The 115,343-nt window shown below is 58.8% G+C and carries 101 protein-coding genes (2 of these 101 running past the window's edge); 40 read left to right on the forward strand and 61 right to left on the reverse strand.

The annotated features are described in order from the left end of the window. The 7 genes from hflX to MKI83_RS13290 form a co-directional block, all read right to left on the reverse strand. A protein-coding gene (hflX, locus tag MKI83_RS13260; RefSeq protein ID WP_241587200.1) for a ribosome rescue GTPase HflX crosses the window boundary here: on the reverse strand, positions 1 to 352 show its start. Its footprint begins 947 nt before the window's first position; only the first 352 of its 1,299 coding nucleotides appear in the window; its start codon is at positions 350 to 352; its stop codon lies beyond the left edge, outside the window. A gap of 17 nt (positions 353 to 369) precedes the next feature. After that, positions 370 to 618, reverse strand: coding sequence for an RNA chaperone Hfq (gene hfq / locus MKI83_RS13265; RefSeq protein WP_241587202.1), 249 nt, complete (start codon positions 616 to 618; stop codon positions 370 to 372). Positions 619 to 717: 99 nt separating this feature from the next. Then, positions 718 to 1,668 (reverse strand): tRNA (adenosine(37)-N6)-dimethylallyltransferase MiaA, encoded by a 951-nt coding sequence (miaA, locus tag MKI83_RS13270; RefSeq protein ID WP_241587204.1) that lies wholly within the window; start codon positions 1,666 to 1,668, stop codon positions 718 to 720. Next, a complete protein-coding gene (mutL, locus tag MKI83_RS13275; RefSeq protein WP_241587206.1) occupies positions 1,668 to 3,554 on the reverse strand; it encodes a DNA mismatch repair endonuclease MutL in 1,887 nt (628 codons plus the stop codon). Before mutL ends, miaA begins: the two co-directional genes overlap by 1 nt. 1 nt (position 3,555) lies before the next feature. Beyond that, positions 3,556 to 5,001 carry an N-acetylmuramoyl-L-alanine amidase gene (locus MKI83_RS13280; RefSeq protein WP_241587208.1) on the reverse strand — a complete coding sequence of 482 codons (1,446 nt, stop codon included), beginning with the start codon at positions 4,999 to 5,001 and terminating at the stop codon, positions 3,556 to 3,558. A gap of 53 nt (positions 5,002 to 5,054) precedes the next feature. After that, positions 5,055 to 5,519 carry a tRNA (adenosine(37)-N6)-threonylcarbamoyltransferase complex ATPase subunit type 1 TsaE gene (tsaE, locus tag MKI83_RS13285; protein WP_241587210.1) on the reverse strand — a complete coding sequence of 155 codons (465 nt, stop codon included), beginning with the start codon at positions 5,517 to 5,519 and terminating at the stop codon, positions 5,055 to 5,057. After that, positions 5,507 to 7,000 (reverse strand): NAD(P)H-hydrate dehydratase, encoded by a 1,494-nt coding sequence (locus MKI83_RS13290; RefSeq protein WP_241587213.1) that lies wholly within the window; start codon positions 6,998 to 7,000, stop codon positions 5,507 to 5,509. Before MKI83_RS13290 ends, tsaE begins: the two co-directional genes overlap by 13 nt. 57 nt (positions 7,001 to 7,057) lie before the next feature. Here MKI83_RS13290 and queG point away from each other — a divergent pair, with 57 nt between their 5' ends. Further along, entirely contained in the window at positions 7,058 to 8,140 is a 1,083-nt protein-coding gene (gene queG / locus MKI83_RS13295; RefSeq protein WP_241587216.1) for a tRNA epoxyqueuosine(34) reductase QueG, read from the forward strand. Positions 8,141 to 8,162: 22 nt separating this feature from the next. Here queG and orn read toward each other — a convergent pair whose 3' ends face one another. Beyond that, the gene (orn, locus tag MKI83_RS13300; protein ID WP_241587218.1) at positions 8,163 to 8,705 is read right to left on the reverse strand and encodes an oligoribonuclease; all 543 of its coding nucleotides are present in this window, start codon (positions 8,703 to 8,705) and stop codon (positions 8,163 to 8,165) included. Between the two features lie 129 nt (positions 8,706 to 8,834). Between orn and rsgA the strand changes: the two genes are divergently transcribed. Beyond that, positions 8,835 to 9,854 carry a small ribosomal subunit biogenesis GTPase RsgA gene (gene rsgA / locus MKI83_RS13305; protein ID WP_241587221.1) on the forward strand — a complete coding sequence of 340 codons (1,020 nt, stop codon included), beginning with the start codon at positions 8,835 to 8,837 and terminating at the stop codon, positions 9,852 to 9,854. Between the two features lie 6 nt (positions 9,855 to 9,860). On the opposite strand, the gene motB is transcribed toward rsgA, so the two are convergent. Both motB and motA read right to left on the reverse strand, forming a co-directional pair. After that, entirely contained in the window at positions 9,861 to 10,835 is a 975-nt protein-coding gene (gene motB, locus MKI83_RS13310; protein WP_241587223.1) for a flagellar motor protein MotB, read from the reverse strand. Between the two features lie 10 nt (positions 10,836 to 10,845). Then, complete coding sequence (gene motA / locus MKI83_RS13315) at positions 10,846 to 11,697, reverse strand: flagellar motor stator protein MotA (RefSeq protein WP_241587225.1); 852 nt, start codon at positions 11,695 to 11,697, stop codon at positions 10,846 to 10,848. A gap of 115 nt (positions 11,698 to 11,812) precedes the next feature. Between motA and MKI83_RS13320 the strand changes: the two genes are divergently transcribed. From MKI83_RS13320 to asd, 3 genes are read left to right on the forward strand one after another with little or no spacing between them, the layout of a single operon-like run. Then, on the forward strand, positions 11,813 to 13,429 hold the full coding sequence (locus tag MKI83_RS13320; RefSeq protein WP_241587228.1) for an HDOD domain-containing protein: 1,617 nt from the start codon (positions 11,813 to 11,815) through the stop codon (positions 13,427 to 13,429). Positions 13,430 to 13,488: 59 nt separating this feature from the next. Continuing rightward, positions 13,489 to 14,304 (forward strand): rhodanese-like domain-containing protein, encoded by an 816-nt coding sequence (locus tag MKI83_RS13325; RefSeq protein WP_241587231.1) that lies wholly within the window; start codon positions 13,489 to 13,491, stop codon positions 14,302 to 14,304. A 13-nt stretch (positions 14,305 to 14,317) separates the two neighbouring features. Then, entirely contained in the window at positions 14,318 to 15,175 is an 858-nt protein-coding gene (gene asd / locus MKI83_RS13330) for an archaetidylserine decarboxylase (protein ID WP_272493066.1), read from the forward strand. A 79-nt stretch (positions 15,176 to 15,254) separates the two neighbouring features. On the opposite strand, the gene MKI83_RS13335 is transcribed toward asd, so the two are convergent. From MKI83_RS13335 to efp, 3 genes are all read right to left on the reverse strand, one after another. Continuing rightward, positions 15,255 to 16,103, reverse strand: a complete 849-nt coding sequence (locus MKI83_RS13335) for a hypothetical protein (protein ID WP_241587236.1) — start codon at positions 16,101 to 16,103, stop codon at positions 15,255 to 15,257. Between the two features lie 146 nt (positions 16,104 to 16,249). Beyond that, positions 16,250 to 17,209, reverse strand: a complete 960-nt coding sequence (gene epmA / locus MKI83_RS13340; RefSeq protein WP_241587238.1) for an EF-P lysine aminoacylase EpmA — start codon at positions 17,207 to 17,209, stop codon at positions 16,250 to 16,252. A gap of 18 nt (positions 17,210 to 17,227) precedes the next feature. Beyond that, a complete protein-coding gene (gene efp, locus MKI83_RS13345) occupies positions 17,228 to 17,800 on the reverse strand; it encodes an elongation factor P (RefSeq protein ID WP_241587240.1) in 573 nt (190 codons plus the stop codon). A 62-nt stretch (positions 17,801 to 17,862) separates the two neighbouring features. On the opposite strand from efp, the gene epmB reads away from it, so the two are divergent. The 3 genes from epmB to MKI83_RS13360 all read left to right on the forward strand — a co-directional run bounded on the left by epmB (position 17,863) and on the right by MKI83_RS13360 (position 22,976). Continuing rightward, on the forward strand, positions 17,863 to 18,873 hold the full coding sequence (gene epmB, locus MKI83_RS13350; RefSeq protein ID WP_241587242.1) for an EF-P beta-lysylation protein EpmB: 1,011 nt from the start codon (positions 17,863 to 17,865) through the stop codon (positions 18,871 to 18,873). A 179-nt stretch (positions 18,874 to 19,052) separates the two neighbouring features. Beyond that, positions 19,053 to 20,846 (forward strand): cyclic-di-GMP receptor FimW-related protein, encoded by a 1,794-nt coding sequence (locus tag MKI83_RS13355; RefSeq protein WP_241587244.1) that lies wholly within the window; start codon positions 19,053 to 19,055, stop codon positions 20,844 to 20,846. A gap of 57 nt (positions 20,847 to 20,903) precedes the next feature. After that, the gene (locus MKI83_RS13360) at positions 20,904 to 22,976 is read left to right on the forward strand and encodes an EAL domain-containing response regulator (protein ID WP_241587246.1); all 2,073 of its coding nucleotides are present in this window, start codon (positions 20,904 to 20,906) and stop codon (positions 22,974 to 22,976) included. Between the two features lie 76 nt (positions 22,977 to 23,052). Here the strand turns inward: MKI83_RS13360 and serB are convergent, their stop codons facing one another. Beyond that, positions 23,053 to 24,264: a phosphoserine phosphatase SerB gene (gene serB, locus MKI83_RS13365; protein ID WP_241587249.1), complete on the reverse strand. Its 1,212-nt coding sequence runs from the start codon at positions 24,262 to 24,264 to the stop codon at positions 23,053 to 23,055. Positions 24,265 to 24,437: 173 nt separating this feature from the next. Between serB and MKI83_RS13370 the strand changes: the two genes are divergently transcribed. After that, positions 24,438 to 25,940: a histidine kinase gene (locus MKI83_RS13370; RefSeq protein WP_245399769.1), complete on the forward strand. Its 1,503-nt coding sequence runs from the start codon at positions 24,438 to 24,440 to the stop codon at positions 25,938 to 25,940. A gap of 25 nt (positions 25,941 to 25,965) precedes the next feature. Here MKI83_RS13370 and MKI83_RS13375 read toward each other — a convergent pair whose 3' ends face one another. After that, positions 25,966 to 27,447, reverse strand: a complete 1,482-nt coding sequence (locus MKI83_RS13375) for an AAA family ATPase (RefSeq protein WP_241587256.1) — start codon at positions 27,445 to 27,447, stop codon at positions 25,966 to 25,968. Positions 27,448 to 27,557: 110 nt separating this feature from the next. Here MKI83_RS13375 and MKI83_RS13380 point away from each other — a divergent pair, with 110 nt between their 5' ends. From MKI83_RS13380 to coq7, 3 genes are all read left to right on the forward strand, one after another. Continuing rightward, a complete protein-coding gene (locus MKI83_RS13380) occupies positions 27,558 to 27,896 on the forward strand; it encodes a histidine triad nucleotide-binding protein (protein ID WP_241587258.1) in 339 nt (112 codons plus the stop codon). Position 27,897: 1 nt separating this feature from the next. Further along, positions 27,898 to 28,722 (forward strand): formylglycine-generating enzyme family protein, encoded by an 825-nt coding sequence (locus tag MKI83_RS13385; RefSeq protein WP_241587260.1) that lies wholly within the window; start codon positions 27,898 to 27,900, stop codon positions 28,720 to 28,722. 65 nt (positions 28,723 to 28,787) lie between these two features. Further along, positions 28,788 to 29,435 (forward strand): 2-polyprenyl-3-methyl-6-methoxy-1,4-benzoquinone monooxygenase, encoded by a 648-nt coding sequence (gene coq7 / locus MKI83_RS13390; RefSeq protein WP_241587262.1) that lies wholly within the window; start codon positions 28,788 to 28,790, stop codon positions 29,433 to 29,435. A gap of 69 nt (positions 29,436 to 29,504) precedes the next feature. On the opposite strand, the gene MKI83_RS13395 is transcribed toward coq7, so the two are convergent. Then, positions 29,505 to 29,930 carry an OsmC family protein gene (locus tag MKI83_RS13395; RefSeq protein ID WP_241587264.1) on the reverse strand — a complete coding sequence of 142 codons (426 nt, stop codon included), beginning with the start codon at positions 29,928 to 29,930 and terminating at the stop codon, positions 29,505 to 29,507. A 270-nt stretch (positions 29,931 to 30,200) separates the two neighbouring features. Between MKI83_RS13395 and crp the strand changes: the two genes are divergently transcribed. Then, complete coding sequence (crp, locus tag MKI83_RS13400) at positions 30,201 to 30,845, forward strand: cAMP-activated global transcriptional regulator CRP (protein ID WP_241587266.1); 645 nt, start codon at positions 30,201 to 30,203, stop codon at positions 30,843 to 30,845. A 68-nt stretch (positions 30,846 to 30,913) separates the two neighbouring features. On the opposite strand, the gene trpC is transcribed toward crp, so the two are convergent. From trpC to rpe, 8 genes are all read right to left on the reverse strand, one after another. Next, positions 30,914 to 31,747, reverse strand: coding sequence for an indole-3-glycerol phosphate synthase TrpC (gene trpC / locus MKI83_RS13405; RefSeq protein WP_241587268.1), 834 nt, complete (start codon positions 31,745 to 31,747; stop codon positions 30,914 to 30,916). Further along, the gene (gene trpD, locus MKI83_RS13410; RefSeq protein WP_241587270.1) at positions 31,744 to 32,793 is read right to left on the reverse strand and encodes an anthranilate phosphoribosyltransferase; all 1,050 of its coding nucleotides are present in this window, start codon (positions 32,791 to 32,793) and stop codon (positions 31,744 to 31,746) included. The genes trpC and trpD overlap by 4 nt, the downstream gene beginning before the upstream one ends. A 26-nt stretch (positions 32,794 to 32,819) precedes the next feature. Further along, positions 32,820 to 33,413 (reverse strand): aminodeoxychorismate/anthranilate synthase component II, encoded by a 594-nt coding sequence (locus MKI83_RS13415; protein ID WP_241587272.1) that lies wholly within the window; start codon positions 33,411 to 33,413, stop codon positions 32,820 to 32,822. 238 nt (positions 33,414 to 33,651) lie between these two features. Then, the gene (locus MKI83_RS13420; protein WP_241587274.1) at positions 33,652 to 35,637 is read right to left on the reverse strand and encodes a BCCT family transporter; all 1,986 of its coding nucleotides are present in this window, start codon (positions 35,635 to 35,637) and stop codon (positions 33,652 to 33,654) included. Positions 35,638 to 35,793: 156 nt separating this feature from the next. Further along, positions 35,794 to 36,651, reverse strand: coding sequence for a PA4780 family RIO1-like protein kinase (locus MKI83_RS13425; protein ID WP_241587276.1), 858 nt, complete (start codon positions 36,649 to 36,651; stop codon positions 35,794 to 35,796). A 109-nt stretch (positions 36,652 to 36,760) separates the two neighbouring features. Then, complete coding sequence (gene trpE, locus MKI83_RS13430) at positions 36,761 to 38,242, reverse strand: anthranilate synthase component I (RefSeq protein WP_241587279.1); 1,482 nt, start codon at positions 38,240 to 38,242, stop codon at positions 36,761 to 36,763. Positions 38,243 to 38,460: 218 nt separating this feature from the next. After that, positions 38,461 to 39,147, reverse strand: a complete 687-nt coding sequence (locus MKI83_RS13435) for a phosphoglycolate phosphatase (RefSeq protein ID WP_241587281.1) — start codon at positions 39,145 to 39,147, stop codon at positions 38,461 to 38,463. Then, positions 39,144 to 39,818, reverse strand: a complete 675-nt coding sequence (rpe, locus tag MKI83_RS13440) for a ribulose-phosphate 3-epimerase (protein ID WP_241587284.1) — start codon at positions 39,816 to 39,818, stop codon at positions 39,144 to 39,146. Before rpe ends, MKI83_RS13435 begins: the two co-directional genes overlap by 4 nt. A gap of 104 nt (positions 39,819 to 39,922) precedes the next feature. On the opposite strand from rpe, the gene MKI83_RS13445 reads away from it, so the two are divergent. Continuing rightward, positions 39,923 to 41,107, forward strand: a complete 1,185-nt coding sequence (locus MKI83_RS13445; protein WP_241587286.1) for a DUF3530 family protein — start codon at positions 39,923 to 39,925, stop codon at positions 41,105 to 41,107. A gap of 31 nt (positions 41,108 to 41,138) precedes the next feature. Here the strand turns inward: MKI83_RS13445 and MKI83_RS13450 are convergent, their stop codons facing one another. Genes MKI83_RS13450 through MKI83_RS13460 form a run of 3 tightly spaced genes read right to left on the reverse strand, consistent with a single transcriptional unit; the run spans position 41,139 to position 43,602 of the window. Then, positions 41,139 to 41,915 (reverse strand): TerB family tellurite resistance protein, encoded by a 777-nt coding sequence (locus MKI83_RS13450; RefSeq protein ID WP_241587288.1) that lies wholly within the window; start codon positions 41,913 to 41,915, stop codon positions 41,139 to 41,141. Continuing rightward, entirely contained in the window at positions 41,900 to 42,583 is a 684-nt protein-coding gene (gene murU / locus MKI83_RS13455; RefSeq protein ID WP_241587290.1) for an N-acetylmuramate alpha-1-phosphate uridylyltransferase MurU, read from the reverse strand. The genes MKI83_RS13450 and murU overlap by 16 nt, the downstream gene beginning before the upstream one ends. Then, the gene (locus tag MKI83_RS13460) at positions 42,580 to 43,602 is read right to left on the reverse strand and encodes an aminoglycoside phosphotransferase family protein (protein ID WP_370867401.1); all 1,023 of its coding nucleotides are present in this window, start codon (positions 43,600 to 43,602) and stop codon (positions 42,580 to 42,582) included. The genes murU and MKI83_RS13460 overlap by 4 nt, the downstream gene beginning before the upstream one ends. Before the next feature lie 131 nt (positions 43,603 to 43,733). On the opposite strand from MKI83_RS13460, the gene MKI83_RS13465 reads away from it, so the two are divergent. Genes MKI83_RS13465 through glpE form a run of 7 tightly spaced genes read left to right on the forward strand, consistent with a single transcriptional unit; the run spans position 43,734 to position 51,146 of the window. Further along, complete coding sequence (locus tag MKI83_RS13465) at positions 43,734 to 46,496, forward strand: LPS assembly protein LptD (RefSeq protein ID WP_241587292.1); 2,763 nt, start codon at positions 43,734 to 43,736, stop codon at positions 46,494 to 46,496. Continuing rightward, entirely contained in the window at positions 46,477 to 47,772 is a 1,296-nt protein-coding gene (locus MKI83_RS13470; RefSeq protein ID WP_503128449.1) for a peptidylprolyl isomerase, read from the forward strand. Before MKI83_RS13465 ends, MKI83_RS13470 begins: the two co-directional genes overlap by 20 nt. After that, positions 47,772 to 48,773: a 4-hydroxythreonine-4-phosphate dehydrogenase PdxA gene (gene pdxA / locus MKI83_RS13475; RefSeq protein WP_241587298.1), complete on the forward strand. Its 1,002-nt coding sequence runs from the start codon at positions 47,772 to 47,774 to the stop codon at positions 48,771 to 48,773. The genes MKI83_RS13470 and pdxA overlap by 1 nt, the downstream gene beginning before the upstream one ends. A 41-nt stretch (positions 48,774 to 48,814) precedes the next feature. Then, the gene (gene rsmA / locus MKI83_RS13480; protein WP_241587299.1) at positions 48,815 to 49,618 is read left to right on the forward strand and encodes a 16S rRNA (adenine(1518)-N(6)/adenine(1519)-N(6))-dimethyltransferase RsmA; all 804 of its coding nucleotides are present in this window, start codon (positions 48,815 to 48,817) and stop codon (positions 49,616 to 49,618) included. Between the two features lie 4 nt (positions 49,619 to 49,622). Then, a complete protein-coding gene (gene apaG / locus MKI83_RS13485; RefSeq protein ID WP_241587301.1) occupies positions 49,623 to 50,009 on the forward strand; it encodes a Co2+/Mg2+ efflux facilitator ApaG/CorD in 387 nt (128 codons plus the stop codon). Position 50,010: 1 nt separating this feature from the next. Further along, the gene (locus MKI83_RS13490) at positions 50,011 to 50,835 is read left to right on the forward strand and encodes a symmetrical bis(5'-nucleosyl)-tetraphosphatase (RefSeq protein WP_241587303.1); all 825 of its coding nucleotides are present in this window, start codon (positions 50,011 to 50,013) and stop codon (positions 50,833 to 50,835) included. Beyond that, a complete protein-coding gene (glpE, locus tag MKI83_RS13495; protein WP_241587305.1) occupies positions 50,832 to 51,146 on the forward strand; it encodes a thiosulfate sulfurtransferase GlpE in 315 nt (104 codons plus the stop codon). The genes MKI83_RS13490 and glpE overlap by 4 nt, the downstream gene beginning before the upstream one ends. On the opposite strand, the gene waaA is transcribed toward glpE, so the two are convergent. Further along, positions 51,143 to 52,429: a lipid IV(A) 3-deoxy-D-manno-octulosonic acid transferase gene (waaA, locus tag MKI83_RS13500; protein WP_241587307.1), complete on the reverse strand. Its 1,287-nt coding sequence runs from the start codon at positions 52,427 to 52,429 to the stop codon at positions 51,143 to 51,145. The two genes, glpE and waaA, sit on opposite strands and share 4 nt — an antisense overlap. 181 nt (positions 52,430 to 52,610) lie before the next feature. Between waaA and MKI83_RS13505 the strand changes: the two genes are divergently transcribed. Genes MKI83_RS13505 through MKI83_RS13515 form a run of 3 tightly spaced genes read left to right on the forward strand, consistent with a single transcriptional unit; the run spans position 52,611 to position 55,525 of the window. Continuing rightward, on the forward strand, positions 52,611 to 53,813 hold the full coding sequence (locus MKI83_RS13505; RefSeq protein ID WP_241587309.1) for an FAD-dependent oxidoreductase: 1,203 nt from the start codon (positions 52,611 to 52,613) through the stop codon (positions 53,811 to 53,813). Continuing rightward, positions 53,810 to 54,628 (forward strand): aldo/keto reductase, encoded by an 819-nt coding sequence (locus tag MKI83_RS13510; protein ID WP_241587311.1) that lies wholly within the window; start codon positions 53,810 to 53,812, stop codon positions 54,626 to 54,628. The genes MKI83_RS13505 and MKI83_RS13510 overlap by 4 nt, the downstream gene beginning before the upstream one ends. A 30-nt stretch (positions 54,629 to 54,658) precedes the next feature. Continuing rightward, positions 54,659 to 55,525 carry a metal ABC transporter ATPase gene (locus MKI83_RS13515; RefSeq protein WP_241587313.1) on the forward strand — a complete coding sequence of 289 codons (867 nt, stop codon included), beginning with the start codon at positions 54,659 to 54,661 and terminating at the stop codon, positions 55,523 to 55,525. 52 nt (positions 55,526 to 55,577) lie between these two features. Here MKI83_RS13515 and MKI83_RS13520 read toward each other — a convergent pair whose 3' ends face one another. From MKI83_RS13520 to hldE, 3 genes are all read right to left on the reverse strand, one after another. Continuing rightward, positions 55,578 to 56,777, reverse strand: a complete 1,200-nt coding sequence (locus MKI83_RS13520; protein WP_241587638.1) for an acyl-CoA dehydrogenase family protein — start codon at positions 56,775 to 56,777, stop codon at positions 55,578 to 55,580. Between the two features lie 13 nt (positions 56,778 to 56,790). Beyond that, on the reverse strand, positions 56,791 to 58,077 hold the full coding sequence (locus tag MKI83_RS13525; RefSeq protein WP_241587315.1) for an acyl-CoA dehydrogenase family protein: 1,287 nt from the start codon (positions 58,075 to 58,077) through the stop codon (positions 56,791 to 56,793). A gap of 88 nt (positions 58,078 to 58,165) precedes the next feature. After that, on the reverse strand, positions 58,166 to 59,593 hold the full coding sequence (gene hldE, locus MKI83_RS13530; RefSeq protein ID WP_241587317.1) for a bifunctional D-glycero-beta-D-manno-heptose-7-phosphate kinase/D-glycero-beta-D-manno-heptose 1-phosphate adenylyltransferase HldE: 1,428 nt from the start codon (positions 59,591 to 59,593) through the stop codon (positions 58,166 to 58,168). Positions 59,594 to 59,767: 174 nt separating this feature from the next. On the opposite strand from hldE, the gene MKI83_RS13535 reads away from it, so the two are divergent. Further along, positions 59,768 to 60,880, forward strand: coding sequence for an FIST signal transduction protein (locus MKI83_RS13535; protein WP_241587320.1), 1,113 nt, complete (start codon positions 59,768 to 59,770; stop codon positions 60,878 to 60,880). Further along, positions 60,877 to 62,802, forward strand: a complete 1,926-nt coding sequence (locus tag MKI83_RS13540) for a putative bifunctional diguanylate cyclase/phosphodiesterase (RefSeq protein WP_241587323.1) — start codon at positions 60,877 to 60,879, stop codon at positions 62,800 to 62,802. Before MKI83_RS13535 ends, MKI83_RS13540 begins: the two co-directional genes overlap by 4 nt. Positions 62,803 to 62,857: 55 nt before the next feature. Here the strand turns inward: MKI83_RS13540 and MKI83_RS13545 are convergent, their stop codons facing one another. Together MKI83_RS13545 and MKI83_RS13550 are read right to left on the reverse strand one after the other, a co-directional pair. Next, positions 62,858 to 63,127 carry a PilZ domain-containing protein gene (locus MKI83_RS13545; protein ID WP_241587326.1) on the reverse strand — a complete coding sequence of 90 codons (270 nt, stop codon included), beginning with the start codon at positions 63,125 to 63,127 and terminating at the stop codon, positions 62,858 to 62,860. Between the two features lie 21 nt (positions 63,128 to 63,148). Continuing rightward, positions 63,149 to 64,276 carry a methyl-accepting chemotaxis protein gene (locus tag MKI83_RS13550; protein ID WP_241587329.1) on the reverse strand — a complete coding sequence of 376 codons (1,128 nt, stop codon included), beginning with the start codon at positions 64,274 to 64,276 and terminating at the stop codon, positions 63,149 to 63,151. Positions 64,277 to 64,484: 208 nt separating this feature from the next. Here MKI83_RS13550 and MKI83_RS13555 point away from each other — a divergent pair, with 208 nt between their 5' ends. Both MKI83_RS13555 and MKI83_RS13560 read left to right on the forward strand, forming a co-directional pair. After that, positions 64,485 to 65,399, forward strand: a complete 915-nt coding sequence (locus MKI83_RS13555; RefSeq protein ID WP_241587332.1) for a MurR/RpiR family transcriptional regulator — start codon at positions 64,485 to 64,487, stop codon at positions 65,397 to 65,399. A gap of 19 nt (positions 65,400 to 65,418) precedes the next feature. Next, a complete protein-coding gene (locus tag MKI83_RS13560) occupies positions 65,419 to 65,739 on the forward strand; it encodes a hypothetical protein (protein WP_241587335.1) in 321 nt (106 codons plus the stop codon). A 7-nt stretch (positions 65,740 to 65,746) separates the two neighbouring features. On the opposite strand, the gene MKI83_RS13565 is transcribed toward MKI83_RS13560, so the two are convergent. The 3 genes from MKI83_RS13565 to msbA are packed head-to-tail and all read right to left on the reverse strand — an operon-like array spanning position 65,747 to position 69,890. Further along, on the reverse strand, positions 65,747 to 67,168 hold the full coding sequence (locus tag MKI83_RS13565) for a PIG-L deacetylase family protein (RefSeq protein ID WP_241587338.1): 1,422 nt from the start codon (positions 67,166 to 67,168) through the stop codon (positions 65,747 to 65,749). Positions 67,169 to 67,173: 5 nt separating this feature from the next. Then, the gene (locus MKI83_RS13570; protein ID WP_241587341.1) at positions 67,174 to 68,076 is read right to left on the reverse strand and encodes a GNAT family N-acetyltransferase; all 903 of its coding nucleotides are present in this window, start codon (positions 68,074 to 68,076) and stop codon (positions 67,174 to 67,176) included. Further along, complete coding sequence (gene msbA, locus MKI83_RS13575; protein WP_241587344.1) at positions 68,073 to 69,890, reverse strand: lipid A export permease/ATP-binding protein MsbA; 1,818 nt, start codon at positions 69,888 to 69,890, stop codon at positions 68,073 to 68,075. Before msbA ends, MKI83_RS13570 begins: the two co-directional genes overlap by 4 nt. Positions 69,891 to 69,956: 66 nt before the next feature. Between msbA and MKI83_RS13580 the strand changes: the two genes are divergently transcribed. Further along, the gene (locus tag MKI83_RS13580) at positions 69,957 to 70,592 is read left to right on the forward strand and encodes a BUD32 family EKC/KEOPS complex subunit (protein ID WP_241587347.1); all 636 of its coding nucleotides are present in this window, start codon (positions 69,957 to 69,959) and stop codon (positions 70,590 to 70,592) included. Here the strand turns inward: MKI83_RS13580 and MKI83_RS13585 are convergent. From MKI83_RS13585 to glnE, 16 genes are all read right to left on the reverse strand, one after another. After that, a complete protein-coding gene (locus MKI83_RS13585) occupies positions 70,531 to 71,712 on the reverse strand; it encodes an O-antigen ligase family protein (RefSeq protein WP_241587349.1) in 1,182 nt (393 codons plus the stop codon). The two genes, MKI83_RS13580 and MKI83_RS13585, sit on opposite strands and share 62 nt — an antisense overlap. Next, entirely contained in the window at positions 71,712 to 72,785 is a 1,074-nt protein-coding gene (locus MKI83_RS13590) for a glycosyltransferase family 4 protein (protein WP_241587351.1), read from the reverse strand. Before MKI83_RS13590 ends, MKI83_RS13585 begins: the two co-directional genes overlap by 1 nt. A gap of 38 nt (positions 72,786 to 72,823) precedes the next feature. Next, positions 72,824 to 73,771, reverse strand: coding sequence for a glycosyltransferase family protein (locus tag MKI83_RS13595; protein ID WP_241587353.1), 948 nt, complete (start codon positions 73,769 to 73,771; stop codon positions 72,824 to 72,826). Beyond that, a complete protein-coding gene (locus MKI83_RS13600) occupies positions 73,768 to 74,847 on the reverse strand; it encodes a hypothetical protein (protein WP_241587355.1) in 1,080 nt (359 codons plus the stop codon). The genes MKI83_RS13595 and MKI83_RS13600 overlap by 4 nt, the downstream gene beginning before the upstream one ends. Further along, on the reverse strand, positions 74,840 to 75,970 hold the full coding sequence (locus tag MKI83_RS13605; RefSeq protein ID WP_241587356.1) for a glycosyltransferase: 1,131 nt from the start codon (positions 75,968 to 75,970) through the stop codon (positions 74,840 to 74,842). The genes MKI83_RS13600 and MKI83_RS13605 overlap by 8 nt, the downstream gene beginning before the upstream one ends. Beyond that, positions 75,957 to 77,711: a carbamoyltransferase family protein gene (locus MKI83_RS13610; RefSeq protein WP_241587358.1), complete on the reverse strand. Its 1,755-nt coding sequence runs from the start codon at positions 77,709 to 77,711 to the stop codon at positions 75,957 to 75,959. The genes MKI83_RS13605 and MKI83_RS13610 overlap by 14 nt, the downstream gene beginning before the upstream one ends. Before the next feature lie 75 nt (positions 77,712 to 77,786). Next, the gene (locus MKI83_RS13615) at positions 77,787 to 79,217 is read right to left on the reverse strand and encodes a lipopolysaccharide kinase InaA family protein (RefSeq protein ID WP_241587361.1); all 1,431 of its coding nucleotides are present in this window, start codon (positions 79,215 to 79,217) and stop codon (positions 77,787 to 77,789) included. Continuing rightward, positions 79,214 to 79,969 carry a lipopolysaccharide kinase InaA family protein gene (locus tag MKI83_RS13620; protein WP_241587364.1) on the reverse strand — a complete coding sequence of 252 codons (756 nt, stop codon included), beginning with the start codon at positions 79,967 to 79,969 and terminating at the stop codon, positions 79,214 to 79,216. The genes MKI83_RS13615 and MKI83_RS13620 overlap by 4 nt, the downstream gene beginning before the upstream one ends. Further along, a complete protein-coding gene (locus MKI83_RS13625; RefSeq protein ID WP_241587367.1) occupies positions 79,966 to 80,700 on the reverse strand; it encodes a lipopolysaccharide kinase InaA family protein in 735 nt (244 codons plus the stop codon). Before MKI83_RS13625 ends, MKI83_RS13620 begins: the two co-directional genes overlap by 4 nt. After that, on the reverse strand, positions 80,700 to 81,695 hold the full coding sequence (locus tag MKI83_RS13630) for a glycosyltransferase family 9 protein (RefSeq protein WP_241587370.1): 996 nt from the start codon (positions 81,693 to 81,695) through the stop codon (positions 80,700 to 80,702). The genes MKI83_RS13625 and MKI83_RS13630 overlap by 1 nt, the downstream gene beginning before the upstream one ends. Further along, positions 81,692 to 82,498 (reverse strand): lipopolysaccharide core heptose(I) kinase RfaP, encoded by an 807-nt coding sequence (rfaP, locus tag MKI83_RS13635; protein WP_241587373.1) that lies wholly within the window; start codon positions 82,496 to 82,498, stop codon positions 81,692 to 81,694. The genes MKI83_RS13630 and rfaP overlap by 4 nt, the downstream gene beginning before the upstream one ends. After that, entirely contained in the window at positions 82,488 to 83,615 is a 1,128-nt protein-coding gene (locus MKI83_RS13640; protein WP_241587376.1) for a glycosyltransferase family 4 protein, read from the reverse strand. Before MKI83_RS13640 ends, rfaP begins: the two co-directional genes overlap by 11 nt. Then, complete coding sequence (gene waaC, locus MKI83_RS13645) at positions 83,615 to 84,613, reverse strand: lipopolysaccharide heptosyltransferase I (RefSeq protein ID WP_241587378.1); 999 nt, start codon at positions 84,611 to 84,613, stop codon at positions 83,615 to 83,617. The genes MKI83_RS13640 and waaC overlap by 1 nt, the downstream gene beginning before the upstream one ends. A gap of 2 nt (positions 84,614 to 84,615) precedes the next feature. Then, positions 84,616 to 85,650, reverse strand: coding sequence for a lipopolysaccharide heptosyltransferase II (gene waaF, locus MKI83_RS13650; RefSeq protein WP_241587382.1), 1,035 nt, complete (start codon positions 85,648 to 85,650; stop codon positions 84,616 to 84,618). A 91-nt stretch (positions 85,651 to 85,741) separates the two neighbouring features. After that, a complete protein-coding gene (locus tag MKI83_RS13655; protein WP_241587385.1) occupies positions 85,742 to 86,665 on the reverse strand; it encodes a branched-chain amino acid transaminase in 924 nt (307 codons plus the stop codon). 50 nt (positions 86,666 to 86,715) lie between these two features. Next, on the reverse strand, positions 86,716 to 89,673 hold the full coding sequence (gene glnE, locus MKI83_RS13660; protein ID WP_241587388.1) for a bifunctional [glutamate--ammonia ligase]-adenylyl-L-tyrosine phosphorylase/[glutamate--ammonia-ligase] adenylyltransferase: 2,958 nt from the start codon (positions 89,671 to 89,673) through the stop codon (positions 86,716 to 86,718). A gap of 235 nt (positions 89,674 to 89,908) precedes the next feature. Here glnE and aceE point away from each other — a divergent pair, with 235 nt between their 5' ends. The 6 genes from aceE to rfbD all read left to right on the forward strand — a co-directional run bounded on the left by aceE (position 89,909) and on the right by rfbD (position 97,657). Further along, entirely contained in the window at positions 89,909 to 92,557 is a 2,649-nt protein-coding gene (aceE, locus tag MKI83_RS13665) for a pyruvate dehydrogenase (acetyl-transferring), homodimeric type (RefSeq protein WP_241587392.1), read from the forward strand. A gap of 11 nt (positions 92,558 to 92,568) precedes the next feature. Further along, a complete protein-coding gene (aceF, locus tag MKI83_RS13670) occupies positions 92,569 to 94,188 on the forward strand; it encodes a dihydrolipoyllysine-residue acetyltransferase (RefSeq protein ID WP_241587395.1) in 1,620 nt (539 codons plus the stop codon). Between the two features lie 115 nt (positions 94,189 to 94,303). Continuing rightward, positions 94,304 to 95,380, forward strand: a complete 1,077-nt coding sequence (gene rfbB, locus MKI83_RS13675; protein WP_241587398.1) for a dTDP-glucose 4,6-dehydratase — start codon at positions 94,304 to 94,306, stop codon at positions 95,378 to 95,380. Next, on the forward strand, positions 95,377 to 96,249 hold the full coding sequence (gene rfbA, locus MKI83_RS13680; RefSeq protein WP_241587401.1) for a glucose-1-phosphate thymidylyltransferase RfbA: 873 nt from the start codon (positions 95,377 to 95,379) through the stop codon (positions 96,247 to 96,249). The genes rfbB and rfbA overlap by 4 nt, the downstream gene beginning before the upstream one ends. After that, positions 96,246 to 96,797 carry a dTDP-4-dehydrorhamnose 3,5-epimerase gene (gene rfbC / locus MKI83_RS13685; protein ID WP_241587404.1) on the forward strand — a complete coding sequence of 184 codons (552 nt, stop codon included), beginning with the start codon at positions 96,246 to 96,248 and terminating at the stop codon, positions 96,795 to 96,797. Before rfbA ends, rfbC begins: the two co-directional genes overlap by 4 nt. Further along, positions 96,794 to 97,657 carry a dTDP-4-dehydrorhamnose reductase gene (rfbD, locus tag MKI83_RS13690; RefSeq protein ID WP_241587407.1) on the forward strand — a complete coding sequence of 288 codons (864 nt, stop codon included), beginning with the start codon at positions 96,794 to 96,796 and terminating at the stop codon, positions 97,655 to 97,657. Before rfbC ends, rfbD begins: the two co-directional genes overlap by 4 nt. 80 nt (positions 97,658 to 97,737) lie before the next feature. Here the strand turns inward: rfbD and MKI83_RS13695 are convergent, their stop codons facing one another. Continuing rightward, positions 97,738 to 98,256, reverse strand: a complete 519-nt coding sequence (locus MKI83_RS13695) for a hypothetical protein (RefSeq protein ID WP_241587409.1) — start codon at positions 98,254 to 98,256, stop codon at positions 97,738 to 97,740. A gap of 98 nt (positions 98,257 to 98,354) precedes the next feature. On the opposite strand from MKI83_RS13695, the gene MKI83_RS13700 reads away from it, so the two are divergent. Next, complete coding sequence (locus MKI83_RS13700; protein ID WP_241587411.1) at positions 98,355 to 101,027, forward strand: sensor domain-containing phosphodiesterase; 2,673 nt, start codon at positions 98,355 to 98,357, stop codon at positions 101,025 to 101,027. Between the two features lie 119 nt (positions 101,028 to 101,146). After that, a complete protein-coding gene (gene msrA / locus MKI83_RS13705) occupies positions 101,147 to 101,794 on the forward strand; it encodes a peptide-methionine (S)-S-oxide reductase MsrA (protein WP_241587413.1) in 648 nt (215 codons plus the stop codon). A gap of 82 nt (positions 101,795 to 101,876) precedes the next feature. Here msrA and MKI83_RS13710 read toward each other — a convergent pair whose 3' ends face one another. Then, complete coding sequence (locus MKI83_RS13710) at positions 101,877 to 102,779, reverse strand: 23S rRNA (adenine(2030)-N(6))-methyltransferase RlmJ (protein ID WP_241587415.1); 903 nt, start codon at positions 102,777 to 102,779, stop codon at positions 101,877 to 101,879. Between the two features lie 141 nt (positions 102,780 to 102,920). Here MKI83_RS13710 and MKI83_RS13715 point away from each other — a divergent pair, with 141 nt between their 5' ends. The 3 genes from MKI83_RS13715 (at position 102,921) to MKI83_RS13725 (ending at position 108,181) form a co-directional block, all read left to right on the forward strand. Continuing rightward, positions 102,921 to 104,738, forward strand: a complete 1,818-nt coding sequence (locus MKI83_RS13715; protein WP_241587417.1) for an acyl-CoA dehydrogenase — start codon at positions 102,921 to 102,923, stop codon at positions 104,736 to 104,738. A gap of 273 nt (positions 104,739 to 105,011) precedes the next feature. Then, on the forward strand, positions 105,012 to 107,153 hold the full coding sequence (locus tag MKI83_RS13720; protein ID WP_241587419.1) for a hypothetical protein: 2,142 nt from the start codon (positions 105,012 to 105,014) through the stop codon (positions 107,151 to 107,153). 371 nt (positions 107,154 to 107,524) lie between these two features. After that, positions 107,525 to 108,181, forward strand: a complete 657-nt coding sequence (locus tag MKI83_RS13725; RefSeq protein ID WP_241587421.1) for an endonuclease I family protein — start codon at positions 107,525 to 107,527, stop codon at positions 108,179 to 108,181. Positions 108,182 to 108,237: 56 nt separating this feature from the next. On the opposite strand, the gene MKI83_RS13730 is transcribed toward MKI83_RS13725, so the two are convergent. The 7 genes from MKI83_RS13730 to MKI83_RS13760 form a co-directional block, all read right to left on the reverse strand. Then, positions 108,238 to 110,016: an acyl-CoA dehydrogenase C-terminal domain-containing protein gene (locus MKI83_RS13730; RefSeq protein WP_241587423.1), complete on the reverse strand. Its 1,779-nt coding sequence runs from the start codon at positions 110,014 to 110,016 to the stop codon at positions 108,238 to 108,240. A 188-nt stretch (positions 110,017 to 110,204) separates the two neighbouring features. Then, a complete protein-coding gene (locus tag MKI83_RS13735) occupies positions 110,205 to 112,010 on the reverse strand; it encodes a phenylacyl-CoA dehydrogenase (protein ID WP_241587425.1) in 1,806 nt (601 codons plus the stop codon). A gap of 167 nt (positions 112,011 to 112,177) precedes the next feature. Beyond that, a complete protein-coding gene (locus MKI83_RS13740; RefSeq protein ID WP_241587428.1) occupies positions 112,178 to 112,966 on the reverse strand; it encodes a putative metalloprotease CJM1_0395 family protein in 789 nt (262 codons plus the stop codon). A gap of 18 nt (positions 112,967 to 112,984) precedes the next feature. Continuing rightward, entirely contained in the window at positions 112,985 to 113,302 is a 318-nt protein-coding gene (locus tag MKI83_RS13745) for a hypothetical protein (protein WP_241587430.1), read from the reverse strand. Between the two features lie 60 nt (positions 113,303 to 113,362). Continuing rightward, positions 113,363 to 114,061, reverse strand: a complete 699-nt coding sequence (gene bioD / locus MKI83_RS13750) for a dethiobiotin synthase (RefSeq protein ID WP_241587433.1) — start codon at positions 114,059 to 114,061, stop codon at positions 113,363 to 113,365. Next, positions 114,058 to 114,861: a malonyl-ACP O-methyltransferase BioC gene (gene bioC, locus MKI83_RS13755; RefSeq protein ID WP_241587436.1), complete on the reverse strand. Its 804-nt coding sequence runs from the start codon at positions 114,859 to 114,861 to the stop codon at positions 114,058 to 114,060. The genes bioD and bioC overlap by 4 nt, the downstream gene beginning before the upstream one ends. Next, positions 114,854 to 115,343, reverse strand: the 3' portion of a protein-coding gene (locus MKI83_RS13760; protein WP_241587439.1) for an alpha/beta fold hydrolase. The gene runs 227 nt beyond the window's last position; only the last 490 of its 717 coding nucleotides appear in the window; its start codon lies beyond the right edge, outside the window; its stop codon occupies positions 114,854 to 114,856. The genes bioC and MKI83_RS13760 overlap by 8 nt, the downstream gene beginning before the upstream one ends.

Raw genomic sequence — 115,343 nt, forward strand, 5'->3', positions numbered from 1 at the left:
TACGCGCACGCTGAGCGAAGATATCCAGAATCAGGCCAGTGCGATCAATCACGCGACACTGAAACTCGCGCTCAAGGTTACGTTCCTGACTGGGAGAGAGGGCGTGATTAAAAATCACCAGATCGATTTCGTCAGCCTTCACCAAAGCGGCTAACTCTTCGACCTTACCGCTGCCAATCAGCAGCTTAGCGCTGGGCTTATGCCCGCGCACGGTGACGAATTCGGCAATGTCGGCGCCAGCCGAGCGCGCCAAATCGAGAAACTCTTGCGGGTCCTCGCGCGTCTCGGGGGCAGAGCCTTCCAAATGAACCAACAGGGCGCGCTCGCCGCCCCCATGACGCTCAAAGAACAATCAAACCGCCTTAGATATTATTCGCTTTGTTCCAGACCATCCTGCTCGCTGCTAGGCAGACGCACGGGACGACTCGGCACGACAGTCGAAATGGCATGCTTGTACACCATCTGGCTGACGGTGTTTTTCAGGAGGATCACGAACTGGTCAAACGACTCGATTTGGCCTTGCAGCTTGATGCCGTTAACCAAATAAATAGAAACCGGCACGCGTTCCTTGCGCAGGGTGTTGAGATAAGGGTCTTGTAGCGAATGCCCTTTTGACATGGTTGCACTCCTTTCGGATAAATATTTTTATGTGATTTAGCGCTCAATTGGCGGGTCGCACCCCACCTGCGCTAAGCATAGACGCCAAATGCGAGAGTCTCAGGCCAATGTTTGGGCCTTTTCTAAACATTTCAAGGCGTGGGTCAGGTTGTTTTGCCCCAGACTGTCCAACCAAGTGAGCTCAGACCAGCTACGCAGCCAAGTAAATTGCCGCTTAGCCAACTGTCGGGTGGCAATGATGCCCTTCTCCCGAAAGCCTGCATAGTCTAAAGCGCCATCTAAGTAATCCCAGGCTTGGCGATAACCTACCGCACGCATAGACGGCATCGACGGCAGTAAGTCACCTCGCGCACGCAGGGCTATGACCTCATCCACGAAGCCTTGTTCCAACATTTGTGCAAATCGTTGTGCAATACGCTGATGCAATACGGCGCGGTCTTGCGGCGCAATCGCTAGCTGCACCGTCGGGTAAGGCCACGCTGCGCCAGCTTGGGCCTGCTCGGCGCGATGCTCGCTCATGGTTTTGCCCGACACTTGCCACACCTCAAGCGCGCGCAGCAGCCGCTGCGGATCGTTCGGGTGAATACGCGCTGCGGACTGCGGATCAATCGCCTGCAGTTGCGCATGCAGGGCATCCCAACCTTGCTCGGCGGCTTGTGCTTGCAGCGCAGCGCGCACCTCAGGATTGGCGCTGGGCATAGTCGCCATGCCTTCTAACAGGGCTTTGAAGTACAACATGGTGCCGCCCACGAGCAGCGGTATGCGCCCTGCGGCATGGCTGGCGCGGATAGCGGCACGTGCATCGCTCACAAACTCAGCTGCCGAATAGGCCACAGTCGGCTCAAGGATATCGACCAGTTGATGCGGATAACGCGCCAGCATCGCGGCGTCAGGCTTAGCCGTTCCGATATCCATGCCGCGATAGACCAGAGCGGAGTCCACACTGATCAAATCCACCGGCAAGGCATCGGCCAGCTCTAGCGCCAGCGCAGTTTTGCCGGAGGCCGTAGGGCCCATCAGGCATATCACAGGCCCATTGCCGCAACTCATCAACGCCCTCGCAAAAAGAGCTTATCGAGCTCATCAAGGGTTAAACGCGTCCAAGTTGGCCGACCATGATTGCACTGACCGCTGCGCTCGGTTTGCTCCATATCGCGCAGCAAAGCGTTCATCTCTGGCAGCGTGAGACGGCGATTGGCGCGCACCGCGCCATGACACGCCATGGTCGCCAGCAGTTCGTTTAAATGCGCCTGGATACGATCGCTGCTGCCGTATTCCAGCAGATCACTGAGCACATCACGCACCAAGCGCTCGGCCTCGGCCTGCTTGAGCAACACCGGGATTTGGCGGATGGCCAAGGTTTCCGGCCCCAAGGGTTGTAGCTCAAAACCCAGCTTGGCAAACCAGTCACCGTGCTCTTGTGCGCAGTCGACTTCGCGCGTGCTGAGCGCGACTGATTCGGGCACCAGCAAGGGCTGACCTTTGAGCCCTTCGCTGGCCATGGCGGCTTTTAAGCGCTCGTACATGATGCGCTCGTGGGCGGCATGCATATCCACCAGCACTAAACCTTCGGCGTTTTCCGCCAAAATGTAGATGCCTTTGAGCTGCGCCAGCGCGTAGCCCAGCGGCGGCAACGGGCTATCGGCGGCATCAGCCAACGGCTGATGAAGCTGTTGGTAGCCTGCGCGCGCCTCAGCACCAAAGGCAGGCCCCGTGTTTTGCGGGCGGAACCCCGTGCCTGCCGCGTAACCTGCCGCGCTCGCCGAGGGCGCCGGATTGAAGCTCGGCTGTGCCTGCAACACCGGCTCGCGCAGGCCCATCTCGCCTTGCGGGCCGAACTCGCCAGCCTCAGCGCCGGTTAGCTTAATCGGCGCACCGCTTAGACTATCGAGACTGGTCGCCGCGGGCGGCATTTGCTGCTCAGGGCGCACATCGGCCAGCGCGCGGTGCAAGGTGCCGTACAAGAAGTCATGCACCATGCGCGAATCACGAAAGCGCACTTCGTGCTTAGTCGGGTGCACGTTAACGTCAACCACGTGCGGGTCTACTTCCAGAAACAGCACAAACACCGGATGACGACCATTAAACAGCACGTCGCGGTAAGCCTGACGAATCGCGTGCGCTACTAGTTTGTCGCGCACCATGCGTCGATTGACGTAGAAGTACTGCAAATCCGCCTGTGAGCGCGAGAAGGTCGGCAAACCCACCCAGCCCCACAAGCGCAAGCCATTGCGCTCAACATCAATCGGCAAAGCTTGTTCTAAAAAGCCGGTGGCACAGACCAATCCCACGCGGCGCGCCATGCTCGCCTCATCGTGCGCCGCTTGCAGGCTAAGCACGCTTTTACCGTTATGGCGCAAGTTAAACGCCACATCGAAACGCGCCAGAGCAAGGCGTTTCACCACTTCTTGTAGATGGTCGAATTCGGTTTTTTCCGCGCGCAAAAACTTACGGCGTGCCGGCGTATTGAAGAACAAGTCGCGCATTTCCACCGTGGTGCCCTTGGGGTGCGCCGCCGGTTGGATTTGCGCCTGCATATCGCGGCCTTCGCTGAACACTTGCCAGGCTTTATCGGCATCGGCGGTTCGGCTGGTCAGCGTTAACCGCGAGACCGAACTGATTGAGGCCAAGGCCTCGCCACGAAAGCCCAAGCTGCCCACGCCCTCTAAGTCTTCCAGACTGTGGATTTTGCTGGTGGCGTGGCGCGCCAGCGAGAGCGCGAGGTCTTCCTCGGCAATCCCGCAGCCATCATCACGCACGCGCAAAAGCTTAACGCCGCCTTGCTCCACATCCACATCGATGCGTGTGGCGCCGGCGTCGAGGCAGTTTTCCAACAACTCTTTGGCCACCGAGGCGGGGCGCTCGACCACTTCACCGGCAGCAATTTGGTTGGCCAGCCGCGGCGAGAGCAGCTGGATACGCGGTAACGCGGTCATATCAATTCACCGGAATGTTCAGGGTCTGACCAACCTTGATCACATCGGTCGACAAATTATTCGCGCGGCGCAGGTTATGTAAGGGCACTTGGTAGCGCGTCGCAATCACCGCCAGCGTATCGCCACGACTGACCACATGCTGACGCGGCCCTTGCGGCAGCTTGCCGCTGTCTTTTTGCCCAGCCAGATAAGTACCGACCGGCGGACTTTGGTGAAAATACTCTTTCAAGCCGGCGGTCACTGCCCGTGCCAAAGCTTGTTGATGCGCCTTGGTGGCCAAGCGCGCTGACTCGCCCGGATTGGAGATAAATCCGGTTTCGACCAAGATCGACGGAATATCCGGCGATTTCAGCACCATAAAGCCCGCCTGTTCAACGCGACGCTTATGCAGGCGCGTGATGCGCCCCATGTTATTGAGCACTTTTTGCCCCACGTCGAGACTGGAGGACATGCTCGCGGTCATCGACAAATCCAGCAGCACGCCGCGCAGCATCTTGTCGTGATCATCCAGACTGACGCCGCCAACCCCGCCGATCATGTCGGACTGGTTTTCTTTATCCGCCAGCCAGCGCGCGGTTTCGGAGGTCGCACCGCTGCCAGACAGGGCAAACACCGAGGCGCCGTAGGCCTCTTTACGCAGCGCGGCGTCGGCGTGGATCGAGACAAACATGTCGGCGCCTTTAGCGCGGGCAATCTCGGTGCGTTTACGCAGTGGAATAAAGTAGTCACCGGTGCGCGTCAGCTCAGCGCGGATACCCCGCTGCGCCGTGAGCTGGCGTTGCAGCTCTTTAGCGATCGACAGCACCACGTGCTTCTCACGCAGGCCGTTGGGGCCCAGCGCGCCCGGATCTTCGCCGCCGTGACCGGCATCAATGGCGATGATCACGTCTCGCGAACCGCGCGTTGGCAACGGTGTCAGCTTGCCCGGCACGCTTGGCGTGCTCAGCGGTTGCGCAGGAGCCGCGGGCGGCGGTGTCGGAACCGGCGTTGATGCAGTCGCAGCCGCAGTCGCTACGTTTGAGGTCGCGCCCGCCGGCTGATCGAACAGGTCGATCACCAAACGATGGCCGTATTGTGCGTTAGGGGCCAAGGTGAAGCTCTTGGCATTGACGCCTGCGCTCAGATCGAGCACCACGCGTAAGTCGGTGGGCGTGTTCATCGCCGCCCGCACGCTTTGAATCGGCGTGCCTTTAAGTTCGAGTTGATTGACCGTCGCTTTAAAGCTTGAGGCCGGCACATCAATCACCACGCGCTCAGGTGCACTCAAGGTAAAGACGGTGTGCTGCACGGGACCGGAGAGATCAAACACCAGACGTGTGTTGTCCGGCGCGCGCCAAACACGCACGCTCTGGATGTCGGCCGCCTGAATTGCGCCACTTAGCGTCGTAACCAGCCCGGTAACGGCCAGCCCGAAAGCCCACTTAATGCGCTGCAGCGTTGCTGCCATCCCCCACCCTCTTATTCTCATGCGGCTTTTGCGGCGCTAAGGCGCGGCTTAACTCAGCCAAGCGCCTGCAACCAGCGCTGTGCACGCTCGCTAAACGCGTCGAGACTGGCTCGGCGCGCCTGATTATCCAAGGCTATGGTAATGACCAGATCAGGCTTTGGCAAAACGCCGTCGCCTTTGCTTGGCCACTCGATCACACAGACGCTACCGGGACGCAAGTAATCGCGAATCCCGAGAAACTCCAGCTCCTCGGGATCGGCCAAACGGTACAAGTCAAAGTGATACACGCTGAGCGCCGGCAGTTCGTAGGGCTCAACCAAGGTAAAGGTCGGACTTTTCACCGCACCGTCGTGCCCTAAAGCGCGAATGAAACCACGACTGAAGGTGGTTTTACCGGCGCCCAGATCACCTTCTAAAAAGATGACTCCGCCGTCACCTTCTTGCAGTGCGGCGGCCAGTTGTTGGCCAAGGGCCAGCGTGGCCGCTTCATCGGCCAAGTGCACGGTCAGCTTCGACACGGTGCATGTTCCTCCAATAGTTGTCGCATAACAGCGACCAAATCCGCCGCCGCCAAACCGCGCCCCGCAATGCCCAGCCGTTCACCGGCACAGGCATGTAAATAACTGGCCAAGCACGCCGCCGGTAACGGCGCCAAACCTTGCGCCCACACAGCAGCCAGCGCACCACTGAGCACATCGCCCAACCCCGGCCCGGCCATAGCCGGATGCCCGTGTGGGCAACAGTACACGGCCGCATCGGCCGCACCGAGCAAAGTGCCGACACCTTTAAGCAACACGCAGGCCTTAAAGCGTGCCGTTAATTGCGCCAATGCCGCTGGGCGATCCGCCTGTACCTGCGCGCTGCTGAGCGCGAGCAGCCGCGCTGCCTCGCCGGGATGCGGGGTGATTATCCAAGGTGCCTGCGGTGGCGCCAAGCGCCCGGCCGCCAACAAATTGAGCGCGTCGGCATCCCACAGCTGCGCTTTATCACTGGCTGCCACGGCACTGGCCAGACTCACGCTCCAAGCCGATTGACCAAGACCAGGCCCTAACACCACATGACTGGCGCGAGCCAGCAAGGGCGCCAACTCGCCCGACGAGCGCACCGCACAGGCCATGACCTCGGGCTGTCGAGCCAACAGCGGCGCAATATGCTCGGCGCGCGTAGCCACGCTGACCATGCCCGCGCCCAAACGCAGCGACGCTTGCGCCGCCAAAATAACCGCACCGCCCATACCGTGATCGCCGCCCACAATCAGCACATGGCCAAGTTGCCCCTTGTGCGTACTGGCACGGCGCGGTGCTAAGCGCGCCGTGCTGGCCGCCGTCAAGGCATGCGCCTGCGGAGCAATCGCCGCCTGCGCGCCGTCGCCCTGCAAGGCTGCAAAACTCAAGTGCCCGACATGATCGGGGCCGGCACCGGTGAACAAGCCCAGCTTTAAGCCGACAAAACTCACGGTCACATCCGCGCGCACCGCATCCCCCAGCACCGCGCCGCTATCGGCACTCAGCCCTGAGGGAATATCCACCGCCAGCACCGGCAAATCTTGCCGATTGAGCCAGCGAATCGCCGTCGCGTAAGGCTCACGCACCGCGCCTTTAAGGCCCGTACCCAGCAGCGCATCGACCAACACGCCCGCGCCCTGACACGCCTCGTTAAACGGCTGCAATGACACCCCGGCCGCCTGAGCCGCAGCCACCGCGCGAGCTGCGTCGCCAGCCAGCTGCGCCGGCTCGACCACATACAGCACCTGCGCCTGCCAGCCCGCCTGCGCGGCTAATGTCGCCAGCCAATAACCATCGCCGGCATTATTGCCATGCCCGGCCAAAACCGTGACCGCTTCAGCCTTTGCAAAATGCTTACGCAACACGCGCCAGCACGCTGCCGCCGCCTGCTGCATTAAACTGAAACTCGGTGTACCGGCGGCGATCAGCGCCGCATCCATCGCACGAACCTGCTCGGCGCTGTGCAGCGCCGTAGGCCAATTGTGAGCAAACATGAGGCAAACTCCCCAGGGTTTGGCAAAATTATACCTATCCCTGCCCATCGAGCTGTTATGACCACCACCATTGACTTCACTGAGCTGGCCCAGCGCATTAAAACCTGGGGGCGCGAACTGGGCTTTCAGCAAGTCGGCATCGCCGGCGTTGAGCTGGGCGCACATGAAACGCGACTGGATGAATGGTTAGCGGCCGGTTATCACGGTGAAATGGACTACATGGCCAGCCATGGCAGCAAACGCAGCCACCCCGAGCAGCTGGTACCCGGCACCTTGCGCGTGGTGTCGCTGCGCATGGACTACCTGCCCGCCGACACCGGCATGACGCAAGTGCTGAGCAACCCGCAACAAGCCTATGTATCGCGCTATGCCTTGGGCCGCGACTACCACAAGCTGATCCGCAAGCGCATCGCGCAACTGGCCGAGCAAATTCAAGCGGAGATCGGCGCGTTTGGTTTTCGTGCCTTTGTCGACAGCGCCCCGGTGCTAGAGCGGGCCCTCGCCGATCAAGCCGGCCTTGGCTGGATTGGCAAAAACACCATGCTGATCAACCGCCAAGCCGGCAGTTTCTTTTTTCTTGGCGAGCTGTACACCGACCTACCGCTACCGGTGGATGCGCCCTACGGCAAAAATCACTGCGGCAGTTGCAGCGCTTGCTTGGATAAATGCCCGACCAACGCCTTTGTCGGCCCCAATGTTTTGGATGCCACCCGCTGCATTTCTTACCTGACCATCGAGCTTAAGGGCAGCATTCCCGAGGAGTTGCGCAGCATGATGGGCAATCGCGTGTTTGGCTGCGACGACTGCCAATTGGTGTGTCCGTGGAATCGTTTTGCGCGCCCCACCGGCCAAGGCGATTTTCAGCCGCGCCACGCGCTGGATCGCAGCCAGTTGGCCGAACTGTTTCTGTGGGATGAAGCGACGTTTCTTAGCCGCACCGAAGGCTCGCCAATTCGCCGCGCAGGCTTTGAGCGCTGGCTGCGTAACTTAGCCGTTGGCCTCGGCAATGCCGAATCCAGCCCTGAGGTATTAGCCGCGCTTGAACAGCGCCGCGATTACCCCAGCGACCTCGTGCAAGAACATGTGAGCTGGGCGCTAACGCAACACGCGCAGCGCCTGAACACAAAAGGCGCCCACTAAAAAGGCGCCTCATCGGCATCGCTTAGTACTTAATAAAGTGCTCGCGGTAATGGCGCAGCTCATTCACCGAATCACGAATATCGTCCAGCGCCAAGTGGCTGCTCTGCTTCTTAACCCCGTCTTTCACGTGCGGCGCCCAGCGCGCGGCCAGCTCTTTGAGGGTTGAAACATCCAAATTGCGGTAGTGGAAGAAGTGCTCCAGCGCCGGCATGTGGCGGTACAAGAAGCGGCGATCTTGGCAAATGCTGTTACCGCACATCGGTGACGTGCGCTCCGGCACCCACTGCTGCAAGAAGGCAATGGTCTGGGCACAGGCTTCGTCTTCGCTCACGCGGCTCTGACGCACACGCTCGGTCAGACCCGACTGGCCGTGCTGGCGGGTATTCCACTCATCCATCCCGGCCAACACCTCATCACTCTGATGAATCGCCAGCATCGGGCCTTCGGCCAAAATATTCAGGTCGGCATCGGTGACTAAGGTGGCAATTTCGATGATGCGATCGTTATCAGGGTCCAGACCGGTCATTTCCAGATCGATCCAAATCAGGTTTTTTGCGTTTTGCATGGCTCAGCTCCAACGGGCAATGCCGGCATTCTAGCAAGGCTCACGCACGGCTGCCGGCGCATCCGCTACTGACCCCCGCCGTGGTTAGGGCTACACTCGCCACACTTTTCTCGATGCGATGTATTTCTCATGGCCAAACGCCAACTCAACCGCCGCCAAACATGGCGGATCCAGAAGATTCAAGACGAGCGCAGCGCGCGCGCCGCCAAGCGCGAAGCCCGCGCCGTGGAAGAACTGGAAGGCGGCGACCTAGGCCCCGAGCAAACCGGTTTGGTGATCGCGCACTTTGGCGTCACGGTTGAGGTGGAAAGCGATGAAGGCGTGCGGCATCGCTGCCACTTGCGCGCTAACTTGCCGGCACTGGTGACCGGCGATCGCGTGGTATGGCGCGCCGGCAACCAAGACAACGGCGTGATCGTGGCCCAGCTGCCGCGCACCTCGGAGCTGTGCCGCCCCAACAACCACGGCCAACTGAAGCCTGTGGCGGCCAACGTTGAGCAAATCCTCATCGTGATCGCCCCCGAGCCGCACGCGCACGCCAACCTGATCGACCGCTATCTGGTCGCCGCCGAGCACGCGGGCATCAAACCTTTGTTGCTGCTGAACAAGGTCGATCTACTGAACGACGAAAACAGCCCACGACTGCACAGCATGCTCGATACCTATCGCGGACTGGGCTATCAGGTGCTGGAAGTCTCAGCCCACCATGGCGACGCCATGGAGCAGCTGTATGCCGCGCTCGATGGGCACATCAGCGTGTTTGTTGGGCAATCGGGCGTGGGTAAGTCATCGTTGGTCAACACCTTACTGCCGGGTGAAGACACCCGCGTCGGCGACTTGTCGCAAGCCACCGGCAAGGGCACGCACACCACCACCACGGCGCGCTTGTTTCACTTCCCCAGCGGTGGCGATTTGATTGACTCACCGGGTATCCGCGAGTTCGCCCTAAGCCATATCGACCGCCATGCGGTGGAAGACGGCTTTGTTGAGTTCCGCGATTTGCTCGGCCGTTGTCGCTTTCGCGACTGCAAGCACGAACAAGAGCCAGGCTGCGCCCTACTCAAGGCACTGGAAGACGGCACGGTCAGCCCGCTGCGCATCAACAGCTATCGCCATATCCTCGCCAGCTTGCCCGAGAAAGAGTACTAAGTCGGCTTAAGGGTTCGCCGGTGCGGACAGCGGGCCACCGCTTTCAAAGATATTCACCGCAGGCTGCCCTGCTGCGCCTGACACGGGCGCGGCAGCTTCTGGCGTTACCGCCGACTCAACCGGCACTTCGGGCGTGTGTGTCTCACCCTCAATCGCCGCCTGCGCTTGCTTGGTCAGGACCATGATATCGATCCGCCGATTGGTCGGATTGAGCTCGTCGCTGGCATCAAACAACGACGACGAACCATAGCCGGCCACCCGCGCCACTTGCCCGTCGGGATAGCCGCCAAACTCCAAGGCACGACGTGCCGCGTTGGCCCGCTCGCTGGACAGCTCCCAGTTGCTGTAATCCTTGCGTCCAACATAAGGCTGCGCATCGGTGTGCCCACCAATGCTGATCTTGTTCGGCACCGCGCGAATGGTGTCCGCCAGCGCCAGCAAAATCTCCTCAAAGTGCGGCTGTAAATGCGCACTGCCCGAAGAAAACATCGGCCGATTTTCCGCATCGGTGATTTGAATCCGCAGGCCGTCAGGGGTGATCTCAAACATGATCTGCTCACTGAAGCGCTTAAGCTCAGGGCTTTCATCGACCTTTTGCTGTAACTCCTGCATCAACAGCGACAAGCGCTCTTGCTCGATGCGATCGGCCAACGTCTCGACCTGCTCTTTATCCAGCGTAATGCGTTGCTGCTGGCCCGTGTCTTGGTCCTTATTCAAGGTTTTATTAGGCGACACTTGTGGCGAACCACCCAAATCAATCACGTAAGGGCTGGCACTCTCGCTAAAACCGATCGGGTCTTCAAAGTAGCCCGACACGGCCTTGAGCTGTTCCGGGGTGGCGCTCGAGAGCAGCCACAAGACCAAGAAGAACGCCATCATCGCCGTGGCAAAGTCGGCAAAAGCAATCTTCCACGCGCCACCGTGGTGGCCACCGACAACCTTTTTAACCCGCTTAATAATGATCGGCTGCGCGTTATCCATGGCTTAAACCTCAGCGCCCGCGAACGGCGGCATCCACATCACTAAAGGTTGGTCGATGCGCGGGCAGCAAGACCTTACGCCCAAACTCCACCGCCAGCGACGGCGGCATGCCCGACGCCGAGGCCACCAAGGCGGCTTTAATACAGGCGTAGACGTTTAGCTCTTCGTGGGCATCGTGCTCCAGCGAGGTCGCCAGCGGACCAAAGAAGCCGTACGCGGCCAAAATACCCAAGAAGGTCCCCACCAACGCAGCAGCCACGTGCTGACCAATCGCCGCTTGGTCACCCGAGCCCAGCATCCCCATGGTGATCACGATACCCAGTACCGCCGCGACAATACCGAAGCCTGGCAGGCCATCGGCAATCCGCGTGACCGCATGGGCGGGGTGATCCAGCTCATGCTTGAGCGACTCCAGCTCCATATCGAACAAGCCTTCCAACTCATGCGGCGCCATGTTGCCAGAGGACATCAACCGCAGGTAGTCGCAGATAAAGTTCATCATCTGCGGGTTTTTTATTAACGCGGGATACTTGCTGAAAATCGGGCTGGTCATAGGGTCTTCGATGTCAGACTCAATCGACATCATGCCTTCGCGGCGACTCTTGTTCAGAATCTCGTAAAGCATGCCCAAGATTTCCAAGTAGTAGGCGTGGGTAAAGCGCGAGCCAAACATGCTGATGGACTTTTTCAGCACCTGCATAAAAGTACTGCCGGGGTTGGCCTGCAAAAAGGCACCCAGCGCTGCTCCACCGATGATCAGCACTTCTAACGGCTGCACAATGGCCATGATTTCACCATGCGCCAGCACATAGCCGCCGAGCACGCCCGCAAACACAATAATGATGCCGATGATTTTGGCCATCTATCTAACCTTGCAGAAAAAACAATACCAACGCATCGCGTTAGCGCTTTCTATTTATCGGAAGCCCTGCGCCAGACTATAGTCCCACTATACGAATTGCTACACACGGACCCTTATGGCCAACCAACGCGTGCTGCCGAAAACTGTTAAAGGCTGGGTTGATTTACTCGACCGCGCGCCGATCCCCGTTGCCGCGAGCGAGCTAAAAGCCGCCCGCGAAATTGTCGCCAGTGATCGCTTAAGTCTGCGTGATATTGCTGAACGGTTGCAGCAGTTTCCACCGATGGTGCTGCAAGTGATGCGCGCCGCCAACCGTGGCCGTGCCGTGGATAACCGCGCCGAAAGTTTAGAAGTCGCGATTAACCGCCTCGGCCTCGGTAAAGTCGAGCAACTGATCAAGGCCATGCCGAGCAAAGAGCCCGAGCAGCTGCCGCGGGGACTGAGGCAGACATTGATTATATCGCAGCACGCCAGCACCCAAGCCAACGGCTTATTCGCCCAGCGCCTAGCCCGCCTGTGGACCGAAATTCACTGGGGCAGCCTGTTGTTTCTCGCGCCGTGCTGGGCACTGTGCAGCGTCGCCCCCGAACTGTATGAGCAGTGGGAAAAACGCGTTTTACGCCAAGGCGAAAGTGAGGCCAAGGTTGAAAAAGAGCTGCTGGGCATCCGCCTCACCGAGATGGCCGCCAAGCTCAGCGAACACTGGGGCTTACCGGAATGGATCGCCCGCAGCTATGAGCTGCTCGGCCAAGAGCGGCGCTTTTTAGTGAAAGCGCTGCATGTGGCTCGCACCTGTGAAACCCCACAACAGCAACTGCAAAAACTCGACGCCGAGCAAGAATTGGCGATTTGGCTGACGCAACCAGCCAACACCGTATTGCTGGCCAATGCCCTGGCTGTTGCCGCGCATAACCGCTGGGGCAGCGTGCACACCTTGCGCTGGCAGCAACTGACCGCGCTGTATCTGCGTGAGCCGTTGGGACAAGTGCAGGGACTCATCCACCAGTTAGCCGCCAAAAGTGCCCGCCAACTGCCATCCAGTGCGCATTGGCACCCAGCGCAAGCGCTGCTGTGGCCATGGGATGAAGTGCGCTTTAAGCCTGAACCCAAAACTGAACTCAAACCTGAGCCTAAAGCCGAAGCCAAGCCAGCCGCCGCACGCCCAGCCGACCCAGCACGCGAGAACGCCGAGAAAGCCGCCGCGCGCGCACAACTGGCCAAGCAGCTACCACAGTGGAAGACACTGATCGCGCAACTGCAACAAAGCCCATCGCCGTTTAACAGCGTGCTGCAATTAACCCAGTGCGCCCGCGACACTGCCGTCACCTGTGGTATGCAACGTGTTCTACTGCTGCTGCCCAACCGCGAACGCAGCTTTATGGTGGCCCAGCAGTCACACGGCTTTGCCCAACCCTTAAGCAACTTAAAGCTGGAGATCCAGCCCAGCCCCTTACTGCGCAAATTAATGGCTGAGCCGGCGCTACTGCACATCGACTCCAGCAACTACAACCGCTATAGCGCGCACATTCCAGGGCAGCTCAAGCCTCTTTTTGACGGCCAACACCTGCTGCTGCGCTCGCTCAGCCAAGGCGAAAAAGTGGTCATGTTGTTGATCGCCGATGCCGGCGGCAATGCCATCGACGACATGCAGGTGCAAGCCTTTACCCGCACCGCCCAAGCACTGGAAAAAGGCCTGCAGATTTACACCAAGCGCGGCCGTGCCCAAGCGTGACGGTCGCCCCCGCGCCTCAGCTTGGTTAGAATCAGCGGTTCAATCCTGAAGGAGTCGCCATGAGCGCCTTTGCTGATCTGCCGCTGGTCTTAGAGCCCGCGCAACTGGCTGCCCACCTCGACGCGCCAGAACTGATTCTGGTCGACCTGTGCCAGAGCAGCCGCTACCCCGAAGGCCACCTGCCCGGCGCGCGCTACATTGACCCCAAGCGCACCATGGCCGGCCAAGCGCCAGCGCCCGGCTTATTGCCAAGCCTTGAGCAGCTACAAGCCATCTTCACTGAGCTTGGGCATCGTCGCGATGCTGTGTACGTGGTTTATGACGATGAGGGCGGCGGTTGGGCCGGACGCTTTATCTGGCTGCTGGATGTCATCGGTCATCGCCACTACCACTACCTCAACGGTGGTTTGCATGCATGGGCTGGCGAGGGCTTACAGCTAACGCGCGAGATTCCCGCCGCCTGTACGCAACCAGTGCCGCTAACGCTCAGCGATGCGCCGACCATCAGCCGCGAGGCTTTGCAGGCAGAGCTCGGCAACCCTGAGCTGTGCATCTGGGACGCCCGCTCGCCCGGCGAGTACAGCGGCGAGAAAGTGTTAGCCGCCAAAGGGGGCCATATCCCCGGCGCGGTCAATTTTGAGTGGACCGCCGGCATGGATAAAACCCGTGGCCTGCGCATTCGCAGCGACATTGTTGAGGTGCTGATCGCCCACGGCATTACGCCTGATAAAGACATCGTCACGCATTGCCAAACGCATCACCGCTCCGGCTTTACCTACTTAGTCGCCAAAGCCTTGGGCTACCCTCGCGTGCGCGCCTATGCTGGCTCGTGGTCCGAGTGGGGCAACCATCCTGATACCCCTGTGGAAATTTGAGACTGTTATGTCACTGAAAAAAAATCTGTTTATTGCCGCGCAGCACCTGCTGCCGCACCACTTGCTGTCGCGCCTGATCGGCTGCGCCGCCGAATGCCGTGCAGCATGGTTTAAAGACCGCCTGATCGGCTGGTTCGCCAAGCAATACCAAGTCAACATGAGCGAAGCCGCCGTGGAAGACCTGACCGCTTACGAACACTTCAACGCCTTCTTCACCCGTGCGTTAAAAGATGGAGCGCGCCCACTGGACAGCACCGCCGGCAGCATTCTTTGCCCCGCCGATGGCGCCATCAGCCAACTGGGTAAAATCGAGCACGGCCGCATCTTCCAAGCCAAAGGCCACAGCTTCAGCGTGACCGAGCTACTCGGCGGCGACGCTACGCGGGCTGAGCCGTTCATGGGGGGTGAGTTTGCCACCGTGTACCTGTCGCCCAAGGACTACCACCGCGTGCACATGCCATTGACCGGCACCTTGAAGGAAATGATTTACGTGCCCGGTCGTTTGTTCTCGGTTAACCAAACCACCGCCGAAAACGTGCCGGAGCTATTTGCGCGCAACGAACGCGCCGTGTGCATCTTCGACACCGAGCGCGGGCCGATGGCCGTGGTGCTGGTCGGCGCCATGATTGTGGCGGCGATTGAAACCGTGTTCGCCGGCCATATCACCCCACCCAAGCGCGCGCTCAAAGCGGTGCGCTACGATGAAGCCGCACGCCAGCCCATCGTGCTGGAGCGTGGCGCAGAGCTTGGCCGTTTCAAATTAGGCTCCACCGCGATCGTCTTGTTCGGCCCCGAACAAGTTCGCTGGGCGGCACAACTGGGCGAAACCAGCCCAGTGCGTATGGGCGAGCAACTCGGCTTGCCGCACTGAGCCAATCCGCCTCGCTGAGACAGCATAAGGCCGCCTACTTCGGCGGCCTTGTGGTTCTAACGCAGTCCACTGATCCTCATTACGCTGTGGCCAAGCGCTCGCTCACCACAGCGCGCGGCGCGGGCAGCCACAACAGGCGTCGATAGAACCAACGCGCCGGGCCCGCTTGCGGCAGCCCTAACAACGCAAGCCACGCCACCCCGAATAGCGCACCCAGCGCCCAGCCCAGCCAGTGCACCGCCACACTCACCACAATCGCCGAGCCCAGCACCAAGCCAAACACCAGCGCCAATAAGGTCACAACGGTCAGCAGGTTATTCGGCTCGCCGGCACGGTTGGGTAATGTTGCGCCAGCCTGCGCGCGCCCTTTCGCTAGCCACGTCACCATCCAGATGAACAGCACCGGCAACAAGATCGCGCCCATGGCGTACAAAGTCAGCGCAACCGGCGAGAAAAACCACTCCAGCGCCAAGCCCCAATGCCACTGGGCAAACACTTGATGGTCAGCAGATAAAAAGCGCTGATAACCCAAGCCATCCCAGCCGTGCACCAAGATAAATAACATGCCGAAGTAGGCCAACAGCAGATGCCAGAACGCTTGGTAGCTGCGCCCTTGGCGAATCAGCGCGCGACACAGATAAAACCCCAAGATGCCTTGGGTGATATTGGTGACCGCAAAACCCACGCCAAGCCACGTCGGCAGATCGGTTAATTGGCGGGCCACCTGCATGGTCTCCCAGTCCGGAAACTGCCATAGCAGAATCATCCCTGACGGGCCAAACAACAGTGCCAAATACAGCAATGTGCGACTAAAAAAGGGGTTATCTAGCAGCTTCTCGCCCGCCGGCGCAGCGGCTAATTGCCGCGCCGCTGCCAGGGCAAAACCTGCGCCTAGGCCGTAAGACCAAAAAACGTCCACCTGCACCATATTGTTATTCTCCGTGTCATGAGGTTGCGCCGCAGGATGCGGCTGACACGTATTGTGCGAAGCGCCGTTGTTGCCTCCAAGGTCGCCTAGGGCCGACTTGCAACCCTTAAACGCGCACGCTTTGGCCAGATATGACTGAGCACTAGCTACGCGCGCGCCAACGGAAAGGCCAGCACTTGATCGATGTGGGTTAACCCCGCGCTGAGCATGTGCAGACGCTCAAAACCAAGCGCCACGCCAGCGCAATCGGGCAGGCCATGCTCTAGCGCTTGCAGCAAGTGTTCATCCGGCGCGCGCGGGGTTTGCCCCAACGCCTGCTGCTCGGCGCGATCGGCAGCAAAGCGCGCCGCCTGCTCACGCGCGTCGCTCAACTCCCAATAGCCATTGGCCAGTTCGACGCCGGCGACAAACAATTCAAAGCGCGCCGCCACCGGCCGCCCTTGCTCGTCCTCAATCACCCGCGCCAGTGCCGCCTGACTGGCGGGAAAATCGTAGACAAAAGTCGGCTGCTGCAAGTCAGGCTCCAGCACATGGCTAAACAGCAAGTGCAGCCAGCCATCGCGCGATAGCTCGCCCACAAACGCCACATGCTGCCGTGCACAGGCGGCCAACTGCTCAACACTGGCGCTGAACACATCCAGGTCTAGCTTGTCAGCAAACAAGCGGGCGTAGCTGAGGCGAGCCACAGCGCTCGCGGGCAGCAGCGGCAAGACCAAGGCCTCGACCTCATCCATCAACTGCGCGCAGTCAAAACCTGGCCGATACCACTCCAGCATGCTGAATTCCGGATTATGGCGGCGGCCAGATTCACCATTGCGGAATACCTTACACAGCTGCCAGATCGGCCCGACTCCCGCCGCCAACAAGCGTTTCATTGGGTACTCGGGCGAAGTCTGCAAGTACAAATGCTGTGCCGTGCCACCGCCTTCCGGCACAAACTGAGTGGCGAACGGGGTTAACAAAGGGTCCGACACGGGCACCGCCGACAGCGCCGGCGTATCCACTTCGAGCACGTCGCGCGCACTGAAAAAGCCGCGAATGTAGGCCAATAGCTCAGCCCGGCGCTGCAATTGCGTACGGGTCGCGGTGGGCTGCCAAGCGCTCATGCTGGCTCCTTTAGCGTTTTAGGCTGAGGCGCGGCTGACATACTCGCCGCTGCGCGTATCGACCTTGAGCACATCGCCAATCTCAATAAACAACGGCACCTTAACCACCGCCCCCGTGCTCAAGGTGGCCGGCTTGTTACCGCCTTGCGCGGTATCGCCACGCACACCGGGGTCGGTTTCGGTCACCGGCAGCTCAACAAAATTCGGCGGCTGCACGGCAATCGGCGCGTTGTTGAATAAGGTGACTTGGTAGACATCCTGCTCCTTCATCCACACGTGGCTGTCGCCCAGCGCTTTCGCGTCGGCCGCGTATTGCTCAAACGAGCCATCGGTGAGCATGAAGTGCCAAAACTCGCCGTCGTTGTAGAGGTACTCCATGTCCAAATCCATGACATCGGCGCCCTCTAGTGACTCACCAGACTTGAACGTGCGCTCCCATACGCGGCCGCTCATGAGATTGCGAACTTTGACGCGATTGAAGGCTTGCCCCTTGCCCGGTTTGACAAACTCATTGTCCAGAATGGCGCACGGGTCGCCCTCTAGCATCACCTTGAGGCCACTCTTAAATTCGTTGGTAGAATAATTAGGCATGTTTGGCTCACTCTGCAAAATCAGTGGGTTACGCACACTCTCTCGGTGCACCAAGGTCTTACATGATACCCATAGCCACCCGCGCAATTGAACCGCACACCTGGCAACAGCAGCTCAGTGACGCCGTCACCGACCCCGCCGAACTGCTGCACTTGCTTGAGCTAGAGCCGCACTGGCTAGCGCCTGCCGAGCGCGCCGCCAAGCTGTTTGCCCTGCGTGTGCCGCGTGGTTTTATTGCGCGCATGCAGCGCGGCAACCCGCATGATCCACTGCTGCGCCAAGTACTGCCGCTGGCCGAAGAACATATCAGTACGGAAGGCTTTAGCACCGACCCGCTGGCCGAGGCCGCCAGCAACCCAAGCGCAGGCGTGATCCACAAATACCACGGCCGCGTGCTGTTGATTGCCGCCGGTGCGTGCGCCATTAATTGCCGCTATTGCTTTCGTCGCCACTTCCCTTACGCCGACAACCGCTTAAGCCAAAACGACTGGCAAGCCGCGCTGGACTACATTACCGCGCGGCCCGACATTCATGAGGTGATCCTCTCCGGCGGCGATCCGCTGGTGAATAGCGATGCACGCCTCGACTTACTGATCAGCGCGCTGGAAGCGATCCCGCACGTACACACACTGCGCATCCATTCGCGCCTGGCCATTGTTTTGCCGGCGCGGATTACCTCAAGCCTCTGCGCCCGCTTAAGCCGCAGTCGCTTACGGTGCGTGTTAGTCAGCCACGCCAACCATCCGCAAGAAATCGACGCCTCGGTCGCCCTAGCCTTCGAGGCATTGCGCCGCGCTGGCGTCACCCTGCTCAACCAAAGCGTGCTACTGCGCGGCATCAATGACGACGCCGAAATCCTGATCGAACTCAATCTGCGCTTGTTCAATCATGGCGTGCTGCCGTACTACTTGTTTCAGCTGGATAAAGTGCAAGGAGCCGCGCACTTTTTAGTCAGCGACCAAGACGCCGCCGCGCTGATGCGCACGCTGCAACGTCGTCTTCCGGGCTACCTCGTGCCGCGTTTAAGTCGCGAGCAGGCTGGGCAACCGAGCAAAACCTGGCTTACCTTTTGAGCCCAACGCCACCTTAGGTAACATCACTAGAAACAGCACCTTAGACCTTAATGCTGTCGCCAAGCCGAAGATAGCTGCACTGCCGGCGACCAACTGCTAGAGTCAAACAAAAAGTGCGCGACCATTTCAGTCGCAGTTCAGGGTGCCAGCCAGCACCTAGGGGAATTCGCACGAGCATCATGGATAGCAGCAAACCGACCACTTTGTTACGCACCCCAACACCGCGGCAGCCGGCACTGACCTTTGCCGACGCTAACCCGCGTGCGCTGCGTAAATGGCTGGACGAGCTACCCAAAGCGAACCTTGGCGAAACGGCGCGCCTGCTCTACCAAGCCTCGCAAGAAATCAACGACCTGATTTGCCCCGCCGATACGCGCCTGACCATGCTGGAGTCATTACGCGTCGAAGTGGCCTATGTGTGCGGCCAACTGGAGCGTCATTTTCTTAATCGCAGCGTGGTACTGGATGAGCGCGCGCGCAAGGTCGCCAACCTCTGCCAAGCCCTGCAACATCACTTGGCCAATGGCTACAAACTGCTGGCCAATCAGCTAGAAACCAGCAAAGACAAAGACGCCAGCCGCATGTTGGGCCTAGCCTGTTCGCGCGCAATGGCTTGCCTTGGCCAACTGCACCTGCGCGCCTGTCAGTTGTACTGCCCAGTGCCAGAAGGGCTCTGGCAAGACTTGCACCAGCTGCTGCTGCTCGGCGCCACCCGCAAGTTAGAGACCCTGCCCGTCAATGACCCACTGCTGGACGGCCTTGAGCCCAGCTTGCTGCAACGCTACCTCAGCATCTGCTTGCTCGCCTGCGCACGGCCTAACCAAATGCGCCAAAGCGGCATGGAGCGCACCTACATGGCCTTGCTCGACTGGAGCCGGCATGTGCGCTTACGCCAACAGGGGGCCGAACAATGTCTATTTCTGGTGTTGCCTCGCCTCGATGCCCCTCCGCGCTACCGCGCACTGTGGCGTGAACTGCCGCAAACATTGCGCCTGGGCATCGACCCTAGCGAGCTGGCCGATGCACTGCGCGAATACCAATTACTGGCAGAAGACAAACAAGCCAGTTTCCGTCTGCACGTGCCGCGCGAGCTAGGCCCCGACGTTCTTCAACACTTGCAGCAGGCATGGGGCGCAGTGGCCGAGCGCTCATTTCAGCGCAAACCGGTGCAGCAAAAGCAGCTTGAACTGTGCATCGGCATGAGCGCCGTGCACTTTTATTTAGGCCAGCAGCGTGGCTTCGATGACATCCTGCAGCACAAGGTCAAAAGCGCCAGCTTTGAAACAGTCAAAGACGTCGACGTCTGGGCTGGCGCGTTCGATGCCGCGCCCGACGATGACTGGAAGCCAGGCTTTGGCGAGCGCATTGAATACCAGCCCAAAGCTGGCAGCAGCGCCTTTAATCAGGTCGAAGAATGCCCGCACCAACAACCCAGCCACACCTTAGACGTCATCAACCAAAGCCCCGGCGGTTACGGCTTGCAATGGTGTGATGACGTTCCCGATCAGCTACAGGCTGGCGAGTTACTGGCGGCCAATCAACCAGGCCAAGACAACTGGAACTTAGCCGCCGTTCGTTGGATACGCCAAGTGCGTGGCGGCGCCACACAAATGGGCATAGAAATGCTCGCGCCCAAGGCGCAGGCGTGCGGCGCGCAGCTGCTGCGTAAAACCGAGCAAAGCAGCCAGTTTTTACGTGCCTTGCTGATCGCCCCCATCCAAGCCATCTCGCGTCCGGCCACGCTGATCACCCCGCGCCTACCTTTTCAGGAAGGACACAAGGTACTGATCCGCCGCGAAGGCGAGGAATATCGTATTCAACTGGGTCGCCGCCTCACCGCCAGCGGCAGTTTCAATCAATTCGAATACCGTCGCCTCGACCAACCTGACATCAACAGCCAAGAGCCTGCCGGCAAAGAAAAAAGCGGCAAAGGTGCTGGCAACGATTTTGACTCACTGTGGAACACTCTGTAGATTCTGCCGCCATTTTGCGGCTAAATCGCCCTATCTCCTTTGTAAGAACGACGGCACATGGCCCTGGATAAGAAAAAAACTATTCGCCTGCTCATCCTTGAAGACTCGCAAAACGAGGCCGAGCGGTTAGTTAGCTTGTTCCGTAACGCGGGGCGCGCGACCCGCGTGCACCGCATTGTCAGCGCCGAGGATTTAGAGCAGCAACTGCAACAAGGTTGGGACTTACTGATTGCCGCCGCGCACAGTGAAGCGCTCGAACCGCAAGAAGCCTTAGCTGCCCTGCGCAAGCTCGACAAAGACATTCCCTTTATTCAGCTGCTGGAAGACAACGAGCCCGACCGCGTCACCGAAGCGCTGATGTATGGCGCCGCAGACGCGCTGCCCGAAGGTGAAGACGAGCGCCTGGTTTTAGTCGCCACCCGTGAGCTGAAAAATCTAGAAGAACGCCGTGGCCGCCGCAGCGCCGAGATCTCGCTGCGCGAAGCAGAAAAGCGCTGCCAACTGCTGCTCGACAGTTCAGTCGATGCCATTGCCTACATCCATGACGGCATGCACATCTACGTGAACCGCGCGTACATGGAAATGTTTGGCCATGACGATCCGGATGATCTAGCCGCCGAGCCGGTGATCGGCCTGATCGCCCCAGCAGATCAGGCGCAATTTAAAGACTTTTTGAAGCAACATCGCGGCGAGAACACCGACCTCAAAATCAGTGGCGCGCGGGCCGATGGCAGTCAATTCAAGGCCAGCATGAGCTTTTCGCCCGCCACCTACGATGGCGAGCCCTGTACGCAGCTGCTGATTCGCGGCGAAGCGGATAACGCCGAACTCGAAGAGCGTTTGCGTGAAGCAGCCAGCCTCGACCTCGTGACCGGCCTGTTCAACCGCAACCACTTCTTAGAGCAAAGCCAACAACTGGCTGAACGCGTGGTGCAAGCGCAAGGCCAGGCGTGCGTTGGCTATCTGCTAATCGACAACTACACCGAAATCCTTGCCGACATTGGCATCGGCAAACTGGATCTACTGCTGGCCGATATCGCCAACATGCTGCGCCAACAGTTTGCCGCGCCGAGCTTGCTGGCCCGCTTTGGTGATGACGTATTTACCGTACTCACACCCGACACCACGCCTAAGCAACGTCTTGAACACTACACCGCGTTCAGTAACGCCATCACCGAGCACCTGTTTGAGGTCGACGGCCGCACCGTACAAGTGAAGCTTTCCACCGGCTTGGCCGGTCTGAGCGAAGCCACGCACAAAGCCAACCTGGTGATCGAGCGTGCGCACCGCTGCGCCGAAGACGCGCAACAAGCCGGCGGCAATTGCGTGAAAGCCTATGACCCGTCCGTCGAATTGGCCGCCGCAGCCAACCGTGGTGACGTGGTGGCCGCCATCAAGCAAGCCTTGGAGCAAAACAGCTTCCGCCTGATGTTCCAACCGGTGATCAGCTTGCGCGGCGACCCGCATGAGCATTACGAAGTGTTGTTGCGCCTGAAAAGCGGCGACGACAAAGAGATGGACACCACCGAGGTGATTGCTGCCGCCAAGACCGCCAATTTGGCGGAAAAGGTCGACCGCTGGGTGATCCTCAACAGCATCAAACTGCTGGCAGAACACCGCAGCAAAGGCCACAACACACGATTGTTTATCAACTTAAGCGGCCCGAGCCTGCAAGATCCGGGCTTATTGCCGTGGCTAGGCAAAGCCCTCAAGGCCGCCCGCCTGCCGACGGACTCCTTGACCTTCCAGTTCAACGAAACCGACGCGATTGCCTACCTTAGATCTGCCAAAACACTGACCGAAGGTTTGGCCGAACTGCATTGCCAAGTCGCCATCAGTCAATTCGGCTGCGCGGCTAACCCCTTCAATACCTTGAAGCACCTGACGGTGAACTTCATCAAGGTGGATGGCTCGTACGTGCAGGAGCTGAACGACGCCGACAGCCAGCAAGCCCTCAAAGACCTCACCGCCACGATTCATAGCCAAGCCAAGCTGACCATCGTGCCCTATGTCGAAAGCGCCAGCGCGTTGGCGACCCTGTGGCAAGCGGGAGTGAATTACATCCAAGGTCACTACCTGCAAGGGCCAAGCGCAGGGATGAATTACGACTTTGGCGGGGGCGATGAGTAACTAGCTCAAGGCAAGCCACCAACGCTAAACAACACGGCCCGCAATAGCGGGCCGTGTTGTTTAACAGAAGCGTGCTTTATTCGCCTTCGCGGTCGCGATAGCCCAAAAGATAGAGCACACCATCCAAACCCAAGGTGGAAATCGCCTGCTTGGCCGACTGCTTGACCAAAGGCTTAGCGCGAAACGCCACGCCAAGGCCGGCAATCGACAGCATCGGCAAGTCATTCGCCCCGTCGCCCACGGCGATCGCTTGCTCCAGCGAAATACCTTCGCGCTGCGCCAACTCCCGCAACAAGTCCGCTTTACGCTGACCATCCACGATCGGCTCTACCACTTCCCCCGTGACCCGGCCATCGACAATCGGTAGCTCGTTGGCAAACACGTAGTCAAAACCCAACTTGGCCTGAAGGTGCTTGGCGAAATACGTGAAGCCGCCGGACAAAATCGCGGTCTTGTAACCCAAGCGCTTAAGCTCATGCAGCAAGGTTTCCGCGCCTTCGGTCATCGGCAACTGGGCGGCAATATCGGCCAACACCGATTCGGATAAGCCCTTGAGTAGCCCAACGCGCTCTTTAAAGCTGGCCCGAAAATCCAACTCGCCGCGCATCGCCCGCTCGGTGATTGCCGCCACTTGCTCGCCAACACCGGCGGCTTTGGCCAGCTCGTCGATCACTTCTGCCTCAATCAAGGTGGAGTCCATATCGAACACCACCAAGCGGCGATTGCGACGGAAGACCGTGTCTTGCTGGAAGGCGATATCCACATTCAGCGCCTGCGCCACACTCAAAAACTCGGCACGCAATGCCGCTGGGTCCTCGGCTTCACCGCGCACAGAAAACTCGACACAGCCCTTGCTGCGCGACTGATCCGCGCCTAAGGCCACACGCCCAGACAAGCGATCAATGTGGTCGATATTCAAGCCAAAGCGCGCGGTAATCGCGCTCACGGCATGCAGCTGCTCGGCGGTCACTTGCCGCGTAAGCAGCGTAACGATGTGGCGCGACTTGCCCTGCCCGCCCACCCAAGCGGCATATTCCTGCTCGCTCACTGGAGTGAAACGCACCTGCTGATCCATCTTGTAGCCGGTGAAGAGCACTTCTTTCAGCACCCCAGAGGCCTCAGCATTACTGGGAATTTCGACCAAAATGCCAAACGACAAGGTGTCATGGATCACCGCTTGGCCGATGTCCAAGATATTGGCGCCACTTTGCGCCAGCACACCGGTAATCGCCGCCGTCAGCCCCGGACGGTCTTCGCCGGTGATATTAATCAGCACTATTTCGCGCACGCAGGTTCTCCCAAGGCAGATTTAGCGACAGTTTACCTGCAAACCCTGTCGCATCGGCAGCGTTGCGGCTATTACTGCACACAAACGCCCGTTTATACTGCCCAGCAACTTTGCCTTGTGAATATGCCTCCGTGAATCGCCCGCACGCTCCTCGCTCCGATAATGTGTTTGTCATGCTGATTCAGGCCCTGCGCCGCAAGCGCATCAGCCTGAGCTTACGCGTGGCAGCGCATAGCCTCTTTTTGGTGGCCTTCGCCTTGCTGATTTATGCCTGGGTAATGGGCATGCAGTTCCGCCAAGCCATGCAGCAACAAGCGGATGCATTGGGACAAAGCTTGGTGATTCAAACCGGAGCCTCGGCCACTGAGCTGCTGGTCGCCAATGACCTGCTCAGCCTCAACGTACTGCTCAATAACCTGACCAAAAACCCACTGGTGGCGCATGCCGCCATCTACAGCGTTGACAATCGCATCCTCGCTGAAGCCGGTGCTAGGCCGCACGCCTTGATCGGCGAGCCCGAAGGCTTGTACTCGACCAACATCACCTTTCAAGAAGTGATCGCCGGCTACCTGCGCGTCAGCCTCGACATGCGCCAGTTCTATCAGCCGATGACCATCAGCTTACAAAGCATGGGCATTCTGAGCTTGATCTTGATTGCCTTGAGCATTTCGCTGTCGCTGCGTCTTGGCCGCAGCCTCGCCATGCCATTGCAAGAGCTGCGCCTGTGGCTGCGTGACCCCGATGACCCCGCGCCGGGCTCAGCACGCATGGACGAAATCGGCGAACTCTCACGCCAACTGCAAGCCCGCCTCGTGGCTGCCAAACCCGCACCCAGCGTCGAGGTCGCCTCAGCCCCTCAGCTCAATAGCGCTGACACTGACGCAGAAGAAGACCTCGACGACGACTTACGCCACGAGCCGCACTGGGACGACGCCGCCCTTGACGGCCCGCACGATGGACTTGAGCAACACGCGCCTGAAGCACTCAACTTGCCGTGGCAAAGCGCCGAAGATGCCGCAGAGCTTGAAGAGGACCCTGAGCCCGAAAGCTGGCTCGGCGAACTAATCACCCCCGACGAGCAGGATGAGCTGGGCGAAATCCCGGGCGAAACCACCGTGCTGGCAGTGCAATTAGGCGCTCAAGAGCAATTACGCCGCCTGCCGCGGCATCGTCTGGTCGAGCTGCTGGAACGTTACCGTGGCTCGCTTGAGCGCGCGGCGCAGCTGTATAACGGTCAGCTGCACACCCTCAACGATGGCAGCAGCTTAATTTTGTTTCACAGCGACGACTGCGCCGAAGACCACACCGGCAACGCCTTGTGCTGCGCCGAACTGCTCCGCGGTTTGGGCCATGCTTTGCAAGTCGAAGTCGCCGACAGCGGCCTGACCTTACAGTTGCAACTGGGTCTGGCCGTTGGCGACAGTTTGCAAGACCTGCCGCAGGGCGAGCTACTGCTGAGCGAAGCCACCGAAGCCGCCTTGGCTTTGAGCCAGCACAGCCGCAACTTGGTGCTGCTGGATCAATCCATCAGCAGCGAAAGCGACATTCGCCATCGCGCCAAACTGCGGCCGATTACCAGCCCTGCCGGTGCCTGCTGCGTTGAGCGCCTGCTCGAGCCCTACCAAAGCCTGCTCGACAATCAACTCAACCAGATGTTTGAGAGCCCCGCCGAATAACCGCACCGGCGGGCTGACACACGCGTCAGTCCGCCGGTACCGTGCGCTGCTGCGCCCAGTGCCGAAGTGCCTGTAAGTCTTCCGCCATCACCACCGACAACGGCGAGGTCTCTCGCAGCGCCTGAAGCACATGCGCCTGTGCCGCAGCCGCCTCTTGCGCCTGCGCAGCGTACACCGCACTGACGACCGCCTGCTCTATCTCGGCGCCGGTAAAACCATTGGCCGCAGCCGCCAGCGCCGGCAAATCAAACCGCTCTAACGGCAGCTCACGCCGCTCTAGGTGAATCCGGAAGATATCGCCGCGCACCTCTTCCGCCGGCAGATCGACGAAGAACATTTCATCGAAACGCCCTTTACGCACCAGCTCAGGCGGCAAGCGATCGATGGCATTGGCCGTGGCCACGATAAACACCGGTTCTTTACGCTCCGACATCCAAGTCAATAAGGTACCCAGTACACGCTGGCTGACCCCGCCGTCGCCCTCGCCGGTGGCCATGCCTTTTTCGATCTCATCCATCCACAAAACACAGGGCGACATCATGCTGGCCAGCTTTAACGCTTGGCGTAAGTTGCGCTCGGTCTCGCCAAAATACTTGTTGTACAGCGCCCCAAAATCCAGCCGCAGCAATGGCAAGCCCCACAGGCCCGCCACTGCCTTGGCCGCCAAGCTCTTGCCGCCCCCTTGTACGCCGACCAACAGCACGCCACGCGGCACGTCGGCGCCACCTTGGGTGAATGCGCTTTGCCGCTGCCCCAGCCACTGTTTGAAGCGGCGCAAACCGCCAACATCAGCAAAGCGCGCGGTGTCGTACTCAAAGCTCAACACGCCTTCTAAGTCCAACAGTTCAAACTTGGCTTTGTTCAGCTCTGGGATGTCTTCTTGGGTGATCGCGCCGTCATCCACAATCACTTTGCGCGCCAACACGCGCGCCTCGCCATGAGTTAAACCGCGCAGGTTTTTCACCAGCTGGCCTAAGGTGCGGTTGTCCGTGCGCACGCGCAGCCCTTGATTGCTTTGCGTCCAGCGCGCGGCTTCATCGCGCACGATATTGCCCAGTTCGTCTTCACTGGGCAGCGCCAGCTCAAAGCGCGCCGCGTAGCGACGCACCTCCGGCGGCAGCGTCATGGCATGCGACAGCAGAATCAGCGTCGGCGCAAAGGCCTCGCTGCGCATGGCCACCTCTTTTAGTAAACGGATCAGCTTGGGGTTTTGTTCATTCAAATACGGATGCACATCGCACAGCACGTACAAGTTAGGGTGCATGTCGCGGCGGATCAGCTTGAGCGCCTCTTCCGGATTTTGTGATGCCTCGGCATCGGCACTGTCGGCGCCAAAACCCAAGCGCTGCAAGCCATCGACATCCGTCCATTGATACACCGTATGCGAGCGCTTGATCGCCAAACCGGTGATCAATTCCAGCACCCGCGCCTCTTCCCATGACTCGATCAGCACCAGCTTGACCTTGGAGTCCAGCACCAAGCCCAAATCATGAATATCGTTCTTCACCGCCACCCCTTGTGTCGTGCACCCTGTTCGCCAAGAGGATACACTCAGCCGCGCTGAAGTGGCGGCGAGCCGAGCACATGCCGCACACCTTTTGATCCGCAGGAGGCCCCATGGACTGTCTGTTTTGCAAGATAGCCGCCGGCGAAATTCCGGCCAAAAAACTCTACGAAGACGAACACGTCGTGGCCTTTCACGACATCAGCCCGCAGGCACCGGTGCACTTTTTGGTCATCCCGAAAAAGCACATCGCCACGCTGAATGATTTAACCGAAGACGATCGCGCTCTGGCCGGTCACATCCTCTATACCGCCCAGCGTTTAGCGCGCGAGCAAGGGTGTGAGGACGGCTTTCGCGTCGTGATGAACTGCAACGAGCTCGGCGGGCAGACCGTGTACCACATCCACATGCATGTGCTCGGTCAGCGTCAACTGCACTGGCCACCGGGTTGATATGCGCTTTGCTCGACTGATGAGTGCGGCGCTGCTGTGCGCCAGCAGCGTGGCCAGCGCCGCCAGCAACATCGAAGCCGGCAACACGCTGACCGACACCTTGGCTGACGGCAGCAGCGGCCCTCTGCTCGTGGTGGTGCCGGCTGGCGAATTTATCCTCGGCGACAGCTTAGGCCGCGGCAACCACAACGAGCGCCCGCCACGCCGCGTGCCGATCAAGCAAGCCTTTGCCATAGGCGTGTATGAAGTCAGCTTTGCCGAATGGCGTGCGTTTAGCACCAGCACCGGCAAAGCCCTGCCGAATAACGAAGGCTGGGGCTTATCGGATCAACGCCCGGTCATCCACGTCGACTGGCATCAAGCGCAAGCCTATTGCCAATGGCTGAGCCAACAGAGCGGCGCGCGTTATCGCCTGCCCACCGAGGCCGAATGGGAATACGCCGCCCGCGCCGGCAGCCAAAGCTACTTCTGGTGGGGCGATAACGCCGCCCCCAGCAACGATACCCCGCACGCGCACTGCCGTGGTTGCGGCACATCCAGCTTTATTCGCAACAAAACCGCATTGCGCGGGCAGTTTGCCGCCAATGCCTTTGGCCTGTACGACACCGCCGGCAACGTCTGGGAGTGGACCGCCTCCGCTTTTGCCGCGCCCTTTGATGGCAGCGAGCAACAAGTCGCCAGCTTGCTCGACCAACGCCCGCGCGTTGCCCGAGGCGGCGCATGGAACAGCGGCCCGGCGTACTTACGCAGCAGCCTGCGCGACCCGCGCCAAGCCGACCAACGCAGTTACTCATTAGGCCTGCGCGTGGTTCGCGAGCTACCCTGACCTAAATCACTGTGCCGCACCGCATCTGCGGTAAACTGTCGCCACGCACTTTGAGGAGGCGCCCCATGCAGCCCCAACGCCACTATTCCCCGCTTGACCAACTGCTGTTGCAAGCCGACACCGCTTTGCGCACCTTGCTGCCCTTTAGCGGCCAGCCAGAGCGCCCTTCACCTGCGCAAGCGCAACCTGAATGCCAATTGAGCGATGACGATAACCGCCATGTGGCCGGTCTAATGCGCATCAACCACACTGGCGAAGTCTGCGCGCAAGCCTTGTACCAAGGCCAAGCCCTGACCGCCAAACTGCCGCATGTGCGCAGCCGCATGGAGCAAGCCGCACGTGAAGAGGTGGATCACCTTGCGTGGTGCGAGCAGCGACTGCGTCAACTCAACAGCCGCCCCAGCCTGCTGAATCCGTTGTTTTATGGCTTGTCGTTTGGCATTGGCGCGACCGCCGGCCTGATCAGCGACCGCCTCAGCTTGGGCTTTGTCGCCGCCACAGAAGATCAAGTGTGCAAACACTTAGACGAACATCTGCATCAAATCCCACGCAGCGATGCGAAAAGCCGGGCGATTTTGGCGCAGATGCGTATTGATGAGGCCGAGCACGCCGATCATGCGCTTGAGGCTGGCGGGTTGAACTTTCCCACACCGGTCAAACTGGGCATGACCTTGTTGTCTAAGGTAATGACCAAAAGCACCTATCGGCTTTAAGCCCTTGCTCAGCCATAAAAAAAGCGGCTCATTAGCCGCCTTTTTTATGTTTTACGCAGCGCCTTGGGCTTATGCGCCGAGCTCAACAATCTCGTAGTCATGGGTGATTTCCACGCCAGCACGGCCGAGCATGATCGAGGCCGAGCAGTACTTTTCTGCCGACAGCTCTACTGCGCGTTTAACCTGCGCCTCCTTCAGTCCGCGTCCCTTAACCACAAAGTGCACGTGGATTTTGGTGAACACTTTCGGGTCTTCATCGGCACGCTCGGCATCCAGCAGCGCTTCACAGTGCTCAACCGGCTGACGAGCTTTCTTCAAAATGCTCATCACATCGAAGCTGGTGCAGCCACCCAAGCCTAGCAACATCATCTCCATCGGGCGGATACCCATGTTGCGGCCACCGTACTCAGCAGGGCCATCCATCACGACCGCGTGACCACTGCCTGACTCGCCGATAAACATGACATCGCCAGCCCATTGAATTCGCGCCTTCATTCCCGCCCCTTTAGCCACTACACTGAACGAATAAGGCGCGTAGCTTAACACAGGCTATTTCGCCTTCTTGAGTCACTATTTTTTGCGTTATCTGTGTCTCACTTCGACAAAGCAAGCAAACGCTTGTTGGTAAACTGACGCCACCACGCTGACACCATCAGTGAAAAAGGAATATAGTCACCGAATGCCTCTATCAAGGCGAGTGATGACTGATCCCTATAAGAACAACTCGAATCGCTGGATCGCGGTTTCTTCATTGCGGGAATTCTCATGGTTGCTATCGCGCTCACACCAAAAATTAAGAACATCGACAAATTTCTAGGTCACTGCCATCGCCGGCGCTTTACCGCCAAAAGCACCATCATTTACGCGGGCGATCGCTGTGAAAGCTTGTTCTATATCGTTAAAGGCTCGGTCACCATCCTGATTGAGGACGATGACGGCCGCGAAATGATCATCGCCTACCTCAACGCTGGCGACTTCTTTGGCGAGATGGGCCTGTTCGAACGCGAAGGTAACGAGCAAGAGCGCAGCGCTTGGGTGCGCGCCAAGACCGAATGCGAAGTCGCGGAAATTAGCTACGCCAAGTTCCGTGAAATCAGTCAGCAAGAGCCGGAAATCATGCTAGCGCTGGGCCAACAAATGGCCGATCGCCTGCGCGACACCACGCGCAAAGTCGGCGACTTGGCCTTTTTGGATGTCACCGGCCGCGTAGCGCGCACACTGCTGGATCTGTGCAAGCAACCCGACGCCATGACCCACCCCGACGGCATGCAGATCAAAATCACCCGCCAAGAGATTGGCCGCATCGTCGGCTGCTCGCGTGAGATGGTCGGCCGCGTACTCAAGTCCCTCGAAGAACAAGGGCTAGTGCACGTCAAAGGAAAAACCATGGTGGTGTTTGGCACCCGCTAAACAGCGCGCACAAAGAAAAGCCCAGCACATTGCTGGGCTTTTCTTTGTGCGACTGAGTGGCTGGCGTATTAGTCCACGTCCGGCGCGGCTACGATTTTATGCCCGCCAAAGAACAAACGCTGTAGCTCTTCACCGGGGTCTTGGGCACGCATAAAGGCCTCGCCCACTAAGAAGCCAAAGACATTGCTGAGCAACATAAGCTCAACATCGGCTTTGTTCATAATGCCACTTTCGGTGATCAGCATGCGCTCACGCGGCACCCGCGTAAGTAAGTCGAGTGTGGTTTCTAAGTTGACTTCAAAGGTATGCAGATTGCGGTTGTTGATCCCCAGCAGCGGGGTGTCAGTGTATTGCAGTGCCAAGTTCAGCTCAGCGCCGTCGTGCACCTCAACCAATACATCCAAGCCTTGCGCGCTGGCCACTTGCGACAAGTCTTTGAGCTGCTCGCCGTCTAAACAGGCAGCAATCAACAGCACGCAGTCAGCCCCTAAGGCGCGCGCCTCGACCACTTGGTAAGGATCGACCAAAAAGTCTTTGCGGATCACCGGCAACCGGCACGCCGCGCGCGCTTGCTGCAAGTACGCGTCACTGCCCTGAAAGAAATCGACATCGGTTAACACCGATAAACAGGTGGCACCGGCAGCGGCATAGCTCTTGGCAATCGCCGCAGGGTCAAAGTCCTCACGCAGCACACCCTTGCTTGGCGAGGCTTTTTTAATTTCAGCGATCACCGCCGCCTCGCCCGCTGCCGCCTTAGCCTGCATGGCGGCAGCAAAGCCGCGCACAGGATCGGCTTGGGCCGCTCGCGCTTCTAACTCAGCAAAGCTGATCTTGGCGCTGCGCTCGGCCACTTCTTGGTGCTTACGCGCAATAATTTTTTCTAAGATGGTTGGCAGACTCACGCTTGATTCTCCACCGCAAAGACTTGCGTAAAGGCCGCCAGCTCATCGAGCTTTTCTCGCGCCAGACCGGTTTGCAGGGCATCCAACGCCATGTGCACGCCCTCACGCAAGTTGGCCGCCACATCGCAGGCATACAAGGCCGCACCGGCGTTCAAGGCAATCATGTCGGCGGCTTTTTTACCTTCTACCGTGTGCCGTGCGCCAAGCGCCTCACGAATCAAGGCTAAAGAACCTTGCGCATCGGCGACATCCAAGCCCAGCAACGGCTGACTGATCAAACCGACGTCCTCAGGGCGCACTTCGTACTCGCGCACTTCGCCATTTTGCAGCTCGGCGACAAAGGTACTACTGGCCAAACTGAACTCATCCAGCCCATCAGCGGCGTGCACCACCAGCACATGCTCACTGCCCAAACGACCGAGCACCTCCGCCATCGGACGGCACAGCGCGCGGCTAAACACACCAATGACTTGGTGCTTAACGCCGGCTGGGTTAGTCATCGGGCCAAGCATGTTAAATAACGTGCGCAGGCCCAGCTCACGACGCGGGCCAATGGCATGCTTCATTGCGCCATGGTGCGCTGGAGCAAACATAAAGCCGACGCCGACCGTTTCAACGCAGCGCGCCACTTGTTCGGGCGTCAGCCCCAAATGAACCCCTGCGGCCTCCAGCACATCGGCGCTGCCGCTTTTACCGGAAATCGCACGGTTGCCGTGTTTAGCCACGTTGCCGCCGGCCGCCGCCACCACAAACGCGGCAGCCGTGGAAACGTTGAAGATATTCGCCCCATCACCGCCCGTGCCGCAGGTATCAACCAAGGTGCCACCACCGCCGACCGACACGCCATGCGCCAGCTCACGCATCACGCTGGCAGCGCCCGTGATCTCGTCGATGCTCTCGCCTTTCATCCGCAGCGCCACTAAAAAACCGCCAATCTGTGCATCGCTGCACTGGCCGGTCATGATTTCGCGCATGACAGCCTGCATCTCTACAGTGCTGAGGTCTTGGCGGTTAACCACACGATCGAGTGCCGTTTTAATATCCATGTGCGCTCCTTAATAGTGCGGGCCGCTTAGCGGCGACCACCGCTTTGTTTGAGGAAGTTAGCGAACAGCTCGTGGCCCTGCTCCGTCAGGATTGACTCAGGGTGAAACTGCACGCCCTCGATGACGTAATCACGATGGCGCAGGCCCATGATTTCATCGGGTGTACCGTCGTCATGCGCAGTCCACGCGGTAATCTCTAAACAGTCCGGCAGACTTTCACGCTTAACCACCAACGAGTGGTAGCGCGTGACGGTGAGGGGGTTATTCAAGCCTGCAAACACACCATGATTGGCATGCAACACGGGACTGGTCTTGCCGTGCATCACTTGCCGCGCGCGGACCACTTCGCCGCCAAAGGCTTGGCCGATGCTTTGATGCCCAAGGCACACGCCGAGAATCGGCAACTTGCCGGCAAAATGCTTAATCACCGCCAGCGACACACCGGCTTCATTGGGGGTACACGGGCCTGGGGAGATCACAATGCGCTCAGGCTCCAGCGCGGCAATCTGCGCGACACTGAGCTCATCATTGCGTACCACTTTCACCTCAGCCCCCAACTCACCGAGGTACTGCACCACGTTGTAGGTGAAAGAGTCGTAGTTATCGATCATTAGCAACATAAGAAACTTCCTGCGCATCCCTAGATGGATGCTTCGAACTGTTCAGTCAAGATGGCAAAACGGCGCCGCTAAAACGGACAAAGAAGTAGGCTCACCAGCGCCAACGGGCTAGGGCCTTGAACAGGCAGGGGAAGTATCGAATAGCAATCACAGTGGAGCCTCGCGTTAACAGCGCAACCTTAGCGCAGCCTCCGCAGGCAAACAAGCCGCGCGCTGCACGCGCGGCTTGTTGAGGCGCTTAACGCAGCAGGTGCAGGAAGTGCATGTGCTTGTGGTACTGGTCGACGATATCGCCGATCACGCCGTCTTTCGACCAGCCCATGATGTCGTAATCCTGTCCGCCTTCACGCAGGTGTACTTCAGCGCGGTAGTACTTTTGCGCTTCATTCACTTCGCTCTCGGCCACATCGGCATTCAGGAAGGCAGGCCGCACATGGCCGCGCGACCAAACACGGTAAAGGAAGTCGATCTCCTCGCCATGGCCGACACTCAAGCTCACACGGCCTGGGCCAATGCTGCTAACGCGCGCTTCAATGCCTTTGCCGGATAGCTCTTGCGCCACCTCATCCATCGCCGGGCGCACTGTGTCATCAATGAAGCGCTGTACGCCTTCTTGCGAGGGGTAGTCGATGATACTGTGCAGGCGCTCTTTCCATGAGCCGCTGACCTGCGGCGGCCCCATTGGCGCAACGTTGAGCTGCAAGCTCTCGCGCTTGTACAAATCCACCCGCAGCGCCTTGATCAGACCATAGGTCGCCACCAGCAGCACCACGGCAAATGGCAGCGCACTGGCAATGGTCATGGTTTGCAACGCGCCCAGGCCGCCAGCCAGCAACAGCACAATCGCCACCACGCCTTCGCCTGCGGCCCAGTACACGCGCTGCCACAGCGGGGTGTTGTCATGCCCGCGCGAGCAGAGCATGTCGACCACCATGGAGCCGGAATCCGACGAGGTCACGAAGAACACCACCACCATGATCATCGCCACGATCGACAACAGCCCTGACAGCGGGAAGTGCTCAAGGAAGGCAAACAAAGCCAAAGCCACATCATTCGAGACCGCCTCACCGAGCGCCGCTTGGCCTTGGTTGAGGATCAGCTCAATCGCTGAGTTGCCGAACACGGTCATCCACATCAGGGTGAAACCAGTGGGCACAAACAACACGCCCATGGCGAACTCACGAATGGTACGACCGCGCGAAACACGGGCGATAAACAGCCCCACAAACGGCGCCCACGACATCCACCAGCCCCAATACAGAATGGTCCAACCGCCGATCCAATCGGTTTTTTGGTAGGCAAACAGGTTGAACGTGTTGCTGACGATATCCGCCACATAGGCGCCAGTGTTTTGCACAAACGCTTGCAGCAAGAACACCGTCGGGCCGAGCAGCAAGATCACTGTAAGCAGCAGCACCGCCAAGCCCATGTTGAGCTCGGACAAAATCTTAATGCCCTTATCCAAGCCCGTGGCCACGGACAAAATCGCCAGCATGGTCACGCCAATAATCAGTGCGATCTGCGTGGTCACACTCACCGGCACATCAAATAAATGATTAAGCCCTGCGTTGACCTGCATGACGCCGTAACCCAGCGAGGTGGCAACGCCAAACACGGTACCGATCACGGCAAACACATCGACAGCATGGCCAATCGGGCCATAAATGCGTTCGCCAATCAGCGGATACAAGGCCGAGCGCAGCGTCAGCGGCAAACCATGGCGGTAGCTAAAGAAGGCCAAAATCAACGCGACGATGGCGTAGATCGCCCACGCATGCAGACCCCAATGGAAGAAGGTGATCTTCATCGCCGCGCGCGCGGCCTCGACACTGCCGCCCTCGCCCACCGGCGGTGACAGGAAGTGCATGACCGGTTCGGCCACACCAAAAAACATCAAACCAATACCCATGCCCGCCGAGAACAACATGGCGAACCAGGTGACGTTGGAGTAATCCGGCGTGGAGTGATCAGGCCCGAGCTTGATTTCGCCATAACGCGACAAGCCCAAGAAGGTGACGCTGAGCAAAATCAACGCCACCGTCAGCACATAAAACCAGCTGGCATTGACCACGATGACCGACTGCAAGGCCTTAAACAGGCTGTCGGCTGTCTCTGGCAGCAATGCGGCAAACAGCACCAGAGCGATAACCAAAAAAGACGCCGGATAAAACACCGGCGGATGAAATCGCGCTTGGGCAGGGCGATCTGTAGGGACGTTATTCATTAACAGGACTCTCCATAGTGAGTCACCCCATTATAGAGAGCCTGCAGGAATACGCTTTTTCACAGCGGACGCGGTTTTAAGCTCAGCGGCCACTGGGTTAAGCGCGTCAGTGGTGTTGATGATTTGACCATTAGGCCGCAAAGCCTGCCACAACACTCAATCGTCTTCTTGATCTTCTTTAAGCCGTGCTTGTTTGGCCTCTTCTTCTTGCAAGATGGCTTTGATTTCTTCCAGCACTGAATCGACATCGGCGCTGTGCTCATCTTCCACAAACAACCCCGTCAGTGGGGTGTCGGGGGTGAGTTCGCCTTCTTCATAGAGAGCCCACATTTCTTTGGCGTAGTTAGTACTGAGCAATTGCGGAGCTGACTGGCCGTAATACTCACGCATGTTGCGCACGTCGCGCTCTAGCATGCTTTTGGCGTGCATGTTGGCGGCGGCATCCACGGCTTGTGGCAAGTCGATAATCACCGGGCCGTAGTCATCGACCAGTACGTTAAATTCAGACAAGTCGCCATGCACAATGCCGGCGCAGAGCATGCGTTTAACGTATTCCATCATCAGCGCATGGTCGTCCAGCGCTTGTTGTTCATCCAGCAGCACGTCATTCAAGCGCGGGGCAACATTGCCCTCATCGTCGCTGACCAGCTCCATTAACAGCACGCCTTCAAAACAACCGTAGGGCGTCGGCACGCGTACATCGGCGGCATCGAGCTTATACAGCGCCTCGACTTCGGCGTTATGCCAGGCATCTTCTTGTTGTTTGCGGCCGTACTTACTGCCTTTTTCCATGGCGCGCTGGCGGCGGCTGTTCTTTGACTTGCGGCCTTCTTGGTACTGCACCGCTTGTTTGAAGCTGCGTTTATCCGCCTCTTTGTAGACTTTGGCGCACAAAATATCGTCGCCATTGCCAACCACATACACGGTGGCTTCTTTGCCGCTCATTAATTGACCGATGACTCGGTCAATCAGGCCGCCTTCATACAAAGGCTCTAAGCGCTTAGGAATCTTCATAAGCCGTTATGCATCCACAACGAAAAACTCACCGCCACCCCACGACTAGCAGTATTGAAAAGCATTGAGCGCAGCAGCGCCTTGCGGCCGCGCTTGGTCGGGGCTTCGTTCACTGCGGTTGATCCAAGCCTTGTTCGGCCATGGCCACGGCACGAAACACGGCGCGCCCTTTGTTGAGGGTTTCCATCCACTCCAGCGCGGGCACGGAGTCTGCCACCACGCCGGCGCCGGCTTGGATGTGCAGCTGGCCGTCTTTAATCACGGCGGTGCGAATGGCGATGGCGGTGTCCATATTGCCGTTATAGGCCAGATAGCCCACCGCGCCACCGTAGACACCGCGCTTGACCGGTTCCAGCTCGTCGATGATTTCCATCGCGCGGATTTTCGGTGCGCCAGACAAAGTGCCGGCGGGGAATGTTGCGCGCAGCACGTCCAAGGCGCCCATGCCGTCTTTGAGTTCACCTTCGACGTTGGAGACGATATGCATCACGTGCGAATAACGCTCCACCACCATCTTATCGGTGAGCTCCACGGTGCCGGTTTTCGCCACACGACCGACGTCGTTACGGCCCAAGTCGATCAGCATCAAATGCTCGGCGATCTCTTTAGGATCGGCCAGCAAGTCCGCTTCGAGGGCCTTGTCTTTCTCTGGCGTATCGCCGCGCTTACGAGTGCCCGCAATGGGGCGCACGGTGACGATGCCATCCTCCAAACGCGCCAAAATTTCTGGCGACGAACCAGCCACCTGAAAGGTGTCGAGGTTGAGGTAGAACATGTACGGCGAGGGGTTCAGCGAGCGCAGCGCGCGGTACAAGTCCAGCGACGGCGCTTGGTAAGCCACGCTCATGCGTTGCGCCACAACGACTTGCATCACGTCGCCGGCGAGGATGTAATCCTTGATCGTGTCCACGGCTTGATGGAACGGCGCCTCGCCGGTGCTGGAGCGAAACGCGTCTTCGGCGACCTCGCGCGGGGTATGCGCAGGGCGCTCTACCTTGGCTTCGCGCAGTTGCTGCACCAGCGCGCTGAGGCGCGTTTGCGCGGCATCAAAGCTGGCGGCATCGCGCGGGTCGGCGTGCACGATAAGCAGCAATTTGCCAGAGAGGTTATCGAACACCACCAACTCATCCGACACCATCAGCAGGATATCCGGCGTACCGAGCACATCCTCGGGCACGCCATCTTTGAGACGCGGCTCGATATAGCGCACGGTGTCGTAGCCAAAGTAGCCAACCAAACCGCCGGAGAAACGCGGCATCTGGGCCAGCGGGGCGACTTTCTCGCGCGCTTGGTAAGCCTCAATCCACGCCAGCGGATCGGCCACTTCGCACTGTTCCAGCACGTCGCCGTCACGCTCCAAAAACACACATTGGCCCTGCACACGAATACGCGTACGGCACGGCAGGCCGATGATCGAGTAACGCCCCCACTTCTCGCCGCCTTGCACCGACTCCAACAGATAGGAGTACGGGCCATCGGCCAGTTTCAAGTAGGTGGACAAGGGGGTATCCAAGTCAGCCAGCACTTCACGCACCACAGGCGCACGGGTGAAGCCGGCGCTGGCTAGAGATAAGAATTCTTCGCGGGTCATAACAGCCTCGGGCAACAAGCGCCGCTCGCAGCAGCGCATAAGCAATCGGGTTTAGTTAACGAGCGCCAGCAAGCACTGGCCAGCAGAGTCAGGCGCGCCAGCGCCAACGGGCGAAGGCCTTGAGCAAGGCCAAAATCAGCAGGGAGTTGCGCGGACTGGGCACAGTGTTTTCTCGTTACCACGAAAGCTAAGGCCTCACCCTAACCAAGCGCAGCCATTTAGGCAACGACCAGTAGTGCACGCAAATCCTCGCCGAGCCAGTCAGGCGCTTCTTCGCCAATCGGCCGGCCATGGTTATAGCCATAACTGACTGCCGCCATGGGCACACCCGCCGCGCGCGCGGCCAGCACATCATTGCGCGAGTCCCCCACAAACAAGGTTTGTGCGGCTGGCGCAGCGGCTTGTTGCAGCAGCCAATGCAGCGCAAAAGGATCGGGCTTCTTGGCGGCAAACGTATCGCCCCCGATCTGCCAACGAAACACATCCGCCATGCCTACTTGCGCCAACAACGCCGGTAGAAAACGGCTCGGCTTATTGGTCACCAACGCCAGCGGCGTGCCGCGTGCCGCCAACGTTTGCACAAACTCAAGCGCCCCGGGGTATACCCGTGTCGCCGCATGCGGCTTGGCGTAGGCTTGTTCAAACAAAGCCAACGCCTGCGCCGCTTGCGCTTCATCCACTTGCTCGTGGTTAAAACTATTGGCCAGCGCACGACGCACCAGCACCAGAGCGCCGTTGCCGACCCAGTCGCGCACCTGGGCCACACCTGCAGGGGCGCGACCGAGCTGCAGCAGCATGACGTCGATGGCGGCGGCTAAGTCCGGCACTGAGTCCACCAAGGTGCCATCCAAATCGAACATCACCAGCTGCGGCCAACCGCCGCACAAACGCTCGAGTGCGGTCATGCCTTAACGTGCGCCAACTCAGCACGCATGGCGTCAATCACCGCCTTGTAGTCGGGCTGATTGAAAATGGCCGAACCGGCGACAAAGGTGTCGGCACCGGCTTGCGCAATCGCGCGAATGTTTTGCACGTTGACGCCGCCATCGATCTCCAAGCGGATCTCGCGGCCTGAGGCGTCAATCAGCGCCCGCGCTTCGCGCAGCTTGTCCAGCGTGCCGGGGATAAACGCCTGCCCGCCAAAGCCTGGGTTCACGCTCATCAACAAGATCATATCGACCTTGTCCATCACGTACTTCAGGCAATCCAACGGCGTCGCGGGGTTAAACACCAAGCCTGCTTTGGCACCGCCGGCCTTGATCAGCTGCAACGAGCGATCAATGTGCTCGCTGCCTTCTGGGTGAAAGGTGATGTAGCTGGCGCCGGCTTCAAGAAAGTCGCCAATCAGGCGGTCTACCGGTTTAACCATCAAATGCACATCAATCGGCGCGGTAACACCGTATTTGCGCAGCGCGGTGCACACCATCGGCCCGATGGTCAGGTTGGGCACGTAATGGTTGTCCATCACATCGAAGTGCACGATGTCAGCGCCGGCGGCCAACACCTTATCGACATCCTCGCCAAGGCGAGCAAAGTCAGCAGAAAGAATCGATGGGGCAATGGCAAACGGTTGCATGAGCGGCTCCACGGCGGAAAAGACCGCTATTCTAACCTTTATGCAGGTCAATTTTTGCCTGACTCGGCCGACATTCTTAGAGCCTGACTGTCCGGAGTTCTGCCATGCCTCGTTTGCCCACCCTGATTTGCACCGCCCTAAGCCTGAGCTTGCTGGCCCTCCCGCCTGCAGCCAACGCAGAAGAAAGCCCACCCAGCGCGGCGACGGACACGACCAGCGCCGCTGACGCTGCGCCTAATAACGCGGCCACGGATGCCTCAGCAGCAGACGCCTCAGGGACAGATGCCTCCGCGACTGACGGCACAGCCACGAATGCCGCAGACACCAGCGCAGCAACGGATGCCGAGACCGATGCAGGAACAGATGAAGAGGGCAGCGCCGACAGCTCCGTCGAGCGCGCGCCCATCGAGCAACGCAGTGAAGTGGCCGAGGCCGAGCTGGTCAAAGTCATCACCGATGACGAGCAACAGCGTTTGAGCGATGGCCACCGCGAGTTTCTTGCCCTGTGGAAGCCCGCCAATGCGCCACAAGCCCGTGGCGTGGTGATTTTAGTGCCCGGTCGTGGCGAACATGCCGACTGGCCCAAGGTCATCAGCCCGCTGCGCCAACGTCTGCCGGACAACGCGTGGGCCACCCTCAGCATCAGCCTGCCGGATGACCCCAGCGACCAACCGCTCGCCCGCCCCGCCGAGTCAGATAGCGCCGCGAGTGCAGACAGCGCCGCCAGCGCCGACGTCAGCGCCAGTGGCGATGCCGAAAGCCAAGATCTGGCCGCCGAGGTTAGCAATCAGCTCGCCGCCAGCAGCGAGAGCGAGCAAGCCAGCGAAAACGCCGGCATGGAAGAAGCCGACTACGTCAGCTTGGTGCAAGCGCGTATTCAAGCAGCGGTGGAGCACGCGATGGCGCGCAATCTGCCCACGGTGGTGTTGCTCGGTCACGGCAGCGGCGCTTACGCCGCCAGTCAATACCTAAAAAGCAGCCCCAACAGCGGCATCATGAACTTGCTGTTAGTCGCCGCGCAGCAGCCGGAAGACGCCAGCGAAGCGCTGCCCAACATCTTGCAAGAGCTCAAAGTGGTCACCGGTGACTTTTATTACAAAGACCAAGCCAACGACCGCAACGCCGCCCGCCTGCGCATGAACGGCGCCAAGCAACAAGCGCAACCCAATTACATTCAAGTGGCCATGAAGGCGCTGCCCGGCAACCCGCAAGTCGAGCAAGAGCAGCTCTATCGGCGGATTCGCGGCTGGTTGGACATGAATCTACAGGCCACCAAAACCACGCCATAAACCGACGCTAGCAGGCTGGCGTGAGCCCTCGCTAACGCCAGCCGCGCCGCCGGCAGATCAGCTGGTAGGCCTCTCGCAGCTGCCGCGTTTGCTCGGTGGCTTGCAGCACTGCAGCGGCATCTTGTCCTGCGACCTTGTCTGGATGATGCCGACTCAACAGGCGGCGATAAGCCTGCTTCACCGCAGCATGCTCAGTCGCGCTATCAACGCCTAACAACCGCAAAGCCGCCAGCAAGCCATCGCCGCCCTGCTGGCGCAGCGCTTGCGCCTCGGCTCGCGCTTGCTGGCCAAAAGCCCGTAACGTATCGCCAGCAATGCCCAGCGCAGCACTGGCACGCGCCAATAAGTGCCGCTCGCCTTCGGCAATCCGCCCATCGGCCCATGCCATGCGCCAAGCGCTTTGCAACCACAACAAGCGCTGCGCCTGCCCGGTTAGCCGGCCGCGCCAGCGCAAGCCGCGCACCACCGCCACCCCCAACTGCTTGCCCTCGGCAAAGCCGTGCATGGCGATTTGCTCACCTAAGGCATCCAAACCCAGTTGTGCCATTTCTTCGCGAGCTTGCTGGATATGCTCGGGGCGCACCGCCCCGTCGGCCTTGGCCAACGCGCCGAGCAAGCGAAACTGCCACTGCACTGCGCCTGCGGGCCAGAGGCCACGCTTAGCCAACAACCAACCGACGCGTTCGGCGCTATTGAGCCGCAGTCGCCGATCCAGCGTATGACCCAGCAATGCCCCCAGCAGTGCGCCGGGAATGCTCGCCAAGCCAGCGCCTAACAAAGCGCCCAGCCACGTTAATGGCCAGGGCATGCTGCCAAGACCCGCTGTTCAATTTCAGCCAGCCGCTCAGGCGTGCCGACATCGACCCAATGCGCGCGACAATGCTGCCCCGACACCTGTCCCTGCGCCATGGCTTGACGCAGCAACGGCGCCAACGCAAACGCACCCGCCTGACAGCCGGCAAATAGCGCAGGGCTCAGCAGCGCAATGCCGCTGTAAGTCAGCGCCGGTTCACCGGCTTGTGGCTCACGCACCTGACCAAGAGCATCCAGATGAAAATCACCTTGCGGGTGATGCGCGGGGTTATCCACCAACAACAGATGCGCCAAGCCATCGAGCGTTTGCGGCAAGGCAGACAACGCCTGTTCGCACCACACATCGCCATTAAGTAGCAGGAATGGCGCATCACCAAGCAAAGGCAACGCTTTAAAGATCCCGCCGCCGGTTTCCAAAGGCTCGCCTTCAGCGGAGTAGCGAAGGCGCAAACCAAAGCGCGCCCCATCGCCCAAGTGCTGTTCAATTTGCTCGCCCAGCCAAGCGTGGTTAATCACCACATCAGTCACACCCAGCGCCTTAAGCCGTTCCAGGTGATATTCGATCAACGGTTTGCCTGCCACTGGCAACAGCGGCTTGGGCGTATGCAGCGTCAGCGGCCGCATGCGCTCGCCTTTGCCGGCCGCCAAAATCATCGCTTTCATGCACTGACCTCGGCAGCGGGCATGGTGGCGATTTCCTCCAGCCAGCTCATTTGCGCCGCCAACTCAGGACGCCGAACGCACACTTCACGCAAATAATTGAAGAAGCGCGGCACATCCGCCAAATACTTTGGCTTGCCGTCACGGTGACAAATACGCGCGAAAATACCGATCACTTTGAGGTGGCGCTGCGCACCCATTAAATCTGAAGCCTGCAAGAAATCGGCAAACTCTGCCGCCACGGGCAAACCTGCTGCCTGCGCCTGCCGCCAGTAGCTGTTGATCCACGCATCGACGCGAGCTTGTGGCCAGCTGATAAAGGCATCTTTGAATAGGCTGGTGATGTCGTAGGTGATCGGGCCTAGAACGGCATCTTGGAAATCCAAAACCCCTGGATTTGGCAGGCTTAGCATCAAGTTGCGCGGCATAAAATCACGATGCACCAGCACTTGTGGCTGCGCCAAAGCCGAATCAATCAGCGTATCGAACAGCGGGCGTAAGCGGGCTTGCCACTGCGCCACATCCAAGCCCAAATGCCGGCCCAGATACCACTCAGGAAATAACTGCAGCTCGCGCTCTAGCAAGGCGCGATCATATTCGGCAAAGCCTGCCGGCACGGCACAGTGCTGCTGCGCCAGCAAGGCTTGCACCGCCTCGGCAAATAGCATGTCGGCATTGGCGCTGGTGAGCACATCAAGGTAGGTCTGCTTGCCCAAATCCGACAGTAATAAGTAGCCGCGCTCAATATCTTGAGCCAAAACTTCAGGCACCGGCACGCCAGCAGACGCCAACATCTGGGCAACTTGCACAAAAGGCCGACAATCTTCTTGCGGCGGTGGCGCGTCCATAATCACGAAGCTGGTGCCAGCTAGCTCCCAACGAAAATAACGACGGAAACTCGCGTCACTGCTGGCTGGCGCCCAGCGGCCAGCGGCACAACGCCAGTCCTTTTGCGGCCATAACCGCTGTAAACATTCATCAAACCACTCTTGGCAGGCCGCCTCGCGGCTGTCCATTTGCATCGTCATCAATCCCCCAGCCCTAGCCGTTGTGCGCATCATTGTTTTATTATCCAGAATCTTTTCAGCCCAGCGAAAGGCGTGAGGCCTTGTTTTTGGCCAGTCGCGCGCAGGAAGCCCGGACAAACATAACAATGGCAGTGAAACCTCAGTTCCGCAGCAAGTTCCCCCTGCTCATCACCGGCAGTCTATTGGCCCTTCAGCCCTTAAGCAGCGCTTTTGTGCATGCCGCCGAGCAGTTCGACTGCAAACCCAGTGCAACGGGTGGCTGGTCGTGTAACAGCCAACAGCCCGCTGCCGTAGTGCCGCCGCGTCCGCAGCATAGCGCCACCGCGGTGAGCAGCCCTGCCCGAGCACAAAAGGTCGCGGGCAAGCCGGCAGGCAAACAGCGCGACGCCGCTGCCGCTGGCTCTACGCTGGCCCAAGCTGCCGCGCAAAGCCGAGACTTTGCCTATCTAGACTGGGTGCCGCGCGAGCAATTAACCGCTGCCCAATTAGCCGAAGTAGGCCCGTACTGCAAAGGCAGCTACGTTGAGCCTGCCCGAGGCGGCCTAAATGATGACACGCCCATGGATGAAGCGCCGATGTTCGCTTCCTCCAAGGCTTCGCGTTATGAGCAAAAAGAACAAATTGCCACGCTCGCCGGCGATGTCGTGCTACGCCAAGGCTCGATGCAAATCGAAGCGGACGAGGCGCGCTTACTGCAACTGGAAAACCGTGGCGAGCTGATCGGCAAGGTAAAACTGCGCGATGAAGGCATGCTGGTGGTCGGCGACAAGGCCGCTTTGCAGCTCGATAATGGCGAAGCCGAAATCGACAACGCCGAATACGTGATCCACCAAGGCCATGTGCGCGGCTCTGCCTTGTACGCCAAGCGCAATGAGGACGGCGTGATTCGTCTCAAAGACGGCACCTACACCCGTTGTGAGCCAGGCGAAAACACTTGGCACCTCAAGGGCAACAACGTCACGCTGAACCCAGCCACCGGCTTTGGTAGCGCCACCAACGTGACGCTGCGGGTGAAAGATATTCCGGTGTTCTACACCCCGTACATCTACTTCCCGATTGATGACCGCCGCCAGTCCGGCTTCTTAGCACCAAGCATTGGCAGCTCCAGCGACAACGGCTTCACCTTAGTCACGCCCTACTACTTCAACCTTGCGCCCAACTACGACGCCACCTTGTACCCCCGTTACATGGCCAACCGTGGTCTGCAGATGGAAGGCGAAGGCCGTTACATGACCCGCAATAGCGAAGGTCAGATCGGCGCATCCTGGCTGAGTGACAGCGAAGACGAGCGCAAGAAGCAATCCGATTACGAAAAAGATCGCTGGATGTACAGCTGGCAGCACAAGACGGGGCTTGATCACCGCCTGCTCGCCGAAGTCGATTACACCGACATCAGCGATCCGTACTACTTCCAAGACCTCGACACCGAACTGGGCATCAACACGCCCAGCTATATCGACCAGCGCGGCACGCTGACGTGGCGTGGTGATAATTTCACCGCACAACTCAACGCCCATGCCTATGAAATGGCCACGGTGGTGGATGTCACCCCGTACAACCGCATGCCGCAACTGTCCGTACAAGGCGCCCTGCCTTATCAGCCGATGGGCCTGCAATTTACCGGCGCCGCCGAAGTCGTCCGCTTTGAGCGCAGCTTGCGCACCGGCAACTTCACCGATGTTGACGGCAACGTCAGCGCACGCCCTGACACGCGCATTACCGGTCTGGATCGCGCCGACGGCACCCGCTTGCACTCCGAACCCGGCGTTAGTCTGCCGATGGATTGGAGCTACGGTTTCTTCAAGCCCAGTTTGAAGTACCTCGCCACCAGCTATGACCTCGACCTTGATCAACAAGGCAAGAGCACCCTGCGCACCGGCGAGAAGTTCAGCAGCAGCCAAAACCGTGGCCTGCCGGTGTTGAGCTTGGATGGCGGCCTGTACTTTGACCGCAACAGCAACTGGTTTGGCACCGACTACCGGCAAACCCTCGAGCCGCGCATGTTCTATCTGTATGTGCCGCACGAAGATCAGCAAGACATCCCCAACTTCGACTCCAGCGAGCCGACGTTCAACTACTCGTCGCTGTTCCGCGAAAACCGCTTCAATGGCCGCGACCGGATTGGCGATGCCAATCAGCTGTCACTGGGCGTGACCAACCGCTGGATCGAAAGCAACGGTTTCGAGCGTCAGCGCTTGAGCGTGGGCCAAATCATGTACTTCCGCGATCGCGAAGTGCAGATGCCCGGCGTGAACTTCAAGCAAGTTGAAGCTTCCCAAGCCAACGTATCGCCCTATGCAATGGATTACTTGTACCGCTTCAACCGCGACTGGCGCCTCAGCTCAGACTTCAACTGGGATCCGGACACCGGCTCAACCCGCTCGGGCAGCTTGATGTTCCACTACCAGCCAGAGAAAGAAGTTAACAAGATCGTTAACTTGGGCTTCCGCTATCGCAATGACAACGTGATCTATGACAGCACCACGGGCAGCTGGAAGACCGGCGGCGACTACACCGATCCTGTCACTGGCGAAGTGATCAAGGATTACTACAAAGTCGAACAGCACGACGCCTCCTTCATCTGGCCCATGGTGCCGCAGTGGAGTGCCATCGGTCGCTGGCAATACGACTACAACCGCAACCGTACGCTGGAAGCCTACGGCGGTTTCGAATACGACAGCTGCTGCTGGAAGCTGCGTCTGATCAACCGTTACTGGATTGATTACGACGAGTTCAGCCTGTCACCAGCACTTAACGAAGAAGGCGATCGCGGTATTTTCCTGCAAATCGTTCTTAAAGGTCTCGGCGGCGTGATTGGCAGCAAGACTGAATCTTTCCTCGATCAAGGCATTCAGGGTTACCGTGAACGTGAAGAACAAGCTTTCTAAGATTTTTGCCCCGCTCGCCATGGCCTCCGTGCTGTGGTCCGGCGGTGTGCAGGCACAGCTACAGAGCCTCGACCGCGTGGTCGCCATCGTTGATAACGACGTCATCATGCACAGTCAGCTCGACGCACGCATGGTTGAAGTCCGGCAAACGCTGAGCAAGCGCGGTAACGCCTTGCCACCTGAGCACGTACTGCAACAGCAAGTGCTTGAGCGTCTGATTATTGAGAACATCCAACTGCAGATTGGCGACCGCTCCGGCATTCGCATTGCGGACGATGAGCTCAATGGCGCCATCGGCAGCATCGCCCAGCGTAACGGCATGAGCTTGGCGCAATTTCGCCAAGCCCTGACGAATGACGGTCTGTCTTATGACGAAGCGCGCGACCAAGTGCGCCGCGAGATGATCATCAGCCGTGTGCGTGAATACCGTGTCTCCGATCGCATCCAGATCAGCGATCAAGAAGTGACCAACTTCCTGTCGTCCGATTTGGGGCAAATCCAATTGGCCGAAGAACTGCGCTTGGCGCTGATCTTCCTGCCGCTGCCGGAAGGCTCATCGCCTGAGCAAATCCGCGCCAGCGAAGCCGCTGCCGATGACCTGTATCGGCAGATCCAAAACGGTGCCGACTTCGCCCAATTAGCGATTGCCCGCTCCGCCGGTGAAAACGCATTAGAAGGCGGCGAGATTGGCTGGCGTAAAGCCGCACAACTGCCCGGCGTATTTAGCGAGCTAGCGCCCAAATTGGCCGTCGGCGAAACCACGCAGCCTGTGCGCATGCCTGGCGGCTTTTATCTGGTCAAAGTCCTAGAAAAGCGCGGCGGTGAAGTGAATGCCTTGGTCGATGAAGTGCGTGCGCGCCACATCTTGATCAAGCCCAGCGCAATTCGCAGCGAACAAGACGCCGAAAAACAAGCCGAGCGTCTGTACCAGCGCATCATGAACGGTGAAGACTTTGCCAAACTGGCGAAAAACTTTTCCGAAGACCCGGGCAGCGCCCTGAGTGGCGGCGATCTTAACTGGGTCAGCCCTGATGCCATGGTGCCGGAGTTCCGCGCGCAAATGCAGCAAACGGCGGTCAATGAGGTGTCCAAACCCTTCCGCACCCAGTTTGGCTGGCACGTACTGCGCGTTGAAGGCCGTCGCGCCACCGACCGCAGCGAAGCGCTGCGCGAGCACCAAGCGCGCACCGCGCTGCGTAACCGCAAGTACGACGAAGAACTGGCCCTGTGGCTACGGCAGATTCGCGACGAAGCCTTCGTCGAAATCAAGCTGTAATGCCCCTGCGCTTTGCCTTGACCGCCGGTGAGCCGGCGGGTATTGGCCCCGACCTGAGCCTGCTGCTAAGTCAGCAGGCTCAGTCGCATGTGCTGATCTGTATTGCTGCGCATAGCTTGCTGGCCGAGCGCGCCGCGCTGCTTAAGCTCTCTGTCGATTTAATCCAAGTCACGCCGGCTGACTGGCCAAGCACGCCAGCCCCTGTCGGTGCTCTGTACGTGTGGGATACGCCACTGGCCGCCCCTTGCACGCCCGGTATCTTGGATGCCCGCAACGGCGCCTACGTACTCACCACCCTGACCCGCGCTGCCGAAGGCTGCCTGAAGGGTGACTTCGCGGGCATGATCACCGCCCCGGTACACAAAGGCGTGATCAACGAGGCAGGCATCGCCTTTAGTGGGCATACCGAGTTTCTCGCTGACCTGACCCAGACCGAGCAAGTGGTGATGCTGCTCGCCACCGAAGGCCTGCGCGTGGGTTTAGTGACCACCCACCTGCCGCTGCGCGACGTGGCTGACGCCGTCACCGCCGACACCCTGACCCGCGTGGCACGCATTCTCGATCACGATCTCAAGCACAAGTTTGGCATTGAACAACCGCGCATCTTGGCTTGCGGTCTCAACCCGCACGCCGGCGAAGGCGGGCATTTAGGCCGTGAAGAAATTGAGATCATCGAGCCAACACTGGCTAGCCTGCGCCAAGAAGGTTTGAACCTGATCGGCCCACTGCCGGCCGACACCTTGTTCACCCCAAAACACCTTGAGCACGCCGATGCGGTGCTGGCCATGTACCACGACCAAGGCCTCACGGTGCTGAAGTTTTTGGGCTTTGGCCGCGCCGTTAACGTCACCCTCGGCCTGCCCATCATTCGCACCTCGGTCGATCACGGCACGGCGCTCGACTTAGCCGGCACCGGCAACATCGACAGTGGCAGCCTGCACGTTGCCCTCACCACCGCGTACCAGATGGCCGAAAGCCAACAGCGCGCCACCAAGGGCTAGCCAGCCTGTTAAACTGTCCGCCTATTCCGCGGAGCTTATTCATGACGCAACTCTACCAACACCGTGCGCGCAAGCGTTTTGGCCAGAACTTTCTGCACGATGCCGGCGTTATCCACCGCATTTTGCGCGCTATCGGAGCCAAGCAAGGTGATCACTTGGTGGAAATCGGCCCTGGCCAAGGTGCAATCACCGAAGGCCTGGTGGGCAGTGAGGCGCGCGTCGATGTGATTGAGCTCGACCAAGATTTGCTGCCGCTGCTGACGCTTAAATTCGGCCTTAAGGACAACTTCGCCCTGCACTCAGGCGATGCGATGAAATTCGACTTCGCCAGCCTCAGCACCACGCCAGCCAGTCTGCGCGTGGTCGGCAACCTGCCCTACAACATCTCAACGCCGCTGATTTTCCACTTACTGTCCTACAGCGGGCTGATTCGCGACATGCACTTTATGCTGCAAAAAGAAGTGGTCAAGCGCATGGCAGCTAGCCCCGGCGGCGGTGACTGGGGCCGTTTATCGATCATGGTGCAGTACTACTGCGATGTGGAATACCTGTTTACCGTCGGTCCCGGCGCGTTTAATCCAGCGCCCAAGGTCGATTCCGCCATCGTACGGCTGACCCCACACGCTACCTTGCCGCATCCTGCAAAAAATCCAACCTTGTTAGAAGATGTGGTGCGCGAAGCCTTTAACCAGCGGCGCAAGACCTTGCGCAACACGTTAAAGAGCCTGCTCAGCGCCGCGGATATTGAAGCCTGCGACATCGATCCAGGCCTGCGCCCTGAACAATTATCCTTGGCCCAGTTCGTCGCACTGGCAAATCGTCTGCACGATATGCAAGGAGCCTAAGCGCATGACCGAGCAAGATCCGCGCTATCACATCAGCGTCACAGTGGTCAGCCGCTACCTGCCGGAGCAGTCGCTGCCAGACGACCAGCGCTACGCCTTTGCCTACACCGTCACAGTGCGCAACCTCGGCCTGTTACCGGCACAGCTGATGACCCGCCACTGGATCATCACCGACGGCAACGGCAAAGTGCAGGAGGTGCGCGGGGCCGGCGTGATCGGCGAGCAGCCCTTGCTAGCCCCCGGACAAAGCCACACCTACACCAGCGGCACACTGCTGGACACCCCAGTGGGCAGCATGCACGGCAGCTATCGCATGCAGGCGTCGGACGAGCACAGCTTTGACGCGCCGATCAGCCCGTTCCGGCTGGCCAAGCCCGGCGTCTTAAACTGACATGACCCACTACGCCGTCGGTGACCTACAAGGCTGTCTCGAGCCGCTGCACTGCTTGCTCAAGCGCGTCGACTTCAGCCCCAGTCGTGACACCTTATGGGTGGCCGGCGACATGGTGAATCGCGGCCCGCAGTCACTCGAAACGCTGCGCTACTTGCGTGGCCTTGGCAACGCCGTCGTCGCGGTATTGGGCAATCATGACCTGCATTTAATTGCCTGCGCGCTGGTTGATGAGCGGCAGCGGCGCAGCGACACCCTACGGCCCATTCTGGAGGCCCCCGACAGCGCAGACCTGATCGACTGGCTACGCATGCAACCTCTGATGCATGACGACCGCCGGCTCGGCTTTAGCATGGTGCATGCCGGCGTACCGCCGCAGTGGAGCCGCGAAAAAGCCCTCAAACGCGCTGCCGAGGTGCAATACGTACTGCGGGATCAGCACGCCATTACTGACTTTCTGCGCCAGATGTACGGCAACTTACCGGCGCGTTGGGATAAAAAACTGCAGGGCGTCGAGCGCTTACGTTTGATCACCAACTACTTCACCCGCATGCGTTTCACCCATCCCGATGGCACGCTGGACTTAACCAGCAAAGAAGGCCTCGACAGTGCCCCCGAAGGCTTTGCCCCCTGGTTTAGTCACCCACGCGCGATGGCCGGAGAGCGCCTGATCTTTGGCCATTGGGCAGCGCTGGAAGGCCAGTGCGAGGTGCCGGGGCTGTTCGCGCTCGACACCGGTTGCGTGTGGGGCGGGCGTCTGACCTTATTAAACCTGCACAGCGAAGAGCGCCTTAGCTGCGCCTGTAAACCCCGAGAGAGCGCATGAATTACCAACGCATTACCCCAGAACAAGCCGCTGCCCTGCGTGAGCGCAATGCGCAGTGGGTCGATATTCGTGATGAAGCCAGCTTCGCCGCAGGTCATATCCCCGAATGCCAACACTTAGACAACACCAGCCTGGCGCGCTACTTGATCGAAGCCGATCACGACCGCCCGCTGATTGTGGTGTGCTACCACGGCAACTCCAGCCAACAGGCGGCCGCTTACTTGGCCGAGCAAGGTTTTGATGAGGTGTACAGCCTCGACGGCGGCTTTACCTTGTGGCAAAGCCTGTTTCCCGAGGACGTGGCTCGCTAAGCGGGCAACGTTGCATCCAGCAGCGCCAGCAAGCGCGACAGCGCGCCCTGATTGGCCTTTACCGCCGCTAACGCGCACTGCCCTTGTGCTTGCGCCTGCGTCGGCTGAGCACAGCCGGCAATCAAAGCGCAGGCCAAGCTGTCGGCGTCTTGCACGGTGGTTAAACCGCCGGCATCTCGCAGCAGGGTCGCAATCTCCAAAAAGTTAAACACGTGCGGACCGCTGAGCACCGGCAAGCCCAAGGCCGCCGGTTCCAGCAAATTGTGTCCGCCATGCACAACCAAGCTACCGCCGACAAACACCTGCTGCGCCATAGCCATCAATGGCATCAACTCGCCCATGCTATCGCCGACAAAGACTTGCGTTGCGGCAACCACTGGTGCGCCGGTTGAGCGACGCTCGGTGACCCATCCAGCCTCGACACTGCGCTGATAGGCACTGGCGAAACGCTCCGGATGGCGCGGCACCAAAATCAACAGCGCGTCGGGATAATGTGCCAACAGCTGTCGGTGCGCCGCCAGCATGAGCTCGTCTTCACCAGCATGAGTACTGGCCGCCACCCACACCGGTCGCGCTTGCAGGTGCCAGTCCTCACGCCAGCGCTCGGCCACGGCCAGCACACTGTCATCCACCCGAATATCGAACTTGATCGAACCGGTCACCTGTACCGTCTCCGCGCGCGCACCCAGCTGCAAAAACCGCTCGGCCTCGGCTTGCGTTTGCACCGCGATGGCGCTCAGCTGGGCCAGCATCGGAGCGGTGAGCCCGCTCAGCTTGGCGTAGCCACGCGCCGAGCGTGCCGATAGCCGAGCATTGGCCAACACCACCGGCACACCGTGAGCCGCGCAAGCGGCGATATGGTTAGGCCACAGCTCGGTTTCCATGATGATGGCGAGCTTGGGTTGTACCCGCGCCAAAAAACGTCGGGCTAGCCATGGCAAATCGTAGGGCAGATACACATGCTGCACGCGCTCAGCCAGCGCGCCTTGCATAAACAAGGCTTGAATACGCTCCGAGCCGGTCGGTGTCATGCACGTAATCGTGATCGGCCAATCGGGATAACGCGCGGCCAATTCACGCACTAACGGCGCGGCGGCAATGCTCTCACCCACCGATACCGCGTGCAGCCAAATTCCGCCTTGACGCAGCGGCTGGCGATAACACGCAAAGCGCTCAGCGATGCGCCGCGCATAAGCCGGTGCGCGCCAGGCACGCCAAGCCAAGCGCAGCAAAATCAGTGGCAATAACAGGCAAAATAGCAGGGTATAAAGTGATCTATTCATGGCCGCGCAGCTTAGCCGCTGGCCCAGGCAAATGCGACCATCGCCAGCTAATTTGCCGAGCCGTGTGGGCCGATAAGTGTGGGCCGATAAATGAAACATCCCGCGACACCTTCGCCACTGCAAAAAACAGTGCGCGCGATCAGGCGCGGTATACTGCGGCAAATTTTTACCGAGGCCGACCATGACCGCCCCCGCCCAAGCTGCTGACGCCACCTCATCGCTAACCACAGACATCCTGATCGCCGGCGGCGGCATCGCCGGTCTGTGGCTGAATGCGCGGCTGCGTGCGGCAGGTTTCAGCACCGTTGTGGTCGAGAAAAACACCCTCGGCGGCGTACAGACTTTGGGCTCGCAAGGCATCATCCATGGCGGTATCAAGTACGCACTGAGCGGCAGCCTCACCGGCGCGAGCGAAGCGATTGCCGACATGCCGAGCCGCTGGGTTGCCAGCCTAGAAGGCCGTGGCGAGCTGGATTTACAAGGCGTACGCCGACTCTCTGAAGCGCATTATCTTTGGTCACCCGGCAGTCTTATCAGTGGTTTGGCCGGCTTCTTTGCCAGCAAATCGGTGCGCGGCCGTGCCGAAGCCTGCAGCAAAGCGGATCTGCCCGAGGCGTTCAAAAACTCTAGCTTCAAAGGCAAAGCCTATCGCCTCAGTGAAGTGGTGGTGGATGTGCCGCAGCTGGTCGCGCGTTTGGTTGAACTGGGCGGCGACAGCTTCGTGCGGGCCGAGCAGCTCTTACCCCTGCGCGAAGGTGGTGTGCTGTGCGGCTTACGCGCCGACGGGATCGAAATCAAAGCCCAGCGTGTGGTGTTAAGCGCAGGCCTGGGCAACGCCGATTTACTCAGCCAGCTGGGCTTAAGCACGCCGCAGCAGCAAGTGCGCCCGCTGCACCAAGTGCTGGTCAAAGCACCGAAGCTGCCCCTGCTGTATGCCCACGCTTTAGGCATGGGGCCCAAGCCGCGCACCACCATCACCAGTCATATCGCCGCCGATGGCGACATCGTGTGGAACTTAGGCGGCGACTTAGCCGAAGCCGACGGCGTTGCCCGCGATGAAGCCAGCCAAATTGCCTTCGCGAAACACGAGTTAGCCGACTTGCTGCCATGGGTGGACTTATCCAGCGCGCGCTTTGCCACTTGGCGCGTACAACGCGCAGAGCCTGCTCAAAACGGCCTATTGCGTCCTGACAATGCCTTTTTGCATAGCGATGCCGCACTGATGGTCGCCTGGCCCACCAAGCTTGCTTTATCGCCCAACTTAGCCGACCAAGTGTTGGCCGCCTTGAGCGCACAAAACATTACCCCGCAAGCCAATGGCGCGCGCCCCGACCTGCCACGCCCGGCGCTGGGCCAAGCCCCTTGGGAGCGCCTGTTCGCATGAGCCTCAAGCCCTACTACCGACGCCTTGGCAGCACCGACCTGCAGCTGTCGCCACTGGGATTAGGCACCGTCAAAATCGGCCGCAACCAAGGCGTTAAGTACCCCACAGGCTTTGAGCTACCGGACGACGACGCCGTACGTCATCTGCTGGCACAAGCGCACGATGCCGGCATCAATGTGCTCGACACCGCCCCTGCTTACGGCAGCAGCGAACAACGCCTAGGCCCACTGCTGAAAGGTCAGCGCCAGCAATGGCTAATCTGCAGCAAGGTTGGCGAAGAGTTCGACAATGGTCAGTCGCACTTTGATTTCTCCGCCGCGCACACGCGCCGTTCCATCGAACGCAGCCTGCAACGCCTGCACACCGACTATCTCGACATGGTCTTGGTTCACTCTGATGGCAACGATCTGCAGGTGCTGAACCACACCGAGGTCTACCCCACTCTGCTGCGCTTGCGCGATGAGGGCTTGATCCGCGCGATTGGTTTTTCTGGCAAGACCCTCGACGGCGGCATTGCTGCGCTGCAACACGGCGACTGCGCCATGGTCACCTTCAACCTCAACGAACAAGGTGAGCAAGGCGTGCTGGATTACGCCGCCAGCGCGCACAAGGGCATTTTGGTGAAAAAAGCCCTCGCCAGTGGGCACGTTTGCCTGCAAAACGGGGCTGACCCCGTGCACGCCAGCTTCGAGCTGATCTTTGCCCAACCAGCCGTCAGCAGCGTGATCATCGGAACCATCACCCCGAAGCACTTGTCACACAATGTGGCGACGGCATGCCAGGTCTTGGCGCAACTGACCGCACCGCGCCACTAGAACGCCCGCCCAATTCAACCGAGGCCGCGCATGAGTGATGTACTGATCAGCAAAGACCCGCACGCCTTCATCACGCAGCCCTTGCTGGTGGAAGCGCGACACGAGCAGCTGACGTACCAACCCTTGGCGCAAGCGCTGAACTTTCAACAAATGTTGGCGCGCCGCGTGCCGATTGAAGTCAGCGATCAGCAGCACTTCACCACTGAGCTGGCCAACCTCGGCGTTTCCGTGCGTTTAACCTTGCCCTGGCAAGGCCGCGACTATGCCCTGCTGGTGCAGCAAGAGCGCCCCGATCGCGCCGACTGTGTGCTCAAGTTGATTTCGGGCTACGTGCCGTCGCACCTGCTCGACCTGCCGCTGCTATGCGCCCTAGAAGAAATCGCCGAGGAATGCCTGATCGAAACCGCGCACGGTTTTCTGCCTGGGCGCTACGACTGCGTGTGGCTGCCAACGCCCTACGCCAATCACTTGTCGTACCACAAAAAAGCCAGCTACCAACTGGTGCCACGCCGTGGCAGCGCACGCCCGATCAAGCGCGGCAGCCTCACCTTGCAAGAGCGGCCCAATGCCTACGTGCACACGCCGACCGCATCATTACAACTGATTTATGACTTGCGCCTTGAGCTGCCCAGCAATCTTGGCCCGATCAGCCTGTGGCACGTGGATGAGCACTTAGAGGGCGAGCACTTGGTGGCGCGCCTCGACCGCCGGCGGCCACGGCTATTCTTGGCCCCAATCAACGAGCACGGGCTGGATAATGCGTTATTCACCCTGCAAAACGACCAGCTCGTCCCCGTCGATACGCGCGATTTGTGGCTCAGCGAGGGCTTTGTTCGACCGCAGCATTGGTTGGTGCAAGACAGCCACATCCACTGGCAGGATTACCACGCGGCCTAAAGCAGCACCGCCGCCCTAAACCGCTTTGCACCTTGATTCGCGCCGTGACTGGCTACTTCAGCTCTTTTGAGCTTTTGCCCAACAAGCGCCGCGCCACAATCAACAGCTGAATTTGCTGAGTGCCCTCGAAGATATCGAGGATTTTGGCGTCACGCGCCCACTTCTCCAGCAGCTCGTCTTCGCCGTAACCGGTCAGGCCGCACAGCTCCACGCACTTGAGCGCCACCTCGGTGGCCATGCGCCCTGCTTTGGCTTTGGCCATAGAGGCTTCTTTGGAGTTGGGCATGCGGTTATCCGCCATCCACGCAGCCTTTAAGGTCAACAGCCGCGCGGCCTCCCACTCAGCCTCCAGCTGATACAGCTGCGCCTCGGCATGGCTCACCTGTAACAGCGGCTTGCGGTAATCCAGCGCGCAATGGTCTTCCAACAACTCGCGGGCGCGATCAAGCGAAGCTTTGGCCAAGCCAATCGCCATGGCGGCTACCATCGGCCGCGTGTTGTCGAAGGTTTCCATAACCCCGGCAAACCCTTTTGCCACATCGATATCGGCATTGCCCAGCAAGTTGGCCGCCGGCACACGGCAATCGGTGAAGCGAATCGCCGCCGTATCAGAGGCTTTGATCCCCAGTTTTTTCTCCAGCCGCGTAACCTGCATGCCCCGCGTGCCGTGCTCCACAACAAACGACTTGATCGCCGCGCGGCCTAAGCTTTTATCCAGCGTCGCCCACACCACCACCGCACCGGCGCGCTCGCCGGAGGTGACGAAGATCTTCTCGCCGTTGAGCACATAGTCATCGCCATCACGCACTGCGGTGGTCCGAATAGCCGCCGAATCCGAGCCACAGTCTGGTTCGGTAATCGCCATGGCCGCCCACAAACCATCGAAGCGCTGCAGTTGTTCATCGTTGGCGACGGCGGCAATCGCGGCGTTACCCAACCCTTGCCGTGGCATCGCCAGCAGCAAACCCACATCGCCCCAGCACAATTCCATGATGCCAAGGCAGGTCGACATGTTGCTGCCGTTACGCACACCGTCACCGCTGTCATGCTGACGCTTACTGGTGCGCGCGCCGGTGCTCTCGGGGCTGCCGGCATTCATGCCATCGAGCAACGCCGCCAGCAGGTCGAGCTCTTTCGGGTAACTATGCTCGGCACGGTCGTACTTGCGTGAAATCGGTCGGTAATACTGCGCGGCTACTTGCTGCGCTTGGGTGACGAGGGCGCGAAACTTACGCGGGGTTTCTAAGTTGATCATCGTCGGCTCCTTACAGCACCACGCTTTGGCTTAACACGGCAAAGCCGCGCACATCGCGATACCAGCGCTCGACTGGATGCTCTTGGGTAAAACCATGCCCGCCCAGCAGCTGTACCGCATCGCTGGCGATGGTCATGGCTTTGGCTTCAGCTTGCAGGCGGGCTAAATAACTCTCGCGACTGAAACTGGCGCCCTGATCCGCGCGCGCACAGGCCCGCCACAACAGCAGGCGCATGCCTTCAAGCTCGATCGCCATGTTGGCGATGGGGAACGCCACGCCTTGGCGGTGACTGATCGGCTCGCCGAAAGCCTGCCGCTCATTCACGTAAGGCACCACGTAATCTAACGCCGCTTGTGCCGCCCCTACCGCAACGGCGCAACCACCCAGCGCAGCCAAGTCGAGCAAGGTTTGATAGGCAAAGTCGGCAGCGGTGATGCGCGCACTGTGCGGCACGCGTACCTTGCGCAAGGTCACGCTGGCCAGCGCCGCGCCGCGCAAGCCCATCGCAGGACTGGCGCAGCGCTCAACCCCGGCACGACTAGCCTCGACCAAGAACAGCGCGGGGCCGTCTTCGGCGTAGGCGCTGAGCAACAGGTAATCGGCCGACAGACCATCCACCAGCAGGCTTTTGCTGCCGCTGAGTTGATAATGCTGGCCTTTGCGCTCGGCACGGCACTGCAAGCGGTGTGGATCAGCCAACACGTGCGGCTCGGCCAGCGCCAACGCAATCTGCGGTGCGCTCTCGGCCAACAACGCTGGCAGCCATTGCTGCTGCGCGGCCGGCAGGGCAAAACGGCGCAGCACGTTGGCCACACTCAAGGACTGCAACGCCACCAGCGCCAGCGCCGGATCACCGTGCGCCAGTTGCTCGGTCATCAGCGCGCAGGTCAGTGCCGCCGCCTCATCGGCCAATCCGCCATGCGCGGCCGGCACACCGTAATGCTTAAGCCCGAGCTCGGCGAGTGCCGCGCGCACCTCTTCAGCGCAGTGCTGCGCGGCATTGGCCTCAGCGGCGGCAGGGCGGACGACGTCTTGCGCGACCTGCTGCAGCATGTCGCACAACAGCTGTTGATCATCGCTGAGGGTCAGGTCAAACACACCGCGGGGGGACGCCGGCTTGTTCGGCCGCGCGCGTTTGGCTGCACCGCCTTGCTGCGCCAGCACGCTAAAACTGGCCTTGCTGCCGCGATACAGCCAGCGCTCTAGGGGTTTGCGTAAACGCAGGCGGTCAGGCCATTCGGCACCCGCCACCTTGTTCAAAAGCGCCAGAGCGCGGCCTTGCAGATCAACCAGCATGTCAGAGTCCTCAGAGGAGACTCCAACAGTCTGGCACTTAGCGGCGCGTTGGCTATGACCGACGTGCCGCGCTGTGTGGGCGACTCAGTCAGTCGCGCTGGGTTTTGATTTTTTCCACGATCGCGGTGGTGGAGCAGCTGTCGACAAAACTCAGCACTTTGACCGTACCGCCATAGGCTTGCACGATCGGCGCCCCGACGACGCCGTCGATACCATAATCACCGCCCTTAACCAGCACATCAGGGCGAATGGCCTCGAGCAGGCGCTCAGGGGTGTCCTCGCTGAAGCTCACCACCCAATCCACCGCACCTAAACCGGCCAACACGGCCATGCGCCGATCGACACTGTTGATCGGGCGACCGGGGCCTTTTAAGCGCGACACCGAGGCATCGTCATTGATGCCGACGATCAGGCGGTCGCCCTCACGGCGGGCATCTTCCAGATAGCCCACGTGACCGGCGTGGATGATATCGAAGCAGCCATTGGTGAACACCACTTTCTCGCCGTGCGCACGGGCATCTTCGATGGCTACCAGCAGCTGTTCGACGTTCATCACGCCACGCTCGGAACCCTGCTCGCGCTGCACCGCGCGGCGCAACTCTGGCGCGCTGATCGCCGCCGTGCCCAATTTGCCCACCACAATACCGGCGGCCAAATTGGCCAGTGCCACGGCTTGCGGTAGCTCCTCACCGGCTGCGATAGCCGCCGCCAAGGTAGAAATGACTGTGTCACCGGCACCGGTGACGTCAAACACTTCGCGCGCACGCGCCGGCAGATGCAGCTCAGGCTGGCCCGGGCGTAGCAAGGTCATGCCTTGCTCGCTGCGCGTGATCAGTAACGCGCCAAGTTCCAACTCATGCATCAGCGCTTCACCCTTGGCCACCAGCTCGGCCTCGTCGTGACACTTGCCGACGATGGTTTCAAACTCGTGCAGGTTCGGGGTGATCAGGCTGGCACCGCGATAAATCGAAAAGTCACAGCCTTTGGGGTCGGCCAACACGCTAATGCCACGGGCGCGGGCTAGCTGAATCAAGGCCTGATGGTTTTTCAGCGCCCCTTTGCCGTAGTCGGACAAAATCAGCACCTTAACCTGATCCAGCAACTGCTCGACGTCGGCAGCCAGTGCGTCAGTGTCGGTGTTGAACGGCTCTTCAAAATCCAAGCGCAGCAACTGCTGATGACGACTCATCACCCGCAGCTTAACGATGGTGGGCTGGGTAGCAATCCGCTGGAACTGACTGGCAACGCCGGCGGCGGTGAGACGCTCGCTGAGGGCATCGGCCGCTTCATCTTGCCCGGTCACGCCGACCACATAAGCAGGCGCACCCAATGCAGCAATGTTCAACGCCACGTTGGCCGCGCCGCCTGGGCGATCTTCGCGCTGCTGCACGTTCACCACCGGCACCGGCGCTTCGGGCGAAATACGCTGCGTCGAGCCATGCCAGTAACGATCCAGCATCACATCACCCACCACCAACACCGGTGCCTGATCAAAACGCGGCATTGCAAGCTTCATCGAACACTCTCCAACCATTGCGGCGCACCCTTGGGCAGGCCGGCACAAAAAAGTGCCGGCATATTACCACGCGAGGGCTATCACGCTGCCGCGTTGCTCGACGATACTGCGTGCAGCTTCTAGACTTTTCCTAGACTTTCTCGCAAGCCCTCGCCCACCACAGGAGTCCCGCGCATGCAGGTGACGCAGTACCTGGATGAGCTCCCTAGCACCGCCGCTAGTGACGTACAGCTGGTTTTCGCCTTTGCCACCCCCGCTGCCTACCAAGCACGCGTGGCAGAACTGCGCGCCGCCTTCCCGCAGGCTTTACTCGCCGGCTGCAGCAGTGCTGGTTTGATTGCTGGCGAGCGCGTGGATGACTTCCCCATGGTCGCCACCGCGATCAGTTTTGCCCACAGCTGCGTCAGTCATGCTTGGCTAAAGCTGGCCGACTGCGCGGGGGATAGCTTCAGCGCCGGCCAACAACTGGGCGCACAGCTTCCCAAAGACGGCCTGCGCCATGTTCTTTTGCTCGCCGATGGCTTGCACGTCAACGGCTCAGCATTGATTGACGGTTTGCAGCACACCCTGCCCGCCGGCGTACAGGTGACCGGCGGCTTGGCCGGCGACGGCGAGCGCTTTGAACAAACCTACGTCTATTGCAACGAACACTGCACCAGCCAAGCCCTGCTGGCGATCGGCTTATACGGCGAGGCCCTGCGCATCGGCCACGGTTCGCAAGGCGGCTGGGATAGCTTTGGCCCCGAACGCTTGATCACCAAAAGTGTGGGCAACGTGCTGTATAGCCTTGATGATCAACCGGCGCTGGCCCTGTACAAACGCTATTTAGGTGAGCACGCCGCCGAGCTGCCGGCCAGCGGGCTGAAATTCCCCTTAAGTTTGCGCGGCCCCGACGGTCAACCCGGCGTGGTACGAACCATCCTAGGGGTTAACGAAACCGATGGCAGCATGACCTTCGCCGGCGACATGCCCGAAGGCACTTATGCCCGCCTCATGCGCGCCAATTTTGAGCGCCTGCTCGATGGCGCTGCGGGTGCTGCCGAGCGCTGCAACAGCCATCTCACCCAACAAGACGCCGAACTGGCTGTGTTGATTTCCTGTGTCGGCCGGCGAATGGTGCTCGGCCAAGCAGTAGAGGAAGAAGTCGAAGCCGTGCGCGCCACACTCGGCGCTAAGCCCGTGCTGTGTGGGTTTTACTCCTACGGCGAGATCTCGCCGCTACTGGATACCGAAGCTTGCACCCTGCACAACCAGACCATGACCATCACCGTGCTGGGTGAGGCATGAGCCTGCACCGCCTGCTGCTGCGACAACTGCGCCGCCATTTACCTGACTACGCAGACAACACCGCACAGCAGGCGGCGCTGCAGGATCTGTTGGAGGCCGTCAGCTTGGCTTACCAGCAAAACGACCACGAACGCGCCTTATTGGAGCGCTCGCTGGACATCACCTCGCAAGAGCTGATCGAGCGCTTCGAGCAAGCCCAACGCAGCCTGCACGAGTTAGAACAAAGCCGTGGCGAGCTGCAGCATTCGCTTTCACTGCTCAGCGCCACCCTAGAGGCTACCGTTGAAGGTGTGTTAGTGGTGGATACCCGCGGCCAAGTGCGCCAGCACAATGCTCAACTGGGTCAGCTGCTCCAGCTTAGCCATGAGCACCTCAGCGCTCCGCAACGTTTGCTGAAGCACGTCTTGCGTCAACTGCACCAGCCCAGTCGACAACTGCGTCAGCTGCGCAGTTTGTGGCAGCAACCCAGCGCCACCGCGACTGGCGAACTCAGCCTGCGCGATGGCCGCCAATTGGCGTTTCATACCCAACCGCAGATTGTCGCCGGTGAAGAGATCGGCCGCGTGTGGAGCTTTCGCGACACCACCGAGCAACACAACCATGACGTACTGATGCAGCATCAGGCCGAGCACGACAGCCTGACCGGCCTAGCCAATCGCAGCCTGTTTGCCCAGCGCCTTGACCACGCACTGCTGCGCGCCGAACAGCAACAAGGCCAGCTGGCTGTTCTGTTTATTGACTTGGACAACTTCAAACTGATCAACGACAGCGCCGGTCACCATACCGGCGACGAATTACTCTGCGCGGTCGCGCAGCGCCTGCAAGCTGCTTTGCGCGATTGTGATGTGCTGGCACGTATCGGCGGCGATGAGTTTTTGGTGTTGCTGGATGAGCTCGATCACGACGCGCAAGCCCAGCAGATTGCCCAGCGCTTGCTTGAAGTGCTGCGCCAACCCTTGTTGGTAGAAGGTAAAAAGCTCTGGGTCCACGCCAGCCTTGGCCAAGCGCTGTACCCGCGCGACGGCACGAGCGCCAGCGAATTAATTAGCCGCGCCGACATGGCCATGTACCACGCCAAGTCACGCGGGCGAAATAACGCCCAGAGCTTCTCGCCGGTCTTAGAGCAACAAGTACTGCGCCGCGTTGACCTGCAAAGCCAACTGCAAGGCGCCTTAGTACGCGGCGAAATCCACATGGCGCTACAACCCAAGGTGTCGTTGGCCGACAGCCGCATTGTCGGCGCCGAAGCGCTGATGCGTTGGACCACCGCCAGCGGCCAGTCGGTAAGCCCGATGGACTTTATTCCGGTGGCCGAGCAAACCGGCTTAATCGTGCAGCTCGGCGACTGGATTCTGCAACAGGCCCTCGACTGGCTCAGCACCCAGCACGATCAAAGCCTGAGCATTGCCGTGAACTTGTCCGCCCTGCAGTTAGAAGATGAGCAACTGCCCGCCCGCCTACTCAGCTGGCTGACCCTTCGCAACCTGCAACCCGAGCGATTGGAGCTAGAAGTCACCGAAAGCATGCTGATGCAAAACCGTGAACTGGCGAGTCGCTTCTTAGAGCAAGTGCGCCATTACGGCGTGCGCGTTGCGGTGGATGACTTCGGCACCGGCTATTCGTCGCTGAACTACCTGCGCTGGCTACCGATTGACGTACTGAAGATCGACCGCAGCTTTGTCCATGACCTCAACACCGCCCAAGATGCGCGGGCGATTGCACGCAGCATCTTGAGCCTTGCCGAAAACTTGCAGTTGGCGGTAGTCGCCGAAGGTATTGAAGACCCCGAGGCCGCTGCCTTCTTAAAAGAGATGGGCTGTTCTTTAGGACAGGGCTATTGGTACAGCCCGCCGCTGTCGCCAGAGGCCTTTGCCGAGCGACTGAGCATTCCTATTCCCACTTTGTCAGCGCTTAAAAACTAGGCAGGCACTGACTTAATCAGCGCCTGCCCAGCGGTTTTCCCAACGCGATAGCGCTTTATTCGTCGCGCACAAAGCGCAGGCCAAGGCCTTCCGGCTCGACGCGCACCACTTCCATCTCAACCACCGGCGCTTCAATCGGCATGTCGATCACCTGCCCGCGCAGTCTGGCACCGCGCTCGGCCGGTAGTTGTTGCTGGTCCGTCAGCACGTACACACCGCTGTCAGAAATATCGCGCGTGTGCACAACCAATTCACCCACCTCCGGCACCCACAAGCGAATGCGGCAACGAAAGACAGTCCGTGGATGGTTACGCTGGTTACTCATTCACTTGCTCCGGCGGTTCAATCAGCGCCCAGTGTCTAGGCGTTTACCCACTTCTTGCAACTGCTGCACACCACTGCTGACCTGCGCGACTTGAGTCACCGCGCGATCCGCCGACTTGCACAAGTTGACCACACTGCGCTCCATCGCCTTGGAGGTATCAGACTGCTCATCGGCCATGCCGGCAATGCTGCCCACCACGCCCCGCAAGGTTTCAATGCCTTGATGGACCGCCAGCTGGAGCTGATCAGAGCGACTCAGGCTCTTGATGCTGGAGTCAGCCTGCCGCGAGGCCTCTTCGATAATTTCCACCGCTTGCTGGGCACCCTCTTGCAGGCTACGGATATGCTGCTGAATGTCACCTGTGGACTGCTGCGTTTTGCTAGCCAAGGCACGGACCTCATCCGCCACCACGGCAAAGCCTCGGCCGGCCTCGCCTGCGCGGGCAGCTTCAATCGCTGCGTTTAGCGCCAGCAGATTGGTTTGTGCGGCGATGCCATTGATCACATCAAGCACCACCTCAATTTGTTCGGTTTTTTCTGCCAGCTGACCGACCGAGGTGGAAGCCTCTTGCACCATGGTCACCAGCTGACCGATCAAGCGCGCCACTTCACGACTGATCTCTTCATTGCCTTGGGTGTCGCGAGCGATGCTTTTCACTTGCTCTAAGGCGTTCTGCACCGCTTCGCCTTCGCGGCCAAGGCTGGCGTGCATCAAATCCAAGGTGTGGCGCATTTGTTCGGCATCGCCTTGTTGTTGCTGCACCGCCTCTTGTGCCTGCTGGCTTTGTTTAAGCAACTGGCCGATCTGACTTGCCGCGACTTTAAGCGCCTCATCCACGGCATTGCCATGCTGCTGTTGCTTCTGCCAAGCCTGCAGCCACTGCGCCGCCTCGGCCTCGTTGCAGCCCAGCTGCGCGGCCAGCTCACGACTGGTTAATTGGTTGCGCTGCAAACGTTCAAGCGTGGCATTCAAACCACTGCCGCCAGCACCTTGCAAGCTCATCCACAGCCACACCGCCAGCGCCACCGCGCCCACCACCACGGCCATCAGAGCTTGCTTCCAGAGTGACGGCGAGTCTGCCGCCAACAATAACCACACCAGCTGCACCACCACTACTGCACTGAGCACCAGCAAGCCGCGTTTGAACATGATCAACCTCTTATCGTTATCGGGGCAGCGGCGCACGGTTTGCCCCGCCACCCATCTGGCTCATGTAAAGAAACTCTAGGCTGTATCGGCGGGCTGCGCGAAATATTCAATGCATCAAGGCACCGGTAATGCACGACACACTTGCTAACGCAGCGAAACTGCAATATAAATTTTCATTAATTAATATTTTGAAAATTAAATTTCACTCATGACCGACAGCGACCTCTACGCGACGCCTATCTTGCAGCTGATTAGCGACCAGCAAAATCAGCTGCCGCCAGCCCTGAACAAGGTCGCGCACTACGTTTTACGCCACCCGCTAAAAGTCGCCACCATGACGATTGATGAGCTAGCGCGCGCCAGCGGCAGCTCAACGGCGGCGGTTAACCGCCTAGCCCGAGCGCTGGGCTTGAACGGTTACATCGGATTAAAAAGCGCCTTGCTCGACACATTGCAAGCCGTGGTGTCGCCGGTCGACAAGCTTCGCCAGCAGGTACAACAGCGCGATAACGGCCACCTCGGGCTCGGGGAGCAATTGCAGGTGGCCAGCAGCAATTTGCAACACAGCTTACAAGCGCAACAAGAAACCGCGTTCGCCGCCTGCATCGACGCACTGTGCACCGCCAGACGGGTCTACGTGCTTGGGCTTGGCAACAGTGCCTACTTGGCCGGCCTCACAGCCATCAACTTAGCCCCGTTTGTGAACGATGCCCGCGGGTTAGGGCTGGACGGTGGCAATGAAAACGCCGCGTATCGGCTCGCCGCTATCGGGGCCGATGACGTGTTATTGGCCATCAGCCTGCCGCGCTACTCGCGCGCCACTTTGCAATTGGCGAACTACGCGTGTGAGCGCGGCGCGACCGTGCTGGCAGTGACCGACTCGCCCGCCGCGCCGCTCAGCGCCGTTGCGCAGCACAGCGTGTTTGCCGGTGTCGAGCATCCCGCGCTGACCAGCGCCAACGCAGCAGCGCTGGCCATCTTAGAAGCCATCACGGCAGCGGTTATGACTCGCAACCCTGACGCCGTCAGCCTGAGTGAAGAGCTCAGCGACAGCGTACTGAGTTACCTGCACTTGGCCTCACCCAATCGCTCGGCGCGCGCAGCCACCCAGCGCAAACCCTAATCGAATTTCAGGAGCCATCATGCAACTGCACGCCATCGAGCAACTCGCCCTTGCCCATCTGTTGCCCGAGCAACCCACTGAGCAACAGGCCGACACCGGCTGCGCAGTGGTCAGCCGCGAGCACACGCGACAAGGTTTTTACAGCATCATCCAAGCGCCGCGCTTGGCCGCGCTGTTACAGCGCTTGGGTGAGCGACAGTGGGACTGTGGCGGGCTGCTCAACAGTGCGGCGGGCTTTATTATTTGCTGGCCAGAAAGCGACGACACCGTGTGCCTTGAGGCGGTGGCGGAAAATGGTCACTGGCCCAGTGAGTGGTTACCCCCCAGCCAAGCCCATTGAGGACGATTTAATCCTGTCTGCCACGCCATGGGTGGACAAAGAACAACTCGTGCCGACGCACAGCCTTGCGATAGAACTCATCCGTACTGAGCGATGGCCAGCGCCGCGCCGCCAAGCCCCACTGCAAGAGACGTCGCAGGCGCTTCTTCCACGGCAAAGCCCCTTGCAAGTCATGCATCAAGCCCAGTGCCATGTGCTTGTCCAAACGCTGCGCGGGCGATAAGCACGGGCTCCACACGCCTTCCACCGACAATGGCTCCAGCGCGGGCGGTAACGCCACACCATGACCTTGCTCGCCCATGGGCCAGCGGTCGTTATCGTGCAGGTGATTGGCGTAATACAGCAGCGTTTTCGGCTGATGTGTACTGACCGAGAGCGCCTCGAACAAAGCTGCCGTGGTGGCCTGATGATCGGCATGCGGATCAAGCTGCGGGTGCGGAGTCACCACGACCTGCGGCTGATAATGCTCGATCAAACCGCGCAAATCGCCCAGCAAGTTAAACCAGCTCGGCTGGCCATCCACATCGCCCGGAAGCGGTAGCGCATTGCCTTGGCGATACGGGCGAATATCACTCAGCTCTGCCACCTGGGAGACATGCCCCAACAACGGCTCGGCCCGCATCGCCGGCAGTTGCATGCAGAAGTAACCGAGCTGGAAGCAGTCCGCAGCACTGACGCCGCCCCAACTGGCAGCGTGGCGACTATCCCAAGTCCGCAAGCGGGCTTTGAGCTGCGCCGCGGCGGGCCGATCCAGCCCCAAGGCTTGGTAGTTTTCAGCTTCTAACTCACCCACGGTCAAGGTGACGATCTGCACCTGCTGGGCGCGCTGGTATTGGGCAAACGCAGCCAGCTCAGCGTCATCGGCATGGGGTGCCAGAATCAGCATGCGCTGGTGGGCATAGTCGGCGTTGTGCTGCACATACAGCTTGGCCTCGCCCGCCAAGCGGCAATAATGGCCACGCAGGCGCACACGCCCCGCCGCCAACGCCTCACCCATGCCGGACAAGTTCAGCACCCGCACGCCAGCACAGCCACGCTCGAAGGTTTGCACATCGCAAACGTCATCGGTCTCAATCAGCACGGCAGGATCGAGCAAGCGACCCCGCCAATCCGCCGTGATGCGCAGCTCAAGCAGCAGTGTATCGGCCTGCGCAACGCCGTCTAAGTGCGCCAACCCCAGCGAGCCATCGGCGCCTAAGCGCACCGCCAGCGCATCACTTGACCATTGATAGCGGTAATCATCACGCGGCGAGTAAAACAGATGGTCGGCGAAATACGCCTCGTGCAGCAGCCAAGCCAGTAACAACAGTGGCCCCGGCAGCCACCACAGCCAAACCGCACTGACCGCTATCAGCGGCAAACCGGCCGCCAACGCGAGACGCCTGTGTCGACGGTGGCGTTGCAATAACTGTTGTTTACGCGCGTGCATAAAACCTATACCTGAAAGACCGGCACACGATGGCACCAGCGCTCTTTATATTCACGATCAGCGCGGCCAAACGAGTAGCGCAACGGCTTAGCGGCAGCGCGGGCTTGCTCCCAAGCGGCCTGCGTATTGACGAAGCTCAACACGCTGCCCGGGCTAAAATCACGCGCCGACGGATCAACCCCGCCGTTAACGTATTCCACCGACCACCAAGCCGGCGACTCCGCCTGATAAAGCAATTGCACCGCGATAGGCTCGCCGTCCAGCTCCAAGACAAAGCCTGTCAGTAACGTGTGCAAGCGCTTGAGCACTTGCGCCATGTGCGGCGCGCCGGTAGCGACAAAGCCCCAACGGCGTTCGAATAAGTCGCAATAGATAGCGGCCAAATCCTGCGGCGCATAGTCACCCACCGGGCGCAGCACACCGCCGGCCTCTTCTAATAACCGCAGCTCACGGCGCTGGTTGTAGCGGAATTTTTTGCCGTAATCCTCCGGCGCTCGCGCCATCGCCAACTCTTCCGCTTGCGGCTGTAGCGTGCTGACCTGCGCCTGATTCAACGCGCTCATATAGCGCGCCTGAAAGCGCACCGGCACATTCGCAGCAGGCTTGATCGGCAAAATAAATTCCGCATTGCCTAAGTCAAACAAACCCTTATGGCCAAAGGCTTTCAGCGCCTCTTTGGCGCAGGCTAAAAAACGTCCCCAAGTCGCTAAGGCACCGACCAGCTCATCACCCTGCCAGCACCCTAGATAGCGCGGGGTGATCCCCGCCAGCGCCGACAACTCTGCCACCACCAGCGGGTGCGTGATGACACTGCCGCCAAAGCGTGCGTACGCCTCAGCGTATTGCGCCGCGGTAATCGGCTGCCAGCCTTGCTCGCGCCAAGCCGGCACACGATTTAGCCAACTCATTCGACAAAGCCTGGATTATCTTCCAACTGCGTGGCGTGCAAGCGGGCGTAAGCGCCGCCTTGAGCCAGCAAGCTTTGGTGATTACCTTGCTCGACGATGCGACCCTCTTCCATGACGATGATCTGATCGGCCTTCTCGATGGTGGATAAGCGGTGCGCAATCACCAGCGTGGTGCGGCCTTGCATTACGGTCTCTAAGGCTTTTTGGATATGACGCTCAGATTCGGTATCCAGCGCTGAAGTCGCTTCATCCAAGATCAGCAGCGGCGCATCTTTCAATAGCGCTCGGGCAATCGCCAAGCGCTGGCGCTGGCCGCCAGAAAGCAACACGCCGTTTTCGCCGACCACGGTTTGGTAACCCTTTGGCATCCGCTCGATGAACTCGTGGGCATACGCCGCCTTACCCGCACGCTCGATATCTTCCAGTGGTGAGCCAGCCAAATCACCGTAGGCAATATTGTTGGCGATGGTGTCGTTAAATAAATTCACCTGCTGGCTGACCAAGGCAATCTGCCGCCGCAAACTGGCCAAGGTAAAGCTTTCAACATCCACACTGTCGAGCAAGATATGGCCTTGGTCATGGTGATAAAAGCGCGGAATCAAGCTGGCCAGCGTCGATTTACCGCTGCCTGAGCGACCCACCAAGGCAATCATCTGCCCGGGCTCTGCAACAAAGTTGATGTCATGCAACACCGGCTTATCAGTGCCGGGGTAGGCGAACGTCAGGTTCTTAACCTCTAGACGACCACTGACCCGTGGTAAATCAACCGTACCGTGATCAACCTCGGGCGCCTCATCCAGCTGCTCAAAAATACTTTCAGCGCCGGCGATACCCTTTTGGATATTCGAACTCACCTCAGAAAGCTGCCTGATTGGCTTGGGCAACAAGCCAGCGAGCGTAATGTAGGCCACTAAATCACCTGGTGAAGCATCGCCACGCAACAGCAAGACCAAAAACATCAGTACCGCCATGGCGCTGTAAATCACCAGCTGCAAGCTGGGTGTGTACACGGCACCGGTGCGCACCATACGCAACTGGCGGTCCATGTTGTCTTCGGTGGCATGCGCGAAACGACGCTTCTCATAAGGCTCACCGCCAAAGCTGCGCACCACGCGATAGCTTTGAATGGCTTCGGAGGCCACGTGCGTCACGTCCCCCATCGCCACTTGAATCTTCTTACTTTGCTTACGGAATTTTTTGCTGGCACTGACCACCATCAACCCGATGATCGGCAAAATCCCCAGCATCACCATGGTCAACTTCCAGTTCATAAACAGCAGCGAAGCAAACAGGAAGATCACCGTCATGCCTTCACGCACCACCACCTTAATCGCATCGGTAGCCGCGCCGGTGACCATAGTCACGTTGTAAGTAATCCGCGAAATCAGGTGGCCCGAGTTGTTGTTATCAAAATAGCGATTGGGCAAGGTCATCAGGTTGTTGAACAGCGCCACGCGCAGGTCTTGCACCAACCCCAGCGACACCTTGGACAGGTAGTAGTTACCGAGAAATGAACCCAGCCCCTGCCACAGCGCAATCAGCACGATCAACAGAGGCACCGCTTGCAGCAGCTTTAGCTCAACCAGCCACGGCGCATACTCAAGCAGCATCGGCGCGCTGGCAAAAAAACTGGCCTCAGGGTTAGACAACCCATCGACAAAGTACTTGAGCATGTAGCCCAGCATCGGCTGGGTGGTGGCGAAGATGAAAAAGCCGAACAGGCTGATGGCGAAGAAGCCGGCGTACGGCACAACATACTTCAGCAAGCGCAGATATATCGTTAAACTAGATTGGTCAGTGTTGTTGCTAGTCATAGCACCTCCAAGACAACGCCGCATTCTAACAGCCCCTACAGACAGCGTCTCGCCTTAGAAAAATCCATGAAAGAAATCACTGAACAGCAATTAAACGCAATGCTAGAGCACTGCGAAGTTCTGGAGGAAGACAGCCGAGGAACTAAGGTTGCTCGGCTGAAAAACGGCGATCTAATTAAAATCTTCAGGCCACGCAGAAAGCTTTGGCTTAACCGATTAAAACCACAAAACCAGCGCTTTGCAGAAAATGCAAAAACACTAGAAAGACTGGGAGTTATCACCCCAAAAATCCAAGAGCTATTTTGGACAAACAGAAAAATCGCAGAGTGCGCCTGTATTTACAGCCCAATAAAAGGCCAAGCACTGATTAGCACATTCCAAAAATCGCCAGACTTACTAAAAGAAAATCTTATACATATCGCAACCTTTATTGCCAGCCTTCACAATAGAGGGATTTACTTTCGGTCCTTGCATTTAGGCAACATCATACAGACCCCAAAAAATGAATACGGCCTTATCGACTTTCTAGATTTAAAAATACAAAAAAAACCACTTTCCAGATACAAAACCCAAAGAAACCTTAAGCACTTCAAAAGGCACCTTGAGCGCGCTGGCGTTGAAGACTTCCCATGGTCATTCTTCACGCAGCTTTACGCACAGGCCGTGAGTCTCTCGCCGCCCTCGCGCCCCCCTGCAACATAAAAGCCGCACCAACTGGCCACCAACTAACAAACCACTCCGCAGCTGGTGTCTCCCAGCTATAAGCCACATCCGTCAAGCAAGCCACGCTTGAGAATAGCCAAAGGATGCTCAACCAAACTCCTTCGGTGGTCGCTCGCAGTGTCAACGCGGTTCTCAGAACCAACAACCACAACATGCACCACAAGGCCGCACCAACCAAGCCGAGCTCAATAGCAAAATGCAGAACCAAGTTGTGAACATTATCAAAAACCAGACCACTTTCTCCGCCTGAGATATCGTAAGAACTACCTAACCCCAGCCCTAACCAGGGTGATTGAGAAATCATCGACAAGCCAACAGAAAATATCTCTACTCGATAGGAGCCGCCACGCGCCACTAGCTCATCCCAAAAGATCGAAGCGAACAACAACAACAACAACCCCACACACTGCAAGAGCTTTCGACCGCCAAACCAAAAAAGCAAACAAATTAAAGAAAAAACATAAGCCCCAATCAACCCTCGACTCTGCGTCGCAAAAACAAAGATCAAAGCCACCACAAAAGCAGCCACCACTGCAGTTCGACTCTTTAAATACACCCACATCAAAAAATACAAACTCAATGCAATCAATGCATAACCACCCAATATCGGATGAGAATACCCCCCCAGCGGAGTTAAACGTCGAGATAAGTAATCCCCACCATCAAAAAAAAACACCAAAAGACTGCTTAACATGATGCCATAAGCCCCTAAAGACAACATCAAAAGCAAACTAGGAATCCATTCTGATCGCCGCAAACCAAACACAAAGCACAAAAATACAAACAAGCCAACATATAGCACCCGCTTAAACTCACGAAATTGTTCTACTGCCCCCGTCCACCACAAGCTTAACACCGCCCAAAACAACAACATCAAGAAAACAAAAAACAAAGCAAAATAACAGTTTGAAAATTCCCCTTTCCAAAAACAATCAACCAGCAAAAAAAATGAAGGCAGCCAAAACAGCAACACCAACCCTTGCTGGTACAATTTATTATTACTCGTGAGAACCAGGCCAAACTCAAACCAAGCAAAGCCTAAAAACAAAAGAAACAAGAGCCATGCAGATAGGCGCTCATTACGAACTTCCAAGCTCATTAATTAAAAACCTCACAATACGACGTAACAAAATAATCTCGCTGTTCTTCCAAGCAAAGCGCGGCGCACTGTTGCGCGGATGACATGACAGCTGACATTTCGGACAACCCCCGCAAAACTATCGCCAATTCGGCCACATCTCCAGCCGCAAAATAAACGCCTGCCGTACCGAGCTGCTCAATAAAGACCGGCAAGTCACTACACAACACAGGAACACCCGCACTCACGGCCTCTTGAACTACCAAACCCTGCCCCTCAGCCAACGATGGCAACACAAGCCAATCAAAAGCCCTAAGCCAGCTAGCCGCTCGCTCAACACGACCTAAGAAAATCACGCTTTGCTGCAGAGCTAACGCCTCACACCGAGCCTGCAAAGAAACTTTCATCTCACCATCGCCGACATACACAAGTCGATAAGACGGCGGCATCTTGGCCTGAGCCCAAGCTTCCAGTAAATAGTCAACACCTTTACTTGAAACCAGGCGCCCCACCACAGCCACATAAGTAAATTCAGAAGAAAGGCCTAACCCCTGCAAAGCAGCAGTGGAAGAATAAATCTTATCTACCGTCACAACAGAAGGGATAGCCTGCACAAGCGCACCTAATTGCGCTTCAAGCGACTTAGCCAGCGCTACTGAGACCGCGATAAACTTTAATTGCGCAGCCAGCCTCACGGCCAGCTTAATATCAGCATTCGATAACCGCGTCTCTCCATGGAAAATAACAACAGCCTTTAGTGAAGGCCTATTCATCAGCACATGACCCAAAAAACGCAAACATCCTATACCATCAACAATTAAATGCGCATGATCCTCTAGCGAAACTTGCCGCATAAAAATTCGCGCATGATAAGACGCCAACAAGCGCCTCCAACCATGACCTTTCACTATAGACTTAGCGTAATTACAGAAAACAACTCTTTGACCAAAGAGGGACGCCACCTCAGGCCGCGAAGCCCCCTGTAAGAAACAGTGATCAACATTACTGAGCAATGCAGAAATCTGCGCATGAACATTATGCACGGAGGAGAAATCAGCATCAGCACTCCACATTACATTAAGATACTTAGGCATCATTAATCCCTATACAACCCGTTACTTCCAGCAACGAACTAAAAGCCCAACCACCGCCAAAAATTTGGGGCACTCATAGGGCTGAGCGGCTCGTTTAACGTATGCACAATGCTATGGCCAATAGCATTAAAACTATAGCGCTGCTCTGCCAATGCCTTACCAGCATCGGCGATCCGCTTGGCTAACGCTGTGTCCGCACGCAATACCGTCAACTTCTCACGCAACTCAGCAATCGAGCGATAGAGCACCACGTTGTGCATATCCACAAAGCCCAGCGCTTGATTCTCGACTTCGCCTTGGTCGTAAGTAAGCAGCACACAGCCGCAAGCCATGGCTTCGAAATTTTTGATCATGTATTCGCCCATCCCCACATCGGCGCCGACGAAGAAGCGGATGCGGTTAAGCACATCACAATACTCCTGCCCCGAATGGGTCTTGGTGATCAGCAGCGGTTCAACCTGAGCTAACTCTTCCAGCAGGGCTTTACGGCCACTGTAAGCCACGCTTTTCAAGCTACCGACAAACGCCAGCTCAATATCCCGTTCAACTTGCTGATACTTCAGCAACGCTTGGTCGTAACCCTTGGGTACAAAGTGCGCGTCAAAACCTTCTTCACGCAAACGCTGTGCAACACCAGCCCCAGAGCTAATAATTCGCGCCCAAGGCATACGCTGATAATGTTTGCTGAACGCGCCGGTGTATTTGCAGGGGATGTAGTTCTGATAAGCATCGTGCTCCAAAATCACCAAATTGGGCACAGTGCGAATAAAACGCCACTGCTTCATTTCTTTCTTGAAGCGCAGAAAAAAAACAATACGATCATAACGGCTGCAGTCGACCTGCTCACGAAAGTAGCGGCGCAGATTCGCTTGTTCTTCACTGCCGAGCCAGCGCACATCACAGGTCGTGCAGGCCTCACCGATGCCTTCGTAAAGGCGATCTAAAATGGCGCGCTGCTCTTTTTGCACCAGCAATAACACGTTCATGCTTGGTCCTCCGCCAGTACACGAGCGCGACGCTCATTAAAGCGGGCAAAAACCCCACCAACGGCAAACAACCGCTGCACCCGCGCGCCCAAAGCAGCGCCCCCCTGCCAGTCACGCAGCGCTGGCAACTTTCGGCAGGCCTCACGCACATACTCCAAAGCACACGCGTCGTCGTAACCACCGCCCAACACCGCACCGTAATAGGCTAGACGAATCGCCTTAGCCAAACGCTTATCCAAGCCCGCCGACAGCAGGCGAAAACGGGCACGGTGATACCAACTAGCGCTCGGCTTGACGCGAGGAAATTCAGCAAATGCCGCCACCAGCGTTTCGCTGTAAGTGCTGCCGTGCAGAGCAAAGAAATGCCTTGCCAGCGCCCGCCAATGATCCTTATCAGAGTAATAATGCTTGACCACGCCCTGCGCATCGGCAGGCCTTGACGCGTCGGCCAGCGCCAGCGAAAAGGCGAACTGCTCAACAGTGTGAAGCCGCGGAGCCAAAGGATATAAGGTATCAATCAGTGCTAGCGCCTGCTCAACCACAGCTCGCTGCTCGGCCTTCAAGCCAAAAACACCCGAGTTGACCAAGAAAAACCGTGAATTGCTCGGTCGATGCTGCTCGATAAATCCGGCAAACGCTTGATTAAGCTCAGTGTCATCACCCCAGCGCCCTTCGATCTCATCAACCAGCCAGACGGCTTTACTAAGGCGCTGCCATAACAGATTGGCGTTAGCTTTAAAAAAGGTGTCGGTATCAACAAAAATGCTCTGCTCGGCGCAACTTAATGCATGCTCAATCGCCTTGGCCTTGCGCCTGTGCTGATACCCCGCAGTGCCCATCCACGCCTGCAAGCAGTCCGCCGACAGATGGACGACCTCCACCGGCCAGCCGGCGAAGGGCTCGGCGCAATCGGTATACACCACAATGCGCTCGGCTTCAGCCAAGCCTTGATAGGCCAAAAGGCTCAGGATGCTTAAGCGTGCTTCCGCGTGATAGGCCGGATTGCTGCCATACACTAGGTAGACAAACTGCTTGGCGACAACCGGCAGGGTACGCAGTAACGGAATATCAACCACCCAAACCTCCCAAGCGCCAAGACTGCATCACCTGCCACCACCGTGTCGTCACCGCAGCATCACTAAAGTGCGCCTGCAGCTGTGCGACAGCAGTAGCGGAAGTCTGCGGCGAGGCGGTTAGCTGCTGCGCCAAAACGCGGCTATCGCCTAGCGGGAACAGCAAACCACTCCCCTCAACCACCTCGGCGCCACCGCCACAATCACTACAAATGACCGGCACCCCAGCGGCCATGGCTTCGAGTAGCACCATGCCAAAAGGTTCATGATCGGAGGTTAATGCGAAGACGTCGAAGGCTTTGAAGTAGCGTCGACCGTTAGCGACTTGACCGACAAAGCGTACCGAGTCGGCGACATTGAGTTCGGCAGCCAAAGCCTTCAGCGAAGCCTCTAAGCGACCGCTGCCCATGATGACCAGCAAACTACTGGCCGGCAGCTTGGGCAAAGCTTGGGCAAAGCCACGGATCAGTGTGGCTTGGTCTTTATCCGGATGGAGCCGCCCCACATTGCCGACGACCCAGGCGTCCTGCGGCAGACCCAGATGCTCGCGCGCTTCATCTCGGCTGACCTGCTCGGCTTGCACGGCGGCGACATCGATGCGGTTATACAAGGTCTGAATACTGGCTTCAGGCCAGTGCGGCAGGCAGCCGCGCATGTCATCACGTATCGCGTTAGACACACCTAAGAGTTTCAGGCGTGCTTTAAAAGCATTCGCAAACCACTGCCGCGAGCGGCGTTGGTAGTCGCCATAGGCATGGTGAACGCCAATCACCGGCAGTTTAGTGCCCAATAATGCGATGTAGATGGGCTTGAAGCGGTGCGCGATGCACAAGGCAAAGTCGCGACTGGCGGCGATTCGGCGGATATCGCGAATCGCCTTGAGCTTGAGCCCGCGCACATCACGGCTGGCGTAGTTTAAAAACAGCACTTCATCGGAGGCCGAGCCATGCACAACGGCATCGCTCGGCTCGCCCGTTAAGTAAACCGTACACACCTTGTAGGAGGTGCCGTTGAACAGCGCCGCGTACTGTCGCGCGCAATCCATAAAAGGGCCATCGTAGCCATGGCAGAACTGCAACACCCAGCGCTCAGGCTGGGTGTTGGGAGTAGCTTCAGAGGCTGTCATGCCAATCACATCCGTCCTTAACCACCAGCACGTCCTGCATGATCAGGTACTGCAAGTCCGAACCGTAGAACATGTTCAGCGCATCGGTGGGCGAGCAGATCATCGGCTCGCCACGGCGATTAAGCGAGGTGTTGAGCGAAACGCCATTGCCGGTGAGGTTTTCCAGCTCTTTCATCAGGTCGTACCAGCGCGGGTTGTACTCGCGCTTGAGCACTTGTGCCCGCGAGGTACCGTCTTCGTGCACCACTTCACTGACGCGGGTTTTCCACTCTTCGTTCACTTCAAAAGTGAAGGTCATGAACGGGCTGGGGTGGTCAACCTTGAGCATTTGCGCGGCGACGGTGTCGAGCATCGACGGGCAGAATGGCCTCCAGCGCTCACGGAATTTGATTTGCTCGTTGATGCGATCGGCTACGCCAGGAATGCTTGGACAGCCGATGATCGAGCGACCACCCAGTGCTCGCGGGCCAAACTCCATACGCCCCTGGAACCACGCCACCGGATTACCATCGACCATGATCTTGGCGATGCGTTTTTCCACATTATCAATCTGCTTAAACACCGGCTTATTGGGGTGCTTGGCGCAGGCGGCAATCACGTCCTCATTGGAGTAGCTGGGGCCAAGATACACATGCTCCATCTTCTCAACGGGCACACCGCGCTGTTGGCTGACAAACGCGGCCGCACCGACAGCCGTACCGGCATCGCCAGAGGCGGGCTGCACGAACAGCTCTTTCACCTCATCACGGGCAATGATGCGCTGGTTAAGTTTGACGTTCAGCGCGCAGCCGCCAGCAAAGGCAATCTTGCCGGTTTCTTTGAGGATGTCGCCCAGATAGTGATCCATCATTTGCAGCGCCAGCTTCTCAAACAACGCTTGCATCGAGGCGGCGTAATGAATGTACGGGTCGTCGGCGATGTCGCCTTCGCGCTTAGGGCCGAGCCATTCGATTAGCTTGGGTGAAAAGTAGAAGCCTTTGCCTTTTTCTTTATAGCGGCGCAGGCCGATCACGTTGGCCAGATCGGTGTTGATCACCAACTCGCCATTTTCAAAGCTGGCCAGACGCGAGAAGTCGTACTTGCTGGCGTCACCGTAGGGCGCCATGCCCATGACTTTGAATTCGCCATCGAGCATTTCAAAACCCAAGAACTCGGTCATCGCGCCATACAGGCCACCGAGCGAGTCCGGATCGTAAAATTCTTTGATCTTGTGGATCTGGCCGTTTTCGCCGTAGCCGAAGAAGGTCGTGGCGTACTCGCCTTTACCGTCGATGCCCAAAATGGCGGTTTTTTCTGTAAAGCCCGAGCACAAATACGCACTGGCGGCGTGGGCCAAGTGGTGCTCAACCGGCACGATTTGGATTTTCTTGGTATCAAAGCCCAACTGCTCTAAACACCAGACGATCTTTTTGCGGTAGCGCTTAAAGCGACGATTCCCCATCAGCAACGCATCCAACGCGCGGTCGGGGGCGTACCAGTAACGCTTGGCGTAATGCCAACGGGCCTTTTCAAAGAGGCTGATCGGCGCAAAAGGAATGGCCACCACATCCACATCACTCGGCTTGATGCCGGCTTGTTCTAAGCAGAATTTGGCTGACTCATAGGGCATGCGGTTTTTGGCGTGTTTATCACGCACAAAGCGCTCTTCTTCCACGGCTGCAATCAACTTACCGTCGATGTACAGCGCCGCCGAAGGATCGTGACTCAGTGCGCCGGATAGGCCTAATACAGTCAATGCCACAGGAGTTGCCTCTTGTCAGTGCTGGACACTACAGGCCCAGCGCAAAAAATAATCGTGCCCGAGGGGCGATGTTCATCAGCCTTGACGGCTGATCGTCGGTAACCGTTGATCCAACGCTTGATACAACGGCGAGCCAACCGGCCAGTTACGCAACAGACGCTCGCGGTCTTTGGCAAAGGCTTTAGCAAAGCGCGCGGCGCTGCGGTGCTGCTGTAATGCATCGAGATCAATCAATGACCAGCGCCCTGCTCGCCACAACACATTGTGCCCTTTCAAATCGCCGTGACTGATCCGCTCGTCATGCAAACGCTGGATCAGCATAATCAGCGCATCTAGCTCCGCAGGCGGCGGCAACTGCAGCCCCGTTGGATCGAAACGGGCGATTATATCCTCACCCGGCAGATATTCGGTAATCAGGTAGGCCGAACGCCTAAGTCCGAGGGTGCGCTTTTCAATCACCGCCAACGGTAGTGGCGTGTCGATGCCCAAATGCAACAGGCGATTGCCCGCCAACCAGCTATGCCATGCCCGACTGGGGCGCCAGCAGCGCTTAAGCCAATGCGCGGCGTTTTTAATGTTGTAGCGCTTAACCAGTAACGGCTGTCCAGCTACTGTCACCCGCGCCACGGTCGCGGCACCGCCGGTTTTATACAGATGGCCTTGCTCGATAAAACGATCAGGCGACGCCAGCAGCTCAGCCAACCTGTCAGACTGCTCGCGGCGCACGGCGCAAATCCCATCGCCATCGTGGCGCACGGCAAACAGCGAACAGTCGCGCGCGCACTTACGTAAGTAATCTCGCAGCCGCCATTGGCGGATGGTTGCTTCTTGGCGACGCAGCGTATCAAGCGCGATGCCATGCGCTGCGTTGGCGCCCAAGTAACCGACGAGTAGCAGCTCTAGCTGCTCGTCACTCAAAACGGGCAGCTGGGCAAACAATACCGCCAAGTTCTTAATGGCCGCCTCTGCGCTCAACGGCTGTCCTAGCTGCTCGACTCGAATGCCGCCGGCATCAACCAGGTACAAATGCTCGGCCTGCGCCAGCAAGTTATCCAGATGCAGATCGGCTTGCCACAAGCCCTGCGCGTGCAATCGCGCCACACACGCCAGCGCCTGAGTGAGGACGCTCTGCTGCGCGGCACTTAATAGCGGCTCGGCAGAGAGCGACTGCCAGCGCTGCGCCAAACTCTCAGCCTGATCAATAAAGGCATACAGCAACCACGCGCCGTCCGCGCCGCCACCACTGGCCAACAGTTCAGGCGTAGCAACACCTGCCTGTTGCACTGCGTTAAAGCCCGTCTGTTCGAGCGCTAAGTCGCGGGCCGACTTGTCACCCACCAACAACTTGGCGAGCACGGTCTGCCCGCGCCACAAGGCTTTGGCCACGTAACGTTTGCCCGGTAACACACGCAACCACTGCACAAGACACAGCTCATCGCCGGCGACCGTCAAAGTCAACGGCAGAGACGGCGACCGCCCAGCGTGGCGCAGCTCACTTAAGGTCATGTGCGCGCCTTATGGGCGTAACGCTTGGCTAACGCTTTACGCCACCATGCGGCCCGAGCCGTTTGCCCAAGCACGGCCAAGTACTCGGCTAAAAACAACTCAATCTGCTCAGCCGACCAGAGCGATCCGACTCGGCGCAGCAAGGCATCGATGTCGCGCACACGGTCACGCTGTTTGAGAATGCTTTTGCGCGTTTTCTCAAGATCAATAAAACACGCGTCAAAGCCTGTCTCCGTCACCCGCAAGAATAGATGCTTGGGGTATAAGCAACCGTGGTAAAGCCCAGCGCGATGCAACCTAGCCGCGAGCTGTGCACAGGCGCACAAAGACGCCGCTTGCTGCACAGCAGAGAGCGCCGGCCAGTCGCGCAATTGCTGATCCAAGTCTTGCCAGCCGTCTAGCGCATGGGTCAGTAAAATTGCTCGCCAGCTCTTTTCAGCTTTACGCTCGGCATAAAACGCGGCACTCAACGCCGGCACACCCAGCGCGGCGTAATGCTGAATATTGCGCATCTCGCGGGCAAAGGTTGGCTCTCCCAAGGGACGCTGCCAACTCAGGGTCAGGTGATTAACCTGTCGCTTGAGATAATAGGCTTGATCACCCACCTCCAGCCGGCACACGCTGCTCCAGCCGCCCCGCTCAGTGTTGGGTAGATCAACTTCCGGCAATTCAAGCGCCCACAGCGCGTCAAAACTATCGAGCCCTGCTTCGGCAAGACGCCCACGATCTGCGGCAGCGATAAAATCCTTCACTCGCGCCCCTCAAAGAAACCCAGAATGCGGCGCAACATGCCCTTATCCGTTTTAGTCATTCGTGCATGACCACGATAAGTCAGGAAGAAACGCAAACGCACAGTGCGGGGCAAATGGTACTTGGCCACCTTATCTAGGCAGGCTAAGTCTTTAATAATCCGGTATTGCAACATAGGGCCGAACCAAAACGAGCCGCCCGGGCAATCAATAAAAAACAGCTGCGCCTGATCATTGACCAGCAGATTGCGCCATTTTAAGTCGTTATGCACAAAGTGATGGCGGTGCATGGTGGCCGTTGCTAACGCCAGTTGCTCACTGATTTGCGCAAGCCATTGACGGTCTTGCAGGCGCGGGTCACCGCTGTGCGCCAGGGCCGCTAAATCCTGCGTATTCGGTAACCCTTCAGTAATCAAAGCGCCGCGCACGAACTGACCCGCCTTGCGCTCCAAGCCATAGGCCACCACGTTTGCGGTAGGAATGCCCCAGCGTGAAAAGTGACGTAGATTTTGCCATTCCGCCTTAACCCGAGGCCGCCCCAAAAAACGCCGTATATTTTTGCCAGCCCCCCAATAACGTTTGACGTAATAACGGACGCCGTCACGCTCCAGCAAAATCACTTCCGATAGCGGGTCTTTAGTTAAGCGCTGGCCTTGCAGGGCAAACACTTGCTCCAGCGAGCCGAATAGCCCCAATAGTTGCTGATAATTTTCCGTCAAACGCCACGCGGCCATCAGCCAGCCTCACCTAACGCTCGAGCGACGCGCCATACCGGTACAAATGGCCGCCAAACATAACGCCCCAGCCATTTAAAGGTAAACAAAGGTGACACCACGGTATTACGGGCATTAAAACCAGGGCGCCAGACAAAATGGCGATCTTTGCGCGTCAAGGTAAAGGTTTGTAAACCCAGTAACGAACCCAAGTGCCCGCCACCAGAGTCGTTGCTAATCACGGCCTCGCAACTGACCAAGTACTCAATCAAACCCGCCACATTTGCAAAACTGCACACGGATAAGTCCGCTAGTTGTGACTGCAGCTGTTCTTGCTCATGCGGCATGGCCACAATATCCACCTGCCAAGATTGACGCTGCAACCGTCTCGCCAGCCAGGCAAACCCTTTAAGTGAATAATTCTTAGAGGGCTGCGGTGTTGTCGGGAAGATCGCGACACGCCTGTGCTTGCGCCCTTGTTGAGGAGGCAAGTTAATCTCTACCGGCAACTGGGTCTGCAGGCCATAGGCACTCAGCGCATATTCATCCAACCACTGCGCCATGCTCCAGCCTCGTTTGGACTGTGTGCAAAAGCCTCGGGTCGCTGCAGGCAAGTCCACGCCCGCAACAGTAACAACCCGCCCCTCTAAGCCTAAATGACTCGGGATTTTCTTTGCCGAAACAAAAGCAATATTGCTCCGTGCCATTACAGCTTGCGGATCAGCAATACCACTCTCAGATGAGCCGCTAGTGCTTAGCCAATTAACGTAGCTGACCACCAAGTCATGCTCTGAGGCTAAACCGACCAAGTCCATACGGTCGCTAGAGAGGACTTCCAGCCATGGGAAATAAGACGCCGCCGGATACAGCGTATTGGCAAATAAGCGGACCTGCGCCCCCGCCTGATGAAACAACCAAGCTAAACGCACAAACAAGGTGACATCGCCTAAGGCCAAACACGGGACAATCGCAATACGCTTCCCAGCCCAGACCACCTTTTCAGGCATGCCAGTCATAATGCATCTCCATAGCGCTGCTTACGCGCATACAACTTATTGGCTTTGGTCGTTAGCCAGTTCAATAGTTTGGCCTCATCGCGCAGTACTTCGCGCAGCGGGCGCTGAAAATAGTCGCGCAAAAAGCGCAGTCGATCGCGGCGGGTTAGGCCGATATCCAACACCGAGAAATACAGCGCGGCGAGGTCTTTGTTGCGCCAGCGAATCGGTGTGGCGCGGCGGGTTTGCGCGCGATGCAGGTCGATCAGCGACAGCTGAATCGTCTCTGGCGTGATCGCCTCGGCGGTGTTGAGTAAGAAGTGGCAAATATAAAAGTCACGATGATTGATGCCGCCGCGGTGCATGCGCCCAGCCATCTCGGCGACACGCGCGATCAGCGCCCATTTCAGGCGTGGCGCTGGCGGCACGCTGGCCCAGTTCAGCGACAGCTGCTCTAGGTCGATGGTCGGTGCGAGCTCGTGGGTGATGATGAAACTGTGCTGCCGCGCCGGGTTTACTCCGCGCTCACCGTAGGCGACGCTGGTCATGCTCGGCACACCCAGCTCAGCCAAGCGCCGCAAAGCGACCTGTTCATTGCGCGCGCCCAGCACCGGCAGCTTGGCGGTGAGTAGGTTTTTGACAATTTCTGCCCAGCCAATGCCGCGATGGATTTTGACGAAATAGCCTTTGCCCGCCACCTCCGTACGCAAGGTGCGGCGACCTTCCAGCTCGCGGTAAACCTGTCCTTCAAGACGCTCGACTTCAACAAACGGGTCTTTACCAGCCCACAACTCGGCGAAGGGCGCGCGCACTTCAAGCGTCATGCGCTGCCCCCACGATTAAGTCCGCGGCATGTTGCGCCATGCTGTAAATATCCGCCGTTGCGGCAAACGTCAGCCCATGGCTGGCGTAACGCGCGCGCCGTGCGCTATCGCCGAGTAACGCAGCTAATTGTTGGTTCATTACAGCTTGTTGAAACGGCGTTTTAATCAGCTCGCCGGCCTCGGCATCCGCCACGTAATGTGCGTAGCCACACACATCCGTGACCAGCACGGGTAAGCCGGCGACCAAGGCCTCAAGCAATACGGTGCCGGTGTTTTCGTTGTAGGCCGGATGAATCAACACGTCTGCGCCGAGTAAAAAGCGCGGAATATCGCTACGCCCTTTTAGGATTTGTACCTGCTCGCTGATCCCCAACGCTTTGGCTTGCAGAGCAAAAGGCTTGGGGTCGTCTTGGCCAATGGCGATCAAGCGCGTGCGTTGTTTTAAGGCTTTGGGCAGCGCTTGCAGCGCCCGCAAGCTGCGATCGAGGCCTTTGGTTTTAAAGCCTGAGCCAATCTGTACCAAAAGCAACTCATCATCGCTTAAGGCGAACTCGCGACGAAACTCAGCGCGCACGTCGCTAGCATTGGCCGGCGCGCGGCGATCCAGCGCAATACCCGGCGGCAACAGGTGAAAGCGCGTCGCCGGTGTGGCGTAGTGCTTAACAAACAGCGGCTGTTGCACTTCTGAAATCATCAACACTTGGGTGTGGCTCTGCGGCGCAAACACCGCACGCTCGTACTCAGCAAAGTGACGGTAACGGCCCCATTTGCGGTACAGGCCGCCACGCAGGGTTTGCGCCTTGTCTTCAAAACAAGGATCGGCGGCGTAGTACCAATCCAGCCCCGGCATCTTGTTAAAGCCCACCACGCAATCGACCGGACGCTGGGCCAGATCAGCCTGCAGCCAAGCGCTAAACTTTTCATTTCGGCGATGATTGAACAGAGCTTTGACCGGCGCAACCAGCACCTCGAAGCCCTCAGGCACCTCACCTTCCCAGATCATGGTGTACACGCGAATGGCATGCCCGCGCGCTTGGCACTCCTGGGCGATACGCATGAAATCGCGCTGCAAGCCACCAAAAGGAAAGTATTTGTACAGTACAAACGCCAGCTGCATCAGGCAGACTCCGTCAGCAGTGGATTAAGCGCCGCCAGCACTTGCGTCGCCCCTAAGCCGTCAAAACAGGGGGCCTCGCGATCGCCAAGCCCCGCCAGCGGGCCGCTAGCACAAAGGTGGATTTGCCCTTGCCCGTAGGCGCCGACATTGGCCGGCAAGGTCGGGCCGTACAGCGAAATACTCGGCACATCCAACGCCGCCGCCAAATGCCCAAGCCCAGTATCGACCGCAACACAAGCTTTTGCGCCAGCAATGGTGGCGGCTACGCCGGCCAAGTTCATTTTATCCAGCACTTGTGCATGGGCTAAGCCGGCACAAAGTCGCTCCGCGCGCGCCTGCTCAGCGGCGTTGCCCCAAGGCACCTTGACCCCCATGCCGCGTGCGGTAATGGCCTCAGCCAAGGCGCGCCACTCATGCTCGGGCCAGTGCTTGCTGGCCCACGTTGTGCCGTGCAAAAACAGCACATAGGGTTCGCCCGCAGCGCTACCAGCCAACCGTTCACGCGGCAAGCCGTAGTCACCAGTACTGGTGGGCAACACATACCCTAAAGCCTGCGCCATGAGTTGACGCACGCGCTCTACAGCATGCTGCCCCCACGCCACCGGGTAGCGATGAGCATAAAACCAGCTAGCCAACGGCTCACGCGCCGAATGTTTGTCTAAGCCAGACACCGGCGCCGAGGCGTAACGACTCAGCCACGCGCTTTTCAATAAGCCTTGCGCATCAATCACTAGGTCGTAGTGGGTACTTTTTAACCGCTGCTTGAATGCTTGCCACTCGCCACTGCGCCAGGCTTGCAGGGGCTGCTTGCGCCAACGCCGAATGGCGACCGGAATCACCGCGGCCACGGCCGGATGCCAGCTGGGGATTTCAGCGAAGCCTTCTTCCACCACCCAGTCGAACTGGATACCGGGCAGCGCACGCGCCGCATCGGTCAGTGCCGGCAAGGTGTGTACGACATCGCCCAGCGACGACGTTTTGATCAGCAACACACGCATGCTTATTCCACCGACACCGGATCAGCTACTAGGCGCTGCAAGGCTTCCACCACGGGGCGCGGCTTAAGTTCACGCAAACAGTTGTAGTGACCAAAACGGCAGGTACGCTCAAAGCACGGACTGCACTCCAAGCCCAAACGCACCACCTCGACTTGATCGGCTAAAGGCGGGGTGAATTGGTCCGACGTTGAGCCATACACCGCCACCAACGGACGGTTGAGCGCAGCGGCCACGTGCATCAAGCCCGAGTCGTTGCTGACCACAGCACTGGCCACCGAGAGCAAATCCACCGCTTGTGCCAACGACGTTTGCCCCGACAGGTTCACGCATTCCTCGCGCAAACCGGGGATCAGGCGCTGGCGAATGTCTTCACCACCGGCGCGGTCATTGGCCGAGCCAAACAGCCACACTTGCCAACCGGCGCGAATTTTTAGCTCCGCCACTTTGGCGTAATGCTCTGCCGGCCAGCGTTTGGCCTCACCAAACTCAGCGCCTGGGCACAGCGCCAGCACAGGGCGATCCGTGCTCAAGCCAAACGCCTGCAACGCCGCGTCACGACTGGTGTTATCAATCTGCAAACGGGGTTGGGGATAAGGTTTAGGCAGCTCAGCACCCGGCGCGTAAGCCAACGCCATGAAGCGTTCGATCATCAACGGGTACTGTTGCTTATCGAGCACGCGCACGTCATTCAGCAGGCCATAGCGCATTTCACCACGCCAGCCAGTGCGCTTGGGGATATTGGCAAAAAACGGCGTCAGCGCCGACTTTAATGAGTTGGGCAGCAAGATCGCTTGCGCGTACTCGCCGCGCAGGCTCTGCCCTAAGCGCCGCCGCGCGCCGATATCCAGCGCCCCATGCCCCAGCGGCATGCTGATGGCTTTGCGCACCTCGGGCATGCGCGCCAGCAAGGGCTCGCTCCACGCGGGGGCGAGCACATCAATCTGGCAATCGGGGTGCTGTTGCTTCAGACAATGGAACAGGGTCTGCGCCATTACCATGTCGCCCACCCAGCTGGGGCCGATAATCAGGATATTCATAACAACAGCCTCAAGCGGCAAGCCTCAAGCCGCCAGCATAGCAGCCCTCCGTTGCCGCTTACCGCCTGAGGCTTGTGGCCCGCCGTACTGCTTAGCGAACCAGCGTACGCCACTCGGGACGATCTTCACGACGACCGCTAACCAAGTCGAAGTAGCGGGTTTGCAGCTTCTCGGTGATAGGGCCACGCTGGCCAGCACCGATCACACGGCCATCCAGCTCACGGATCGGCGTGACCTCAGCGGCAGTACCGGTAAAGAAGGCTTCATCGGCGATATACACCTCATCGCGGGTGATGCGCTTTTCTACCAGCTTCAGACCCATTTCGTTGGCCATTTGCAAAATGGTGTTACGGGTGATGCCGTTCAAGCAGGCGGTCACTTCGGGGGTGTAGATCACGCCATCTTTAACGATGAAGATGTTTTCGCCAGAGCCTTCGGCCACGTAGCCTTCCGGATCCAACAACAACGCCTCATCGGCACCGCCGGAGATCGCCTCTTGCAGCGCCAACATCGAGTTGATGTAGTGACCGTTAGCCTTGGCGCGGGTCATCGAGATATTCACGTGATGACGGGTGAACGAGCTGGTGCGGACTTTAATACCGCTCTTCAGCGCTTCTTCACCCATGTAGGCGCCCCAGTGCCAAGCGGCGACGATCACGTGCACCTTCAAGCCCGTTGCGCGTAGGCCCATGGCTTCTGATCCGTAAAACACCATCGGACGCAGGTAAGCGGAAGTCAGATCGTTTTCGCGGACGGCGGCGCGCTGCGCTTCATTGATCTCGTCCTTAGTGAACGGGATCTGCATATTCATAATCTGGGCGGAATCGAACAGGCGGTTGGTGTGCTCTTGCAAACGGAAAATCGCCGTACCCTTGGGGGTTTCGTAGGCACGCACACCTTCGAACACGCCCATGCCGTAATGCAGTGTGTGGGTCAGTACATGGGTGGTGGCTTCGCGCCAGGGCACCATTTTTCCGTCATACCAAATCAGACCATCGCGGTCGGCCATCGACATAGCTGCCAGCTCCTAAAAGCATCAAATTGCAAAAGTGTTCCTAGTCTGCCTTATTCGGCCAGCCCTAGGCTGTGCCAAATACGTCTTACCTCGTGGCGCTCTGTGTGGAAGAGGTCACCGCTAACACCCCCGGGTTGCTGCTGTAGCCCCAAGCGGTGCGCGGCTGCGCGATAAGCTTTGTAAGCCTCTTGCAGGAGACGGACGTCCTCGCTGGCGATCAGGCCAGCCCGTTCCAGCTCTTCCAGAATGCGAATATTGTCGGTGAAGCGTAAGAGCGCCGGGCACTGGTTCGACCAGGCCAAGACGGCATATTGCACCATAAATTCAATATCGACGATACCGCCGGCGTCGTGCTTAAGGTCAAACGTCACTGTTGCGTCAAACGCGTTGGCGGCTGTACCGGCGGCGGTGGCTTTGCTGCCCAAGCTGGTGCGCATCTTGCCGCGCATGCTGCTGACTTCCTCGCGCAGGGCTTGATCGTCACGCACGCGCAGCATGATTTGCTCACGAATGGCGGCAAAATCCTCGGCCACGGACTCGCTGCCAGCCAGCACGCGCGCGCGGACTAAAGCTTGATGCTCCCAAGTCCAGGCTTCTTGCTCTTGGTATTTGGCAAACGCCGCCACCGAGCTAACCAGCAACCCTGACGCGCCAGAAGGCCGCAGGCGCATATCCACCTCGTACAACTGCCCGGAGGTGGTTTGCGTGGTCAGCAGATGGATGATGCGCTGGCCCAGGCGGGTGAAAAATTGCGCCCCATCGATGCTGCGCTCGCCGTCGGTGGAAGCTTGCGGATCAGCGCCATGGATAAACACCAAGTCGAGATCCGAACTGTGGCCCAGCTCGATGCCGCCCACCTTGCCGTAGCCGACAATAATAAAGTCCGGATCGCAGACACTGCCGTCCGCCCGCAGGGGCCGACCATGCCGTGCCGTCATTTGCTGCCAGGCCATGTTCAGCACTTCACGCAGAATCGCCTCGGCCAGCCAAGTTAAATAGTCGCTCACCTTCATCAGCGGCAAAGAGCCTGCCACCTCGGAGGCCGCCACACGCAGGCTGTGCGCCAGCTTAAAGTGGCGCAACGCCTCCATTTGCTGCTCTAAGTCATCCTCAGGGATGCGTAACAAACGCTGGCGCAGCTCACTGGCCAGCTCATCCGCGAGCGGCGGGTTGTACAGGCGCCCTTCGTTAAGCAGCTCATCCAGCAATAACGGATAGCGCGCCATCTGCGCGGCAATCCAGGGGCTGGCGGCACACAGGATGACGAGCTGCTGCAAGGCACCGGGATTTTCTGTCAGCAACACCAGATACGCCGAGCGGCGCACCACGGCCTCGACCAAGGGCAGCACGCGCGCCAGTGCTAAATCAGGCTGCGCGTGCTCGCTGATTTGCGCTAACAAGCGCGGCATAAAGGCATCTAAGCGCTCGCGCCCGACACGCTGCACCTGCCGCAGCGCTGGGCTGGCCTGCAGGTTGCTCAGCTTGCGCCATGCTTCATCCGCATCGGCAAAGCCGGCGTTGGCCAGCTGCTCGAGCATTGCGGCTTCATCTTGATTGGGCCCACTGAGCCACAGCGGCTGCCATTCATCGGCAGGGTGCGCTGGCTGGCGTGGTTGCTCGTCATCCGGATCTGCAATCACTTGGGCAAAATGCCACGCGACTCGCTCACGCCAATGGGCCAAGTCATCGGCAAAGGCCGCCCACGCGTCGTAACCCATGATCCAAGCGATGCGGGCACGGGCGTCATCGGCCTCAGGCAGCATTTGGGTTTGCTGGTCGGCCACAGCCTGCAGGGCATGTTCGACGTAACGCAAAAAGCCGTAGGCGGCTTTGAGCTCGTTGACCACGTCATCTGGCAGATAGCCTTGATCGCGCAGAGTTTTTAATACGCCTAACAAGGGCCGCTGCTGCAGTGACAAGTCGCGGCCGCCGTGAATCAACTGGAAGGCTTGCGCGATAAACTCGACCTCACGAATACCGCCAGCACCGAGCTTAATATTTTGCGCCATGCCGCGACGCTGTACCTCCTGCTGAATCAGACCCTTCATGGTGCGCAGTGCTTCGACCGCGGAGAAATCCAGATAGCGGCGGTACACGAACGGGCGTAACTGCTCCAGCAAGTGCGCGCCCGCCACCGCATCACCGCCGACCACGCGCGCCTTGATCATGGCGTAGCGTTCCCAGTCGCGGCCTTGGTCTTGGTAGTACTGCTCCATCGCAGCAAAGCTGTACACCAAAGGCCCGCTGGAGCCATACGGGCGCAAGCGCATGTCGGTACGAAAGACAAAACCGTCCACCGTTTGCGCATCCAAGGCCTTGATCAAGCGCTGGCCTAAGCGAGTAAAAAACTCTTGGTTATCCAGACTCCGTCGACCGCCTTCACTCTCACCGCCTTCGGGATAGGCAAAGATTAAGTCGATGTCGGAAGACAAATTCAGCTCACCGGCGCCCAGCTTGCCCATGCCCAAAATGACCAAATGCTGCGCCTGCTGAGAGTAACGCCCCGTCGGGGTGCCGAATTGCGCGCAATGCTTGGGGTATAGCCAATGGTAGGCAAGGTCGATGCACGCATCGGCCAGGTCAGACAGATCACGGCAGGTTTCGATCAAATCGGTCTGACGGGTGACATCACGCCAAATAATCCGCACTTGCTGGGCATTACGAAAGCGCCGCAGCACGGCGCCCATGGCGTCTTCATCGGCGGTTTCTGCCAGCTCGCCCAAGGCATCCGCCAACGCCGCACGCAACTCGCCGGCGGTAAAGGCGCGCCCCAGCTGACCACTGTCATGCAGGCGCGCCAGCAAATCAGGCTCGCGGCGCAACTGCTCGGCGACAAAATCACTGGCAGCCAGCACCCGCGCCAACTGCTCGCGTAGCACTGCAGGCCACGTGTGATGGCACGCCGCTGCGCCATGCTGCTGCAGCGCGCTTTCATCCAGCGCCTGCAAAGCAAAGTCGGCGCGCGCACGCCACGTACTAGAAAGCTCAGCCAGGCCTGGTCGATTCATGGTCTATCCTTTTTTCTCAACGGCGAATCAAAGCTTTGTTGGCTTAATAACATTTGATTGCCGTCAATTTTGTAGTTTTCCTACTTTTGTCGGTGTCTTCAGGGCTGACCGGCGCGTCATTTTGTAGTAAAACTACACGCCGGACAGAATCCTCCGGCTTTCAGACTGCACACCCACCGCCAAAAGCACAGGGTATCGCCCGATTCTGGAAGCCTTTTTGCCCTGGAGCAACCACATGCAAGACCTTGATCCGATTGAAACACAGGAATGGCTAGACGCTCTGGAATCCGTTCTCGAGCACGAAGGCGAGCACCGCGCGAACTACCTGTTAACGCGCATGGCCGAGCTGGCCAGCCGCACCGGCACCGAATTGCCGTATGCCATCACCACGCCGTACCGCAACACCATTCCGGTCACGCACGAAGCGCGCATGCCCGGCGATTTATTTATGGAGCGCCGCATCCGCTCGCTGGTGCGCTGGAATGCGCTGGCCATGGTCATGCGCACCAATATGGCCGACCCAGATCTAGGCGGACATATTTCGACCTTTGCCTCCAGCGCCACCTTGTACGACGTAGGCTTTAACTATTTCTTCCAAGCGCCCACCGATGAACACGGTGGCGATTTGGTGTATTTCCAAGGTCACGCCTCGCCCGGCATTTACGCCCGCGCCTTCTTGGAAGGTCGCATCAGCGAAGACCAACTGAACAACTTCCGCCGCGAGGTAGACGGCCAAGGTCTGCCCTCCTACCCGCACCCGTGGCTGATGCCGGACTTCTGGCAGTTCCCCACCGTTTCGATGGGCCTAGGCCCGATCCAAGCCATCTACCAAGCACGCTTTATGAAGTACCTTGAGCACCGCGGCTTTATCCCCGCAGGCAAGCAAAAGGTCTGGTGCTTCTTGGGGGATGGCGAGTGTGACGAGCCGGAATCCTTAGGCGCTATCTCACTGGCCGGCCGCGAAAAGCTCGACAACCTGATCTTCGTGATCAACTGCAACCTGCAGCGTCTCGACGGCCCGGTGCGCGGCAACGGCAAGATCATTCAAGAATTGGAAGGCGTGTTCCGCGGCGCCGACTGGAACGTGACCAAAGTCATCTGGGGCCGTTTCTGGGATCCGCTGTTCGCCAAAGACCACCACGGCCTGCTGCAAGCGCGCATGGACGAAGTGGTCGACGGTGAGTATCAAAACTACAAAGCCAAAGACGGCGCTTACGTGCGCGAGCACTTCTTTGGCGCGCGGCCTGAACTTAAAGAGATGGTCAAGGACCTCTCTGATCAAGAAATTTGGAAGCTCAACCGTGGCGGCCACGACCCCTACAAGGTGTACGCCGCGTACCACGACGCGGTGAACCACAAGGGCCAGCCAAGTGTGATTTTGGCCAAAACCATTAAGGGTTACGGCACCGGCTCCGGCGAAGCGAAAAACATCGCCCACAACGTGAAAAAGGTCGACGTCGAAAGCCTGAAGAAATTCCGCGACCGCTTCGACATCCCGATCAAAGATGCCGATCTGGATCAACTGCCCTTCTATCGCCCAGAAGAAGGCAGCGCCGAAGCCAAGTACCTGCTGCAGCGCCGCCAAGCGCTGGGCGGCTTTATGCCGCAGCGCCGCACCAACAGCTTCAGCATTCCAACACCGCCGCTAGACACCCTCAAGGCGATCTTGGACGGCTCCGGCGAGCGCGAAGTTTCGACCACCATGTCCTTCGTGCGCATCTTGTCGCAGCTGATCAAAGACAAGCAGCTCGGCGAGCGCATCGTACCGATCGTGCCTGACGAAGCCCGCACCTTCGGCATGGAAGGCATGTTTCGCCAGCTAGGCATTTACTCCTCGGTCGGTCAGCTGTACGAGCCGGTGGATAAAGACCAAGTCATGTTCTATCGCGAAGACATGAAAGGGCAGATCCTCGAAGAAGGCATCAACGAAGCCGGCGCCATGTCGAGCTGGATTGCCGCCGCCACCAGTTACAGCACCCACAACCAACCAATGCTGCCGTTCTACATCTTCTATTCGATGTTCGGCTTCCAACGTATTGGTGACTTGGCATGGGCCGCTGGTGACAGCCGTGCGCGGGGTTTCTTGATCGGCGGCACCGCCGGCCGCACCACGCTTAACGGCGAGGGCTTACAGCACGAAGATGGCCACAGCCACATTCTGGCTTCGACCATTCCCAACTGCCGCACCTACGACCCTACCTACGGCTACGAGCTGGCGGTGATCATCCGCGAAGGTATTCGCCGCATGACCGAGGAGCAGGAGAACATCTTCTACTACCTCACCGTGATGAACGAAGCCTACCAACAGCCCGCCATGCCAGCGGGCGTGGAAGACGGCATCATCAAAGGCATGTACCTGCTCGAAGAAGACAAGCGCGATGCCGCCTGCCACGTACAACTGCTGGGCAGCGGCGCGATTCTGCGCGAAGTACGCGAAGCCGCGCAGATTCTGCGTGACGACTTCGGCATCGGCGCCGACGTGTGGAGCGTGACCAGCTTCAACGAACTGCGCCGCGACGGCCTCGCCGCCGAACGCTGGAACCGCCTGCACCCAGGCCAAAAGCCGCAGCAAACCTATCTGCAGCAGTGCTTAGCCGGCCGCAAAGGCCCCGTGGTCGCCAGTACCGACTACATGAAGCTGTTTGCCGACCAAGTGCGCCAATGGGTACCGAGCAAGGAGTACAAGGTCCTCGGCACCGACGGTTTCGGCCGCAGCGACTCGCGCCACAAGCTGCGCCACTTCTTCGAAGTGGACCGCCAATTCATCGTCCTAGCGGCGCTGGAAGCGCTGGCCGATCGCGGCGATATCGAGCCCAAAGTGGTGGCCGAGGCCATCGCCAAGTTCGGCATCGACCCCGATAAAGCCAACCCACTGGACTGCTAAGGAGCCAAGCGATGAGTGAAGTAATTCGCGTACCCGATATCGGCACCGGCGAAGGTGAGGTCATCGAGTTAATGGTCAAGGTCGGCGATCGTATTGAGGCCGACCAAAGCCTGCTAACGCTGGAGTCGGACAAGGCCAGCATGGAAATCCCCGCGCCCAAAGCGGGGGTCATCACCCAGCTGATGGTCAAACTCGGCGACCGCTTAAAAGAAGGCGATCTGCTGCTGGAACTCGATAGCGGCGATGCCGCCAACCCTGCGCCAGCCGCCACCGCACCAACCACACCGCCGCCCGCCACCGCAGCGCCGGCAGCGCCGGCTGTTGCAGCGCCCGTGGCCAGCGTCAGCAGCCAACCGATTCACGTGCCAGACATTGGCTCGTCGGGCAAAGCCAAGATCATTGAAGTCTTGGTCAAGGCCGGCGACAGCGTCAGCGCCGAGCAATCGCTGATCGTGCTGGAGTCGGACAAAGCCAGCATGGAAATCCCCTGCCCCAGCGATGGCGTGGTGGAGTCGCTGGCCATCAAGCTGGACGACGAAGTCGGCACCGGCGATTTGATTCTGACCCTGCGCACCAGCGCCGGAGCAGGCGCAGCATCCGCCGCTGAAACCGCCACACCGCCCCCTGCGGCGGCACCTGCTGCGCCAGCAGCAACTGCACCGACAGCAGCACCGGCGGCCGAGCACGCCCCCGTCGGCGCGCCAACCCGCGGTGGCAGCAAAGCCCACGCCGGCCCTGCCGTACGCAAGCTGGCCCGCGAAATGGGCGTTGAACTAAGCGACCTGCAAGGCAGTGGCCGCCACGGCCGGGTGATGAAGGAAGACGTCCAGACCTTCGTGAAAGCGCAACTGGCCATCGCCAAACAAGGCGGCGGTAGCAGCAGCGGTGGCGGCGCAGGCATCCCCGCGATTCCTGAGGTCGATTTCAGCAAGTTCGGCCCCATCGAAGAAGTGCCGATGACCCGCCTCATGCAAGTCGGCGCTGCCAATTTGCACCGCAGCTGGCTCAACGTCCCGCACGTGACCCAGTTCGATCAGGCCGATATCAGCAGCTTAGAAAGCTTCCGCGTCAGCCAAAAAACCGTAGCCGAAAAAGCTGGGGTCAAGCTGACGATTCTGCCGTTCTTGATCATGGCCTGCGCCCGCGCCCTTAAAGAGCTGCCGGATTTCAACAGCTCGCTGGCCCCCAGCGGCAAATCGATTATCCGCAAGGGTTACGTGCACATCGGCTTTGCCGTAGACACCCCCGACGGCTTGCTGGTGCCGGTGATTCGCAACGCCGACCAAAAAGGCTTGCTGCAATTAGCCCGCGAAGCCGCTGAGCTGGCGGAAAAAGCCCGCACCAAGAAGCTCAGCCCCGACGCGATGCAAGGCGCCTGCTTCACCATCTCCAGCCTTGGCCATATCGGCGGCACCGGCTTTACCCCGATTGTGAATGCTCCCGAAGTCGCAATCTTAGGGGTCAGCAAGGCCAGCATGCAGCCGGTGTGGGATGGCAAAGCCTTCCAGCCGCAACTGATGCTGCCGCTGTCACTGTCTTACGATCACCGCGTGATCAATGGTGCGGCCGCGGCGCGCTTTACCAAGCTGCTTGGGGACCTGCTCGGCGAAATCCGTAGCCTGTTGCTCTAACGCAGCGCCTGTTGTTTCATCCACGCCTTATGCCCCGCTTTGCGGGGCTTTTTTTCGCGCGCGTGGCCAATCGATTACTATCATGACGTACCGTTAAGTTTTCACGAGATACGGCATGCACATTTTAGTCACCGGCGGCGCCGGCTTTATTGGCTCAGCGCTGATTCGCCACCTGATCGACCACACCGAGCATCAGGTGTTGAACCTCGACAAACTGACCTATGCCGGCAACCTCACTTCGCTGGTAAGCATTGCCGAGCATCCGCGCTATCGCATTGTTCACGGCGACATTGCCGACAGTGCACTCGTCAGCGATCTGCTGCGCACCTTTAAGCCCGATGCGGTGATGCACTTAGCCGCGGAAAGCCATGTCGATCGCTCGATTGATGGCCCAGCCGAGTTTATCCAGACCAATATCGTCGGCACCTACGCTTTACTCGAGGCCGTACGCAGCTATTGGCAAACGCTTACCCCAGAAGGCAGAACGGCGTTTCGCTTTCATCACATTTCCACCGATGAGGTGTACGGCGACTTACACGGCAGCGATGATTTCTTCACTGAAACCACGCCCTATGCGCCCAGCTCACCTTATTCAGCCAGCAAGGCGGCATCGGATCATTTAGTCCGCGCCTGGCAGCGCACTTACGGACTGCCGGTGGTGATCACCAATTGCTCCAACAACTACGGGCCATTCCACTTCCCCGAGAAGCTGATCCCTCTGATGATCCTCAATGCCCTCGCCGGCAAGCCGCTACCGGTGTACGGCAATGGCCAGCAAATCCGCGACTGGCTGTATGTCGAAGACCACGCGCGCGCCTTGGTGGAAGTCGTCACACACGGCAAGGTCGGTGAGACCTACAACATCGGCGGGCATAACGAGCAAACCAACCTGCATGTGGTGCAGAGTTTGTGTGACCTACTTGAAGAACTCGCCCCCGAGAAGCCTGCGGGCGTCGCCAACTACCGCGACCTGATTACCTTCGTCACCGATCGCCCCGGTCACGATGTGCGCTATGCCATCGACGCCAGCAAATTACAGCGCGAGTTAGGCTGGGTACCGCAAGAAACCTTCGCCACGGGTCTGCGCAAAACCGTGCAATGGTATTTGGCTAATTTGGATTGGTGTCGCCAAGTGCAGGACGGCAGCTACCAAGGTCAACGTTTAGGGGCCAGCGCAGGAGCACAAGCATGAAAGGCATTATCCTCGCCGGCGGCTCGGGCACGCGGTTACACCCCGTCACCTTGGGCGTCTCCAAACAAATGCTGCCGATCTACGACAAACCGATGATCTACTACCCGATCTCAGTACTGATGCTGGCGGGCATCCGCGAGATTTTGATCATCTCCACCCCGCATGACGTGCCCAACTTTGAAAAAATGCTCGGCACTGGCGAGCAATTTGGGGTGCAGTTGCGCTACATCGAGCAACCGTCACCGGACGGTCTCGCGCAAGCGTTTATTCTCGACGAAGACTTTATTGGCACGGACTCCGTCTGCCTGATCTTAGGCGACAACATTTTCCACGGCCAACACTTCACCGAAAAACTCCTGCGCGCCGCACAACAGCCCAGTGGTGCCACCGTCTTCGGTTATTGGGTCAACGACCCTGAGCGCTTTGGCGTGGTCGAATTCAACGCTGATGGCCAAGCGATTTCCATCGAAGAAAAACCCAGCAAACCAAAGTCGCCATACGCGGTCACCGGCTTGTATTTTTATGACAACAGCGTGGTATCGATTGCCAAAGCGGTTAAGCCCTCGCCCCGTGGTGAACTGGAAATCACCGACGTCAACAACGCCTATTTACAGCGTGGCGATTTGCGCGTCGAAAAGCTCGGCCGTGGCTTTGCCTGGCTCGACACCGGCACCCACGACAGCCTGCTAGAAGCCAGCCAATACGTACAAACCATCGAGGCACGCCAAGGCCTAAAAGTCGCCTGCCTAGAAGAGATTGCCTACCACCAAGGCTGGATCAATCGCGAACAACTGCTTGCTCAAGCCAGCGCACTGGGTAAAACCGGTTACGGCCAATACCTCAAACGCCTAGCCGGAGAATCCGTATGAAGGTGATATCTACCCGCCTTCCCGAGGTACTGATTTTAGAACCCAAGGTCTTTGGTGATAGCCGCGGTTTCTTTCTAGAAAGCTTCAACGCCAACACCTTTGCCCAAGTCACTGGGCTATCTGGCGTACAGTTTGTACAAGACAACCACTCACGCTCGCAGCGCGGCGTGCTGCGCGGCCTGCATTACCAGCTGCAGCAAGCGCAAGGCAAACTGGTGCGCGTCACCGCTGGCCGCGTGTATGACGTGGCCGTGGATATCCGCCGCAGCTCGCCACGTTTCGGTCAATGGGTAGGCGTCGAGCTAAGCGATGACAATCAGCGCCAGATGTGGGTGCCGGCAGGCTTTGCCCATGGTTTTGTCGTGCTCAGCGCCAGCGCCGACTTCCTCTACAAGACCACCGATTACTATGCGCCGGAGCACGAACGGGCGATTCGCTGGAACGATCCCAGCCTTGCCATCGACTGGCCGCTGGACGGCATCGAGCCGCAACTCTCAGGCAAGGATCAAGCCGCTATGAGCCTGCAGGATGCCGAGGTGTATCCGTGAAAATCCTTCTCACCGGCATTAACGGCCAAGTGGGCGCTGCGATTGCTCAAGCCCTTGCCGACAGCACGTTGCAACACACACTCATCGCCCTCGATCGTCAAGCCTTAGACTTAAGCGATGCGGCGGCCATCGCGCGCAGCGTGCAACAGCACCAGCCAGACATCATCATTAATCCCGCCGCTTACACCGCCGTTGATCAAGCCGAGCATGAGCGCGAGCTCGCCTTTGCCATCAACGCCCAAGCCCCCAAAGTACTCGCCGAGCAGGCACGACTACTGGGCATTCCGCTGCTGCATTTCTCGACCGATTATGTGTTTGATGGCAGCAAGAACGGCGCTTGGTTAGAGCACGATCCCACCGGCCCATTAAACGTCTACGGCGCCAGCAAACTCGAGGGCGAACGGGCGATTCAAGACAGTGGCTGCCAGCACCTGATCTTGCGTACCAGCTGGGTGTATAGCCGACGCGGTAAAAACTTCTACCTGACCATGCGCCGCCTACTTAGCGAGCGTGACCGTGTGAGCGTGGTGGCCGATCAACACGGCACCCCCACACCCGCCGGCTGGTTAGCGGCCGTGACCCTGCAGCTGCTGCAACAATGGCAGCAAGGGCAGTGGCACAACGGCATTTATCATTGCACGCCCAGCGGCGTCACCAGCTGGTTTGGCTTTGCCCAAGCCATTGCCGCGCAATTAGTCTGTGAAGGGCAGTTGCAGGCCGCGCTCAGCCCGATTCCCAGCAGCGCTTACCCCACACCGGCGGCAAGGCCCGCTAACTCGCAGCTCGACTGTGGTGCCTTGGCGCGCGACTGGCAGATCAGCTTGCCGAGCTGGGAACAGGCGCTGAGTGAGCATCTCTAGCCTCTACTTTCTAATCTCTGACGCCTAATCTAACTCTTGCGCCGCCAAGACCAACAAGGCCTTGGCACGCATACCAAGGTTTACCGCTGCTGCACGTTACGAATTAAAAACGACAGGGTCTTGGCCAGCTCAGCGGCGCCATCATGGTCGCGCACAATGGTCAGCCAGGTGTTTTCACTGTGCGGCAGGTAGACCGTACAGGTCGGCTGGCGCACTTCGCAGCGATAGCTCACAAACGGGTCCACGCCGTAGACCTCAACTTGACGATTGCGTACCGCCACAGCGGCCGGTGTGCGGCGTTCTTCGCGGGTATTGATCACCCCTTTGCCGGCCTCCAGCTGATACAGCAGGTCTTCGGCATTGGCATTGCCGACTTGATAACCGGCGCGATAGGCATGGGTTTGCAGCAGACTGTTGGCATGCGCCAACAAGGCACTGCGGTCATCTTTGGCTAAATACAATTGGCGCAGCTCGGTTAAGAAGCGCTGCTGTTCGTCGCCATCGAGTGTTGCACTTTGCGCAACACTGCCGGCGCTAAAGCTCACGCCCAGCGCGCCGATAACGAACGGGAGGATATGTCTTGTCAGCCCTCGAACCATGGTGCACCTTCTGTCGTCTGAATTTGAGGTTGTGAACTGCATCACGCAGCATAACCGATGCGACGCACCGTAAAAGTGTCATCTGCTGGGATACAAGCATGGAAAACCCCATCGACGTCCGTAAAGGGGCGGACCCCGAGGGTGTGAAGCAGTTGCCACTCTTAGGTCAACTGGGTTTATTACGCTTTCAACGCAGCAACACCGCACAATGGCAGTTGAGTGCTGTGGATGAGCGCTGCGCGGCGTTTTTTGGTCTTAGCGCCGATGAACTGTGTCACAGCACGCGCCCGTTTGCGCACTATCTCTACGGGGCTAATCCCCAGCAGTTGTTTGACGACCTTAATCACCAGTTAGAACAGCGCAGCCATTACCGCATCCACTATTTTTTACAAACGCCGGGCGGCCTGCACCGTGTGTGTGAGTCGGGCGAGCGCCAGCAGGACGCCAAAGGCCACTATCTACGGGGCTATTTGTGGCTGGAACCGGCCGCAGAAGATGCGCTGCGCGCCCAAGCACTGCACGAAGATAACCAACGCCTGCGCAGCTCGCTGGAGTTATACCGCAAGGCCCAAGATAACCACCTAGAACACCTCTCGCGCTCGCGCGCGCAGCAAGAGATGCTGCTGGAAATCACTAAGCATCGTTTCAACAGCGCCCAACCCCTGCTCGAAGCCGCACAATTAATTACCCGCGCCGCCAGCGAAGTGTTTCAAGTCGCGCGTATCGGCGCTTGGCGCATTGAAGGTAGCCAACTCATTCCGATTGCCTTATACCTGCGCAATGAAGGCTGTTTTGCCAAAGTGGAAACCCTCGATATCCAGCTATTTCCGCGCTACCTCAAAGCCCTGCAAAGTGGCCGCAGCATTGATGCGCACAACGCGCAGCAAGACCCACGCACCAGCGAACTTGCGCTCAACTACCTAAAGCCGCTCAACATCAGCTCGATGCTAGATGCCGCGATTCGTAGCGAAGGGCGCGTGGTCGGCGTGCTATGCCTTGAGCACCAAGGCCCAGAGCGACGCTGGCAGAACGATGAGATTGCCTTTGCCGGCGCCCTAGCCGACCAGCTCAGCCAAGCCCTGTTGGTCGAAGAGCGCCAGCACGCCAGCAGCACTTTGAACCTCTTTCGGCGCGCGCTAGAGCAAAGCGCCAGCGCGGTGATTTTGGTCGACCGGCTGGGACAGATTGAATACACCAACGCCAGCTTCACCCATGTCACCCAGTACGAGAGTGGCGAAATCATTGGTCGCGCGCTCAACCAGCTGGAGTTTCTCGCACCGTTGGCCGCGCTGCTGCGGCAACCGCACCAGACCTTTGGTAGCGAACACCGCTGGACCGGTGAGCTAAAAAGCTACCGCAAAGACCTCGCCCCCTACTGGGCACAACTCTCGCTCTCGCGCGTCCTCAGTGAACATGGTGAGCTGACCCACTACCTCGGCATTTTCGAAGACATCACGCGCAACAAACTCGACCAGCAACGCATCGAACGTCTGGCTTACATCGACGAACTCACCGGCCTCGGCAATCGCGCCTGTTTCTTACAAGCGCTGGATGACTTCTATAACGACAGCAGCACCGAGCAAGCCTGCCTAATGCTGCTGGATGTGGACAACTTCAAGCGCATCAATGACAGCCTCGGCCACCAAACCGGCGACAAACTGCTGATGGCTTTAGCCAAGCGGCTGAATAACTGCGTTAGGCAAACCGGCAAACTGGCACGCTTTGCCGGCAATGAGTTTGCCGTATTACTGGAAGCCTGCAGCCTTGAAGACGCGCACATTGTGGCCGCGGAAGTGCTCGACACCCTGAGCAAGCCGCTGTTCTTCGACAATCAGCTGATTAACCTCACCGTTTCCATGGGCTTGGCCTGCTCCGCCGAGCACGCCGAAGACCCACACGCGCTGCTGAAGCACGCAGGGCTTGCGCTGCACAAAGCCAAGTCCGGCGGCAAGAATCGAGTGCACGCCTTCGATGCCAGCCTAATCGCCGAGGCCTCGTATCGGTTATTCCTCGAAAACAACCTGCACCGCGCGCTCGACTTAGGCGAGCTTGAAGTGCACTACCAACCAAAAATTTGCCTGACTCGCGGCAAGTTACAAGGTCTTGAAGCCCTCATACGCTGGCGTCACCCCGAAAAGGGCATGATCCGCCCCGATCAATTCATTGGCGTTGCCGAAGAAACAGGGCTGATCTTGCCGATCGGCAAATGGGTCATTCGCCAAGCGTGCCTTGAGCATAAGCGCCTTGCCGAGGCGGGCTTAGGCGCGGTCAAAATCGCCATCAACCTGTCACCCAAACAGTTTTCTGATCCCGACTTGGCCGGCTCCGTCGCGCGCATCCTGCAAGAAGAAAATATTTGCGGCACGCACATTGAGCTGGAGCTAACCGAAAACCTGCTGATGGATGCCAGTCAGTCTTTGCTCAGCGTGCTCGAGTCATTAAAAGCATTGGGCGTAACGCTGGCCATGGATGACTTCGGTACGGGCTACTCATCCTTGAGTTACCTGAAAAAATTTCCAATCGACGTGCTCAAAATCGATCGCAGTTTCGTGATGGATATCCCTCAGCAAGAAGAGGACATGGAAATCACCGCCGCCGTGATCGCCATGGCGCATAACCTCAAGTTGCAAGTCGTCGCCGAAGGCATCGAAACCCGCGAGCAACTGAACTTTCTGCGCCAGCACCACTGCGACATTGGTCAGGGCTACCTGTTCGACAAGCCGCTGGCTCCCCACGAGCTGATCGAGCGACTCAAACGCTATCCACGCTAAGGCGCAAAACGCTGTAACACCGCCAATATGCAGTACTCTAAACAGCAACAGCGTTAGGTCGGTGCCGATTGCGTCCGTGCCGCCCTAGCGCATGTTCCTATGCCGATTGGAGGCCTACCATGTCATCACGCGCCGACATCCTTACCGACAAAACCAGCCTGCCCAGCGCCGAGCAAGCTCTGCCTGGCCGCCCTGAGCCGATTACCCTGCACAACGTGCACGCGGTTACCGGCAACCCGCTACGCGGGCCGTTTCCACCGTCACTGGAAGTGGCCGTGTTTGGTATGGGCTGCTTTTGGGGGGCCGAGCGGCGCTTTTGGCAGCAGCCGGGCGTGTGGAGTACCGCAGCCGGCTACGCGGGCGGTTTTACCCCCAACCCCACCTATGAAGAAGCCTGCTCGGGCCTGACCGGCCACACCGAAGTGGTGCAAGTGGTGTTTGATCCCGCCCAGATCAGCTTTGCCGATTTGCTCACGCTGTTTTGGGAGTCCCACGACCCAACCCAAGGTATGCGCCAAGGCAACGATCAAGGCACGCAGTACCGCTCGGCCATTTATTGCAGCAGCGACGCACAACAACAAGCCGCACAGGCCAGCGCAGCCGTGTACGAAGCCGAGCTACGCCGCGCGGGCTACCATGCCATCACCACCGAAATCCGCCAGGACGTGCCCTTCTACGCCGCCGAGGACTACCACCAGCAATACCTGCACAAAAAACCCAACGGCTACTGCGGCTTACGCGGTACCGGCGTGTGTTTTGCTGAGTAATTAAACGCGGCCTTAAACCCGCCAAGACGCGCTAGGCGTCTTGGCGGGTTTAGCAGGACTGCCGCTAAGCGGTACCGATCGACTAACGCGCGTGACGTGGCTTGCGTGGTTTTTTCGCCGCTGGGGCTGCCGTCTTAGCCGGCGGCTCAGCTGCTTCAGCAATCAACCAATCTAGACGATAGCCACCACCGCCTTGATCCAGCACTGCCAATAACTCTGGCAAGCCTGTTTTGAGGTCATCCTCTAACGGCCACGGCGGATTGACGATGGCCAAGCCGCTGCCATTGAGCGAGGCGGCATTATCGGCCGGGCGCACCCACAGTTCGGCCCGCAACAACTTGGGCGCACCACACGCCGCCAGCTGCTGATAAAAGCGATTGAGCTGCCGCTCGGCTTTAATCGGGTACCAGATCACCACCACCGCTTGGCGCATCCGCGCGATGGTATCTTGCAGCGTTTGCACCGCGCTGCTGTATTCATCCTCGGCCTCGAACGGCGGATCAATCAGCAACACCGCACGCTTTTCATCCGTGGGGAATAGCGCTTTGCCGACTTGCCAGCCGTCACGGTGATGGCACACCACGCGCTCGTCGGCACGCAGGTTGTCCTTGAGCAAGGCAAAGTCCGCCGGGTGCTTTTCACACAACTGCAGGCTGTCTTGCTCACGCAATAACTGACGCGCCACCTCGGGCGAGCCGGGGTAGTAACGCTCGCCACCTTGCGGGTTTAATGCCGCCACCACCTGCAGATAGTCCGCCAGCAAGGCGCTGGCGCTGTTGGCCGGCAAACGGGCGATACCGGCTTGCCACTCCCCCGTTTTACCCGCCTCTACGCCTTGCAAGTCATACAAGCCAACGCCTGAGTGGCTGTCGATATAAGCCACCGGCGCCTCTTTGCGCTGCAGGAGTTTGAGCAGGCGCGCGAGCACGGCGTGCTTGAGCACATCGGCAAAATTGCCCGCATGATAGGCGTGACGGTAATTCATGTTTGCTCCCCAATGAAGGCCGCCATTCTAACAGCGCCGCGCCTGTTATCGCCCGCCATTCCCGACAGGGATGATCGTTTGCAGCGTGTAGGGTGAGCGCTACAGTGTGTTAACCCTGCGTATTCTGATGAGGCACGGACGATGGCCGACACCCTACTTTGCCGCCGCAACTTGGCGTTTGAACTGTACGAAATGCACGACGCGCAAGCGCTGACCGAACGCGAGCGCTTTGCCGAACACAGCCGCGAAACCTTCGACGCCGCCCTAGACACCGCCCAGCACATTGCGCTCGACTTATTCGCACCGCACAACCGCAAAGGCGACGAACACGAGCCGCAATACGTTAACGGTGCGGCCGAACTGATCCCCGAAGTCGCTCCCGCGCTAAACGCGTTTATCGAAGCGGGTTTTCTCAATGCCACGCGCGACTACGATGTCGGCGGCATGCAGCTGCCCAACTTACTGTCACAGGCGTGCTTTGCCCATTTCCAGTCGGCCAACATTGCAACCAGCTCGTACGCCATGCTGACCATGGGCGCGAGCAATCTGATTGCTAACTTCGGCGACGACGCGCAAAAAGCCCGCTTCTTGCAGCCAATGATCGATGGCCGCTTCTTTGGCACCATGGCGCTGACCGAGCCGCATGCTGGCTCATCATTATCGGATATCCGCACCCGCGCCGAACCCGCGGCTGACGGCAGCTATCGCCTCAAGGGTAATAAGATTTTTATCTCCGGCGGCGACCAGCCCATCTCGGAAAACATTGTGCACATGGTGCTGGCCAAACTGCCCGACGCCCCGGCAGGTGTTAAGGGCATCAGCCTGTTTATCGTGCCCAAGTTTCTGGTCAATGACGACGGCTCACTCGGCGAGCGCAACGACGTCACCCTCGCCGGACTGTTCCACAAAATGGGCTGGCGCGGCACCACTTCCACCGCACTGAATTTTGGCGATAACGGCCAATGCGTCGGCTACTTGGTCGGCAAGCCGCACCACGGGTTGTCGTACATGTTCCAGATGATGAACGAAGCGCGCATTGGCGTCGGCATGGGCGCCACTATGCTCGGCTACGCCGGCTATCTGTATTCGCTGGACTACGCCCGCAACCGCCCACAGGGCCGCCAACCCGACGGCAAAGACCCCAGCAGCGCGCAGATCAGCATCATCGAGCACGCTGACGTGCGGCGCATGTTGTTAGCGCAAAAAGCCTACGTCGAGGGCGCCTTTGATTTAGGCCTCTACGCCGCCCGCCTGTTTGATGACAGCGAAACGCAAACCAGCCCCGAAGCACGGCAGCAAGCCCAAGAACTGCTGGATTTGCTCACCCCCATCGTCAAATCATGGCCGTCTGAGTTTTGTCTCAAGGCCAACGAACTAGCGATTCAGATTCTCGGGGGCCACGGCTATACCCGCGAATACCCGGTGGAGCAGTACTACCGCGATAACCGCCTAAACCCCATCCACGAAGGCACCCACGGCATTCAGGCGATGGATCTGCTCGGCCGCAAGGTGTTGCAGAATAACGGCGCCGCGCTTAAGCAACTGCTCCAGCTGATCCAGCAAACCTGCCAACAAGCCAGCGCCTTTAGCTCGCTAAAGCCCTTATTAGAGCCGCTGCAGCAGCTGGTTAATCGCCTGCAAAGCGTCACCCTCGCCGTGCTTGGCGACCTTATGCAAGGCAAGGTTACTCAGGGGCTGGCCAATGCCGCGCTGTACTTAAAAGCCTTTGGTCACAGCGTGATTGGTTGGCGCTGGCTGGCACAAGCGGTGCGCGCCGAACAAGGTTTGGCGGCACTTGATGCCGGTACAGGCGTCGAAGCCGACCGCGCCTTTTATCAGGGCAAACTCCAAGCGGCCCGTTACTTTCTAACGTGGGAAGTGCCTGCATGCCAGCACGATCTAGCGCTGCTCGAAGCCCGCGACGACACCTGCCTTGCCATGCAAGACAGCTGGTTCTAACGCCCTGCGCTGCCGATCCGCCACCGGCGTGATCGGCAGCGCAGCGACATAACTCACGTCAAATCAACACAACACACCACCCTCAGCACGCCAACACTTGCTCGAAAGCCCCGTCACTATTAGGCTCAAGACAAAGCGCTTGTGCGAGGTGTTGTTGTGTAGGGAACGCGTTACACCATCAGGCCGCCGGTTTCACTAGGCGTTATGCCTTGCGTTTCTTACTCCAACGATCGCCAGCCCTTTCATCCGTTAGGGATCTGCAAGGAGTAGGTCGTGGCAAAACAAGAAGAACAAGACCAGGTCGAAACGACCACCGATAACACCAGCGACAAAACCCGCAAAAGCAAAACCGCCAGCCGGCCAAAACCCGTCACACCGGCGACCTTGCCAGTGGATGGCAAAAGCCCGCTCTACTATGTTGAGCGCGATCTTGAGCAAATTCTGCATCAGCTCGACGGCCTGCGGAACGAGATATCCACCCAGCCCGACAACGAAGAGTTCATTCCTTCGGAAAATCACTTTCCTTCGGTGTGCCTGATTGGCTTAGGCCGCTGCGGTTCAAACATCGCGCTGGATGTTGCCAGTCTGGTGTACAACGCGCGGCTGTTTTACCTCAACGAAGCCTTCAGCGAAGAAAAGCCCCAGCGCGAGCCCGAGGGCACGCCGCTGCGCTGGATTCGTCGGCAACTGCATATTCCTCGCGGCCGTATTCATCCGGTGTACCTGATCGAGCCCATCGTGCTGCTCGGCGACTTGGATAAAGACATCAGCGGACGTATCCGCCTTTCCGCACGCAACAACCAAAACAACTTCTTGCGCGACTACCGCAAGATGCAAGTGATGGACTTGTCGGAAGTCCACGCCGGCGGCGCCGGTAACGCGCCGATTCTTGGCCAATACCTTGGCCGCATCATCCTCAACCGCGAAGCCGCCGAGTTCAGCCACGAAAGCTGGCGCCGCCTGCACGCATACCTGATTGACTCGTGCGGCATCAAAGCCAACCAATCGCGCCTGTATTTTTATATTTTCAGCGCCGGTGGCGGCACGGGCTCCGGCATGGCCTCAGAGTTTGGCTTAGCACAGCAAAACGCTTACCTAACCAAAACCTTTGAAGTCGCCGAACCGGTCAGCGAAGACGACCAGCGGCATTCCTTTGTCTTCGAGCCCATCTTTACCAGCGGCATTTGTATTCTGCCCAACATCAGCGACGACAAGGTCGAGCTGTCTGAGGCCCTGCACATCAACGCCGGGCGCTTGCTGTGCAAATACCTGTCCGAGGAGTGGGACTTCTCCTACAACTACGAAGACGAGCGCGAACGCGACGGCGCGCAAAATGTGATGAGCCGGATTCGGCCGTGGAACGCCATGATGTTGATCTCCAACGACATCATGCGCTACGCCGAAGCCAGCGACGACGCGGTCACGCGCGACATCGACGTCAACTCGATGGAACGCTACGCCAACCAGTACATCTCACAGCAAATCTTTAACATCCTCACTGCCCAAGCGGTGACCTCGGATTACGACGACCACTACTTCCGCCGCGCCGGCATCGACATTGGCGAGACCATCCGCCTCGACGCCAACGACTTGTTTATGAGTCTGGCCGGCCCCGTCGCGATCGCCTATGCCGAAAGCGTGGTGCCGGATCAGGGCGGCGAAAAGCGCAGCGGTCAAATCGAAATCGACGACTTGTTCTGCCGCTCCATCGACCTACCGCACTTTAATGAGCAAACCCGCGCCATTGAAGGCATCAGTTTGCTGCCCGTGGAGGCCGAACATTACCGCGAAGCACTGGATAGCTTCCGCAATAATGATTACGACACCTCGGTACTGCGCGAGCTGCACTTCTTTAAGAACTGCTCATCGGTGGTCTCGATTGTCTCGCTGCCCAAAGACTACAAGCTGTCGTACGTCGACCTGAACCGCCTCAAGACCCACCTGAACAACTTGTTCCCCAACACCACCCTCAAGCGTTATGCGCTGGTGATCGGCGCGTCGGCCAACTTATCGTTGACCACCTTGGTGGCCAAGAGTCCTTGCTTGTCGGACGATTTCCTGACCCTGCTCGTGGCGTATATCAAGCGCTGCTTCGCTAAAGACGAATACCGATTCGATGACCGCTTAGACCAGCGCATCCTCGACCTGATTCAAGCCGAAGACTTTGACGAGTCCGAGATTGATAACTTGGTCAACGCCTACGAGAACCCGGCCAAGATCCTCGACACCAACTGGTTTGCCATCAAACCGATGTACGAGCGCAAGTACCGTGAGCTGATTCGTGATGAAGAGCGCTTCACCTCGATCAACGACATCCGCTTAAGCTCGACCAACATTAAAAAGGCCGTGCGCTACCTGCGCGAGATTTACCGTCACCGCATCAGTCGCATTCGCATGCTCAGCCTGAGCCACTGACGACAAGCCGATAGCCCAACCTCATCGCCCAAAGCGGTGAAGTTGGGCCGTTTGACGGCTCATGCTGCAGAAAAAAAGAAACCCCGCCGAAGCGGGGTTTGCAGACTAAAAATTCTGACAATCCTTGGTCACAGTGCCGTCCTAGCACTTATTCCTACAATCCCTTTGTTTTGTGTGCATCCTGCACCACGTCCTTGTGTTGCTAAAGATACGCACCGCGCTGACGTAGCAAAAGCAGCCAAAAGCACCGCGTCGTGTAAGCCAAAACTTACACGCCATAAACCGTGGGGTATTTTCTAACACAAAGCTCTGTTTTAGACTCAGGTCACACTTATAACAATAAACAGATCAGCACACTTGCGAGGTCTACCATGCGCCAAAGCTATGCCGTATTGGCTCTTTGCTTTCTTCCCTCCTTAGCGTTGAGCTTTGAAGGGGGACAAGAGCGCTTTAGTGATCCAAAAACCACCGAGCAACAACATTTCTGGCCCGAGCTTTATGCCAGCGGCGGCACATCGCTGTTTTGCGAGAAAGGTTTCGAAGAAGAAGGCGGCCTGTTTGTGGCCTCCGCCGTGTACACCAAAAAGCAGATCAAAAGCTCACTACGCTGCCTGACCGACAACCAGTGCTCGCTGAAATCAGGCCGTTATGGCCACATGCTGTCTGACTTACACAATCTTTACCCTGCACTTTCACGGGTTGAGCTGACGCGCCGTAACGCTCAGTTTGGCGAGCTATCCGATAGCGTGCCGAGTAAGTTTGCTGATATCGACTGTGAACTGCGAACCACCTTCCAAGTGATCGAACCGCGTGACGGCGCCAAAGGCAATATCGCCCGTGCGGTGTTTTACATGCATCGCGAATACGGTCTACCGATTGTTGGCCAAGAGCAAATGCTTAAGCGCTGGCACCAGCTGGACCCCGTGGATGACGAAGAACGCGCGCGCAACGACAAAATCGAATCCATCCAAGGCAACCGGAACCGCTTTATCGACAACCCCGAGTTAGTCAACGAACTGGTGCCGTAACGCTTTGGGCAGCCAATAAAAAACCCGCCGCAGCGGGTTTTTTATTGCTTCATATCTTAGAACTGCGCGGCGTCGAGCAAATACAGCGACTCGCTGCCGGCCTTAACCGAGGCACTCAACGACTGAGTGCGCGGCAGCAGACGAGCAAAGAAGAAGCGCGCAGTACCAAGCTTGCTTTGATAGAACGCATCCTCAGCCTCTTTACCCAGTGACGCGCGCGCCATCAGGGCCCACATGTAGGCATAGGCGGTGTAACCAAACACCTGCAGGTACTCTACCGATGCGGCGCCAATTTCGTTGGGGTTTTGCTTCGCCTGCTCCAACACCCACGCGGTTAGGTCGTCGAGGTTAGCCACAGCAGCCTGCAGCGGCTGGGTAAACTCGGCCAAGCTGGCGTCAGCACTGGCGATAAAGGCTTTGATTTCATCGGCAAAGTGCTTGTAGAAGCTGCCGCCGCTGCCAACAATTTTACGCCCCATCAAGTCCAGCGACTGAATGCCGTTGGTGCCTTCATAGATCTGCGTAATACGGCAGTCACGAATCAGTTGCTCTTGGCCCCACTCACGGATAAAGCCATGGCCACCAAAGATTTGCTGACCGTGTACGGTGGTTTCCAAACCCATGTCGGTGAGGAACGCCTTGGCCACAGGCGTTAGCAAAGCGACCAGCTCTTCGGCACGCTTAGCAACGTCTTTATCTTCGCTGTACTTGGCGGTGTCCAACTGCATCGCCACGTAGCTTGAGAAAGCACGGCCGCCTTCATTCAATGCCTTCATGGTCAACAGCATGCGACGCACGTCAGGGTGTACGATGATCGGGTCAGCGGCTTTTTCTTTGGCCACTGGGCCTGTTGGCGCACGGCTTTGAATACGATCACGCGCGTACTCAACCGCACTCTGATAAGAGCGCTCACCCAAGGCCAAGCCTTGAATACCAACACCCAAACGCTCGTAGTTCATCATGGTGAACATGGCATTCAGACCCTTGTTCACTTCACCGATCAGGTAACCCTCGGCACCATCAAAGTTCATCACGCAGGTAGCTGAGCCTTTAATGCCCATCTTGTGCTCAATGGAACCACAGCCCAAGGTGTTCTTCGCACCCAGCGAGCCATCGGCATTAACCATCACTTTAGGCACCAGGAACAGCGAGATGCCTTTCGGGCCGGCCGGCGCATCAGGCAGCTTGGCCAATACCAAGTGAATGATGTTTTCGGTCAGGTCGTGCTCACCGCCGGTGATAAAAATCTTAGTACCGGTGATTTTGTAGCTGCCGTTGGCTTGCGGCTCAGCCTTGGTGCGGATGATGCCCAAGTCGGTGCCCGCATGCGGCTCGGTCAAACACATAGAACCGGCCCAAACACCGGCGTACATGTTGGGCAGGTATTGGTTTTTCAACTCTTCGCTGGCGTGGTTCAACACCGACAAGCACGCGCCCGCGGTCAGCATGGGGTACAGGCCAAACGACAGGTTGGCCGAGTTGACCATCTCTTCGACTTGCGCGCCGATCACTTTCGGCATGCCCATGCCACCAAACTCTGGCGAACCGCCGACACCCACCCAGCCACCTTCGGCGTAGGTGTTGTAGGCCTCTGGGAAGCCTGTCGGGGTTTTCACCGCACCGTCAGTCCAGGAGCAGCCTTCTTCATCGCCGCTACGGTTCAGTGGTGCGATGCTGCCAGCGGTTACCTTGCCGGCTTCTTCAAGGATAGCGGCCGCTGTTTCGGCATCAACCACCTCGGCCAAGCCTGGCAGCTGCGCCCACAGCTTAGAAACGTCAAAGACTTCGTTGAGTACAAAGCGCATATCGCGCAGCGGAGCCTGATAATCGGCCATGGTGCTTTCCTCTATCCGGTTCGATGAATGCCCGCGCTCGCGCCAGCATTGGTGTGACCGCAATTCTATCCGAACAACATTTCAAGCCCATAGCGTCATAAAAAGACCGCTCAGTCCACAGCAAAATACCCACCAACAAAAACGCCCACCGAAGGGTGGGCGTTTTCTAGCGCAGACTCACGTTGGGATTAGTAACCCAGCGCGAAGTCCTCTTCAGCCAGATCCATCAGGTTGCTAGCACCCGACAGCATGGTTTCTGCGTGCGTACGAGTACGTGGCAGGATACGCTCGAAGTAGAACTTAGCGGTCTGCAACTTAGCCTTATAGAAGGCCTCATCGCCGGTACCGGCAGCCAGCTTTTCAGCAGCCAGACGCGCCATGTCAGCCCAGAAGTAAGCCAAGCAGACGTAGCCTGAGTACATCAGGAAGTCCACAGAGGCCGCACCCACTTCTTCACGGTCCTTCATGGCAGCCATACCGACCTTCATGGTCAGATCGCCCCACTCTTTGTTCAGCGGCGCCAACTTGGCAATCAAAGGCTTGATCGCTTCGTTGTTTTCGTTGGCTTGGATGAACTTGTGCACGATCTTGGTGAAGCCTTTCAGCGCTTCGCCTTGGGTCATCAGGATCTTACGACCCAGCAGGTCGATCGCCTGAACACCAGTGGTGCCTTCGTACAGCATAGAAATACGGCTGTCGCGAACGTTTTGCTCCATGCCCCACTCAGCGATAAAGCCGTGGCCGCCATAGATTTGCACGCCGTGGTTAGCAGCTTCGAAGCCAACTTCGGTCATGAACGCTTTAGCGATCGGGGTCATGAAGGCCAGCAGCGCGTCAGCTTGTTTAACCGCTTCTTCGTCTTTGCTGTACTTAACGATGTCGACCAGCTTAGCGGTGAAGTACACCATGGCGCGGTTGCCTTCGGCGAACGCCTTCATGGTCAACAGCATGCGGCGTACGTCAGGGTGAACGATGATCGGGTCAGCCGCCTTGTCCGGCGCCTTAGGACCAGTCAGCGAACGCATCTGCAGACGCTCACGAGCGTACTTCAGGCCGCCTTGGAAACCGATCTCAGCGTGGGCCAAGCCCTGCAGAGCGGTACCCAGACGAGCGGTGTTCATGAAGGTGAACATGCAGTTCAGACCCTTGTTAGCGGGGCCGATCAGGTAGCCGGTCGCGCCGTCAAAGTTCATCACGCAAGTGGCGTTGCCGTGGATACCCATCTTGTGCTCGATCGAGCCACAAGAAACCGCGTTACGCTCGCCGGCATTGCCTTCAGCGTTGGGCACAAACTTCGGCACGATGAACAGAGAGATACCCTTAGTGCCAGCCGGTGCGTCGGGCAGACGCGCCAGAACGATGTGCACGATGTTCTCTGCCATGTCGTGTTCGCCAGCAGAGATGAAAATCTTGGTGCCGGTCACTTTGTAAGAGCCGTCAGCCTGCGGCTCGGCCTTGGTGCGAAGCATGCCCAAGTCAGTACCACAATGCGGCTCGGTCAAGCACATGGTGCCAGTCCACTCGCCGGTCACCAGCTTGCTCAGGTAAGCGTGCTTTTGCTCATCGGTGCCGTGCTCGGCCAGTGTGTTCATCGCGCCGTGCGACAGACCTGGGTACATACCCCACGACCAGTTGGACTCGCCAACCAGTTCGCTGATCACCAGACCCAGCGACTCAGGCAGACCCTGACCACCATGATCCACATCGTGGGCCAGGCTCGGCCAGCCGCCTTCAACGTACTTCTGGTAGGCTTCTTTGAAGCCAGTCGGCGTCTTCACGCCCGACTCGGACCAAGTACAACCTTCTTGGTCACCGACACGGTTCAGTGGCGACAGAACCTGCTCACAAAACTTCGCGCCTTCTTCAAGAATGGCGTTGCACATATCCGGGGTGGCTTCTTCGCAGCCTGGCAGGCTGGCGTAGTGAGCTTCATAGCCCAGCAATTCATCACGAACGAAGCGAATATCACGCAAGGGAGCCTTGTACTCGGGCATATCGGTAAACCTCAGAGGTTGAGTCCTTGTTATTCGAACGCACGATGCGTTCGCGTCTGGGAATGGTTCACGCCACTCCATTCGGCGCTAGGTTTTTTAGCTTAGCAGGCCGAATATCAAACAGGCGTTTGAAACATACGTTTTGAGGATTGTGCTTGTCAAGCCCATCACGCTTGCGCGCTGAAGCCACCCTCCTCCGGCGCAGATAGCGCTTGCAGCTGTCGGTACAGCTCCAGCTCAAACGGCGAACCCAGCGGCGGCGTTTCTTCTGGGGCTTGCTCTGCTTCCTCCTCAGCTTGTTGTGCTTGCACAGCTCGCTCTTCTTGCTGCGCCACTTGCTCCGCACGCTGCTGCTCGGCCAATTGTGCACGCGCCTCACTCAGCGCCGCTTGCGCTTGCGCGGCAATGCGTAAATCAGCGGACGAGGGCTCGGCCGGCGCCAGCGCCGCACTGAGCACCTGCTGCATCTTGGCTAGCGTGGCTTCAGGGTCATTGGGGATCGGCGAAGCATCAATCGATACCTCGCCAGAAACAGCATAGCTTTGCCCGTCAGGCCCGCGCTTGTAGGAATAGCTTGGCGCGCCGGCGTATTGCCCACCCACAGCGGCATGCGCCTGCTCATGCGCGCGCACTTCGGCATCACGCGCGGCAAGGCGGCTGATCTCTTGCTGATCAGCTAGCTGCTGCTGGGCCTCGGCTTTTTCTGTTTGCTCGGCCTGCTGAGTCTCTTGCTCTTGCTGCTCTTGCTGGGCTTGCAGGTTTTGGCTTTGTCCTTGCTCGCGCTGCAGTCGGCCTTGCTCTGCCGATGAGCGATCCGCACCCACTGACTCGGCACCGGCACTTACCGGTGGCAAAGTCGTTTGCGTAGGGTCACTGGCTACCGGCGCTTGGGTTAAACGCACCGGCGCACTGGGCACGCTGCTCGGCGAAATTGCTGCCAGCGAGGAAATGTTCATCAGCCGCGGCTCACGACTTTACGCGCGCACGTCAACCAGAGTGCCGAGCACTTCGTCAGCGGTCTTGATCACTTGGGCACCGGCTTGCGCTTCGGTCTGGCCTTCACGCAATTCCACCAAGCTATCCGCTACGGCACTGGTCGGCTCTGCGGTACGCACTGGCGGCGCGCTATTCGCAGGATCGGGACGATTGGCTTGCTCGGCTTGCGCCTGCTGCACTTCTTCACGCTGCGGTAAGGTCTGGCGTGCGATGTCGCTCGCGGCTTGATCAATCCGCCGCTGGCCAGCTTGCACACCGGACAACCCAGCGCTGAGTGCGCTGCCTGATACTTGCATGGTTACACCTCCGTCAGACGGATGAATTCACCTGCTAGTAAAGCAAAAGTTGATCGTTTTTTATACAGAAACGCCGCGCGCACCGACCAATGGTGACAGATCAAGATGTGCGGCAACCTGCGCTGCACTGGCGTCAGACAAATACGGCACGCGCCCCAAACAAGGCGCCGGCAAGCTCTGCTCAAGGGTGGCTAGGTTATCGTCTAAGCGCGAGGTATTGGGTTCGACAATATTGGCGACCCAACCGGCCAACGTCAGGCCATCGCGCTGGATGGCTTCTGCCGTGAGCAGGGCATGATTGATGCAGCCCAAGCGCACCCCAACGACGAGGATTACCGGCACGTTGAGCACCTTCGCTAAATCGGCCAAGGTTTCGCCGTCATGCAAAGGCACGCGCCAGCCGCCGGCGCCTTCAATCACCGTGAACGCAGCGCCACAGCCTAGCACCGGCGCAAGCGCTGCGGCCAAGCCTGCACTGGTTAGCGTGACACCCACCTCGCGCGCGGCAATATGCGGGGCGATGGCAGGAGCAAAAGCAAACGGGTTGATCTGCTCGTACGCCAACGCCGGTTCGCACTGCGCTTGCAGGGCTAGAGCATCGTCATTGCGCAAACCCTCGCCCGTTTGCGTACAGCCTGAGGCCACGGGTTTGCCGGCGGCCGTCGTCACCCCTTGCTGACGCGCCGCACACAACAAGCCGGCGGCAATGGTGGTTTTGCCGATTTCGGTATCCGTGCCGGTAATAAAGAAAACACTCACGAGAACGCCTCCATGGGCTTTCGCAGCACGCCATAAACCACCTGATACGTGGCCGGCAAGCCGCCTGACTGGCGATACGCCTCATACTGCTCACGCAAGGCACGCAGTCGAGCGCGCCCTGTTAGCCCCTCAGGCCGCCCCGGATTGACGTTGTGCGCGCCAAGCTCTTTGAGCGAGCGCGTTAAGCCTCGCAGATCGGCGAAGTGCTGAACGTGCGCATGGCGCTCTAAATGACTGACTTGTAGGCCGCTGGCCGCGCACAACTGCTGATAGTCGACCCAGTGACGAAAGCGATTGACGTGCACGCTGCCATCCACCGCCTGCCAACTGGCACGCAACTCAGCCAAAGTGCCGTGGCACAAGCTGCTGAAGGCTAACACCCCCCCAGGCTTAAGCACTCGCCGCGCCTCGGCCAACACCTGCGCGAAGTCGCCGCACCACTGCACGGCCAAGCTGCTAAACACCACATCCACACTGGCATCACGCAGCGGCAAAGCCTCCGCATCGCCAGCGATGTAATGCGTGGCGCTACGCTGCGAGCACGCATGCCGCAACATGCCTTGGGCGATATCCACCGCCACACCATGGCTGGCTGTAAAACGTTGCTGTAATTGCCGACTGAAATAACCCGTGCCACAGCCCAAATCCGCCCAGCGGCTGACGTGATGCGCCGGCATCAGCGTCAATAGGCGCTCGCCGACATCGCGCTGCAGCTCGGCCACGGCATCGTACGTCGCGGCCGCACGCGAAAACGAGGCCGCAATATGCGCTTTGCTGGGCAGTGCCTGCGCCTCAGTCATCGCCAGCCTCATGCACAAATTGCATCACCGCCTCAGCCAGCAAGGCAGGGCATTCGATGGGCAGCGCATGGCAAGCATCTTCCACCAGAAGCACTTCAACATCGGGTAGCAAGGCCAGCAAGTCACCGGCCGCCTCCGCCGGCACTAGGGCATCATGCCCGGCAAACAGATGCAGCTGCGGGCCGAGGTAGTGCTGCAGCAGGGCACGATTATCCATGTCCGCCAACAGCGCCAAACCCGCTTGCAAATGCTCGGCCAAATCGAGCTGCCCCTGCAGCGTACGCGCCACGTCACGGGCGTCCGTCGCACCTTGCGCGCAGAGCACGCTAAAGCGCTTCAATGTGGCTTGCGGCGCGCTCGCCAGGCCTTCGCTAAACGCGTCTAGCGTGGCCATCGGCAGTGCGTGCGGCCAATTATCGCGCGGCACAAAGCTTGGGTTACTGGCCACGCTGATGACCCCAGGGCACGCCTCGCCGCGCTGC

The sequence above is a fragment of the Atopomonas sediminilitoris genome, assembly GCF_022601735.1.
Lineage (GTDB): Bacteria > Pseudomonadota > Gammaproteobacteria > Pseudomonadales > Pseudomonadaceae > Atopomonas > Atopomonas sediminilitoris.

What these genes read in the sequence shown, in the direction of transcription:
- hfq (WP_241587202.1), bottom strand. Translation starts at nt 618, where the DNA reads ATGTCAAAAGGGCATTCGCTACAAGACCCTTATCTCAACACCCTGCGC.
- miaA (WP_241587204.1), bottom strand. Translation starts at nt 1,668, where the DNA reads ATGAGTTGCGGCAATGGGCCTGTGATATGCCTGATGGGCCCTACGGCC.
- mutL (WP_241587206.1), bottom strand. Translation starts at nt 3,554, where the DNA reads ATGACCGCGTTACCGCGTATCCAGCTGCTCTCGCCGCGGCTGGCCAAC.
- MKI83_RS13280 (WP_241587208.1), bottom strand. Translation starts at nt 5,001, where the DNA reads ATGGCAGCAACGCTGCAGCGCATTAAGTGGGCTTTCGGGCTGGCCGTT.
- MKI83_RS13290 (WP_241587213.1), bottom strand. Translation starts at nt 7,000, where the DNA reads ATGTTTGCTCACAATTGGCCTACGGCGCTGCACAGCGCCGAGCAGGTT.
- queG (WP_241587216.1), top strand. Translation starts at nt 7,058, where the DNA reads ATGACCACCACCATTGACTTCACTGAGCTGGCCCAGCGCATTAAAACC.
- orn (WP_241587218.1), bottom strand. Translation starts at nt 8,705, where the DNA reads ATGCAAAACGCAAAAAACCTGATTTGGATCGATCTGGAAATGACCGGT.
- rsgA (WP_241587221.1), top strand. Translation starts at nt 8,835, where the DNA reads ATGGCCAAACGCCAACTCAACCGCCGCCAAACATGGCGGATCCAGAAG.
- motB (WP_241587223.1), bottom strand. Translation starts at nt 10,835, where the DNA reads ATGGATAACGCGCAGCCGATCATTATTAAGCGGGTTAAAAAGGTTGTC.
- motA (WP_241587225.1), bottom strand. Translation starts at nt 11,697, where the DNA reads ATGGCCAAAATCATCGGCATCATTATTGTGTTTGCGGGCGTGCTCGGC.
- MKI83_RS13320 (WP_241587228.1), top strand. Translation starts at nt 11,813, where the DNA reads ATGGCCAACCAACGCGTGCTGCCGAAAACTGTTAAAGGCTGGGTTGAT.
- MKI83_RS13325 (WP_241587231.1), top strand. Translation starts at nt 13,489, where the DNA reads ATGAGCGCCTTTGCTGATCTGCCGCTGGTCTTAGAGCCCGCGCAACTG.
- MKI83_RS13335 (WP_241587236.1), bottom strand. Translation starts at nt 16,103, where the DNA reads ATGGTGCAGGTGGACGTTTTTTGGTCTTACGGCCTAGGCGCAGGTTTT.
- epmA (WP_241587238.1), bottom strand. Translation starts at nt 17,209, where the DNA reads ATGAGCGCTTGGCAGCCCACCGCGACCCGTACGCAATTGCAGCGCCGG.
- efp (WP_241587240.1), bottom strand. Translation starts at nt 17,800, where the DNA reads ATGCCTAATTATTCTACCAACGAATTTAAGAGTGGCCTCAAGGTGATG.
- epmB (WP_241587242.1), top strand. Translation starts at nt 17,863, where the DNA reads ATGATACCCATAGCCACCCGCGCAATTGAACCGCACACCTGGCAACAG.
- MKI83_RS13355 (WP_241587244.1), top strand. Translation starts at nt 19,053, where the DNA reads ATGGATAGCAGCAAACCGACCACTTTGTTACGCACCCCAACACCGCGG.
- MKI83_RS13360 (WP_241587246.1), top strand. Translation starts at nt 20,904, where the DNA reads ATGGCCCTGGATAAGAAAAAAACTATTCGCCTGCTCATCCTTGAAGAC.
- MKI83_RS13370 (WP_245399769.1), top strand. Translation starts at nt 24,438, where the DNA reads ATGCTGATTCAGGCCCTGCGCCGCAAGCGCATCAGCCTGAGCTTACGC.
- MKI83_RS13380 (WP_241587258.1), top strand. Translation starts at nt 27,558, where the DNA reads ATGGACTGTCTGTTTTGCAAGATAGCCGCCGGCGAAATTCCGGCCAAA.
- MKI83_RS13385 (WP_241587260.1), top strand. Translation starts at nt 27,898, where the DNA reads ATGCGCTTTGCTCGACTGATGAGTGCGGCGCTGCTGTGCGCCAGCAGC.
- coq7 (WP_241587262.1), top strand. Translation starts at nt 28,788, where the DNA reads ATGCAGCCCCAACGCCACTATTCCCCGCTTGACCAACTGCTGTTGCAA.
- MKI83_RS13395 (WP_241587264.1), bottom strand. Translation starts at nt 29,930, where the DNA reads ATGAAGGCGCGAATTCAATGGGCTGGCGATGTCATGTTTATCGGCGAG.
- crp (WP_241587266.1), top strand. Translation starts at nt 30,201, where the DNA reads ATGGTTGCTATCGCGCTCACACCAAAAATTAAGAACATCGACAAATTT.
- trpD (WP_241587270.1), bottom strand. Translation starts at nt 32,793, where the DNA reads ATGGATATTAAAACGGCACTCGATCGTGTGGTTAACCGCCAAGACCTC.
- MKI83_RS13415 (WP_241587272.1), bottom strand. Translation starts at nt 33,413, where the DNA reads ATGTTGCTAATGATCGATAACTACGACTCTTTCACCTACAACGTGGTG.
- MKI83_RS13420 (WP_241587274.1), bottom strand. Translation starts at nt 35,637, where the DNA reads ATGAATAACGTCCCTACAGATCGCCCTGCCCAAGCGCGATTTCATCCG.
- MKI83_RS13425 (WP_241587276.1), bottom strand. Translation starts at nt 36,651, where the DNA reads ATGAAGATTCCTAAGCGCTTAGAGCCTTTGTATGAAGGCGGCCTGATT.
- trpE (WP_241587279.1), bottom strand. Translation starts at nt 38,242, where the DNA reads ATGACCCGCGAAGAATTCTTATCTCTAGCCAGCGCCGGCTTCACCCGT.
- MKI83_RS13435 (WP_241587281.1), bottom strand. Translation starts at nt 39,147, where the DNA reads ATGACCGCACTCGAGCGTTTGTGCGGCGGTTGGCCGCAGCTGGTGATG.
- rpe (WP_241587284.1), bottom strand. Translation starts at nt 39,818, where the DNA reads ATGCAACCGTTTGCCATTGCCCCATCGATTCTTTCTGCTGACTTTGCT.
- MKI83_RS13445 (WP_241587286.1), top strand. Translation starts at nt 39,923, where the DNA reads ATGCCTCGTTTGCCCACCCTGATTTGCACCGCCCTAAGCCTGAGCTTG.
- MKI83_RS13450 (WP_241587288.1), bottom strand. Translation starts at nt 41,915, where the DNA reads ATGCCCTGGCCATTAACGTGGCTGGGCGCTTTGTTAGGCGCTGGCTTG.
- murU (WP_241587290.1), bottom strand. Translation starts at nt 42,583, where the DNA reads ATGAAAGCGATGATTTTGGCGGCCGGCAAAGGCGAGCGCATGCGGCCG.
- MKI83_RS13460 (WP_370867401.1), bottom strand. Translation starts at nt 43,602, where the DNA reads ATGCAAATGGACAGCCGCGAGGCGGCCTGCCAAGAGTGGTTTGATGAA.
- MKI83_RS13465 (WP_241587292.1), top strand. Translation starts at nt 43,734, where the DNA reads ATGGCAGTGAAACCTCAGTTCCGCAGCAAGTTCCCCCTGCTCATCACC.
- pdxA (WP_241587298.1), top strand. Translation starts at nt 47,772, where the DNA reads ATGCCCCTGCGCTTTGCCTTGACCGCCGGTGAGCCGGCGGGTATTGGC.
- rsmA (WP_241587299.1), top strand. Translation starts at nt 48,815, where the DNA reads ATGACGCAACTCTACCAACACCGTGCGCGCAAGCGTTTTGGCCAGAAC.
- apaG (WP_241587301.1), top strand. Translation starts at nt 49,623, where the DNA reads ATGACCGAGCAAGATCCGCGCTATCACATCAGCGTCACAGTGGTCAGC.
- MKI83_RS13490 (WP_241587303.1), top strand. Translation starts at nt 50,011, where the DNA reads ATGACCCACTACGCCGTCGGTGACCTACAAGGCTGTCTCGAGCCGCTG.
- glpE (WP_241587305.1), top strand. Translation starts at nt 50,832, where the DNA reads ATGAATTACCAACGCATTACCCCAGAACAAGCCGCTGCCCTGCGTGAG.
- waaA (WP_241587307.1), bottom strand. Translation starts at nt 52,429, where the DNA reads ATGAATAGATCACTTTATACCCTGCTATTTTGCCTGTTATTGCCACTG.
- MKI83_RS13505 (WP_241587309.1), top strand. Translation starts at nt 52,611, where the DNA reads ATGACCGCCCCCGCCCAAGCTGCTGACGCCACCTCATCGCTAACCACA.
- MKI83_RS13510 (WP_241587311.1), top strand. Translation starts at nt 53,810, where the DNA reads ATGAGCCTCAAGCCCTACTACCGACGCCTTGGCAGCACCGACCTGCAG.
- MKI83_RS13515 (WP_241587313.1), top strand. Translation starts at nt 54,659, where the DNA reads ATGAGTGATGTACTGATCAGCAAAGACCCGCACGCCTTCATCACGCAG.
- MKI83_RS13525 (WP_241587315.1), bottom strand. Translation starts at nt 58,077, where the DNA reads ATGCTGGTTGATCTGCAAGGCCGCGCTCTGGCGCTTTTGAACAAGGTG.
- hldE (WP_241587317.1), bottom strand. Translation starts at nt 59,593, where the DNA reads ATGAAGCTTGCAATGCCGCGTTTTGATCAGGCACCGGTGTTGGTGGTG.
- MKI83_RS13535 (WP_241587320.1), top strand. Translation starts at nt 59,768, where the DNA reads ATGCAGGTGACGCAGTACCTGGATGAGCTCCCTAGCACCGCCGCTAGT.
- MKI83_RS13540 (WP_241587323.1), top strand. Translation starts at nt 60,877, where the DNA reads ATGAGCCTGCACCGCCTGCTGCTGCGACAACTGCGCCGCCATTTACCT.
- MKI83_RS13545 (WP_241587326.1), bottom strand. Translation starts at nt 63,127, where the DNA reads ATGAGTAACCAGCGTAACCATCCACGGACTGTCTTTCGTTGCCGCATT.
- MKI83_RS13550 (WP_241587329.1), bottom strand. Translation starts at nt 64,276, where the DNA reads ATGTTCAAACGCGGCTTGCTGGTGCTCAGTGCAGTAGTGGTGGTGCAG.
- MKI83_RS13555 (WP_241587332.1), top strand. Translation starts at nt 64,485, where the DNA reads ATGACCGACAGCGACCTCTACGCGACGCCTATCTTGCAGCTGATTAGC.
- MKI83_RS13560 (WP_241587335.1), top strand. Translation starts at nt 65,419, where the DNA reads ATGCAACTGCACGCCATCGAGCAACTCGCCCTTGCCCATCTGTTGCCC.
- MKI83_RS13565 (WP_241587338.1), bottom strand. Translation starts at nt 67,168, where the DNA reads ATGCACGCGCGTAAACAACAGTTATTGCAACGCCACCGTCGACACAGG.
- MKI83_RS13570 (WP_241587341.1), bottom strand. Translation starts at nt 68,076, where the DNA reads ATGAGTTGGCTAAATCGTGTGCCGGCTTGGCGCGAGCAAGGCTGGCAG.
- msbA (WP_241587344.1), bottom strand. Translation starts at nt 69,890, where the DNA reads ATGACTAGCAACAACACTGACCAATCTAGTTTAACGATATATCTGCGC.
- MKI83_RS13580 (WP_241587347.1), top strand. Translation starts at nt 69,957, where the DNA reads ATGAAAGAAATCACTGAACAGCAATTAAACGCAATGCTAGAGCACTGC.
- MKI83_RS13585 (WP_241587349.1), bottom strand. Translation starts at nt 71,712, where the DNA reads ATGAGCTTGGAAGTTCGTAATGAGCGCCTATCTGCATGGCTCTTGTTT.
- MKI83_RS13590 (WP_241587351.1), bottom strand. Translation starts at nt 72,785, where the DNA reads ATGCCTAAGTATCTTAATGTAATGTGGAGTGCTGATGCTGATTTCTCC.
- MKI83_RS13595 (WP_241587353.1), bottom strand. Translation starts at nt 73,771, where the DNA reads ATGAACGTGTTATTGCTGGTGCAAAAAGAGCAGCGCGCCATTTTAGAT.
- MKI83_RS13605 (WP_241587356.1), bottom strand. Translation starts at nt 75,970, where the DNA reads ATGACAGCCTCTGAAGCTACTCCCAACACCCAGCCTGAGCGCTGGGTG.
- MKI83_RS13615 (WP_241587361.1), bottom strand. Translation starts at nt 79,217, where the DNA reads ATGACCTTAAGTGAGCTGCGCCACGCTGGGCGGTCGCCGTCTCTGCCG.
- MKI83_RS13625 (WP_241587367.1), bottom strand. Translation starts at nt 80,700, where the DNA reads ATGGCCGCGTGGCGTTTGACGGAAAATTATCAGCAACTATTGGGGCTA.
- MKI83_RS13630 (WP_241587370.1), bottom strand. Translation starts at nt 81,695, where the DNA reads ATGACTGGCATGCCTGAAAAGGTGGTCTGGGCTGGGAAGCGTATTGCG.
- rfaP (WP_241587373.1), bottom strand. Translation starts at nt 82,498, where the DNA reads ATGACGCTTGAAGTGCGCGCGCCCTTCGCCGAGTTGTGGGCTGGTAAA.
- MKI83_RS13640 (WP_241587376.1), bottom strand. Translation starts at nt 83,615, where the DNA reads ATGCAGCTGGCGTTTGTACTGTACAAATACTTTCCTTTTGGTGGCTTG.
- waaC (WP_241587378.1), bottom strand. Translation starts at nt 84,613, where the DNA reads ATGCGTGTGTTGCTGATCAAAACGTCGTCGCTGGGCGATGTCGTACAC.
- waaF (WP_241587382.1), bottom strand. Translation starts at nt 85,650, where the DNA reads ATGAATATCCTGATTATCGGCCCCAGCTGGGTGGGCGACATGGTAATG.
- MKI83_RS13655 (WP_241587385.1), bottom strand. Translation starts at nt 86,665, where the DNA reads ATGTCGATGGCCGACCGCGATGGTCTGATTTGGTATGACGGAAAAATG.
- glnE (WP_241587388.1), bottom strand. Translation starts at nt 89,673, where the DNA reads ATGAATCGACCAGGCCTGGCTGAGCTTTCTAGTACGTGGCGTGCGCGC.
- aceE (WP_241587392.1), top strand. Translation starts at nt 89,909, where the DNA reads ATGCAAGACCTTGATCCGATTGAAACACAGGAATGGCTAGACGCTCTG.
- aceF (WP_241587395.1), top strand. Translation starts at nt 92,569, where the DNA reads ATGAGTGAAGTAATTCGCGTACCCGATATCGGCACCGGCGAAGGTGAG.
- rfbB (WP_241587398.1), top strand. Translation starts at nt 94,304, where the DNA reads ATGCACATTTTAGTCACCGGCGGCGCCGGCTTTATTGGCTCAGCGCTG.
- rfbA (WP_241587401.1), top strand. Translation starts at nt 95,377, where the DNA reads ATGAAAGGCATTATCCTCGCCGGCGGCTCGGGCACGCGGTTACACCCC.
- rfbC (WP_241587404.1), top strand. Translation starts at nt 96,246, where the DNA reads ATGAAGGTGATATCTACCCGCCTTCCCGAGGTACTGATTTTAGAACCC.
- MKI83_RS13695 (WP_241587409.1), bottom strand. Translation starts at nt 98,256, where the DNA reads ATGGTTCGAGGGCTGACAAGACATATCCTCCCGTTCGTTATCGGCGCG.
- MKI83_RS13700 (WP_241587411.1), top strand. Translation starts at nt 98,355, where the DNA reads ATGGAAAACCCCATCGACGTCCGTAAAGGGGCGGACCCCGAGGGTGTG.
- msrA (WP_241587413.1), top strand. Translation starts at nt 101,147, where the DNA reads ATGTCATCACGCGCCGACATCCTTACCGACAAAACCAGCCTGCCCAGC.
- MKI83_RS13710 (WP_241587415.1), bottom strand. Translation starts at nt 102,779, where the DNA reads ATGAATTACCGTCACGCCTATCATGCGGGCAATTTTGCCGATGTGCTC.
- MKI83_RS13715 (WP_241587417.1), top strand. Translation starts at nt 102,921, where the DNA reads ATGGCCGACACCCTACTTTGCCGCCGCAACTTGGCGTTTGAACTGTAC.
- MKI83_RS13725 (WP_241587421.1), top strand. Translation starts at nt 107,525, where the DNA reads ATGCGCCAAAGCTATGCCGTATTGGCTCTTTGCTTTCTTCCCTCCTTA.
- MKI83_RS13730 (WP_241587423.1), bottom strand. Translation starts at nt 110,016, where the DNA reads ATGGCCGATTATCAGGCTCCGCTGCGCGATATGCGCTTTGTACTCAAC.
- MKI83_RS13735 (WP_241587425.1), bottom strand. Translation starts at nt 112,010, where the DNA reads ATGCCCGAGTACAAGGCTCCCTTGCGTGATATTCGCTTCGTTCGTGAT.
- MKI83_RS13740 (WP_241587428.1), bottom strand. Translation starts at nt 112,966, where the DNA reads ATGAACATTTCCTCGCTGGCAGCAATTTCGCCGAGCAGCGTGCCCAGT.
- MKI83_RS13745 (WP_241587430.1), bottom strand. Translation starts at nt 113,302, where the DNA reads ATGCAAGTATCAGGCAGCGCACTCAGCGCTGGGTTGTCCGGTGTGCAA.
- bioC (WP_241587436.1), bottom strand. Translation starts at nt 114,861, where the DNA reads ATGACTGAGGCGCAGGCACTGCCCAGCAAAGCGCATATTGCGGCCTCG.